Origin of the sequence: Desulfobacter sp., from assembly GCA_028768545.1 — a bacterium.
GTDB lineage: Bacteria > Desulfobacterota > Desulfobacteria > Desulfobacterales > Desulfobacteraceae > Desulfobacter.
In genome coordinates, this window is record CP054838.1 from 2,465,899 (window position 1) to 2,581,241 (window position 115,343).

A 115,343-nucleotide genomic window follows, 5' to 3' on the forward strand; every position below is an offset into this window, starting at 1 on the left:
AGTTGATCTATCTGGGCAGGGAAATTTGTGATGCCAGACATCCCTTGTGCCCGGATTGTTTTCTCAATGATATCTGTCCCGCCCATGGGATTGGATAAGTTTTTCCAAGGCTACAAATTGTCACCCTTCGGGCGAACCGATTTTACCTCATCTGTGTCGTTGCAGACCGTTCGCAGTAGATTCACTAAGGTTTTACAGCCTGGCGCCTTGCAGCTAAAGCAAAATCGATAAATATGCGGGGTAGCCGGTTCTGGCGGCCAAAGGCAAAGATCGGGCCTGTTTAAGGGGGGGGACTGGAATCTGTCTGGTCTATTCCCCGGTCATGATGCGGATGATCTCTTTGTCGGTTTCCCTCATCCCGTCCCTGCCTAATCTGCCGATATTGGCAATGGTATTTTCTACCCCTTTGGTAACAATCCCGTCTCCCCCGTAAAACTGCTGCCCTTTTTCATACATGTAAAACCCTAAAATTCCAGCCTCGACAGCCAGGGCGATTTTCCCGGCACAGGAGGGCTTTGCCCCGTCGCAGATAATTCCTGAGGCAATGGCCAGGGCATTGACAATGGTATGGGCAATCTCCTTATACCTGCCCCCGTGGAGCCAGGCAATGCCTGCGCCTGCACCGACGCCTGCGCTGATGGCTCCGCAATAGGCTGACAGCCTGCCGATTCCTGTTTTCTGGTGGATGGAGACCAGGTTGGAGACCACCAGGGCCCTGAACAGGCTCTCTTGGTCCGCCCCAAGTTCCCGTGCATATTCGATCACCGGAACAGAGGCGGTAATTCCCTGGTTCCCGCTGCCAGACACAATGACCACGGGCAGCTCGCATCCGCTCATCCTGGCGTCGGACCCTGCCGCTGCCATGGCCTTGGCCCGGATTTTTATCTCATCTCCCCAGGTCTCTAAAAGCACGGAGCCGACATTGGCGCCCCAGTCCCCTTTAATGCCCTGCTCGGCAATCTTTGTATTATAATCCACCTGTTGCTGGATCATATCTTTTACCTCGGACAGGGCAACTGAATCTGCAAACTCGAGAATATCTCTGACATTTAAAATTGACCGGTCGGTAAGGTTTGAGGTTTCGATCTTGTCGCAGGCCGAGTCCTGGAAAATAAGTGTTTCATCTTTGGTGATTTTGACAATATTGGTATGAAAGTTTGAGATTTGGACCGTGGCCTTTGACTCTCCTTGAAATACCCTGACAATGAGGTCAAAAATTAAATCGGTTTTTAATTTAGCAACCGTAACCTCTTTGGTCTCCAAAAAGGTTCTGATCTCTTTTTTCTGGGCATCGCTGACACTTGAGATGACTTCTAAGATTTTGTCAGGATCGCCTGCCACCACCCCTGCTACGGCCGAGGCGTCTATGCCTCGAAGGTTTCCCGTATTGGGAACCACCACGCTTTTTACATTTTTAATAATGTTCTCACTGGCTTCAACCACCACCCGGTCGGGCATCTGGCCCAGAACCGTCCTGGCCTAGGCTGCGGCATAGGCAATGGCTATGGGTTCGGTACAGCCCATTGCCGGTACCAGTTCTTCTTTGAGCGTATCAATATATGCCTTGTATCGTTTGTCTGTGGGTTCCATTTTAGGCCCTCAAATAAGGTCACAGGTTAGAGAGAACAGCAGTGTATCCCAATTGAAAATATACTGTTTATTTATTACCACACCCTATAATGGATTACCATAGACAAGAGATGGCTTGCCCGCATGGCAAGAGGGGGGCTTTAAATTTTTGGCTTTTGGCGTAATCTTTTTTGATCTATGCTCGAAATATTCAATATAGTTTTTGGGATAAAAATCTGCCCGGGCCTTGAACTCAAACCAAAATGTTATGATTATAGGTCCTTTTAGTCGTTTATGTGTTGCCCTCTTTTTTCTTGGAATACACGAACAGGTAGACCTTGTGCATCATATAGGCTTCCACCGGACTGATTTTTTTGGCTCCGCCCAGAAAAGAAGCTTCTATAAAGGCTTTGCAGGCCTTTTCAAGAACCAGGGCCGCGATCACGGCTTCTTCCAGGTTCCTTCCCAGGGTGACGGCCCCATGGTTGGCCATGAGGGCAGCATAGCGTCCCTTGAGTGCCTTTACGGTCGTGGTGACCAGTTTTTTTGTGTTGGGCAGGGCATAATCGGCACAACGGACACTGGGGCCTAAAATCTGGGCCTGGTCATCCAGAATAGGGGGCAGCTCCTGGCGGGCCGCTGCCACGGTGGAGGCATTGGGCTGGTGGGTATGGATAACCCCATTGATTTTTTTCCGGGTCTGGTAAATCCGGGCATGGAGTTTTTTTTCAGAAGAGGGCTTGATATTGCCGAATACCTCAAGGCTGTGATAGTCCATGATCACAATATCATCTGCGGTCATGTCCTCGTACCGCCGACCGCTGGGGGTAATGGCCATGAGCCGGTCATTGATCCTCAGGCTGCAATTTCCCCAGGTGCCTTCCACAAGACCCTTTTCCATGAGCTGCCGCCCTGATTGACATACCGCTTCTTTTTCTTTTTCATAGGATCTCATCATACCCCCTCAATATTTTTAAACACCCGTTCAAACCGGACAAGGGCATCATCAATGATTTCGTCGGTGTCTGCGGCAGAGGTATAGAGTATAGAGCCTGCCAGCGAGACAATGCCCTCTGCCATATAGGCGGCCCCCATCTCTTCCATGACCTCTTTTCTGGCATGGATCTGTTTAATGGTGCCGGGAATTTTCCAGGGCCGGTTCCAGGGAATATGAAAGAGCATGGTGCCCACGGTTTCAAGGTGACAGATAGAGCCCTGGTTAAAGGCCACAAACGGGAGATTATACTTTTTAATGAGCCGGTCAAGCCCCTGGGTCAGGCGGTCTCCTGCCCGGCCTGCAACCACAGCCGCATTGGTGCGTTCAATTTCGCACAAGGTCAGATAGCCTGCGGCTGCGCTCAAGGGGTTGGCTGCCATGGTGCCGCCGACCAGGGCTTTTTGGGACCGGCTCTGGATACCGGCGGCCAGGTAGGCCATGTATTTTTCTTTTCCCCCAAGCCCGCCTGCAGACGGATAGCCCCCGGCAATGATTTTGCCGAATACCGTGAGATCCGGGGTGACATTGAAATATCCCTGGGCACCGCCCATCCCCAGACGAAAGGCCGTGACCACCTCGTCAAAGATCAGCAGGGCCCCGTATTTGTCGCAAAGGGCTCTGACCTTTTGGTTAAAGTCTTTGTCCAGGGGGCGGGTTCCGCTTTCAGGGCCGATGGGTTCCATGATCACGGCGGCGGTGCCGCCTTTAAATTTATTGCGCCACAGTTTTTTTTCAAGGTCTTTGATCTGGTTGGGGAAAAATTCCTGGGTGTATTTAAAGCAGTTTTTCGGTACCCCGTGGGCTTCCAAATGCTTGATGCTGGGCAGGCGGATGCCATAGGCCAGCTGGTCGCTCCACCCGTGGTAGGCCCCTCCCATTTTCAAAATGTATTTTTTCTTTGTGGCCAGCCGGGCAATGCGGATGGCGGCCATGTCCGCTTCCGTGCCAGACCCTAACATGCGGAACATGTCCACCCCCTGCATGTGCTGGGCCACCTTTTGGGCCAGTTTGAGTTCATATTCATGGAAAAGCCCTGTAACAGGGCCGCAGGAGTTGAGCAGGTCAATGATTTTTTCCCGGATCTCAATGGGATTGCTGCCCAAAAGCGTGGGCCCGCCTGCCTGGAGAAAATCAATATATTGGTTGTTGTCCAGATCGTGGAGAAAGGCGCCTTGTGCCCGGGTAAAGACCAGGGGGAAAGGATAGTTAAAGGCCAGGTTGTGCTGGACGCCTCCGGGGATAAATTTTTTAGCCTTTTGAATCTGGCGTTTGGACTGGCTGCAATGGGTTTCAAACCAGGCGTTTTAATCCTCAAACGCCTTTTTTTTCAGCCTTTGGATGGGTTGGGAGATCAGAGCGTTTAATTGTGTCATTACCCTCTGGGTATCGTGGTATTCTTGAATGGCAAACGAGGCCTTTTGGGGAGTCAAGGATATGTTTTGGGAGTCTGGATTCATAAGCCCGCCTTTTTTAGGGTTTCAGTGTCTGTGGGGCTGTCATTTTCCCATGCCCCGGACTGGGATGAAATGTTTTGTACTGACCAGTCGGTTTATAAGAAATCAAATTCCCGGGATTTTGTCAAGAAAAAAAGAATGGGAAGTGCGGGTATGAAGGTGGGTGTCAGGCCCTTGCAAAAGAAAAATCTTGACCGAACTGACCAGTCAGTATATTCAATTAAAGTGTTTGATAATTTTTATAAAAAAGGAGTTGCCATGACCCGCCCCATCCATGTCGTGACCTATGATATTGGAACCACAGGTGCTAAAACCTGCCTTTTTCGCCTGGATAAAGAGTTGACCCTGGACGGGGGCTCTGAACAGCGGGTAGATGATTGGTGGCAGGCCATGTGTGAGGGGACCTGCGCTGTTTTGTCCCGGGCCGGGTCTGCCGGCATTCAGGTGGAGGCCATTTCATTTTGCTGCCAGATGCAGGCCCTGATTTTAGTGGATGAAAACGGCAAGGCCGTGCGTAACCCCATGGGATATATGGATACAAGGGCAACCCCCCTGTTTGAACAAAAATTTGCCTCAGGGTTTCCCAGAATTGAAAATCTAAATGCCCGCAAGCTGTTAACTGCGCTTTATATATCAGGCGGGGCTGCTGCCACGGCAAAGGATCCTTTGTGGAAATATCACTGGGTCAGGGAGAATGAACCCCAGGTCTTTGCCCGAGCGTATAAATGGCTGGATGTCAGGGATTACCTGGCCCTGAGGTGTACAGGCAATTTTGCCATGACCCGGGATTCAGCCCATTTGACGTTTTTGTACAATACCCGGCCCGGACATGAAGGCTGGTCCAGGCAATTGTGCCGGATTTTTGAGGTGGACATGGACCATCTGCCCCGGGTCGAAACAGCAGTGGACAGGGCCGGCAAGCTGACCCAAAAGGCGGCCCGGGCCCTTGGCCTTGCCCAGGGAATCCCTGTTTTTGCAGGCGGCGGGGATATCACCCTGATTCCCCTGGGCTCAGGATGCATGGATCTTTATGACACCCATGCCTATGTTGGCACTTCGGGCTGGGTGGTCTCCAATGTGGACAAACGCATGGTGGATGTTAAAAATTTTATTGCCTCCATTTCAGGGGCCATGCCGGGTCAGTATAATTATGTAGCTGAACAGGAAACCTCAGGCCTATGCCTTCAGTGGGTCAGGGACCATTTGGCGCTGGACGAGATCGGCGTTTATATGAACGGGGCTGAAAAGCGCCTGGATCCCCTTGAAAGCAACCGCTTGTATGAGTTGATGAACCAGACCATTGACCGGGTTGATCCCGGGTCAGGCGGGGTGATTTTTACCCCCTGGCTCCACGGCAACAGATCGCCCAGGGAAGATGCCCATGCCAGGGGGATGTTTTTTAATATCGGCCTTAATACGGGGAAAAAAGCCATGATCCGGGCAGTGGTCGAGGGGATTGCCTTTCATAAAAGATGGATGCTTGAGGCCATTGAACGAAAGGTGCCTCCCCAGAACACCCTGCGCCTGGTCGGGGGCGGCGCCAGATCAAAAATGCTTTGCCAGATTATGGCAGATGTTACAAAACACCAAATAAAGGTGCCTGAAGATCCTCAAAATGCAGGGGCGGCTGGGGCGGCCATTGTCTGTGCCATGGGGCTGAACGCCATCGGCTCTGTCGATCAGGCCAAACAGCTGATTCGGATCCAGTCTTCCCATTTGCCAAACCCTTCAGCCTCAAAGGTCTACGACCATATGTTTCCTGTGTTTAAAAAGCTTTACCAGAAAAATAAATCCTTGTTCCGGACACTTAACGCCTGAGTCCTATGGGGTTTTGGGGGAGACCAGGCCTGCGGAAAGGATGGTAAAAACAGTTTCAATGATCTTGTCCATTGAGTCCTGATCCGGGTTTTCCAGGTAATGGCTGCACAAAGAATCAATGATGCCGATGATGGCCATGGCAGAGAGATGCGGGGGCAGGGGGCCTAAATACCCTTTTTCCTGGCCCTCCTTGAGCAGGGTTTCAATAAAGGTGTTAAACTGGTGACGCACCCCTTTGATCTCAACCCTGACCTGGTCGTCAATGCCCGAAGACATTTCATTGGCATAGATTTGGGTGACTTCGCCATTGGCAATGTAAAGGCGGATCATGGTGGAAACAATGGATTTAAAATGGAGCAAAAAGGGCAGGTCTGATTCAAGCTCTTTTTCAATGGTGGTCATGATCTGGTTCAGACCCTGGGTGACTGTGGCGCCAAAGAGTTTGGACTTGCTTGAATAATTATAGTAAAGGGTGCCCTTGGCCACCTGTGCCAATTGGGCAATTTCATCCATCTTGGCCTGGTGAAAGCCTTTTTTGGAAAAGACAATGCCTGCGGCATGTATGATTTTTTCTTTTTTTTGCTCGTGGTTTAATGCCATTTTTATTTTAAATACCTTGATTTTAGGGTGGATTTACCTGATTAATTGCAAGGATAATTATATTCGACAGGGGATTTTCTGTCAATGCAAAAACTGACCAGTCAATACAAAAATAAAAATCAGAAAATTCTCAAAACCCCTGACAATAAAGGCGTGTCAGCCGCTTTTTTTGATGTGGACAATACCCTGATTCAGGGGGATACCCAGGCCATGGAAGCCTGGTTTGTGTTGAAGCAAAAAAAATTTGCCATAAAGCCTGTCCTATGTTTTTTCCCTGTACTGGCCGCCTCTGTTTTGGCAAGGGCAGGGAGGTGTTCCCTGTGCCGCCAGAATGAAATTTATTTAAAAACCTATACCGGCAGGACCCGAAAATCCCTTGCTGCCCAGGGCCGAAATTTGTTTGATCAGGTGGTGAGCCAGCGCTTTTTTAATCATATGCTTGCCCGAATCCAAGCCCACAAACAAAGAGGAGATGTCATTGTATTGGTCTCCGCTGCCACCAGACATCTTTTAACCCCTTTGGCCGCGGTTATTCATCCGGATGATATTTTTTGTACGGAACTTGAATTTGACCCCCAGGGCAGATGCCTGGGGCAGGCCCTGGGAAAAATCTGCATCCAGGAGAGGAAAAAAGAGATTGCCCTTTTTGTTGCCAGGGAGAAAACGCTTGATCTCAGTGCCTCTTATGCTTACTCAGACCATCATTCAGATATTCCCTTGCTGGCCTGTGTGGGCCATCCCCATGCCGTAAATCCCACCCCAAAGCTCAAATCCCATGCCCTGAAAAACAATTGGCCTGTGCTTGAAAAAAAGGATCTTTAAAGGGGGTAATCCGGCTTAATAAATATATTGATGATATCAAAATGGTTTTGACTTTTAAGTGTAGTTTACCGATATTCATGTTCGAAAAGATTTATATTATTCTCTGGGTTTTTGGGTTTGCAAGGAATCAGGGATTTAATGTATATTGTTTCCTTTTCCAAATGCAGATACCAAGGGAATGTTCAGAATTCTGTGTCACGGTTTCGGTTCCCGGATCTGCCTCAGCGCCAGCGGAAGTAAAAGTCAGGTCCGAGAATGGGCCTTCAATCAGCCACGTCGGAGGAGTTGACTTTTGCTGGAGTGGAGTTCCTGGAACCATCTTTTCCATCTGTAAATAAATCCCTATCAAATTCCCAGCTCTTTATCCAGCCGGCCTTCAAAGAAAATTGCCAACTGGGAAATTGTCAGTGACCAATTTTGAATCGGCATTGTCCATTTTTTACTGGCGTTCTGGATCCCCATGTAAAGCAGCTTTAACAGGCTGTTCTGGTTCGGGAATGATCCCTTTGTTTTGGTCAGTTTTCGAAACTGTCGATGCACAGCCTCAATGGTATTTGTGGTGTATATTATCCGTCGAATCTCTTCTGGATATTTAAAGAAATGACTGAGGCGTTCCCAGTTGTTCCGCCAGGATTTTATCACAATCGGGTATTTGTCATTCCATTTATTTTCCAAGATATCCAGTTCTTCTTCGACCAGATCCTTATTGACCGCTTTATAAACACGTTTTAGATCTGCCATAAATTCCTTTTTATTTTTGGAACCAACGTATTTCAATGAATTTCGGATCTGGTGGACTACGCAGAGTTGAACTTCTGTGTCCGGGAATATGGTCTCAATGGCCTCGGGTAAACCTTTTAGACCATCAACACAGGCAATCAGGATATCTTTTACCCCTCGGTTTGAAAGGTCTGTTAACACCTGCAGCCAGAAGTTCGCACCCTCATTCTCGGATATGTACAGCCCAAGAATCTCTTTGCGGCCCTCGATATTCACCCCAAGAATTGTGTAAACGGCTTTGCTGCCGACCTTTCCGTTTTCTCGTACTTTATAATGTATGGCATCAAGCCATACGATTGGGTACACATTTTCCAACGGCCTGGCCTGCCATTCTTTGACGGTATGGATGATTTTATCGGTAATGGTGCTCAGAGTGGCATTTGAAATCTCAAGTCCATAGATTTCCTGTAAATGGGAAGCCATATCATTATAACTCATGCCCAGGCCGTAAAGGGCTATTATCTTTCTTTCAATTTCATCGCTGAGCGTTGTCTGATGTTTTTTGACGATCTGTGGAGAGAAGGTTCCGGCCCTGTCACGCGGGGTTTCCAGCTCAAATTTACCATCCAGGGATTTAATGGTCTTTTTGCTTTTTCCATTACGGCGGTTGGCAGAAACTTCCTGCCCGAGATGGGACTCCAACTCTCCTTCAAGAGCAGCTTCAGCAAGATTTTTGATTAATGATGTAAGGACGCCGCCCTTACCTGTGAAGGGTTTACCTTCCTGGATGCCTTTAAGGGCTTTTTGAAAATCAAATTCGGTGTTTTCTTCGGTCATGTCAGTTCTCCTTATTTAGCTGAGTATATCAGCTTTCATTCAACTGACACAGAATTTTGAACGCCCTCGATACCAACACTATTAACTGTGGTTCCAGTACCTTTATATGCTTAGCTGAAAGAGCAGTTGAAGACAGACCCGGACTTTGTAAAGGGGATCTTGGGGCCGAAGTGGTTTGAATTGTTTTCCAAGGGGAAATTAACCTTGCAGAAGATGACCACGGACGGCCGGATTAAAAAGTTATCTGAATTATAAATCCGTTCTCATCCTTTCATCAAGATGGGTTATTCCAAGCTCCCAACCTTCATGAGCTGATTTTTCATCAGCATAAATTGGACCACGGGCACCACAGTTATCACATTGCGCCTGAAACCCTTCCTCTGGTGATGCTTTAATTAACTGAATAACTTTATCTCTACAAAAAGGACACCCGTTTTTAGATTTCATATTTGCCCCCCACTATAATATTTTTTAATTGACATGTTTCCCGATCTTAACGACACTTTTTAAGAAGGCCTTACATTTATTTTTATTTTCCAACGCGTCTGCAATTTCTGATGAGTACTGTTTTTTGGTTCATCAGAAAATCGCGTACCTGGACTGAGAAACATCACTGGGAAGGCAATAACACAGTAAGGATTTTTATGCTTGAAATGATGGTGTGAACATGATCATGTTCTAATTTTTTTGTGTTATTCGCACAAAATCGGAGAATGAATTAATGTCCACAAGCTTCATATACCATGCCTTTGGCCTTCGTGACTACTTTTATAAAACAACGCGTTTCATCGGTGGAATAATCACTTTTGAACTCATACCAAAACCGGAGGCGGTAAAATGCCCGGAATGTAATTCCAGGTCCGTCACCAGGAAAGGGATTGTGACAAGAGATCTCAGAACAATACCGGTAGGTTCAAAACCCGTGATTCTCAGGACGGCTATCCAGAGAATTTGGTGTTCGTTCTGTCAATTTGTCCGGCAAATCAAACTATCCTTTGCCCAGGAGGGGAAAAGCTATACCCGGGCTTTTGAACGGTATGTCTTGGAGTTGTCTCAGTTCATGACAATCAAAGATATTGCCATCCATTTAAGGATCAGCTGGGATACGATAAAGCAGATCCAGAAAGAAGACCTGCTGAGGCGTTATCGAAATATCCCCCTTGAGAAAGTCCGGCAGATTGCCATAGATGAAATTTCCATAGGGAAAGGGCATAAATACTTGACCATCGTGATGGATCTGGAATCCGGTAGAATTCTGCACGTGGGAGAAGGAAAAGGTGGTGAAGCTTTGAAATCTTTTTGGACAAAAGTGAAAATATCGAAAGCAAAAATCAAAGCCGTCAGCATCGATATGTCCCCGGCATACTTGAGTGCTGTTATTGAAAATCTTTCTGGTTCAGCAATTGTCTTTGACAGATTTCATGTTGTTAAATTGTTCAATGAGAAACTGTCGGATTTCAGGCGAAAGCTCTACAACCTTCTTGCCAATACCGGGCAACAAAAACTTCTGAAGGGAGTCCGGTGGCTTTTGTTAAAAAATCCCGAAAACCTCAGTGATGACAAGAAGGAGGCCCAACGGTTAGAAGAAGCATTGAAAATAAATCAGCCGCTATTGGTAGTCTACTACATGAAAGAGGAACTCAGGCAAATATGGAATCAAAAGAAAAAAGAAACAGCTGAAAAGATAGTCAGCAATTGGATCAATCTGGCCAATATTTCCAAAATTCCAATGTTGATGAAATTTGCCAAGACCTTGGCTGTGCACAGGCAAAGAATCCTTTCATACTATGATTACAGGATATCTACAGGTCCTTTAGAAGGGACAAATAACAAGATAAAAACCATGAAACGGAAAGCTTATGGATACAGGGATTCGGAGTTTTTCAGGTTGAAACTTTTGGACCTTCACAATAAAAGGTACGCATTAATCGGATGAACCTGTTTTTTAATGATATCTTTGCATCCGGCCTCTGACAAAGAATCAAAATATTCCAAACTTTCTTTAAGTTCACCAATAAATATCTTTTTTTCAGGGGAATATTTTTCTCGAATTTTACACATTCTTTCATAACCGATCTGACGAAGGGTATATCTTCCATAATCTGCCAGGATATAGCCTTTTTTTACCATACGATTGATTGTTCCTTGCAAAGATTTTTCAAGGGTTTTGTCTACTTCATAACCGCATGCCCCAAGAGTCTTATAAACGAACGGCATCCCCTGATCACCTACAATGTCCTGACGATCAAAATCACCATTGGGTTTTAAGAATGGAACCATCTTGTCAACAAGCAAAAAAAACATAACCTCCCAATTTGATTTTTCCCCAGCTATTAACAATCTGTTTTTTGCCATAATCAAGGTCCCCTTTATTTATGTTTATTTGCGTTCACCTTACGCCCTTTTCTTGTCACTTTCAACTACATTTTCAGCAACTTAAGAAAATATTTAAATTCTAAAACTGGGGGGGCTATTCCCCAGTTCTTAACACGAAAACTGGAAACGAAAACGAAACTGGAGAGTGACATAAAACTGGAAAAGAAATTAAAACTGGGGAGAGAATTCAAACTGGAAAAACTCAACTATATTATCGCCGATAACAATTTTTTAGAGATATCAAGGCGCAGCATTTTGTGCGAAGTTTAAGTTCTAAAATTAGAGACTATAAAAATTAACAATATTGGAGATTAAACCGACTTTGAGATTGATTACAAGTTCATTTTAAAAAAAATGACTGTCATATAGTTATGATGTCGAATTTTAATGATTGAGCCGTGGGCATATCCTAAAAATTTAAAATGATCGTATTGTTAGATATTACCATTTGGATTTTTATTGTACCACCCCGTCAATCTGATAAGCATTCTTGTTCAAGGAGACAAGTCTGAGTACCCCCCGGTAAATTTATCATGATCTTTGTAACATTAGATTGGGTATTTAAGGGTGAAATCATTGCTTCTGCTCTCTGGCGGCCAGGATGGTTTTGGATTCATTCAGGGCAGTGCTTAAGATGATATTAATCAGGGTCAGCCCCACGAAAATGATCATGGCCGTTTTCATGCCTGCCAGGTTCATGAACAGGATAAATAAAATGCCCGAAACCTGGCCGATGAACAAAAGCAGGCCCTGGGATATGGATTCCGGTGCCGGGCAGGTGATTTCCGCGCAATACTGGAACCCTACAGGTGCCCCTGCGCCGAGAAGAAAAAACCCCAGGACAAATGAAGAACTCAGCAATAGTTCATAGTCGTTGAAAAAGGCCAGGCCTGCAAGCCCGGGGGTCATTCCAACCATGGCCAGGATGATAAAGGCCCGCCTTTTTTTCAGCCGGTCTGAAAACTGGGGCAGGATCAGGGCCCCGAGGATGCCGGCCACCAGCATGATTCCGCCTGCAATTCCTGTCTGTTCCATGGTCAGCCCTTTTTGCTGGCAGATCTGGTCGATGCAGGTGGAAACGGCATTAAAGATGCCAAGGCCGATGAAAAACAGGGGGAAGAGGTATTTCATATCCCTTTGGGCCATGATGTGGCCAAAGCTTTGGGCGATGCCCAGCCGTTCCAGCGGTTCAAATATTTCCGGGGCTTTGGCCGGTTTTTCCCTGAGAAAAACCACCAGGATAAGGGCGCTGGCAACTGAGATCAGGCCGTAGGTCATGAGCATGGACGAAAGATCATAGACCCCGGGGGTTGGGGTGTGGATCATCAATGGGGTGAGGATCATCACAATGATGATGCCCACAAATTGAGCCAGGGTGGCAATGCCAACAGCAATGGCCCTTTCATTGAGGGGAAACCATTGAACCGCCACCTTGGTGGCAGCGTTGAGGATAAAGGGCTGGGTCACGGCCAGGCCGGTCTGGGCAATGACCACCAGAGTATAGTTGTGGGGAAATAGGCCTTTCATGAGCCCGAATATCCCGGTCAGTACCGCACCGATACTCAGGCCCGTACGCAGGCCAAGGGTGTCAATGACCCAGGAGACTGGAATGCAGACAATTAAAAATACGCCCATGAAGATTAAAGAGAGAAAATCAATGGACAGGGCAGAGACATTGTAAAAGAGTTTTGCCTCTCTGGCCACCGAGGCAAAGCTCAGCCATTGGATCTGGATCACGGCGGTGATCAGGGCATAAACCAGAAGAATAACCCATCGGTATTCATAGATTTGTGTCGTATTTTTTTGTATGCTCTCTCCTTTGCTAAAAATAAACTGACTGGTCAGTATGAATTTTTTAGTATACCCTTGTGTACCTGTCAATGCTAAATTGTTATGCCAGGTCAGGGGGGTTTTAAATCTTTTTTTGTGTACCCCCCTGAAAATTTTAGTATTGTCCAATACAAGCCATTTATATAAAGGAGAATCATGAGTCTGTCTGTCAGCAAAAACAGGTATTCAGGCCCTGTTCAGGCCGTTGTTTTGGACTGGGCCGGCACAGTGGTGGATCACGGGTGCATGGGGCCTGCCGCCGTATTTGTGGAGGTGTTCAAAGAACGGGGTATTGAGATCAGCGCCCAGGAGGCCCGTAAATTTATGGGGGTTGAGAAAAAAGAACATATTCAAAAATTGTGCGCCCTGGACTCGGTCTCAAAGGCCTGGCAGGAAAAATACGGGGCTTTGCCCGGGCAAATTGAGGTGGATAAACTTTATGAAAGAACGGCGCGGCTTATGGGGGAAGCCATTTGCAAACATGGGGATCTTATTGGCGGAGTTGTCCCGACGGTCCAGGCCCTAAGGGATATGGACATAAAAATCGGTTCCTCCACAGGATATGTCAAAGAGATGATGGATGTGCTGGTGCCCATTGCCCGGGATAAAGGATATGCTCCGGATGCTGTTTTTTGTTCTTCTGATGTGCCCCAGGGAAGGCCCTTTCCCTGGATGTGCTACCTTAACGCCATAGCCCTTGGGGTATACCCCATGGCGGCCATGGTCAAAGTCGGGGATACCATTGCTGATATTCAAGAAGGTCTGAATGCGGGCATGTGGACCGTGGGCATTACCAGGACCGGCAATGAAATGGGATTGACCCTGGAAGATCTCGAGGTCCTGGATCCTGGGGTGCGCAGGGCTAAAATTCAAACGATTACAAAGGCGTTCAAGGCTGCCAATGCCCATTATGTGCTTGAGCAGGCCGGGGATCTATTGCCCGTGATCCAGGAGATCAACCGTCGTCTGGCCCATGGTGAAATGCCCCCCGGGGTCTGCTGACCATCTGAGTTCAAGAGAAGATCCTTTTTCAAAAGAGATGGCCCCTGCAGCCTTTTAAATCCCAAAACCCATGGATTGGGGAACCTTAAAAAGGGCATTCATCTATGAACAAAATCACCTTTTGGCATTCGGCTTCAAGCATGGCCAGTTTTTCATCAATGCCTTCCAGGTCCTGGCTTTGACCTGCTTTTTCAATGGTATATGCGGCATTGGCTGCGGCATCGGCAGCCAGGTATTTAAGCGAGCCTTTGATCTTGTGGGCATTGTTGTCAATTTCCACAAACTGCTCTGTCTCTATGGCGGTTTTGATCGCTTTGATCATGCCCGGGTATTCCACGAGAAAATCGGCAAAGCATTCCTGGATAAGTTCGGCATCATTGCCCATGATTTCGTTGAGTTCATCAATGTTGACAACCGGCATGGCGCTTCCTCTGATCTTAAGCTGTTTTAGGACTTATTTTTTTTGTTCCCAGAAGTCCCGGCTTTCCTTGAGGATATCATTAATGTCGTCATCCAGGTCCTGGGCCTTTGGATCCTCCGGGTCAATCCCATTGTTATCCTCTGGCTCAAGTTCCAGATTTTCTGTCAAACACTCTTCTTCCTCCAAGGCCTCAAGCTCCAGTTCCGGGTCTGGGTCATCTTCCAGACCATCACCGGGCAGATCATCATCTTCCAGGTCATAGTCGGGCAGGTCTATGGAAATATCGTCCACCAGGTCCCCTTCAGGGCTCATCTCTTCATCCAGGGCCGTGTCATTGTCAATATCTTCCATTTCGGGCAGGGCAAAGTCGGCTTCTGACTCATCATCATTGGGTTCCAGGTCTGCTTCGGCCAGGTCTTCCAGATCCGGCATATCCAGATCCGCCTGATTTTGGGCATCCTGATCCTGGGCTTCCGGGTCACCCAGGGGGGTGTCAATGAAATTTCCTTCCCGGTCAAAGAGGAGGCTGCCGCTTAAATTGACTTCAAAATCAAGCCTGAAAGCAATCTGGTTATCATGGATCACAATCTGGCCACCCTTTGATCCCAAGGCAGCTACAGCCATCCGTTCTTTGAGGATATCTCTGACCGCGTCCAGGTCCAGGTCTTTCTGGACAGAGTCGATCAAATCCTTTTCTCCGTTTTTTATAACTTCAGGGTCTGTAATTTTCATCCAAGCACCTCGCTTTAGATATTATAGGCTGTATTGGCAAAGCTGTTTTCTATAAAGCTGTCAAGGTCGATGATTTTCCCGATTTCCATAACATCGTGCATGTATTTTTGAATTACATCCAAATCCCGGGCTTCGGGATAAAGGCCGTCCCAGCGGATGGCCATGGGCTGGGAAAAAACATTTTGCAATACCTGGGGATTGAGCCCCATTTTTCCCTGGGGATCCAGAAACTTAACCGCTATCTGGGCGGCCCTGTTTTTATCGTTTTCAATGTATTCGCCCGTTTCCACCAGCAGGGAGACAAATTCCTGGGCCGCTTCCGGATGATCCTGGATAAAATCTTCCTGCATGGCCACAACACAGCAGGGATGGTCTTCCCACCGGTTGGCAGAATAAAATTCCAGATTGCCGATCTCCCCTTTAATGGCTTTTGTGGCCACGGGTTCGGCCACCATGAATCCTGCCACATCCTCGTTTTCTTTCATGATTTCGGGCATTTTAATGGGGGGAACCACCTCAAATCGTACATTAATGGCTTTTTTACCCGGCACTCCGGGTTTAAGTCCCAGTTCCTTTAAAAATTTGTGGGCCAGCATATGGTGGACGCTCATTTTATGGGGGATATCCACGACCTTATACTTGTAAAAGCTTTGAAGGGAATCAAACCTGTAGTCGTAATGCCTGGACCTGACAAAGGTTGAACCGTTTTTGTGGGCAAATAATACCAGTTTGATGGGGGAATCATAGGCAAAGAGATCCATGGCAATGGGGGCAAGCACAAAGGCGCAGTCAATTTCTCCGTTTTCAAGGCCTTCCTGGATAGGGTTCCATCCGTTCTTGAGACTGGTGGTCAAATCAAAATGTTCGGGTTCCACCTCTCCTATGTCAATTCTGTGCTTTAGAGCACCCAAAGCCAGGTGGTCGGTAATCTGGATATGGGCCACATTCAGTTCCACCCGTCCGCCAATGGTGGATCTTTGTTTTTTCACCCGCTGGGTCTCACCGGCTCCCCCTGAAAAGGCCTTTTTAATGGCCGTGGTGATTTGGGCCTCGTCAAAGGGCTTGGGGCAGTGGGCATTACCGCCGGCATCCATGATGAGCATCTGCTGGCCCTTATCCGACTGGGCTGTGGCCATGATAAAAGGCAGAGATTTAAATTCCTCCGTGGCCCTGAGGGCCTGGAGAAATTCAAGGCCGTCCATCTGGGGCATGTTCCAGTCTGAGATGACAAGATCTGGTTTTTCCGCCTTGACCTTTTCGATTCCGTCTGCCCCGTTCACTGCCATGACAAGGTTGGTGAAACCGGCTTTTCCCAGGATTTGTTTGAACATGATCCGCATGGTTCCAGAATCGTCAGCCACAACAATTTTAATGTTTGGATCTACCGCCATAAAATACTCCTTAAATCATACATGGTATTAATATTTTTTCGTAAATTATTTTATTCATTCCAGGACCAGCTGAATCCTTTGAAAGGCCCGGTCCAGCATAAATCCCAAAATACCAATGGCAATGATCATCGCCATGAGTTTATCATATTCCATGGTATCTCTTGCATCATTGATCAGGTATCCAAGGCCGCTGGATACCCCTAAAAATTCAGCCGGAACCAATACGATCCAAGCCACGCCCAGGGCCAGTCTCAAGCTGGCCATCATATGGGGGATGGCATGGGGAATAACAATGGTTCGTATGAGCTGAACATTATTGGCTTCCTGGTTCAGAGCCATTTTGATCCATTGGGGATTGATTTGCATAACCCCGATGGCCGTATTGAGTATTATAGGACAAATGGTGGCCATTACAATCAAAAAATATACAGCCGACTCAAAGCTTGTAAATAAGAGCAGGGCAATGGGCATCCAGGACAGAGGGCTGATCATTCTCACAAACTGGACAGAGGAATAGGAAAGGCCTCTCAGCCGGGGGTAAAATCCAATTAATACGCCCAGGGGAAGCCCGATAACCGAGGCAATGGCAATTCCCACAATAATCCTGCGAAGGCTTGTAAATACAGATATCTATAATTTGGGAGTTTGAAAGGCCTTTCCAAGGGCGGCCAGGGTGGGACCGGGCAAAAATCCGTTAAACTGGGAAAATTCAGGCCGGGTAAAGAGCAGGCCTGCAGCAAGGGCCCAGGCCCCGGCAAATAGGCAAAAGCCGAAAAGTTCGTATTTCCACCCAAACCAGACCCGGGTAAAAAGGGGGGTCAGACCGACCTGCCTTGAGCTTCGATGGAAATTTCGTTTAAATGATTTCAACGATTTCTTCCCTGACAAATGGTTTTTCCATATCAAAATGGCCAAATTGCCTGATCCCTCCGGTTTTGTCCAGCGCTTTTAGAACAAAGGAGTCATCCACCAGTTCTTTTGCTGCGGCATTGGCATCAAGGCCTGATAAAAATTGTGTATTCCCCTCCACCCGTGTTTTTTTCATCTGATCCACTATGAATTTTGTGGCAGAGGGAAAGGGATAGGGCTGAAATCCGATTCTTTCCACCTCCCAATCCGGGTGAGTCAGTTCTGTTTTTTTCGGATGAACAAAGACCCGGGCCAGCACTTTTTCCGGCAAGGGCAAGTATCCTTCTCCATCCCTGCTGAGTAAATGGGCGGTCTCTTTTGGGTTCTTCATGCAACAGGCCTGGGCCCGGACAATGGCGTTCATTGCTTTTTGAACCCTTGCCCGGTCCTGTCGGATCAGGTTTTCATGGGTTACGATAACACAGCAGGGGTGGTTTTTCCACATATCTCCTGAATAACGCATGATCCTGGCTGAAAATTTTTCCTGGGACAGGGCGTTAAAGGGGTCAGCCACAATAAAGGCGTCAATTTTTTTACCCAGCAATGCCGTGGGCATGTCCGGTGGGGGCAGGATAAAAAGGTTGGTTTCATGGGGGGCCAGGGGAGCGGATTGGGGCTGGATCACCGGGGTCAGTCCCTGGGCGCTCAGACCCATCTGCATGAGCAGATTGTGCATGGAATACCATGAGGGAACGGCCACCTGACGTCCGCCAAGGTCTTTGAACTGATGAATTGGGGAATCGCCCCGGACCGTTACGGCAGAGCCGTTGGTGTGGTCCCAGGCCAGGACCTTGACCGGGACGCCCTGTTTAAACCGCATCCACACGGGAATGGGAAAAAGCATGTGGGTGAGGTTGAATTTTCCGGCTAGAAAGGATTCGCTGAGCACCTTCCAGGATCTCACCATTACCGGGCGTTCAACCTCAAGGCCTTCCTGGGCAAAATACCCAAGGCTATGGGCCACAAGCAAAGGGGTGGCATCGGTGATGGGCAGATATCCCAATTTTATGGGCGGCTTTTTTCCAAGCACTTTTCCGGGCATGATCAAAGGCGCACAGGCCGCTGCCGTTGCCGCTGCTGCCGCGGTCTTTAAAAATGACCGGCGGGATACATGGGGTTTGATCTTGGGACCTAAAGACATTATATCAGGCTCCGTTTGGCCAGGTACGCATGTTTAAACCGGTCCAGGATTTTTTTCCGCAATTCCTTGATTGTCGGATCCTGCCTGTCCCTTGGGTATGGTTCCTTAATTTCAAATATCTGGGTGACATTGGCAGGCTCCCCTGCCAAAAGCACAATCTTATTTCCCAGGCGGAGGGCTTCGTCAATGTCGTGGGTGACAAACACGGCTGTGAATTGTTCAGACAGCCATAAATTGGTCATCTCTTCCTGGATATGGGCCTGGGTAAAGGTATCCAAAGAGGCAAATGGCTCGTCCAGCAAAAGGGCAGAGGGCCTTCCCACAAGGGCTCTGGCAAGGCATACCCTTTGGGCCATGCCAAGGGAAAGCTGGCTGGGTTTTACCTTGGCCGCCCCTGTCAGTCCCATGATTTCCAAAAATTGACTCACCCGGTAATCAAGGTCCTGAACATCATGTCTGATCCTGCATCCATAGGCCACATTGTCCCAGACGTTGAGCCAGGGAATCAGGGCCGGCTGCTGGAAAATGATGGACCTTGACGGGTGGATGCCGCAAATGGGCTGGCCGTCCACGCAGATTCGTCCTGAACTCGGGGTTTCAAGGCCTGCCAGTAAATTGAGCAGGGTGGTCTTGCCGCATCCGGATTCGCCCAGGATAATAACAAAATCCCCTGAATCAATGGAAAAGGAAATATCCTTTAGCACCAGACCGTTGTTCTCTTTCTGGTGGTTGTAGGCTTTGTTTACTTTTTCAATATCTATTTTCAAGGGGCCAGTTCCCCCAGGGCTTTTTGTGCAAGATCCGGTTTAATAAAACCGTCCAGATCGGTATTGCCTGACAAAATCCCCATGGAATCACTCATATAACGTCCTACAATATTGAGAAGGTCGGGGTCGGGGAGCAAAAGGGCTGGGGTGAATTTGACCCTGGATGCCTTGAGGGCTTCTGCCGTAATAGTTTGGGGCTGGTTTAAAAATGCTGCAGCAAGATCAAGAATATTTTCGTCCAAAGGTTCAATTCCCCTGGTGTAAGTGTCAAGGGCGGCCGCTGTCCTGAAAAAGAGGCGTACCAGATCAAGGAGGGCGCTGCCCTCTTTGTCCACAAGCCTTTTTTCAACAACAAATCCGCAGCAGGGATGGTTTTCCCAAAGATCCTGTGAGGTGAGCAGGGGGGCGCCATATCCCTGGTCAACCATAAGCGTGCCATAGGGGTCTGCAGTCATGAATCCTGCAATGTCTCCCTCTTGGTCCAGGGCCATCATTTCGGGCATGAGCCGTGGAGGAACAGGCTCTGCCAAAACACCTGCTGTGGTGGCAGATGATTCCAGAACCATCCCATTGGCTGACATGAATTGGTGAAGGAGCATATGCTGAACCGAAAGGGTGTGGGGAATGAGAAGGCTTTTTCCTTGAAATTCGCCGATTTTGTTAATACCGGGGTGATTGACCATCCGGCTGCCTGCCCTGTGGACCAGCATAATAAGACAAATGTCCAGGCCTGCATCAAAAAGGTCCATGGCCATGGGAATATTCATAAAGGCGGCATTGATTTCATTGGACTGAAATCCATTGTAAAGCCTGTGTCATGAATTCATGGCAATCCTCTGGATGCCTTGGGGCAGTTCGACATCCATATGTGTCGTCCCTGATAGTTCAGGCAGGGCAAGTCCCAATATCAGGTGATCGATAATATTTAAATGCCCGATGCGGATATTCAGAATGGTTTTAACCCTTTATTCATTAGGATGCTTCATTTATTTATGGAGTCAATTATTACCACAGACATCAGGCCATTGGCAAGTTTATAAAAGGGTATAATGGTGAGGGTCTTATCAGAGCCGAAAGGTGAACAAAACCGGGTCATCACCGGGAATAGCCTTTTTTTTGTTTACCCACAATTGTCCTTCCCTATGATTGCATCGGTCTAAACAGCGGGGTGATCCAAAACACCCCGAGCTGACGCGGTGGTGTCCGGGCCGAAGGTTTTGACACCCCAGGACACGGGACCTTAATTATTCGGTTCTGATTTTTGGGTTTGATGCGCTTGGGTCTGCATCATGGTCTTTGCCTGAAAGCGGATCGGTTAAAGCGTTTACCGGCCCTCGGGATTGCCCTGGTTGGCTTTTTGTCAGTGCCGGGGTTGATAACCCAGGATAAATGCGGTAAAAAAGGTCAAAAAAACCAATAATTTGACAGAATATCCCAATGGCGAGACAATCAACCACCCCGGTCACCAGAGATTATTATTTAAAGCCCGGTTTTATTTACCTGCCCGGGACGCCCACCTTAATTTCCACGGTTTTAGGGGGCGCATTCCCATTTTCCCGGTTATACCGCTGGCACTGGATTGTGCATGTTTGCCATCTGCTTCAGGCAGTTCCAACGCCCTGCTTTATAAAATGATCGCAGCATAATCATTTTTTCTGCATTCTCCCGATACCAAAAGATGCATGGACCTTTAAGACGTAAATTCACGACTCTCCGAATCGAACTTTCAATAGCACCGCTGCCAATAGGTAAGTTCAACGCTTTTACAGTTGAGAAATTAAGCCTCAGTTCATTGCGCACAAAATAATCCCGTTCCGTCTTGATAGTCTTACTGTTTCTGCCTCTACAAAGCTTCTGGACGGCCTGTACCACCTCAATCGCCTTTCCCTTCAGCAGAAGACCTCGCTGCTTCGATACCCAGCGTTTGCGTTCCTTGGATGACCAGGTCTTCCTTAAGCCTGCTACTGTACCCAGATGCTCAACTGCATGGTAGAAATCGAGAAGTTCATACACACGCTCAGGAGCCAAACCCAATGCTTTTAGCAGTCCGGGGATTCGATTCCAAATCCAATGTGCCCCATCTGCAACAAACAGTATTTTGTCTCAGTAGTGTCCGGTTAGGTTGTTGCGTATAAAAAGCATCTAAAATCATTGAAAAAACAGTCTGTTTTGTGTTGACAAATGTGCGTAAAAATTTTTGTGCGCCTTGAAAATTTAACTCAAGGAGCTCAAATGACGCACATCTCAGTCCCTAAAAAACAACTACGGTCCCTGAACTTTGACAATTTCAGGTGCCCTCTGATAAAGTCACTTTCAAAAGCACCGGAATTACAATCTCGAGGAGACCGCCCTTTAAAAATGACATTCGAAGACCAGATAAATGCTTTGGTTTATTTCCATCTTCAGGAGCACAAGTCTGCCCGACATTTAATTCAGGATCTCAAGGAGAATGTTTTTGCTAAAGAAAATATTGCGCCAGACGGTGGTATCAGCCGTAGTAGTTTCTGTGAAGCCATCAATCACAGGGGACTCGAACAACTGCAATTTATCTTTGAGGATCTTTATAAACAGGCTCTTGAGTGTCATCCGGGTGAACACGCCGAGTTAGGAGAGTTGGTTTCCATTGACGGTAGTCTCATAAATGCAGTCCTTTCAATGCACTGGGCGAACTACAGAAAAGGAAGTAAAAAAGCCAAAGTACATTGCGGATTTGACATTAATCACGGAATCCCAAACAAAATCTTTTTGACTGAAGGCAACGGCGCTGAACGCACTTTTGTTCCCAAAATACTTTCCAAGGGGCAAACAGGTGTTATGGATCGTGGATATCAATCCCATAAAGAATTTGACCTGCTTCAGGAGCAAGGCAAACATTTTGTCTGCCGTATAAAAACCAGGACAACAAGAACAATTATTGATAACCACGAGACCCCTTCCGACAGCTACATTTTTTATGATGCACTGGTTAAACTTGGTACTCCGAATCAAAACCAGACGAAAAGGCCTGTTCGGGTTGTTGGCTATAAAATTGCTGGCGTCAAATACTATGTGGCAACTGACAGGCATGATTTAACAGCGGAACAAATAGCAACAATTTATAAACTCCGGTGGACCATTGAGGATTTTTTCAAATGGTGGAAAGAACATCTGAAGGTATATCATCTCATTGCCCGCAGTGAATACGGCCTTATGGTTCAGATTCTTGGCGGCCTTATCACTTACCTGTTACTGGCAATCCATTGCCAAAAACAGTTTAATGAAAAGGTCACGATCAAAAGAGTTCGGCAGCTGCGAACCGCCATTCTAAATGACCTGTTTGGCTGCGAGGAGCAGGGCTCTCATAGTTCAAACAGGGACAATATTGTCAAAGATCAAAAAATTATTGAGCAAGCAAAAACCTAACCGGACATCACTGATTTTGCATTTTAAACTCTTTTTAATTAGTATGGCCCAAGTGATATAATTAACCCCTTGGGATAATAATAAAAACCGAGGGCGTTCAAAATTCTGTGTCAGTTGAATGAAAGCTGATATACTCAGCTAAATAAGGAGAACTGACATGACCGAAGAAAACACCGAATTTGATTTTCAAAAAGCCCTTAAAGGCATCCAGGAAGGTAAACCCTTCACAGGTAAGGGCGGCGTCCTTACATCATTAATCAAAAATCTTGCTGAAGCTGCTCTTGAAGGAGAGTTGGAGTCCCATCTCGGGCAGGAAGTTTCTGCCAACCGCCGTAATGGAAAAAGCAAAAAGACCATTAAATCCCTGGATGGTAAATTTGAGCTGGAAACCCCGCGTGACAGGGCCGGAACCTTCTCTCCACAGATCGTCAAAAAACATCAGACAACGCTCAGCGATGAAATTGAAAGAAAGATAATAGCCCTTTACGGCCTGGGCATGAGTTATAATGATATGGCTTCCCATTTACAGGAAATCTATGGACTTGAGATTTCAAATGCCACTCTGAGCACCATTACCGATAAAATCATCCATACCGTCAAAGAATGGCAGGCCAGGCCGTTGGAAAATGTGTACCCAATCGTATGGCTTGATGCCATACATTATAAAGTACGAGAAAACGGAAAGGTCGGCAGCAAGGCCGTTTACACAATTCTTGGGGTGAATATCGAGGGCCGTAAAGAGGTTCTTGGGCTGTACATATCCGAGAATGAGGGTGCGAACTTCTGGCTGCAGGTGTTAACAGACCTTTCAAACCGAGGGGTAAAAGATATCCTGATTGCCTGTGTTGATGGTCTAAAAGGTTTTCCCGAGGCCATTGAGACCATATTCCCGGACACAGAAGTTCAACTCTGCGTAGTCCACCAGATCCGAAATTCATTGAAATACGTTGGTTCCAAAAATAAAAAGGAATTTATGGCAGATCTAAAACGTGTTTATAAAGCGGTCAATAAGGATCTGGCCGAAGAAGAACTGGATATCTTGGAAAATAAATGGAATGACAAATACCCGATTGTGATAAAATCCTGGCGGAACAACTGGGAACGCCTCAGTCATTTCTTTAAATATCCAGAAGAGATTCGACGGATAATATACACCACAAATACCATTGAGGCTGTGCATCGACAGTTTCGAAAACTGACCAAAACAAAGGGATCATTCCCGAACCAGGACAGCCTGTTAAAGCTGCTTTACATGGGGATCCAGAACGCCAGTAAAAAATGGACAATGCCGATTCAAAATTGGTCACTGACAATTTCCCAGTTGGCAATTTTCTTTGAAGGCCGGCTGGATAAAGAGCTGGGAATTTGATAGGGATTTATTTACAGATGGAAAAGATGGTTCCAGGAACTCCACTCCAGCAAAAGTCAACTCCTCCGACGTGGCTGATTGAAGGCCCATTCTCGGACCTGACTTTTACTTCCGCTGGCGCTGAGGCAGATCCGGGAACCGAAACCGTGACACAGAATTCTGAACATTCCCACGAAATCGGGTTCTATCCTTTTGGGTTTTTGGTCCCCTTTTCTTCTCTCTGAGCCGAGTGCGGCCACCATCAGTGCTGATAACGACTCGCCGCCCTTCAAGTAAATCTCTATCATTTAATGGGATTCGGCCCGCTTGTTGTTCGGCTCGAGCCCGCTCTGCGTACCGATAGGTCAGTTTACGGATGACCTTTATACCCAACGTCATCCCACGGTCACAAAGCACTTGACGGACTTCTTCAAAAGAACTTAATAAGGCTGACCAAGAACTCACCATAGAAGCCAAAGCAGGCGAGCAGCGATCATGGATTCCAAGAAGGATTAAGCCAGCGTATGCACCTTTATATCTTTTTCCTTTTCGGCGGTCACAGGACCTTCGATAGTATCGAACATGAATATCAACCGAACTATCTGTACAAAGCTGAATCCAAACGGTCTCAAGCCCTTCGCTTTTCATCCGTCCCGGCCAATTGGACATCAATTCTTTTTCTTGGTCGACCTGTTCAGAGGAATCTACTGAGGCCTGGATCTTTTTTTTAAAAAAAAGGCGCTTATCCGATTTGTATACTCAAGGATTTCCTGCTCCATCTGTTCTAATTCGTTAGCGTTACGAACCAAGCGATTTGGATCTTCTTCCAGTTCTTTGAGGCATGCAAGGACTTCATCAACAGTATTACAATCTTCAGCTTTCTTCATTAGCACAATCCATTTATGTTCATTTCAGCGTAACAGAGGATATCATTCTTTTTGCTCTAAAAGACAGGCCTTTTTAAAACCGGGAAAATGGGAATGCGCCCGTTTTAGGTTCCTCTGTTTCAGTCAGCCTTTACGATAAGCGGCTCAAAATCGGGGGGATGAATCATTTTTTGTTTCCCTGGTCAGATGCAAAATCTAAATCCACCCCTGTTTACGGCAATATTGCTGTTCTGGCCCTGATACAAATGATGCTGAACAAAGGCTCGAAACGCTCCCATCTCGAGGCCCAGGTCTTTGGCGGGGCATTTAATGCCGACCTTACTGCCAAGGATATTGGAAAAGATAATTTGCAAACCGCAAGACAGGTTTTAAATAAAAGGCGGATTAAGATTGTTTCAGAGGATGTGGGCGGTTCCGTCGGCAGAAAAGTGGTGTTTAATACCCTTTCTTACGAAATCGGCATACTCAAGGTCGACCGGTTGAGAGATTCGGACTGGTATCCCTATGAAAAGGACCGAGATTGATATTTATAAAAAAAAGTGCAGGTTCATCATTTGAGCGGCTTACCTGTATCTGGCGTTTTTCCAACCCTATTTCATCAGCAAAACAAGTGCAAAGCCTCTTGTTCGTCTAATCCGAATATTTTAAGTATTTTACCAAAAAGTTATATTATTATAATTGGTTGTGTCGTTTTTTAAGTCGTTTTCCATTATGCAAAACGTCACCCTCCGGGCAAAGCGTTTTACCTCATCTGCTGGGTTACAGTCCGCTCGCAGTAAAGGACTACGGCTTCTCGGTCTGTGCCTTGCAGCTAAGGCAAAAACGCTTTGTGAAATATGCGGGCTGATAAAGCGTCTTAAAAAAACAATTGCCCAGGGTTAATAATGCAAATGAATAAAGCGATTGAAAATGCGGGGAAACCAGGATTTGTTTGGTTTTTTTGTTGAACGTTTATCATAGAGGTCAAAGCCTGCCTTTTCGGATAATGGCCACCAATAGCCAGATTCCCATGACAGCAGCGGCCAGAAAACCCAAGATCCCGATCACAGAGACCCCGAAGAGCAGGGGGGGGATCTTTGAGTTCAAGACCACGGCCGAACCCAGAATTAATGCCGCAATGATAATGGAAAAGGAGATCCGGTTGGAGGTCTGATCCTGGGTCATCATTATTTTTTCAAGCCCCTCAATCTGGATAATGGTTTTTAATTTGCCCTGTTTGGCCTGGGCAATGAGATGTGATGTGTCAGAGGGCAGGCTCTGGATCAGGGAAAAGGTCTCCTTTGCAATTCCGGCAATATCCCGGGGCAGCCGGGGAATTGAATATTTATTCAAGGTGGCTGCCCTGACATAGGGCCTTGCATGGTTGATCATGTCAAACTCCGGGTCCAGCACCCTTGCCACCCCTTCAATGGAAATAAAGGCCTTGATCATCAAAAAAAGGTCCGGGGGGATTCGCAGTTCATGGGCTGAGCAGAGTTCAAGAAATTGGTGGACCATGCGGCTGGGGTGTATCTCTTTTAAAGACTTGGACAGATGAACTGCCGAGAACATGGCGATGTCTTTTTCAAGACGGCCCATGTCCGGGGAGGTCTCAAATTCTGCCAGATCGCAGAGCAGGCGGGCGGTCATCTTGGTGTTTTTAGAAGCCAGGGCGTGAAGCAGATCAATGAAGATTTCCCTTGTGGTCTGGTCCACAAATCCGGTCATGCCGAAATCCACCAGGCAGATTTTCTGATCCTCTAGGATAAAAATATTTCCCGGATGGGGATCGGCATGTAAAAATCCAAACTCAAAGACCTGTTTCATGATAAAATCCGCCCCGGCCCGGGTGAGCTGTTTTCTGTCAAGCCCTGCCAGGTCAATGGCGTTGATATCATCGGCCTTGATTCCGTTGATGAACTCCATGCTCAGCACCCGTTCACTGGACTGGGAACGGTATACCCGTGGAATATGAATGGAGGGATCATCCTGAAATTGTTCGGCCATCTGTTCCATATTGGCGGCCTCGATCGTATAGTCCAGTTCCTTTTCAAGGGTTTTGGCAAATTCTTCCACAATTTTCACCGGGCGGAACATGGCCACTTCCTGGATATTGTTTTCCATGACCGAGGCAAGATAGTGGATGATCTCCAGATCCACCTCAATGATTTTCCTGATGCCCGGACGCTGGATTTTCACGGCAATGGGTGCATCTTGGGGAAGTTTTGCCCTGTGAACCTGGCCGATGGAGGCCGAGGCAATGGGGGTTTTTTCAATGGAATAAAAAATATCTTCCCATGGCTTGCCAAATTCCGAAGATATGATCTGGCTGACCTGGTCAAACCCGAACGAGGGAATATTATCCTGAAGCTTGGCAAGCTCTTTGGTCAGATCCAGGGGGACAAGGTCGGGCCGGGAGGAGAGCACCTGCCCCATTTTGATGAAGGTGGGGCCCAACTCCTCTAAAACCAGTCGTATGCGCTGGTTTTTGGAGAGCTTTTTTACCTTTTCATGGGGCTTGGTAAAGGGAATAAGACGACGGCTGGACTCAATATAATAGTCCATGTTCATGGCATCGATAATATTTTCAAACCCGTATTTGAGAATAATACCGATGATCTGCTGGTACCGGATCAGGTGCCGGTACCGCTTGGTGACCTTGGTAATGGTCTTGATGCTCAGCATACGTTCTGGGGACTAATCCTTTTTTTCCAACTGCTGGGTCAGGGTGTCCACTCGTTTGTTCAGGGTCTCGATATCTGACTTGCTGGGCAGGTCCAGCCGTTTGAGGATGGATTCAATGGCGGTTTCGATTTTTTTATCCAGATCGGATTTGGCCTGTTCGTATTTTGTCTGGCAGTCGTCCAAAAAGGCTTTTGCCTCGTCCTGGTTCATCTCGGACTGCTGGGCAAATTCCTTGGCCAAAGATTCAATTTCCTTTTTAGATCTTAAGGCCATTCCAACGCCGGTGAGCAGACTTTTTTTTATGGTTTCTAACATGGGCTCCTCCCAAAGGGTTATTCAGTTTTTTTTAAAGACATATTTTTGCCCCGGCCTAGCCTAAAGAAGAGAAACCGGCCGGGACAAAAATTTAAGACTTAAATGAAACTATGGTATTGCAATCATAAGCGTTTCATTTGTTTGCTGCGGCCACTGGCAAATGCCATGGGCGGCCGTGGCGTTTATTTTGAACCAAAGGAAACATCCTGGATATCTTCCACACAGGTATCCCCTTCCAGAACAGCATCCATTTTACCATAGGTTGCCGGCAAAAGGGTATGAATAAAAAATTTGGCAGTTGCCATCTGTCCTGCGTAAAATGCAGCATCCTTGTTTTTGGCAGCCTTTTGGGCTACGGCGTCTTTATCAAGGGAACCGGCTTTTTTGGCCAGCTTGGGTGCGGCAATGGCTGCCCGCCACAGATGCATCCAGGCAAAGGCCACATCCCCTGTGATTTCAAGGAAGGGATGGGCAAAAGCATAGGCGTTCAGGGCGTTTTTACTTCTGGACCTTGACCCCATGTCTGCGGATAGTTCTTCAAGGCGTGACACTGCACGGGCGACCTTGTCTGCCATTTTTTCAACACCCGGAATTGCTTTGGCTTCCTCCACGGTTTTTTTGATCTGCGCAAGAAAATATTTAAAACTTGCCCCCTTGTTCATGGATAATTTTCTGCCCAAAAGATCCATGGCCTGGATACCGTTGGTTCCTTCGTAGATCATGAATATCCTGGAGTCCCTCATAAGCTGTTCAACCGGGAACTCGCTGCAATACCCGTATCCGCCGTAAACCTGCACCCCGTGGGAACAGACCTCAAGGGACTTGTCCGTGACATAGCCTTTGACAAGGGGGGTGAGCACCTCGATCAATGCGGCGGTCTCAGCTTTGAATGCTTCATCTTCGGTGGTGTGTACGATATCCGCGCATTTATTATAATAGTAGATTAAAGAGCGCATGCCCTCGGTATAGGCCTTCATGTTCAAAAGCTGCCGTTTGACATCCGGGTGGTTGATAATGGTGACGTCTTTGGCCTCAGGATCTTTGCCCGCAGTCAAATGCCGGCCCTGGACACGGGTTCTGGCATAATCAAGGGCATACATATACGAGGCAGAGGCCACGGCAAATCCCTGTATACCCACAAAAGCCCTTGCCTCGTTCATCATTTTGAACATTTCAGGCATGCCCTTGTTGATCTCGCCTAGAAGGGTGCCGATACTCGCCCCTCGTTCCCCCAGGGAGAGGGTGGCTGTGGCATTGCCGTGGATGCCCATTTTTTCTTCAAGCCCTGTGCAGACCACATTGTTAAATTCTCCCAAAGAGCCGTCTTCATTGACAAGGTATTTGGGGACCAGGAAAAGGGAAATCCCCCTGGTGCCGGCCGGGGCCCCTTCGATCCTGGCCAGGACCGGATGGATGATATTATCGCAAAGGTCATGTTCTCCGGCTGAAATAAATATTTTAGTCCCCTGGATGGAATAGGTGCCGTCTTCATTGAGAGTGGCTGTGGTGGTCAAGGCACCGACATCGGATCCTGCCTCGGGTTCGGTCAAAAGCATGGTGCCGCCCCAATGGCCGGCAAACATTTTTTTCATATACAGTTTTTTCTGGGTCTCGTCCCCGAATGCTTCCACGAGTTTGGCTGCCCCGTGGGTCATGCCGTAGTAAAGCATGAACGCAGAGTTGGCGCCCACCATATACTCTAAGGCGGCGCAGCCTACGGTTTTGGGCATGCCCTGGCCCCCGACTTCGGGATCATCGCACATGGCCAGCCATTCACCTTCGCAGAAAAGTTCCCATGCCCGTTTAAAGGACGGGGGCGTTGTCACCTTGCCATTGTCAAGGGTGCATCCGATTTCGTCTCCGTCCTTGAATGTGGGCAGAATCTCCTTGATGGACAGGTTTCTGGCCTCGGAAACAATCAGATCAATGGTTTTTTTGTTGAATTCTTCGAATAATTCGTGGTCAACCGTTCCGATCTGTTCGTGTAATACAAAGTCTACATCACGCCGGTCTGCGATAAGCTGTGCCATATTTACATCCCCTTTAATGATTTGGTTTAGGGTTGGTCATCTCTTTTTTCCTAAGCAAATTAGACCTTGTTGTCAATATCTGGATGGTAAAAAGTTTGATATTTTCAAACTATTTTTAAAAATAATTAACCGGCAGAAAATGAAGAGAATTTAATCCCCTGTTTTTTTTTAAAAACCCATGGATATTGCCAATAATTAAATGCTTGCTAAAAAAAATATTGATTTTCGTTGGGATTCATACGATTCTATACAAACCGTTCTGTTGCGGGTTGACTCTAATTTAGGGATGCAGGAGGATCATGCGAATAAAATGTTGGGGATCCAGAGGGTCCATTTCTGTATCAGGCAGCGACTACATCCAATATGGTGGAGACACAACCTGCATTGAGGTCCAGGCGGATTCCGGCCAGATCGTCATCATTGACGCCGGAACCGGTATCAGGCGTCTGGGCAAATCCCTGATCCAGCGACAGGAAAAAACCTATTATCTTCTTTTGACCCACACCCATTGGGACCATATTCTGGGGATTGCCTTTTTTCATCCCCTGCTTTACCCTGATACCTGCCTTATCGTTCAGGACCGTAAATTTGGCGGCATCAATACCCGGGCGGTTTTTGACCAGGTCATGAAAGATCCTTTTTTCCCCATCCGCCTGGATGATTTTCAGGCAGATATCCAGTTTAAGCAGGGGTTGAACGGCCAATTTAACATCGGGTCTTTGGATATAAAAAGTATTCCCACCTCCCATTCCCGGGACAGCCTGGGCTATAAGTTTTGCGAAAACGGCAGGACCTTTGTTTTTTTAACGGATAATGAGCTGGGGTATGCCCACGCCCAGAGCCGATCCAGGCAGGATTACATTGATTTTTGCAAGGGCGCGGATATCTTATTCCACGATGCCGAGTATACAGCGGATGAGTATTTGAGCAAAACCGGCTGGGGCCATTCCTCGGTTTCCGATGTGCTTGACCTTGCCATTGAGGCGGATGTACGGCAGCTGGGCCTGATCCATTTGAACCAGGACAGGACCGATGCCCAGATGGATGAGATCATCAAAGACTGCAACCGTTTTTTTAAGAACAAGAATAAGACAATCAAGTGTTTTGGCGTATCCTTTAATTTTGAAACAACCCTCTAACTTCGTCCAACCTGAAACCTATCCATGAAACATAATTTAACTCGCTGGCATAAGGCCTTTAAGGCCTTTTTACACCCCAGGGTTGTGACCATGCTTTTTTTCGGTTTTTCCGCGGGCATACCCATTTTACTTATTTTTTCATCCCTTTCCCTCTGGCTGAGGGAGGCGGGTGTTGAACGCTCTGCGGTGACCTTTTTTTCCTGGGCCGCCCTGGGCTATTCCTTTAAATTTGTATGGGCGCCTCTGGTGGACCAGATGCCCATTCCCTTTTTAACCCGAACCTTTGGCCGGAGAAGAAGCTGGATACTGGCTTCCCAGGCAAGCATCATGGCGGCCATTGTCTGGATGGCCATGATTGATCCGGCATCGGAGCGGCTTTCCCTCATGGCCATGGCAGCCGTATTTTTAGGGTTTTCCTCGGCCACCCAGGATATTGCCATTGATGCCTATCGCATTGAGTCTGCCGGAAAAGAACTCCAGGTCATGATGGCATCCGCCTATATTGCCGGCTATAGGATCGGAATGCTTGTGGCCGGGGCAGGCGCTCTTTTTATGGCTGATTTTTTAGGATCCTCAAAAGCCGTGTACAATTATTCGGCCTGGCAGACCACCTATTGTGTGATGGCAGGCGTCATGATCATTGGCATGGCAACCGCCTGGATCATCAGGGAACCGGATCCAGGGGAACGCGCCGCTTCCATTTATGGGTCCTTTTCCCATGCCCGGTCTTTTTTTCTCTTTCTTCTGGCCGCAGCCGGCTTTGTTTTCTGGTTTTATTCAAGCGCCGGTCTGGCTGAAGATCTTAAAAGTGTTCTGGGTCAATGGAGCCACAACACCCATCTGGCCTCTTTTTTTGTGGAAGCAATTCGACTGGCCGTTGGGGTGGGCGTGGCCATGCTCATTGCCAGGATACTGACCCTGGCAGGCGTTGTTGATTCTAAAATGGTCCATGCCTCCTATGTGGCGCCGGTATCTGATTTTTTCAACCGTTACGGGACATCCCTGGCCTGGCTGCTCCTGGCCCTCATCGGTCTTTATCGGATTTCAGATATTGTGTTAGGGGTGATTTCAAATGTTTTTTACCAGGATCTTGGGTTTACCAAAACCCAGATTGCAAGTGTGGTAAAGACCTTTGGTCTGTTCATGACCATTGCCGGGGGCTTTTTAGGCGGGATCCTTTCCATAAAATTCGGTGTGATCCGCATTCTTTTTGCCGGCGCCCTGCTCTCTTCTGTGACCAACCTGCTCTTTGTGGCCATGGCCCAGACAGGGCCCAGCCTTGTTTTTTTGTATCTGGTTATTTCAGCGGACAACCTGGCCGGCGGCCTTGCCTCTGCCGCCTTTGTGGCATTTTTGTCCAGTCTGACCTCTGTCCGGTTTACCGCCATTCAATATGCCGTGTTCAGTTCTTTGATGACCCTGATTCCCAAGGTCTTTTCCGGCTACTCCGGCACTATTGTGGATTCCCTTGGATATCCTGTGTTTTTTCTGATCACCGCCCTTATGGGGATTCCGGTTCTGGTCCTGGTGGTCTTGTGCCAAAAATATTTGGGGCAGGATGGTCATACCCAATAAACCTTAGGCGTATTCTCCGTCTGCGTTTTTTTTGGGAATAAAACGGGTAAAAGAGGCTTCTTTACAACACAGACCCCAGGCCATATTTGAGGGAAACTTCATAAATTTCATGAAATTCCCGGGAAATTCCATATATGGGGTCTGTGCCGGAACAGAGTTGGTGGACAAGGGCCTGCCCCTTTTTAAGATGAGAATGGGGTTAAATAACTCTTGACAAAGAAAGACAAAGTTTTCTACTTACAAGTGGGGAATACCAACAATCTGTGTCCATTGAATTGCTGGTATTAAAGCCGAACAAACACCCGGTTTTTCATTTCTCGCCACTTCCTACGCCGGCCGGGGCCGTTCGGATTATAAAGGTAAGATAGGGTATCCGCCCTTGATAAATTAAATGTGTTCAATGCGTGAAACCGCTTTTAATGAAGAGGTGACGTATAGGCTTTTATCAGATCGCCCAGGATGGCTGCATTCACACCAAACTAAGGTCCTTTGGATTTTCCAAGGCCTGCGTCAATGTCTTGGAAGATCAGGATGTAAGCTTTAACCGCTTTCATGGCCTAAGTGTTTACAGGGGTATCGAGTTTGTGACCCCCTTTTCCATGGTAGAACAGCAGACGATAGATTTTGGCGGATATAAATTTTGAGCCTGGGTATTGATTTTCATACCCAGGCTTTTTTGCGTGAATCCGCGTCCGGCAGGTGTCGGACCGGGAAATAGCTTTTTTATTCAACAAGGCTATATTAACGGTTAGGAGGTATGGACAATGAGTTACGAGGCAACACCACAGAAAAATCTGGCAGGCGCTGTCATGGTGCTCGGCGGGGGGATTGCAGGCATGCAGTCCGCCATTGATCTGGCCAATTCAGGCTATTATGTCTATCTGGTTGAAAAGTCCTATGCCATCGGCGGTATGATGGCCCAGCTGGACAAGACATTTCCGACCAATGACTGCACCATGTGAGTGATCTCACCTAAACTGGTCGAGGTCGGCCGGCATCTGAACATTGAATTGTTGACGAACACAGAACTTTTGGAACTGACCGGAGAGCAGGGGAACTTTACGGCCAAGATAAGAGAGAATCCAAGGTTTGTAGATCTTGACAAGTGTACCTCATGCGGGGAATGCGCCAAGGTGTGCCCTGTGGAAACCCCTTCTGAGCACAACCATGGGCTGGCACCCCGGAAAGCCGTTTTTAAACAATATGAGCAGGCCATACCCGGTGCCTACGGGATTTCAAAGCGGTCCATTGCCCCGTGCAAGGCCACCTGTCCTGCCCATGTCTCCATCCAGGGATTCATTGCCCTGATGCAGCAGGAAAAATACCATGAAGCCTTAAAGCTGTTCAAGCAGGAACATCCCTTCCCGGGCGCTTGCGGAAGGGTCTGCCATCACCCCTGTGAATCAATTTGTACCCGGGGAGATGCGGACCAGCCCCTGGCCATCCAGTATCTGCACAGATACCTGGCTGACCTGGATCTGGAACAAGAAAATCCCTGGATGCCTGAACTGGCAGAAAAAAGGGATGAAAAAATTGCCATTGTGGGCTCAGGTCCTGCCGGGCTGACCGCAGCCTATTACCTTGCCCAGAAAGGGTATGGGGTGACGATTTTTGAAAAACTGCCGGTCAAAGGCGGGATGATGGCCGTGGGGATCCCTGAATACAGGTTGCCCAAGGCAGAGCTTGAAAAAGAAATCGCCGTGATTGAAGGGTTGGGCGTTGACATAAAAACAAATATAAGCTTTGGACAAGACATCAGTCTTTCCAGCCTCAAAGAAGAGGGGTATGCCGCCGTGTTCATGGCCACCGGCCTCCACGGTTCAAGGGGGCTCGGGGTCAAAGGCGAAGACTTGAAAGGGGTGCTCAAAGGCACTGAATTTTTAAGGAACGCAGCCCTGGGCAAGGGTGAAACACTTTCCGGAAAAACCGTGGTAATCGGCGGGGGAAACGTGGCTGTGGATGTCGCATTGACAGCCAGGCGTCTGGGTTCTGAAGATGTGACCATGGTCTGCCTGGAAAAAAGAGATGAAATGCCTGCCTGGGATTACGAAATTGAAGAGGCCTTGGAAGAGGGGGTGAAAATTGTCAACTCCCTTGGCCCCATTGGTTTTCACGGCGTTGGAGACCAGGTTGACGAAGTGGCCTTCCAGGAGTGTACCGCCGTGTTTGACGAAAACGGGCGATTTAATCCTCGGTTTGACGATTGCAAGCTGACCTCCCATGATTCAGATCATGTGATTGTGGCCATCGGCCAGATGGGCGAGACTGAATTTGCTGACAAAGAAGGCATTGCCCTGACCCCGCCCGGCGGGTATGCGGCCGATCCTGTGACGCTTCAAACCCCCATTGATTGGGTTTTCGCAGGCGGCGACGCTTTTTACGGACCCAAATCCGTGGTGGATGCAGTGGCCTCGGGCAAAGAGGCTGCCGAGTCCATTGACCGGTTCGTCAACGGTCAGGATCTAAAAGAGGGGCGTGAAAAAAATTATGACTTTGAAAAACCTGAGATCCTGGATGTCCCGAGAATGGAACGGGTACAACCCGATCATATTCCCGTGGCGGACCGCCAGGGGAATTTTGCCGAAGTCACCCAGGGCCTTGCCAAGGAGCTTATAGACCGGGAAGCGGCAAGATGCCTTTCCTGCGGGATCTGTTCGGAATGTTACCAATGCGTGGAAGCCTGCCTGGCAGGTGCCATTGATCACACCCAGACCGCAGTTACAAGGGACGTGAACATAGGATCCCTGATCATGTCCACTGGGGCCACCACCTTTGATCCTTCGGGCATGGATGATACCTATATGTATCTTCGGTCTAAAAATGTCATGACCTCCATGGAATTTGAACGGATCCTTTCTGCAGGCGGCCCCACCATGGGCCATCTGGTCAGACCCTCGGACGAAAAAGAGCCTGAGAAAATCGCCTGGCTCCAATGCATTGGCTCCCGGGACACCAACCGGTGCGGCAATGGCTACTGCTCCTCGGTCTGCTGCATGTATGCCATCAAGGATGCCATGATTGCCAAAGAGCATTCTGAAAAAGATCTGGATGCCGCTATCTTCAACATGGATATGCGGGCCTTTGGCAAGGATTATGAAAAATATTACAATCGGGCCAAAGACGAGAACGGGGTCAGGTTTGTCAAATCCCGAATCCATTCGGTGGTGGAACAACCAGGCTCTGATAATCTTATTCTTAAATACACGGATGAACAAGGACGGATGCAAAAGGAAGTCTTTGACATGGTCATCCTTTCCGTGGGCCTGACCATCCCCAAAGAGAGTGTCGACCTTGCCGGCCGTATGGGGGTGGAACTGGACAAGTATAATTTTGTCAAAACCCAGACCTTTAACCCCTTAAGTACATCCCGGCCGGGCGTTTATGTGTCCGGTTCCTTTCAAAGTCCCAAGGATATTGCCTCTTCGGTAACCGAGGCGTCAGGCTCTGCCGGGGCTGCAGGTGTTCACCTGGCCGCGGCCCGGCACACCTTGACCAAAACCGTGTCCATGCCTGAAGAGCGGGATGTGCTGGGCGAAGAGCCAAGGGTCGGCGTCTTTGTCTGCAAGTGCGGAATCAATATTGCGGGTATCATTGATGTGGATGCCATAGAATCCTATGCTAAAAATCTTCCCAATGTGGTCTACACCGGAGAAAATTTGTTTACCTGTTCCCAGGATACCCAGGTGACGATCAAGGAAGTGATCGAGGAACATCAGCTCAACCGGGTGGTGGTGGCCTCGTGCACCCCTAAAACCCATGAGGGAATTTTCATGGATACCCTGGAAGAGGCAGGGCTTAACAAGTATCTTTTTGAGATGGCCAATATCAGGAACCAGGATTCATGGATGCATTTCCATGAACCCGAACAGGCAACCGACAAGGCCAAAGACCTGATCCGCATGGCCGTGGCCCGGGTGTCCACATTAGGGCCCCTGCACGATAAACAGATTACCATTGTGGATAAGGCCCTGGTTATCGGCGGCGGTATTGCCGGGATGACAGCGGCAAGGGGATTGGCCGACCAGGGGTTTCATGTGACCTTAGTGGAAAAGCAGGGTCACCTGGGCGGGCTTGGGTCAAGGCTTTACCACACCATTGAGGGAGATGATATCCAGGCCTTTGTCAAAGATCTTGTCACCATCGTGGAAGAGCATGAACATATTGATGTGCTCAAGCAGGCCCTGGTCGTCGGCTATGGCGGGTACAAGGGCAATTTTAAAACCGAGGTTCTGGTCGGACCCTCCATGAAGGAGATGAAGATTGACCACGGGGTCATGATCGTGGCCACAGGCGCCGACGAATACAAGCCCAAGGAATATCTTTACAATGAGAGCGAACAGGTGGTCACCCAGCTTGAGCTTGCCGATATGCTGGAGCAGGGAAAAGCAGCAGACCTTGACCGGGTGATCATGATCCAGTGTGTGGGATCCAGGAACGAGGAAAATCCAAACTGTTCCCGGATCTGCTGTCAGAATGCCGTGAAAAATGCCATTGCCATAAAAAAGAAAACTCCGGATACAGATGTCTTTATTCTGTACCGGGATATGAGAATGTACGCCATGATGGAGGAGTTCTATACCGAGGCCAGGAATCTGGGCGTGATCTTTTTCAGGTTTGATGCGGATCATCCGCCCCAAGTGACCCAGGCCGACGGCGGTATTCTCGTGACCTTTAAGGACCATGTTCTGGGCCAGGCCATTGAGGCCCATTGTGATCTTCTGGCCCTGAGTGCCGGGGTCAAGGCCGCGGATACCGAAGAGCTTTCCACCATCATCAAGACCCAGAGAAATCCCGAAGGCTTTTTCATGGAAGCCCATGTCAAACTGCGGCCCGTGGATGCGGCCACCGAAGGGGTGTTTATCTGCGGCACGGCCCATGGTCCCAAGCTCATCACCGAAACCATTGCCCAGGCCATGGCAGCGGCGTCCCGGGCCACCACCTACCTGGCCCAGGAATATCTTACCCTCTCGGCTGTGGTGGCCGAGGTCAACCAAGCCAATTGCGCATCCTGCCTGGTCTGTGTGAGATCCTGTCCCTATAACGTTCCTGTGATAAATGAATTGGGGGTCTCCTATATTGATCCTGCCCTGTGCCAGGGCTGCGGGGTTTGCGCCTCGGAATGTCCGGCTAAAACCATAAAACTGAACTGGTATGAAGATGAATCATTGTTAAGCAAGGTGGAATCTTTGCTGGAGGGGGTAATATGACAAAGGAATTCGACCCGGTCATTCTGTCATTCTGCTGTAATTACTGAGGGTATTCAGCCGCGGACCTGGCAGGTTCCATGAGACTGAAAATACCCACAAGTTTTAGAATTATCCGTCTGCCCTGTACCGGCAAACTGGACATCATCCATGTGCTCCGGGCCTTTGAAAAAGGGGCTGACGGGGTGTTCTGCGTGGGTTGTATGGAAGGGGACTGTCATTTTAACGAGGGCAATTTCAGGGCCCGCAAGCGCATTGAGCAGGCCGCCAGGCTTTTAGACCAGGTGGGCGTGGGCGGAGAACGGGTGAGAATGTACAATCTTTCCTCAGGGGAAGGCCCGCTGTTTGCCCAGTATGCCACTGAAATGGTGGAACACATAAAGGCGCTGGGGCCCAGCCCCATCCGGCTGGCCAGGCAGAAAGCCAGCAGCGAGGCAGCCTAATCAAAAAGGTGTGACAGGCGTTAAACCGTTAACAGCTGATTATATGAGGTAAATATGATAATAGCAGAGAAAAAACCCATTGAAGAAATCATTGAAGAGGTTAAGGATTTTGACCGTCTTCTTATTCTGGGGTGCAACGAATGTGTCACCGTGTGCGAGGCTGGCGGGAAAAAAGAAGTAGAGGTCCTGGCCTCGGCATTGCGCATGTATTTTATCACCCAGGGCAAAGAAAAAACCATTGACGAAAGAACCCTTGAACGCCAATGCGACCATGAATATTTAGAAGAGATCAGAAATGTCATAGATGATTATGATGCCGTGGTCTCCCTTGCCTGCGGGGTGGGGGTTCAGTTTTGCGCGGAAAAATATCTGACAACGCCCATGCTGCCGGGAGTGAATACCATTTGTCTCGGGGCCAACGAGGACAGAGGGGTCTGGACTGAACGCTGCCAGGCCTGCGGGTCCTGTGTATTGGCAAGAACCGGGGGGATCTGTCCTGTTTCCAGGTGTGCCAAACGGGTGCTCAACGGCCCCTGCGGCGGATCCACCAACGGCAAATGCGAGCTGGGCCCGGATATTGACTGTGCCTGGCAGCTTATTATCGATCGGCTCAAAGCCCTTGGCAAGATGGATGATTATGAAAAAGTGACCCCGATTAAAGACTGGTCCACGGACAGAGCAGGCGGCCCTAGAACTGTAACCAGGGAGGATGTGAAGATATGAGCGAGGTAAAAACGGCAAGCAGGCTGGAACGAGTGATGAAGGCAGGTCATCTGGGTGTCACTTCCGAGTGCGGGCCCCCAAGGGGGTCTGATCCTGACGAAATCCGGCACAAGGGAAAGCTGATCAGGGATTATGTGGATGCGGTCAATGTGACAGACAACCAGACCGCCATGACCCGGATGTCGTCTCTGGCGGCCTGTATTCATCTCAAACTCGAAGGGATTGAACCCATACTCCAGATGGTGACAAGGGACAGGAATCGGGTGGCCCTTCAGAGTGATATTTTAGGGGCAGCCTCTTTTAATATCAACAATATGCTCTGTCTTTCCGGGGATCACCAGAGTTTTGGGGACTGTGCCCAGGGCCAGAATGTCCATGACCTTGACTCCATGCAATTGGTTCAGACGGCAAGATTCATGAGGGATGAGGGCAAGTTTTTAGGGGGAGATGATATCAAGCGTCCCCCCAATATGTTTGTGGGCGCGGCAGCCAATCCCTTTGCCGATCCCTTTGAAATCCGGGTGCCAAGGCTTGCCAAGAAGATTGCCTGTGGTGCTGAATTTATCCAGACCCAGTGTATTTACAATATTGATAAATTCAAGGAATGGATCAGAAGGGCCGCAGACAAGGGGTTGACGGAAAAGACCTTTATCATGGCCGGCATGACCCCCATGAAATCCGTGGGCATGGCCAAGTACATGAAAAACAAGGTGCCCGGCATGGATGTGCCCGACGAGATCATCAGCCGGCTTGCCGGCGTTGAAAAGGGAAAACAGGCCCAGGAAGGCATTGACATCTGTGTGGAGCATATCCAGGAACTCAAAGAGGTTACAGGGGTCTCCGGTTTCCACGTCATGGCAATCGAATGGGAGGAAAAAGTGCCAGAGATTGTTGAACGGTCAGGGCTTTTTCCAAGGCCTGATATTTAACTTTTTGGTTACGGTGTCTGTGTTTTCAGGATAAAAACATAGACGTTCAGGACCCTGGCAGAGGAATAATCCTTTACCAGGGTCTTTTTTTTTATTATGACAGAGGCATAAGTATTACAAACCCCTAAATGACGACCATTGGACTGCCCGGGAGCGTCTTAAGAGCAAGGAGAAGATATGGCTGTAATCGTCAAATACATCGTTGTCAGGAATGGAGAAGAAAAGATGACATTTGCGACAAAAAAAGAAGCAGACGCCTATGATAAAATGCTTGATATTGCCGACAATCTGTTTGATTTTTTGGAAGATTCCAGCCTGAAGATGGATGAGGACCAGCAAGAGGAAATTGCCCTGCTCATGGCCAGCAAACGGGATGAAATCATGCCTATTCTGCGTGGTATCTCTCCTAAAAAACAAACATCACCCGCAAAATCAAAAGTCCCCGGAACCAAAAAAGCGCCTGTTTCCCCGCCCAAATCAATGGCCAAAAAACCTGCTAATCCCCGTGCCAGGGCGGCTAAAAAAGCAAAGGCCTGATCCAAGATTCTGGCAGCGAAACTTAGATTGGCATTATAACAGACCGTTGTTTTTTGTCTGCAGTCCTGAACGCCTTTAATTTTATAATATTATTTGCCGTAAATGGGTTCTAATGACCTCTTTTCCGGGCTGCAAGAGCGTATACTCAGGTATAACCAGGGGACCTAAAATCAAGGAAAGATCATGGGATTGAACTACGAGGAATTGGACTATCAGAACACGCCCATAGGTGAGCTGGTCCTGCGGCGGAGAAGACTGCTCCAGCTCAAAGGGCGTGAGATATACGAGGTTAAGCTTGGAGAGGAGTTTCTCATGTCCAGCCTTTTTCATGAGGCAGAGACACAGCTTTCCCAAATCGGGCTGGGCCGGTTGGACAAAGCGGAGTTCAGCGTTGTGGTGGGCGGTTTGGGCCTGGGCTATACCGCCCTTGCAGCCCTTGAAAATCCCAATTTAGCCTCCCTGGTGGTGGTGGAATTTTTAAGGCCTGTGATTGACTGGCATGAAAAAGGATTGGTGCCCTTGGGGCCTTCTCTGTGTGCAGATCCCAGGTGCCGGCTGGTTCAAGGGGACTTTTTTGCCCTGTCTCGTGATGGGGCCCAGGGGTTTGACCCGGATCATCCCGGGAAAAAGCAGGATGCAATTCTGCTGGATATTGACCACACCCCGACACGGGTCCTGACCCAGACCAACAAGGCTTTTTATACGGTCCAAGGATTGAGCAGTCTTGCCTCTCACCTGAATCCCGGCGGGGTCTTTGGGCTCTGGTCCGATGACAGGCCCGATGACAGGTTTGCATCCCTTCTGGATGAGGTGTTCTGGACGGTTGAGACCCATGTTGTTGAGTTTGACAACCCCTTTACAGGTCAGCTGACAGAGAATACTGTCTATTTAGGACAGACTGAGCCTCTGGCCTGATAGCAAAATATAATAAAAAATTCCCACATTTAGGGTCTTTTCAAAACAAGCTCGGGATCAGATTAAAATTGCCCCAAATAAGATTTAGGATTTTAAGTCTAATTCAAGGTGCGTCATTGGGAGCATCTTCACAATATCTGCCCAGCGGGGCAACGCTCAAGAGAACTTAAAAGGCAATTCATATGGACGGTTTTTGATTGCGAGCCTAAAATTCCTGGTATATAAGGGAAGGATTGCTTTTCGGGTGGTCATGTTTTAAGGCATTTTTCTTAAAAGGGAAGATTATCATGAGATCGTTTTTATTCAGATTGATGCGGGTGGTAATTGTTTTAGCCCTTGCATTCGGCTTTGGGTTCTGGCTTTTTGCCGTTCGGGAAAAACCCAAGAAAAAACAAAAGATTCAAACCCCGCCCAAGGTGGTGGTGATAAAAGCGACATCCAGGTCCGAGGCCGTGACCATTGAAGCCTTCGGCACCATCATTCCCCGGAAAAAGGTCAAACTTGCCCTGGAGGTAGGCGGCCGGATTGATTATCTTCACCCCCTGTTCCGTGACGGGGGCGCCATTGGAAAAGGAGAGCTGATCCTCCGCATTGACCAGCGCTCTTTGATCTTGGATAAAACAGCGGCCCAGGTCCGGGTGGACATCAGGCATTTGACTCAGGATGTTGAAAATTTAAAGGCAGATGCCGGTCTGGCAAAGACCAATATGGACTTGAGCCTCAAGGAGCTTGCCCGGGTCAAGGCCCTGAGCAAAAATCAGTTTGCCTCGAAAACCAGTCTGGACAAGGCCCAGCAGCAATACCTGGCCGCCAGGATTCAGCTCCAGAACATTGAGAATCGACTGGCCCTGACCCCTTCTGTACTGGCACAGAAAAAAGCGGCCCTGGCCATGGCCCGGGCGGATTTTCAAAAGGTTTCCCTGGTGCTGGAGAAATCTCAGATCCGGTCCGGGTTTGACGGGCTTGTCCTGGTCAAACAGGTTGAGATGGGAGAATTTGTCAACCCGGGACAGGTGCTGGGTTCGATTTACGAAAAAGGGGCCATGGATGTGGATGTAAGCATCCCCTTGGAAGAACTCAAGTGGTTGCGCGCCTGTTTTGAAGAGGGACGCCTGCCCAAGGCCCAGGTCAGTGTTGCCAATCTGGAAGGTCCTGATCTTCCCGTATGGCAGGCAAAACTGGTCAGGGTAAAGGCCAATATTGATGAAAAAACCCGGACCCTGCCCTTGACCCTGGAAATCGGTGACCGTAACCCCCTGGCCAAGGAGATGGACCCGGCCCCCAAGATAGGCCAAGTCCACAAAGCAGGCCAAGCCCATGATTCAGTCCAAGCAAATGATTCAGTCCAAGCCGGGGAAAAAGAAATCCCAAAATCGTCCAGGGAGACGGCTGGCCCGGAGCATTCCATTACGGCCTTTGCCCTTTTAAAGCCCGGCACCTTTGTGACCTGCCGTATCCAGGGGGAAATCCAGGATGATATTTTCCGGCTGCCCCGGCATTTGATGCGGTCTTCAGATGCCTTGTATCTGGTAGAGGATGGCCGTCTTAGAATTCGCAAGGTCTTAGTGCTCCGTAAATTTGAAGACCAGGTCATTATAGACCAGGGCCTTGTTCCAGGAGATCTGATTGTCTCATCCCCTCTGCCCGGTGCGGTCGAGGGCATGGCCCTTACCGTTAAAACCCTGGGTGAACAGCCATGAAAGCCCTGGGAAAATGGTCTGTTGAGCACAGGGTGTCTGTTAACCTGATCATGGTGTTTTTGATCGTGGCCGGGTTGTTTACGGCCATGAATATGAAGCGTGAAATGTTCCCCCAGTTTTCCCTGGACATGATTAATGTTTCAGTGGTTTATCCGGGGGCGTCTCCTGAAGAGGTGGAAGAAGGAATATGCATCAAGATCGAAGAACAGCTCAAAAGCCTTGAAAATGTGAAAACCATGTATTCCACGGCCATTGAAGGTCGTGGGTCCGTTACCCTGGAATTGTCCGCAGGAACCGATATCAATGAAAAACTGGATGAGGTGAGAACCGAAATTGATCTCATTGATTCTTTTCCAAAGGAAGCCGAAGATCCGGTCATCGTTGAAATCAAAAACAACGAGCCGGCCATTTATGTGGCGGTTTACGGGGATGTTAACGAGCGGGTGCTCAGGGACACGGCTGAAAAAATCCGGGACGATCTGGTGGAATTTGACGGAATCTCCCTTGCCTCGCTGGTGGGGGTCAGGGAGTTTGAAATCTCCATTGAGATTTCCGAGAAAAGTTTGCGCACCTATAACCTTTCCTTTGACGATGTGGTGCAGGCTGTGGGCCGTGGCAGCCTTGAACTGCCCGGCGGCAGAATCAAAACCCCGGGCCAAGGGGAAAAAATATACAGGTGAAGCCTATGAACAAATTCCTCTGGTCACCCGGGCAGACGGCACGATTGTTTATCTCGGGGATGTGGCCGTGGTGGTGGACGGGTTTGAGGATACCGATGTATTGCCCCGGTTCAACGGCAAGCCAGCAGCCCTTGTGGTGGTGAACCGGACCGATTCCCAGGACACCATTGCCATTTCCAACCATGTGTTTGAATATATGGCGCAAATCCAGGATGATTTGCCCGAAGGCGTTACGCTTGGCCATTGGTACAACATGGCTGACATGGTCCAGGAAAGAATTGATCTGCTGCTTAAAAACGGTCTTCAGGGCATCTTACTGGTCTTTATTGTTCTGGCCCTTTTTCTGGATTTGGGCCTGGCCTTTTGGGTGGCCTCAGGAATTCCCATTACCTTTATGGGAGCCTTTCTGGTTCTGGACTATATGGGGGCCTCTATTAACATGCTCTCCATGTTCGGATTTATCATGACCCTGGGAATACTGGTGGACGACGTCATTATTGTGGGGGAGAATGTGTATACCCATTATTCGCGGGGCTTATCTCCCAAAGAGGCGGTGATGGCATCCATGGCCCAGATCGGCGGGCCTGTGGTCATGGCGGTGACCACCACCATTGTGGCCTTTGCCCCGCTCATGTATATTTCAGGCATTATGGGCAAGTTTATTTCCATCATGCCCCAGGCGGTGATCTGCATTCTGGCCATTTCCCTGATAGAGGCGTTTTTGATTCTTCCGGCCCACTTGGAAGGAACTTTAACCGAGTCCAAGCCCAATAAAATAAAGGTGTATCAGATCTTTTTTTCTTGGATTGACTGGTTGAAAACAGATTTGTCCCAGGGCCATCACTGGCTTCGGAGCCGGGTGGAAAAAATGCTCAACTGGACCATCCATCAAGCCTACCTGCCTTTGCTTCGATATTGTGTGAAAAACAGGTACTTTACCCTGGCTTTGGGGGTTGGATGTCTTATCGTCAGCATGGGCCTGATCATCGGTGGCCATGTGCCCTATACCTTTTTTCCTAAAAATGACTCAAACTGGATGATTTCAGAGACCATTTATCCTTTGGGCACCCCCTTTAAAACCACTGAAAAAACCATCAAGCAGATTGAGGCAGGCGCCTTTGCACTCAACGATTATTTCAGGGACCAGGTGGAAAACAGGGCCGACATTCTGGTCAATACCTTTTCTCTGGTGGGGGTGATTCCCCGCCGGGACTGGAAACCCGGTGTTTACGGGGGGCATTGCGGAGAGGTCTGGATCGAAATTTTACCGGCAGCCGCACGTCCGGGGATCTCTGCTCCTGAAGTCACAGCCAAGTGGCGGGAGTTTATCGGTGATGTTTTGGGGGTGGAGCAGCTCACCTTTACCATTATCGGCGGAGGCCCCGGGGGCAAACCCATTGAAATCAGGTTGGTGGGAAATGATCTTGTAGAGCTGGAAAAAGCCGCACTATCCCTTAAAGACGAGATTGCCACCTATCCGGGCACCTTTGATATCACCGACGATTTCAGGCCCGGGAAAATGGAAAAACAAATCCATATCAAGCCGGGTGCTGAAGCTTTAGGCGTGACCATGGCTGACATTGCCACCCAGATCCGCCAGGGCTTTTACGGGGATGAGGTGCTCAAGGTCCAGCGGGGAAAAAATGATGTCAAGGTCATGGTCAGTTATTCAAGGGCAGAAAGAGAGACCGAGGCCAGTATTGAGCAGTTGAGAATAAGGACCCGGGACAACCGGGAAATTCCTCTCAACCAGGTGGCCCGGATGGAGTTGGCCCGGGGATATTCCGCCATTCAGCGGGTGGACCGGCACCGGGTGATCACGGTGGTCTCGGATCTGAACGAAGATGTGGCCAATGCCCAGAAGATCGTTGCAGATTTAAAGGAAAACTTTCTGCCCGGTCTGGTGGAAGAGTTTCCCCATATTTCCTATGATTTGGAAGGTCAGGCCAAGCGGAGCAAGGAGTCCATGGACAGCCTCCTGAAAGGTTTTGCCGTGGCTGCCATGGTGATTTTTCTGCTGCTGGCCAGCCAGTTTAGATCCTATATCCAGCCGGTGATTATTATGACGGCCATTCCATTTGGTCTTGTCGGCGCCATTGTCGGGCATTTTGTCATGGATTTGGATATTACCATGATTTCCATTTTCGGCATTGTTGCCCTGTCCGGCATTGTGGTCAACGACTCATTGATTCTCATTGATTTTATCAATGCCCGGGTCCGTGATGGGCAAGCTGTTTATGATTCAGTGATAGAGGCGGGCCAAAACAGGTTCAGGCCTGTTTTACTGACCTCGGTGACCACGGTGGCCGGCCTTGGCCCTTTGCTGACGGAAACCAGTTTCCAGGCCAAGTTCTTAATTCCCATGGCTGCCAGCATTAGTTTCGGCCTGGTGGCGGCCACAGGCCTTACCCTGGTCTTTGTTCCCGCCCTTTATGTGGTGATCAAAGATATTACCGGGGTCTTTACCGCACCCGTGGATGATCGGTCTGATGACGGGGCTGAATCTGTCAGGGAACTGACAGACAAAAAATAATGAATAGCGCCTAATTTACCAAGGATAATGCATGGAAAATATATTTAACAAAGCATTCTGGATCAATACCTGGGAAGGAGACAGGGCAGGGGACACCTATAAAGTGCACAAGGGGTTTGCCACGCCTGAGTACTGGGACAAGGCCTCTGCCACCTATAATACCAATGGTAAAGAAATACAAGACCGCCGCCTGGAAAAGGCCTTGAACAGCCTGGCAGACAAGGGGCTGCTCTTTGAGGGCATGTCTGTTCTGGACATTGGCTGCGGCCCGGGCCTGATGGCACAGGCAATGGCAGAACGCGGGGCCCATGTCACGGCCATGGACTTTTCAGCCGGGATGCTCCAACGGCTAGAGCAGGAGATGCCCCAGGCATTAAAAGAGCGCATCTCCCTTTTAAAGGAAGACTGGCATGATGTGGATATCCGGGCAAAAGGGTGGGAAAAGTCCTTTGACCTGGTCCTGGCCTTTATGAGTCCGGGGGTGGCCACACCCGAGGCCTTTGCCAAGATGATCCAATGTTCAAAAAAAGGGTGCGCTGTCCGGGGATGGGCCGCCCGGCGCCAGCACCCTATATTCATGGATCTTTGGGCGAAGATCATGAAAAAGCCTCTGGATGATAAGCCCCAGAGCATATTGTACAAAATCAATCTGCTGTTTTCCATGGGCCTGTTCCCGGATATCAGCTTTGATGTGGTAGAATGGGACCAGACCATTGACGTGGAAAAAGAATTTGAAAGTCAAATGGCCTTTTTTTCCAAGGTGTCCAGTCTGCCGGAACCCGAGTTAAAACAGATGATCCATGACCACTTAAACGGCCTTGCAAGAGGCGGTCAATTGAATAAACAGCTAAAGGGGCTGACCGCCACGGCAGTCTTTTCTGTGGATCCTTTGATCTAAGATAGGGAGGCAGCCTTTTTCCCCTTTTTGCTAACCGATCGTTGAACTCAAAACCCTGGCCTGATGCCTATCAAACACTGGTTCAGCCGGGGCAACCAGGAAAATGAGTATGTATACGAGTACTGCTGCTAAGATGAGGGCGGGAAACTTGATGGGGTATCCCCAATCTTGCAATAGTTACAAAGAATTGCGCATGGGGGGATAAGTTATGGTGAAGATCATGTTATAAATAACACCATCTGAAAAAGGAGGTTTAACCAAGCCTCCCATTTCTTTGAGCAGATCAATCTGATGTTTTTAAAATATACCTGTTGACAAAAAATGGAGATCCGTTTAAACCATATCATCTCGCAGAACGAATCTGTGTATGTTTTAAAAGTAAATAAAGAATAATCAAATAAGCTAACCAAAGCCAGGAAGGCCATTTCGGACTTGTGTCCGTGTTGGGATTCCTGGCTTTTTTTATTTTGAATCCGGACGAAGACGATTTAGGCTGGGCGTGAATGCACCTAAAAAGGCCCGATGCGGTAATCGTATTTAAGGATTTGCATTAGACATGTTTTAACGTTCATGCAGAATTTCTGAGGAGGAAGTTGAATGAAAAAGATAAGAAGGGCTTTTGTTTCTCTATTGATTCTGGGAGTGATTTTTCCCTGTTCCGCCTGGGCAACCGAAGCCCACAGTCTGGAGGCGTTTTGGTTCTCATTAACGGGGTGCCGGCCAATAACGGTATTGGATGGTATATTGAATATGATTCAATTCCCGTCTCCGATATAGAACGCATCGAAGTCCGCCGATCTTCAGGAAACATTGCCTTTGGGCCCGATGCCTCTAGGGGGGTTATTAATATTATCACCAAAAGAGGAATGGATGACGCCTTTTCCGGAAAAACAAGTATTTCTTATGGCTCCTGGAACAGTCTAAAAGCCTCGGCCAACCTCAGTGGACAGGTGGATAAATGGGATTATGCTTTTGGCGGTTCTGCTTTTAATACAGATGGCTATGAAAATGACAATAAAAAATTGGGGACAGCACGGGTCAGTGTCGGCCATAATTTTTCTGAAGACACCCGCCTGGGACTGAATTTTGATTGGCATAAAGCTGATTACGACAACATTTACGGTAAGACAAAATGGCAGTTGGACAATTACCGGCGGGAGAAAATTTTCCCCACATCGGAAACAAATGACACCCTGGTCCACAACCGGGAAAATGAGGATGAAAATACAGCAGCAAGTCTTGAATTCAGCACTAAGAAAGAAAAATATTTTGCTAACGGGATAGTTGCTTACGATAATACAGACCATGCTTACAGGTATCTGGCAAAGAAGCTTAATTCCAGTTACAGTAAAGCCAGTTCCTATTATGACTACCAAGAGGACAGTGAACAGGACCGGTTCCTAACTAGAGCATCCGGTGGTTATAATTTTTTGTTCAACTCAACCAAGTACACCCCCACCATTGGTGCAGATTATGAAAAGATATCCTTTGATCTGGTGAAATCATATCCATGGTCGCCGACACCATTGTCCTCTTCCCAAAAAAGCGCGGTTGCCAAGGGCACCATGGACGCTGAAAGAGAGCGGTTCGGCATTTTTCTGAACAATGACCTTTCTTTTAGCCGACAGTGGGAATTGAGTTTCAGCGGCCGTTTTGACCAGGTGGATTATGATGTTAAAACCCTGCAACCCAACCAGGTGACCAGCAGTCACTCCTATTTCTCCTGGGATATCACTCCAGCCTATCACCCCAATTCAAACGCTACAGTTTATACATCTCTTTCTCAATCTTACTGGTATCCGGTGCTGTATTATTATAAATACGCCATGGAATATGCCAAAGATGAATACACAGCCGAAGATTTGAAACCTGAAAAGTATCAGACCCTGGAATTGGGGTATAAGCAGTATGTCTGCTCCAAACTCAGCCTGGCCGTCACCGCCTATTACATGCAGGTGGAAGATAAGTTTCTCTCCTTGTATGATTCTGATAATACCAGCGATTGGTTAGGGTACAAAAATGTGGGGGATTCAGAACATATGGGCCTTGAGTTGGAAGTCACAGGCCATATCAATCCGGTGGTGGGCTACCGTCTCCAAGGCGCATATCAGAATGCCGAGTGGGATAATGCCATATTCAAACCGTATGTATGGGGAGAGATATCTGATTCCAACAGCGAGAATGTTGATATTGCAGGTCAGCAAGTACCCCATGTGCCAAAATTTAACGGGACTTTTGGACTGGATTTTTATTTCCTGAATAATTGGAAACTCAGTGCAGACCTGAATTATTACGGCAAGCAGTATGTGGATGTTCTCAATCGGTACGAGATAAGCGACTATGTCACTACAGATCTTAAGCTGACCTATACGGCCGAAAGATTTAAGGTGTGGGTGCTGTGCAATAATATGTTTGATCAGGAAGAGTATAACTATTTCAATGAAACCGGGAGAAGGAATTCCGACGGAACCCCGTATAAGCAGTACTATTATCCAATTAGCGGTCGGTACATTGAAACTGGAATTTCCTTTGAATTTTAAGCCAATATGCAATTTTTCATGAAAAAATGTCTTGTCATTGTCATAATGACGATCTTTCTGGTTCTCCCCGGGGTTGCATCAGCCGATGCCGCAAACCCGGGGACTGGACAGACCATTGTGATGGAAGATGCCAATGGCAACTAGAAAGAGGTAAAACTGCCGGTGAAACGGCTGGTGGTCATAACCTCGGATGCCCTGGAGGTGATCAGGTCTTTAGGGGCATCTGATCTTGTGGCCGGGGTGTACTCTGGGATTTTGAAAAACAGCCTGTTTTGGCCGCAATTCAATGACAAGCCCAAGATGGGTACCTGGAAAGAGATCAATTACGAACAGGTCGTGGAGCTCAATCCCGATGCCGTGCTATGTTACGGGTCCCGGCCTGGTGTGGATATGGAAAAAAAGCTTGCCCCTTTCGGCATTCAGGTGATCCGGCTTGATTTTTTTAAACCCGCCACCCTTGCAAAAGAGGTGGCCATCCTTGGGAAGATTCTTGGTAAGGAAAAAGAGGCCGCAGGTCTGGCTGCATGGTATGGCGATCACTTGAACCATATCCATGGTTTTCTGGAAAAAAGGTCTGCTGGTCCAAAGGTCTATATTGAAGGGGATTCAAGCTACCATACCGCAGCCCCCGGGTCTGGCGGTCATGACATGTGTGTGTTTTCCGGGGGAAGCAATATCGCCGAGGTATTATCCATTCCTTATCCGGAAGTGACATCGGAGTGGATCGTGACAGCCAATCCTGATGTGGTGGTTAAAGTCACCACCAAAAGCGCTGGCGGGTCATGCTACAGCATGGCGGATGCACGAAATTTTAAAGCCATCCGCACCGGTATCATGGACAGACCGGCCTGGTCCCACATCAATGCCGTCAAAAGAGGCCGGATTCACCTGATTGCCAACGAGATCTGGACCGGTCCGCGGGCAGTCATCGGCATGTATTACCTGGTTAAATGGTTCTTCCCTGATGCATCCCAGGATTTTTATCCGGCCGGACTGCACAGAGAATACCTTGAAAAATTCCAGAAGATCCCGTATCAAGGCGTGTATGTCTACCCTGAATAAAAGGATTCCGCGAGCTGATGAATGATCTTCAGAACCAATACCAAAGGGCAGGCAGAAGAAAGAATTTTTTTATTTTTTTCCTTTGTCTTGTGCTGGCCGGTATGGTTGTCACAGCCCTTTGCCTGGGGGCCTCAACCATGGGGTTTACCCAGTCTTTAAATGCATTGTTTTCTCATGCCGGACGTTCTTCGACTATCATCTGGCAGCTTCGGCTGCCCAGGATTGTCATGGCCGTTCTGGTGGGAAGCGGACTTGCCGTGGCCGGCAGCGTGTTCCAGGCCATTTTGAAAAATCCCCTGGCATCTCCCTACACCCTGGGGATCGCCTCAAGTGCCGGATTCGGGGCTGTGGCTGCCATTGTTTTCGGCGGCTCCCTGTACGGTCAGTATCTGGTGGCCGGCTCTGCCTTCTTTTTTTCCCTTGCCGCCTCTTTTCTCATTCTGGGGATTGCCAGGTTCAAAAACACATCCACAGAGGTGATGATTCTTTCGGGTATTGCCATCATGTTCCTTTTTTCATCTCTGTCTTCCTTTTTGCAGTACATGGGCACGGTGGAGCAGGTGCATGAAATCGTGTTCTGGTTTTTTGGCAGTCTGACCAAGGTGGGATGGCAGGAGATCATGGTGGCAGCCGTGATGATCATTATACCGATGCCCCTTTTGATTAAACTCTCATTTGATTTAAATCTGTTAGCCGCAGGCGATGAATCGGCAAGCGCTTTGGGTGTCAACGTCACAGGTATCCGGACCACCGGAGTGATCTTTGCATCTTTGATCACTGCCGCCAGTATCTGCTTTACCGGTGTCATCGGTTTTATCGGCCTTGTTGCCCCCCATATTGCCCGGATGGTTGTGGGTAGCTACCACTTATATCTTCTGCCCTCCTCGGCACTTATCGGAGCCATTCTGGTCCTGGCGGCCGACACGGTGGGCCGCACCTGCTGGGCGCCCCAGGTGATTCCTCTGGGCATTGTCACCTCCTTTATCGGCGTACCGTTTTTCTTTTACCTGCTCATGAAAAAAAGGAAGGCATACTGGTAATGCTTCAAGTTGATGCTCTTTGGTTTGGGTACAAAAAAAGAACCATCCTTACGGATATAAATCTTAAGGTTCAAAAAGGACAAATGGTCAGCATCGCCGGCCCTAACGGGACCGGAAAGACAACGCTGATCAAATGCCTTGCCGGTATCCAGAGGCCGAGCCAAGGCACCATCCTTATCAATGGTAAAAATGCCTTTGGCATGCACCCCCGGGATCATGCCCGGTGTGTGGGGTATGTACCCCAAAGCTCGCCGTCCAAATTTCCCATCACCGTATTTGAAGCCGTGCTTATGGGCCGCCGGCCTTATATTACCTGGAAACCCGCACAAACCGATTTTAAAAAACTGCCCAGGTCATCGAATCCATGAAATTAAAGGATATTGCCCTACAGGATTTTGAGAAGCTCAGCGGCGGACAGAAGCAGAAGGTTCTGCTTGCAAGGGCCATTGCCCAGGACACCGACTACCTGCTTTTGGACGAACCGACCTCCAACCTGGATTTGAAACACCAGCTTGAGGTGCTTGAGATGATTTCAAGCCTGGTAAAGACAAAACAGGTGGCTGCCATTCTTGCCATGCACGATTTAAACCTGGCCTCCCGGTTTTCCCACAGGGTGGTGATGATGAAAGAAGGTCAAATCCTTTGCTCGGGCAAGCCCGGTGAAGTAATAACACCGGAAAATATCAGCACCGTATATGGGGTCCACTCCATTGTCCGTCAGAATGAGGGGCATCCCTATATTCTGCCTACGGGAACTGTTGGGTAATTCATGGTTGACCTACTGGGAGCAGCAGCCCTTTCCACGCTGAAGTTTTTGGTCGCCATGGTGCCGGTTTTTTCCGCAGGGGTGATCGGGGCTGAATTTATCGTGGCGCTTGGCTGGGTGAACAAAATAGCCTGGATCACCAGGCCCCTGACCCGGCTGGGACACCTGAAACCTGAATGCGGGGCAAGTTTTTTAACTGCTTTTCTCTCCCCTTCGGCGGGCAATGCCATGCTGGTCCGGCACCATGAGGCAGGACGTATTACCCGCGAAGAACTGATCATCGCAGCCATTGTCATGCACTGGCGCACCATGCTGCCCATGGCCATCCCGTTCATTGGAATATATGCCTTTGTATATTATGGTTTACTAGTGCTGACCGGGCTTTTAAAAACCATTGCAGCTTTGTTGGCTGGCCGTTTTCTTTTTGGGCAGGATAATCCGTATACCCTTATACCTTCAGCCGAAAAACAGCGACCCCTTTCTCCTTCATGGACGCTCTTGGTTGAAAGTACGATAAAGAGCCGAAAAATAATTTTCCGTGTTATAAAAACGACTATTCCGGTGACAGCGGTCATGTTTGTGCTTATTCACGCCAGCATGTTTGATTATTTAAACAACTGGCTTTCCGGCCTTACGGCATTTTTGCCGCTGTCGCCCAATTTCCTTTCCGTTGTGGCCACAAGGCTGGGCAGCAATGTTGGGGCATTCACCGTGGCCGGCAATCTTTTGTATGCAGGAAAGATTTCAGACCGGGAAGTTGTGTTGTCACTTTTGGTTGGTAACCTTCTGGCCAGCGGGATCAACTTAAGGTATCTCATCCCTTATTATTTAGGGATTTTCGGTCCAGGGACAGGATGGCGGGTGCTGGCTGTTTCAACGGGATTGCGCATGGTAATCATGGCCGCCCTGATCTGGGCTTTGTTTGTGATTTGGACCTGAGGGCAAACGGTTATGCCAGAAATATAGAAAGGAAAAAACTTATGGATTGGGATTCTGTTAAAGACGACACCTATTACATGGGCCGGAGACTGGAACATGAGGCCCGCAAAACCAAGAACCCGGAAAAATGGACCTGCTATGCAGATCTTAAAACTCGAAAAGGAAGCTATACCCTGGGAGTCCACGGCTATATGAATGCAGCCAACATATATGAAGCCAGAGGCGAGGGAGGGAATGCCGTAAATTCGCTGGAAGCAGGGCTTGCTGCGGCCATGAAGGCGGGAAACCAAGATCTGGCTGTAATTCTTACTTACCGGCTGGTACAGATATTTGAAAATAATGAAAATTGGGATGCCGGCATTCATGCGTGTGAACAGCTTGGACGGTTTTGTGCAGAAAAAGATGCCCATTTCCAGGCTGCGGATGCCTTTGAGCATGCCGCAGAACTCATGGTCCTGGCCGGCAGGGATGTCAGTTCCTACAACGCTCCCATCTCGCACTGGCAGAAAAATATCCAGCACTGGGAAAATCATGGTCATGACCATGATGCCGTCTGGAGCCGGACTCACATAGACCTTTATAAAAAATTATTCAGGGTGAACCAATGATAGGGCTACTCTTTCACGGTCCTGAAGTTTTTGATTCGGGCTGGGCCCAGAAGGTGATCAGGATACTTGAAGCCCTTGATGCCGTCCGTTGTGTACTGGCTGGGACCATGGGCCGGACCGCAGTTTTCGATAGTGGTCTTGAGGAGATCGAGTTCTGGGATCAGATGCCGGGCGCATGTCTCAAGGAACTCTCCCGGGCCACGGACATGGTGATAATTGTTAATTTTGGTAAATCCGTTGAATCAGGACTTGTTTTTGGCGGCATGGTGGTTGACCGTACCCGGGTCAACACCCCGGTGGTGCAGGTGGAGTGCGCCGGGCCCTTTTGGGTGGAATGGCGGTCAGGGTGCCCCTCTTCTATTATTAACCTCCTTGCCCGGTTAGGGTTTTCCCAAATGGAGAAAATTGAAATCAAACCCTCGGTGTGGGATGAAAACGGCAGAGTTTACCGTCGCATGACAACGGCTGAAGCAGGCGATTTTGTATTGGTGAACGGGATCATGGTGGGTTGGGCCACAGGTGATGAAGTGGTAATGGCCTGCGAGAACGGTCACCTCTGCGAGATAAAGGGGGTGGATGTCAAGGCGCACGGCATTGAAAAATTGGACCGGCTGGGCGGTGTTGACCTGAAAGCGGCCAAACTCGCTTCAACCCCCACCATCCGCCGTACAGGTTTCATCCGGCGTATGGTAAAAGGCTCTGGCCACGGCATGGTGTTCCTGGATCATGCCGGCATGCATGTGTACCAGCTTGCCAACCAAGCCAAAGGGGTGGTCACCGTGGGCGATGACACCACGGTGGTTGTTGCGGATATCTTATCAAGATTTGATATTCCCGTCATCGGAATTGTGGATGGAGACGAGGACGTGCTTCTGAAAAACGGCAGCTTTGCATCAGGGTCGGTACGTCTGACCGTACTAAAAGACGATGAGTTCGGACTCAAGGTGCAGGATGCTGTCTTTGGCGGAGGAAAGCAGTCTGATATAAGCTTTACAGAGGCGTTGAACCAAATCCTTTACCTCGCAGGAAACGATCTGGTGGATACCCGGTATTTTTAATTTCTCAGTATTTTTTGATGCCGAACAGGGGAAGAACATCGTTTTTGTTAAGCAAAGTATAAAAGACTATCAAAAGCCTGGAAAATTGCCCAAGTATATACTGATCATACCCTGAAGGCTTGATATCTTTTTATAAATCTAAAAACGGGCATTTTGTCTTCTATGATTGATGGTTTTTCTGAAATTTTACGACCACAGCATCCGGGGATTGATCTTTTTTGTTGAAGTGACAGGATTATACATAAATTCATGATTTATGGTAAGGGCCCAAAAAATCAGGATAATAATTTAAACTCTTGTCTGCTTTGGGTAGATGAATTCAACCCTGTTTTGATATGATCACTACGATTTCTTTTAGGCCATGATTAAGATGCCTTAAGCCCAATTGAAACCGCCGCTACAAAGGGATGTGATTGATGGCGCTCAGGGAAAAAACGTTTGTGGTTGACCATGAAGTCTCGGGCTCTACTTGTTGTTTGATGCATTTTTGAATGAATCAATGCAGATACCAGTAAATCAACGGCTCTTTGAACAATAGATACACCACAGCGGCAAAAGAGATAAAAGGTCCAAAGGGAAGGCTGGTTTTCATATTCAAATTTTGGTTTGTCAAAAGGATGCCAAGGCCTGTGAGGGTTCCGAGAAAAGAACTTAAAAAAAGAGTGAACATGACCCCCTGCCAGCCGGTAAAGGCGCCCACCATGGCCAGGAGTTTAAGATCCCCGCCTCCCATTCCGCGGGTTTTTCTGATTTTTGAATAAATAAGGGCGATCAGATAAAGAAGGCCTCCGCCGGCCATGATGCCCAAAAAGGCGTCCTGCCAGCCGATCCCCCAGGGTAAAAAAGAGACCCCAAAAAATAACAAAATTCCCGGAAGGGATAAAATATTGGGAATGATTTTGTGAGCCATATCAATGCAGGAAATCATCAGCAAAAGTTCAAAAAAAATAAACAGGAACAATCCTGCCAAAGATATGCCATGATATGAAAAAATTAAAAGGGCGGCAGCTCCGGATATTATTTCCACCAGAAGAGAGACCATCCCGATTTTGGCACCGCAGTGTCTGCATTTTCCCCCAAGAAAAAGATAACTTAGGATGGGAATATTTTCATGGCATTTTACCGGGGTTTTGCAATGATGGCAAAAAGATTTTGGCCAAACCACGGACAATGATTTTGGAATCCTTGAAATGCAGACATTTGCAAAACTGCCCATACAGCTTCCAAAGACAAATAAAACCAGGTAAATCATTGGAGTGTCAAATGGGTGCAAAAACAAAAGACACCATTCTAAGTGGATATTAATGGTCAGCTCCTTTTTCGGTTCATGATGTTCAACATCTCTTCTATTTTTGCCATACACCGCGATTGATTGGTGTTCGCGGCAATATCATCCCTGAGAGATGCCAGTTGTTGTCTGACCATTTCACAGTTCTGGCGATCTTTTTTCAAGGTCTCGATTATTTGGTTCAAATCATCTGACAGGTTTTGAAAAGCATCCTTTTTCCTGAATACAACTTTTTTCCCAGGCAGATCTCCCTTGGCAATCTGCCTTAATGCGGCCCCGGTTTTCTGCACAGGCCCTGCAATTGAGTGGGTCAGCCGTACGGCAAAGAACATAACAACGCAGGAGAAAATAAGGACAAGCAAAAACATCTGAATAAATATTTGAAGATTACAGGAGGCCTGCATCTGACGGTCCATAAAGATAAGATAAAACCAGGATAGCGAAATGCCGGTCGCCAGGATACATGGGATCTGAATGGCCGTGATTTCAAGGGCATAACCCAATTGAAATTTTTTATTGATTAGATACTTACGGTTTCTTTTAGTTTTTTGTTTCATGATATTCCATTGTTGTGTTTATATGAAATTTTCAACCGGGTGCTGCCATCACCAACGGTTTTTGCCATCAGGTCTTTATGGGCCCGTACGCCTCATATCGTCCGGGGTATCTAAAATACCGTCAGGGCCCAGACTGATTAACAGATATGCCTTGTCTTTTTTAGAGGATTGATAAACAAGCCTGTTTCCCCAATGATCGGTCATAATATCTTTCAAATCGTTTTCCTTGAAATTTTTTTCCATCCAGGCTTCAAACCTGTGGGGCTGGGGTAAACGTCCTTTTGTCATATAGCTGTAATCCAGCATGATCGTGATGGAACGCAGATCTCCGGCCGTGGCGATTTGCCGGGACATTGCAACGGTTTCATCATAAAATTCCATGATATTGTCGGCGTTTCCAACAATAATTCCCAGAGCAATACTTCCGGCGATCAATTGTCTTATTATTTCAACCATGAGTGCCTGTTAATATGCGTCTTCAGGATCCCAGGGATCTGTTTCATGCCCCGGGCCTGCATTCATTATGATGGTATAATGCTCATCTGGCTGGGCAAATGAAATTTCACCCTCACGATTTAGTTTTTTTTTCAATAAAACCTCACCTTTATCATTTTTAACAATAATCTGGGCACCTGCGGCAGTTGACATATCTGAAAACAGCCCCCGGCATTCGCATTGATTCTCATTAATGTCGCAGAGCAGAATCGGTGTCTGGGCAAATCCTGTTGCCGGGAATGCAAAAATGATTAAAAAAAATAAAAGAAACCCTTTTTTTTTCATACTGACCTCCTTTTTTTAATCCGGATAAAAGCCAATCCCGACAGAGCGATGAAAAGGCCTGCCAGGGAAACCGGAAAAATATAGGTTTGATAATAATAGGTGGTTTTTTTGACATAGGTATACAAGTCCACCTTTTTTTCGCCAATCTGGGGATGGTAGACCCATCTGCCGTTTTCCAGCCTGTTGATGACTATTTTATCGTCAAAGATATTCTGGGTTTTAATATCCAGGGTTTTAAAATTGATAACGGCATGGGTTTTATCCTGTTCGACATTTATAAATCTATTCACATAGAACCTGTTTTTCCATTGTTCATATTTATCCTTGTACAACTGCCTGTGAACATAAGATTCTGCAAAATAGGCGATATCATCAATCACCAAGGTATCCTTGTCCAAAGCCACCTTGATTCTTCCTTTGGTACTATGTGCCCAGGATGTATTTGCAAATGCAAAAACAAGGAACACCGCCAGGCATGGTAATAGTATTTTTTTCATAAGACCCTCCTTATCGTGACCACTCAATACCTGCAGTCAGGGCAGGTTTATTCTGGGTTGCCGGCAAAACAAAGATCCAGCCGGTCCTGGCCGGTTAATTTGATCGTTTATCCATAAAGGCATTCAGGTTTTTATCAGTAGTGTCCGGTTAGGTTGTTGCATATAAAAAGCATCTAAAATCATTGAAAAAACAGTCGGTTTTGTGTTGACAAATGTGCGTAAAAATTTTTGTGCGCCTTGAAAATTTAACTCAAGGAGCTCAAATGACGCACATCTCAGTCCCTAAAAAACAACTACGGTCCCTGAACTTTGACAATTTCAGGTGCCCTCTGATAAAGTCACTTTCAAAAGCACCGGAATTACAATCTCGAGGAGACCGCCCTTTAAAAATGACATTCGAAGACCAGATAAATGCTTTGGTTTATTTCCATCTTCAGGAGCACAAGTCTGCCCGACATTTAATTCAGGATCTCAAGGAGAATGTTTTTGCTAAAGAAAATATTGCGCCAGACGGTGGTATCAGCCGTAGTAGTTTCTGTGAAGCCATCAATCACAGGGGACTCGAACAACTGCAATTTATCTTTGAGGATCTTTATAAACAGGCTCTTGAGTGTCATCCGGGTGAACACGCCGAGTTAGGAGAGTTGGTTTCCATTGACGGTAGTCTCATAAATGCAGTCCTTTCAATGCACTGGGCGAACTACAGAAAAGGAAGTAAAAAAGCCAAAGTACATTGCGGATTTGACATTAATCACGGAATCCCAAACAAAATCTTTTTGACTGAAGGCAACGGCGCTGAACGCACTTTTGTTCCCAAAATACTTTCCAAGGGGCAAACAGGTGTTATGGATCGTGGATATCAATCCCATAAAGAATTTGACCTGCTTCAGGAGCAAGGCAAACATTTTGTCTGCCGTATAAAAACCAGGACAACAAGAACAATTATTGATAACCACGAGACCCCTTCCGACAGCTACATTTTTTATGATGCACTGGTTAAACTTGGTACTCCGAATCAAAACCAGACGAAAAGGCCTGTTCGGGTTGTTGGCTATAAAATTGCTGGCGTCAAATACTATGTGGCAACTGACAGGCATGATTTAACAGCGGAACAAATAGCAACAATTTATAAACTCCGGTGGACCATTGAGGATTTTTTCAAATGGTGGAAAGAACATCTGAAGGTATATCATCTCATTGCCCGCAGGGAATGTTCAGAATTCTGTGTCACGGTTTCGGTTCCCGGATCTGCCTCAGCGCCAGCGGAAGTAAAAGTCAGGTACGAGAATGGGCCTTCAATCAGCCACGTCGGAGGAGTTGACTTTTGCTGGAGTGGAGTTCCTGGAACCATCTTTTCCATCTGTAAATAAATCCCTATCAAATTTCCAGCTCTTTATCCAGCCGGCCTTCAAAGAAAATTGCCAACTGGGAAATTGTCAGTGACCAATTTTGAATCGGCATTGTCCATTTTTTACTGGCGTTCTGGATCCCCATGTAAAGCAGCTTTAACAGGCTGTCCTGGTTCGGGAATGATCCCTTTGTTTTGGTCAGTTTTCGAAACTGTCGATGCACAACCTCAATGGTATTTGTGGTGTATATTATCCGTCGAATCTCTTCTGGATATTTAAAGAAATGACTGAGGCGTTCCCAGTTGTTCCGCCAGGATTTTATCACAATCGGGTATTTGTCATTCCTTTTTATTTTTGGAACCAACGTATTTCAATGAATTTCGGATCTGGTGGACTACGCAGAGTTGAACTTCTGTGTCCGGGAATATGGTCTCAATGGCCTCGGGAAAACCTTTTAGACCATCAACACAGGCAATCAGGATATCTTTTACCCCTCGGTTTGAAAGGTCTGTTAACACCTGCAGCCAGAAGTTCGCACCCTCATTCTCGGATATGTACAGCCCAAGAACCTCTTTGCGGCCCTCGATATTCACCCCAAGAATTGTGTAAACGGCTTTGCTGCCGACCTTTCCGTTTTCTCGTACTTTATAATGTATGGCATCAAGCCATACGATTGGGTACACATTTTCCAACGGCCTGGCCTGCCATTCTTTGACGGTATGGATGATTTTATCGGTAATGGTGCTCAGAGTGGCATTTGAAATCTCAAGTCCATAGATTTCCTGTAAATGGGAAGCCATATCATTATAACTCATGCCCAGGCCGTAAAGGGCTATTATCTTTCTTTCAATTTCATCGCTGAGCGTTGTCTGATGTTTTTTGACGATCTGTGGAGAGAAGGTTCCGGCCCTGTCACGCGGGGTTTCCAGCTCAAATTTACCATCCAGGGATTTAATGGTCTTTTTGCTTTTTCCATTACGGCGGTTGGCAGAAACTTCCTGCCCGAGATGGGACTCCAACTCTCCTTCAAGAGCAGCTTCAGCAAGATTTTTGATTAATGATGTAAGGACGCCGCCCTTACCTGTGAAGGGTTTACCTTCCTGGATGCCTTTAAGGGCTTTTTGAAAATCAAATTCGGTGTTTTCTTCGGTCATGTCAGTTCTCCTTATTTAGCTGAGTATATCAGCTTTCATTCAACTGACACAGAATTTTGAACGCCCTTTGCCCGCAGTGAATACGGCCTTATGGTTCAGATTCTTGGCGGCCTTATCACTTACCTGTTACTGGCAATCCATTGCCAAAAAAAGTTTAATGAAAAGGTCACGATCAAAAGAGTTCGGCAGCTGCGAACCGCCATTCTAAATGACCTGTTTGGCTGCGAGGAGCAGGGCTCTCATAGTTCAAACAGGGACAATATTGTCAAAGATCAAAAAATTATTGAGCAAGCAAAAACCTAACCGGACATCACTGAATTAAAGTACAACTTTTTTTGGCCAGAGTATGTTTGGGTACTGGTTATTGCTTTAGCGGGCTTATGTTCTAACCCTCATGATTTGATACTTGGGCTCTCGCTCTTTATTGTCCTATTTCTTTTTGCTGGTATATACATTTTTATTAACACGATGATAGCTGCAAGATCCGTTAAGAATACTTTTAAGGAACTAAAAGATGTCTTATAACCTGGCACCGAATTTGACCGGGATATAGATTAAGGTTTTACAAATCGGCTGTACTGGCTTCAAACAGTTTTGGCTGGCAGGTAGGTTTGGTCTTTATGTTTTCATGACCAACATTTAAAAAGGAGTTGCCATGGTTTACTGTTTTTTATGTTATGTCATTGATCCGTACAAGCAGACTGGGGTTGAATGGAAATACACAGACCAATTATGAGGATGTCATTGGATAAGAAAATAAAATACCAAATTAAATTGTTTTTTTATCACTGGAACAGAGGTTGCAGGTCTTTGGGCCGGGAAAACCCCAACCTTTGATTTCAAAAAAAGGAATTTAAAATGCCATATGAGATTTCAGGCTTCTGGAGGAGAGTGGGCGCATTTTTTATGGATTCTGTCTTTCTGGGGATTTTTGGCCTTGTGCTGGGCCTGTTTTTTTCTCAGCAATTTGTTGGCTTAGGCGTTTGGGGGCGAGGGATTGGTTTTCCCATTGCCGTTGTTTATTTTGCAATTTTCAACAGCCGCATGGGTGGGGGGCAGACCCTGGGTAAAAGAATTTTAAAAATTCAGGTGGTTGACAAAACCGGGGAATTTTTAGATTTGCCCCAAAGTACGCTTCGGTATTTTGTAATTGGGCTTCCATATTTTCTAAACGGGGCCATAATCCCGGAATCTTTTTTATACCCGGTCGGGGTTTATCTTTTGTCTGTCTTGGTCTTCGGGTTCGGCCTTTGCATCCTCTATCTGATCATTTTCAACCGCAATACCCGTCAGTCATTACATGACATGATTGCGGGTACTTACGTGGTTTTAAAAAACACCCAATCCGTTAAACCGCTTAGACCTGTCGGTTCGGTGCACTATGCCGTCTGCGGTATTATTATGGTGGCGGCATTATTGGCACCCATATTTATCGGGCAGATGAGCCAAAATGAATTTTTCTCTGAACTCACCTGGACCCGGGATCAGATACAAGGGCTGCCCCAAGTGGTTTATGCAACCATTCATGATGGCCATTCCACGTTCAGGCCAATGGGCGGAGAATCCAAAACAACCACCTATATCAATACTCGGGTACTGATCAAACAAGAAAATATTGAGGATGAAAAATTGGCGTTTAAAATCGCAAATACAATTTTACAAACCCACAAAGAGGCAAATCAAAGAAATTTGATCCAGGTGGTCCTGACCCATGGGTATGACATCGGCATTGCCTCAAGATGGAATAGTTATCAATATTCTTTTGCTCCTGAAGATTGGCTGGCAAAAAAAGAATAAAATTTACAGCCTGTCTGATCGTGAGAGCAAACCTAAGGCCGTGAAGTCAGTCCGGGCCGGACATCAGGGCATGATGCGCAACACCATGAAAGGGATAATCTCAAAAATAATGGTTTTTTACGGCATGGGCCAAGCGTTAATGAATGATAAGGGTGTTGAATACTTAAGGTGAAACTATCATGAAAAAATGTCCCCAATGTGAGTTTGAATTTGAAAATGATATTGATTGTCAGGTATGCGGATATACTTTTGACGGGACGGAACAGGATGTGATCGTTCGCTCGAATAGGGGGACAAGGTTCTTGGTTCTTGTCCTTTTAGTGGGTGCGGCTTTTTTAATTTGGCGGCCGGGGTCCAAGGTTGTTGAAACCAAGACGGATGGAAACTACCTGGCAGAAGCGACCATCAGCAATGGAGAAAAAATAGAGATAAACGATCACCTCATACCTGGCAGATATACCCTTTTTCTCTTTTATGTAGACTGGTGAGGGGGCTGTCGTAAACTCATGCCTCCGTTGGAGGCTGCAAATAAAAAATCAAATTGGTTTGGTGTCAGACGGATCAATATTAAAGATTGGAAATCTCCTGTTTCAGCCCAGTTTAAGATCAGAGGTATTCCCTATGGTATATTATACGGCCCCAATGGAAAACAAATAGAGGCGTCCAACAAAATCTGCTGGGTTGCCGCCCAAGACCCTGAAAAGATAAAAAATATGGAGTGATATGAATCATGGCAACGGCCAATTCACCCGGCATATTTTTCATGGGGGGCTAAATGCAAAATTTAATATTTATACTCATCTTGATTCTTTCTGTTTTTTATTTGGGTTATCTTTTTTTCTATGGCTTGTTTGCGGGAATAATAAAAAGAAAAATACGGGATACCCATCATAAAACATTGTTTTATACTGAAAAAAAAGCAGCTTTGATCGGCGTATTTTATATGGTCTTATCAATATCCGGTTTTGTGATTTTAGCTGTCGCCATAAAGTATTATTAACTTTGAGCTTGCAAACATCAGAACGGTTTGTCGCTTTAACCCGCATATTTTACAAAGCGTTTTTGCCTTAACGGTAAGGCCAAGACCGAGAAGCCCTATTCCTTTACTGCGAGCGGACTGTAACGCAGCAGATGAGGTAAAACGCTTTGCCCGGAGGTGAGGTTTTGTATAATGGGAAACGACTTAAAAAATGACACAACCAGTTGCAATGAAATAACTTTTTGGCAAAATACTTAAAATTTCATGAAATATTCGGGTTAAAACACTCACCACTGAATTGCGGCGCCAAGTGAGCGACGAGTGAGGTGTATAAGTCATACTTCGCAGGGAGGAGCAAACGCAGGTAACCAAGAAGATGGTGCTGTGTGGTGGATCAGGGTTCATGAGATTGCCTTTTCAGGCTTATTTGTGTAAAGTTAATCAAATTCGCACAAAAAAGATGCTGTATGACTCGCGCCATGAAAAAAGGTTAAACAAAAAAATGCGCATTGCTATTGTTCATTTCATTTGGATTATATCTCTTGTTATCGCTTCGCCGTGTTCGGCAAGTGATTCAATCGTAAATTTAAGCCCCCGGGAAAAAGCCTGGATAAACCAGAATCATACTGTCCGGGTCCGGTTAGGCAATTCGCCGCCATTTATGCTGACTGATGGAAAAATTCAGGGCATTGCCATAGATTATCTGACACAGATATTTGGTGTTCACGGTATTAAAATCAAATATGTTCATAGCTCTGAAGTAACCTGGCCCCAAGCACTTGAATATATAAAACAGCATGAGGTTGTGGACCTGGTTCCAACCGTAAAAATTACTGAAAAGCGCCAAAAAGATATGATTTTTACCGATGAGTATATCTTTGCTCCATGGGTTATATTCACCCGGTCAGATGCGGACTTTGTCAGTTCAATGAAGGATTTAAAAGGGAAAACCATTGCTGTTGAAGAGGGGTATGCAATGCACCTGATTTTGAAACAAAATTATCCTGACATCAAGCTGAAAGTGGTTTCAGCCAGGCGGGAAAATTTTGCTCAAATCCCCATTAGAGATCTGTCCACAGGCTTGGCTGACGCCTATATCGGCAACCTCTTATCAACCACCTATACCATACAGACCAAAGGATACACAAATATAAAGGTGGCCGCCCCCACCCCGTTTGGCAATCACAACCAGGCCATGGGCATACGCTCTGACTGGCCGGAACTGGCCAGCATCATCAATAAAACACTGGCTTCCATGAGATCGGAGGAACATGCCGCCATTTTGAACAAGTGGCTTTCTGTCCGGTATGAATACGGTATAGATAAAAATTATGTATTAAAATGGGTGTTGACTGTCACGGGAATTGCTCTGGTTCTAATCGGCTTTGTTCTGGTCTGGAATAAACAGCTTAGAAATGAGGCCATTTCCCGTAAAAAAATGGAGACTGCTTTAAAGGATAGTGAATCCAAATTCAAGGCATTGTTTAACAATGCCCAGGTTGCCCTGTTCAGGACCAGGATTTCAGACGGGAAACTGCTTGAAATCAATCAGCGATATGCCAACATGGCCGGGTATCAAACGGTTGAGGACTGCATGGCCGAGTTTAATGCTGCCGATGCCTGGGCTGATGCCGGCCAAAGAACAAAACTTGTGGAAACCCTGAAAAAAAATGGATTTGTCCTTGATCATGAAACTAAAATCATTCGCAGGGATAAGGTTGCTTTCTGGATCGCTTTTTCTGCTACGATTTATCCTGAAAAGGGGTATATCGAAGGCTCAATCGTTGACATCACCCAACGCAAGCATGCAGAAGAACGTTTTTTTAACAGCCGGCAGCTGCTCAATGAGGTGGGGAGTATTGCCAAAATCGGTGGATGGGAACATGACCTTATTACCCGTGAGGTCACCTGGACACGCGAGACCTATAAAATTGTTGAGATTGAATCCGGGGGGTCCCTGATGACCCTTTGTCCTGTTTTCCGCCAAAGGAGCGAAAAATTTTTGATAACGCCTATGGTTCAGCCATTGCCGACAGCCAGCAATTTGATCTTAAACTCAGGGCGGTTACGGCAAAGGGACGGCACCTATGGGTCCGTGTTGTCGGCCGCCCGGAGTATAAAGACGGGGTCTGCGTAAAAATCAAGGGGATATTTCAAAATATAACTGAACAAAAACACGTGGAGATGCAGCTACAGCAAGCCCAAAAAATGGAATCCATCGGCCGGTTAGCAGGAGGCGTTGCTCATGACTACAACAATATTTCCAGCATTATTATTGGGTATTCTGAGTTGGCCCTGGAACAGGTAAGCCAGGAAGACCCGCTTCATAAAGACCTTCTGGAAATTTTAACAGCCGCAAACCGTTCAACAAAAATTACCCGGCAATTGCTGGCCTTTGCCCGCAAGCAGACCGTTGATCCCAAGGTCCTTGACCTGAACGATACCATCGGCGGTCTGCTCAAAATGTTTCGCCGGCTGATCGGTGAAGATATTGACTTGGTCTGGCAGCCTGGAAAGGAGGTATGGCCGGTGAAAATTGATCCGACCCAGATTGACCAGATCATTGCAAATGTAGGTATTAATGCCCGGGACGCCATTGCTGACGTGGGCAAGATTACCATTGAAACTAAAAATATTTATTTTGATGCAAACTATTGTGCTGACCATGCCGGGTTTGTTCCCGGCGAGTATCTGCTGCTTGCTGTGAGCGACAATGGCAGCGGGATAGAACCCGATATTATGGATAATATTTTTGAACCCTTTTTCACCACCAAGGGGCTGGGCAAAGGCACCGGACTTGGGCTCTCTACAGTATATGGTATTGTCAAACAGAACAATGGATTCATCAATGTATACAGTGAGCCGGACAAAGGGACAACCGTCAGGATTTTTCTGCCCCGCCATGACGGCCGGGCGGTCAAAGCGTTTAGCGACGAGAACAAAGATATCCCCTTGAGCCGGGGTGAGACGGTCTTGATGGTTGAAGACGACGGGTCTATCCTGAAACTTGGGAAAAGAATGCTCCGGGAACTCGGGTATGTGGTCTTGTCTGCTTCCAGCCCATTGGAGGCGGTGGCCTTAGCTGAAAAAGAAGCGGGCCACCTCAACCTTTTAATAACGGATGTGGTCATGCCGGAAATGAATGGCCGGGAGCTGTCCGAAAAGCTTAAAAGTCTTTGGCCTGATCTCAAAATTCTTTTCATGTCCGGTTATACTGCTGATGTTATTGCCCATCGGGGGGTGCTGGACCATGGTGTCTTTTTCATCTCAAAACCTTTTTCTAAAAAAGAGATGGCCGTTAAGGTCAGAGAGGTCTTGGATAGTGAAGATGCCTGACCCATGTTCAAAAAAAAAGATCTCCTGGGGGGGGGCTGCTAAAAAAGGGTGACACTCCTGGCGCTGGGGTTTCAGGTCTTGCCGTGGACGGCATCCATCTGCTGGATCAGGCTTAAGGCCTGGTCCTTGTACGTGGCGTGGCCTGCGTCCTGTTTTAAAATTTTTTTTAGCCCTGCCCCAAAGTCCGGCCCGTCAGGCGCATCTCCGTGCATAAAAAGGGATGTTTCATAGTTCTGGGCGATTCTTGCCGGCCGGATCAGTGTTTTTTCAAGCATCATGGCAAAATCAAGTTTGTTTGCAGCGCCCTGAGAAATCAGGGGGTGTATTTCCACGAGAAAACCGCATTGTGTACATTGCCGTCAAAGCCACCAGAAGGCGTTGATTCCATATTTTTGCGCCGGGACACCTGGTCCTCTTTGCTGAACAGGAAATGGACTTTTATAGCAATGCCGATAATTATTTATACATCCTGATAATTTCATCAATCGTTTCGTTTTCATTGTATTCACGGATGGTTTTTAGGGCCGCAAAATCGTGTTCAATCGGATTGAGATCCGGTGAATACGGGGGCAAAAACAAAAGAGCTGCACCAGTTCTTTCTATCAAATATTTGGTTTCTTCGCCCTTGTGGAAGGATGCGTTATCCATCACAACGATATGATTATCGTTCAGATGTGGACTCAACTGGTGTTCGATCCAAGCATTAAAGATATCCGCATTGCATGTTCCCTGAAACAAAAATGGTTCTTCAAAACTATATTCGATGCGGGCAGCAATCAAAGACGTTCGAGGGTGCTTTGTTCCTGCAATCAAACCATGAACACGCTGCCCTTTGAGAGCATATCCATAGCGACGAGTTGTATAAGGCGAAAAGCCGCTTTCATCAACATAAACAAACGTTTTGCAACGACGTATATAACGTTCACGAAGACGAAGATATGCCTTTCTTTTGCTGTCGCTTCGCTCCCTGTATCCCGTCATCTTTTTTTTCGAGTGATTCCGAGTTGTTTCATATTATACCAGATACAGGCACGGGATACTCCGAAATGCTGCGCCCTTTCCGATTGTGTCATGTCATCATTTGTCTCCACATGGAGGCGCAAAGCTTCCAGATCCAAACTTCGTGGTCCTTTTGGACCGGGTTTCTTGTATGACAAACCATCTTCGGCAGACGTCCAGTTGTGAACAATTCCACGGGATACATTAAACTGACTGGCAGCTTCCGTCTTGCTTCCTCCATTTTCTACAAAATCTATAACGCGTTTGCGTAAATCTGATGAATATCTCATGGGGAAAATATAAGTTGTATAAATCCTTGTTCAAGTAATTGTTTGCTCTGCTATACCTCCCCTTCAAGCCCTTGCGTTTTGCACGACACGGAAAAGAATGATGGTTCCATTTAAAAAAAATTAGCTGAGTGGTTAATTTATTAAATGTCTTGACGATGTTGTTGATATGTCTAAAAGTTATGTGTATAAAACTTTGAGTTTTAATAATGTTGAACATTGCTCGATCAAACAGGAGAAAATAATGGGGACAATTAATTTGCGGAAAATGCAGGTGAATCAAACCGGTGTGGTTACCTCGGTTAAAGCCTCCGGGGAACTGGGACGGCGGATCAGGGACATGGGCCTTGTGCCCGGAAAAGAGATACGGGTGCAGGGCAAAGCCCCTTTGCAAGACCCTGTGTCATTGAGGATCATGGGCTTTACCCTGACCCTGCGGAATAATGAAGCGGACCATATTCTGGTGGAGGTAGATTAAGATGAATACAGCCATTGCATTGGCGGGAAATCCCAATTCCGGCAAGACAACCCTTTTTAATGCACTTACAGGCGCACGGCAGCAGGTGGGTAATTACCCCGGGGTCACCGTTGAAAAAAAACAGGGGACCTGCGTCTCCGATGCCGGCCGGTTTGAGGTGGTTGACCTGCCCGGGACCTATTCTCTGACCGCCTATTCTTTGGAAGAGGTGGTGGCCAGAGATTATCATTGTAAATGAAGAGCCCGATTATATTATCAATATCGTGGATGCCTCCAACCTGGAACGCAACCTTTACCTTACTATACAGTTTCTGGAAATGGGGGTACCGGTCTGCCTGGCCCTGAACATGATGGATGTGGCGGACAAGCGGGGGATCAAAATCGATGTGGATAAATTATCCCGCTTGCTGGGGGTGCCGGTGATTCCTACGGTGGCCCGTGCCGGAAAAGGAAAGCCCGAACTTCTACAGGCCATTGCCGACCAGACAGGATTGCCCCCAAAGCCTTTGAAAATCTCCTATGGTGCCGATATTGATCAGGCCCTGGATGAGATGGAAAAACTGATTCGTGACTCAGATTTCATGGTGCACACCTACCCGGCCCGGTGGACCGCCTTAAAATACCTTGAAAATGATGAACAGATCATTAAAAACGGCTTGGGTGAGAATAAAGCGGTGGCCACGAAACTGGCCGGGGTGACCGCCCGTTTGGCCGCCCACCTGGCCATGACCCACGATACCCACCCTGAAGGGATGATTGCAGACCAGCGGTACGGGTTTATCAATGCATTGCTCAAGCAGAATGTGGTGGCCTATGCCCATGACCGGAACCGGCTTCAGCGGTCCGACCAGATTGACAAGGTTCTGACCAACCGGTTTTTCGGGCCGTTGATCATGGTGGGCATTATTCTGGGGCTCTATCATTTTACCTTTACTTATTCTGTCTTGCCCACCCAATGGTTTGAAGCCTTTTTCGGCTGGCTCAAGGCCGCAGCAGAAGCAGGTCTTCCCGACAGCCTCTTAAAATCCTTTGTGATTTCAGGGATCATTGACGGGGTGGGCGGTGTTCTAGGCTTTGTTCCCCTGATCATGTTCATGTTTTTGGGGATCTCCTTTTTGGAGGATTCAGGATATCTTGCCCGGATGGCTTTTATGCTGGACCGGATCTTCAGGATGTTCGACCTTCACGGCAGTTCTGTCATGGCCTTTATCGTGTCCGGTGGTATTGCAGGCGGCTGCGCTGTGCCCGGGGTCATGGCGGCAAGAACCCTGAAATCACCCAAGGAGCGCCTGGCCACCCTGCTCACGGTGCCCTTTATGAATTGCGGCGCCAAACTGCCGGTCTATGCCCTGCTGGTGGCGGCGTTTTTTGCCGAAAACCAGGCCCAGGTCATGCTCATACTGACCCTGATTTCCTGGGTCGGTGCCCTGCTGGTGGCAAAGCTGTTCAGGTCCACCATTATTAAAGGCGAAGCCACGCCTTTTGTCATGGAGCTTCCCCCTTACCGTCTGCCCACCCTGCAAGGACTGTTCACCCATACCTGGGAGCGGACCTGGCAGTACATGAAAAAGGCGGGCACGGTCATTTTGGGGATTTCCATCCTGCTCTGGGCCATGATGACTTTTCCCGGCCTTGATGCGGCAAAGGTATCAGAATTTCAGGCAAAACAAGAGGCCGTTACCCAGGCCGTGCCTGCCCAGATCATGGCAGAACTGGATGCAGCTGCCGGGGATGATGAAACTCTCTCTGCCCAGGCCGGTTTGAAAAATTCAATTGCCGGCCGCATTGGTGTGGCCATGGAAGGGATATCCGGTCTGGCCGGATTTGACTGGCGGACCAATATTGCCCTGGTGGGCGGATTTGCCGCCAAGGAAGTGGTGGTCTCCACTCTGGGAACAGCCTATTCTTTGGGAGAAGTGGATCCCGAAGAGACCGGTTCCTTGGGGGAGCGGCTGAAGTCTGCACCCGGATGGGGGCCTGTTACGGCATTTTCTCTGATGATTTTCACCATTTTTTATGCCCCCTGTTTTATGACCGTGGTCTGTATTGCTCGGGAAACAGGGTCCTGGAAATGGGCCGGGTTTTCCGTGGCCTTTAACACGGTTCTGGCCTTTGGGCTGTCTGTATTGACCTTTCAGATCGGGTCTTTGATTTTTAATTAACAGTGCAAGGGAGATAAATAAATGGAAAACCTGATTGTATGGCTGATTGTGGCAGGGGCCTTTGGGTTCATCATCAAAGGATTTGTCAAAACCTATAAAGGGGAGGGCGGATGCACAGGCAACTGCTCCGGGTGTACTGGAAAGGGACCGGGAAACGCCTGTGACCCGGACAATATCTTTTTGAATAAATAATTTTTGTTCTGCCCAATTTCCGCCATTGTTTTTGATCCGATCTTTGGATTTTCAATGGCGGAAATTTTTTTTGGCCAGGGAAAAGTAAAACTTAGTATTGTCTTACCCAGATTTTTGATTATAGTATATAAATGTGTTCAAAGAATCTTTGCACATCAGCCAAAACCTGAAAACAAGACATTGAGGTGACCCCATGAGTGATGACAGCAAACCCATTACACCTGAAATCGTTATTGATGAAGAAGAAAATGCCAAAGGGGATCTGGTTACCCAAAGTGTTAAACCCGATATTTTGTATCTGGTTCCCATCACCGGACGGCCCCATCTTCCGGCCCAGGTTCAGCCGTTGATTGTGAGCAAGCAGCGGTGGGAACCAACCCTGGTCAAAGCCTCCAAGGAATCCCAGAACCTTCTGGGACTTTCCTATCTCAAAGAGGTCAAGGGCAAGTATGTGTATACCAAGGACTTTCCCAAGATCGGCTGCGTGGTCCGGATGCTCAATATCGTGGATGTGGAAGGCAATATCCAGTTTATCGCCCAGGGGCTTGAGCGGTTTAAAATTAAAAAATTCCTCTCAGACAAACCCCCCTTTGTGGCCCAGGTGGAATACCTTAAGCCGGTCCGGGAAAATGAAGAGGAACTCAAGGCCTATGCCATTTCCATTATTTCTTCCATTAAACAGCTATTGTCCTTAAACCCCTTGTATTCAGAGGAGCTCAAGCAGTACCTGGGACGGTTTTCCCCGGACCAGCCCTCGCCTTTGACCGATTTTGCCGCAGGCATTACCACGGCCGGGGGAGATGAGCTTCAGGATGTTCTGGAGACTGAGTCCGTTATTGCCCGGATGAAAAAGGTGATGATGTTTTTAAAAAAGGAAATAGAGATTGCCAAGCTCCAGACCAAGATTCAAAAGGACATCAATACCCAGGTAGATGACAACAAGCGCAAGTTTTTTCTCAAAGAACAGCTCAAGGCCATCCAAAAAGAACTGGGGATTCAAAAAGACGACAAAACCTCGGATGTGGACAAGTTCAAGGAAAAATTTGAGGCCCTGGATCCGCCTGAACATGTGACGGCCCGCTTTGAAGAGGAGATTGAAAAGCTATCCGTTCTTGAAACCGGATCATCCGAATACGGGGTGACCCGTAATTATCTGGACTGGATCACCTCCTTTCCCTGGGGGGTCCACTCAACGGACAACATTGATATAGAGCGGGCGGAAAAAGTTCTTGAGCGGGATCATGCAGGGCTTTCAGACGTAAAAGAACGGATTATCGAATTCTTTGCCGCAGGGGTATATAAAAAAGATATTTCAGGGTCTATCATTCTTTTTGTGGGGCCTCCGGGTGTGGGCAAGACCTCCATCGGCAAGTCCATAGCCGAAGCCCTGGGACGAAAGTTTTTCAGGTTCTCTTTGGGAGGCATGAGAGATGAGGCCGAGATCAAGGGGCACAGGCGGACCTATGTCGGGGCCATGCCCGGAAAACTGGTTCAGGCCTTAAAAGATACAAAGGTGGCCAACCCGGTGATCATGCTGGACGAGGTCGATAAAATCGGCGCCTCCTACCAGGGGGATCCGGCCTCAGCCCTGCTCGAGGTTCTGGATCCGGAACAAAATTCTGAATTTTTAGATCATTACCTGGACTTGAGAGTGGATTTGTCCAAGGTCTTGTTCATCTGTACGGCCAATACCCTGGATACTATTCCCTCTCCCCTGCTGGACCGGATGGACCGGATTAATTTATCCGGGTATATTACGGCTGAAAAACTTGAAATTGCCAGAAAACATCTCTGGCCACGGCTGCTCAAACGCAACAAGCTCAACGCCTCGACCATTACCATCACCGATCCCACCATCCGTCATCTCATTGAAGGATATGCAAGGGAAGCAGGGGTGAGAAATCTTGAAAAGCAGCTCAACAAGATTATCCGCAAGAGTATTGTCAGGATATTAAAGGAAAAGCTCAAACAGGTCCGGATCAATATTAAATCTTTGGAAGATTTGCTGGGACCGCCCATATTCAAGCCTGAAAAACAGATGAAAGGGGTGGGGATCGTCACAGGACTTGCCTGGACCCAGATGGGCGGGGCCACCCTGTCCATAGAGGCCGTGAGGGTGCATGAAAAAAATCCGGGCTTTAAGCTGACGGGCAAGCTCGGGGAGGTGATGCAGGAATCCGCATCAATTGCCCTTTCCCATGTCAGGTCCAATGCCAAAACCTACGGCATAGACCCGGATTATTTTGACACCTCTTTTATCCATCTCCATGTGCCTGAAGGGGCCACGCCCAAGGACGGGCCCAGTGCCGGGGTGACCATTTCCACAGCCCTGGTCTCCCTTGCCTCGGGCAGGCAGATTGACCGTCCCCTGGCCATGACAGGGGAAATCACCCTGACCGGGGATGTTCTGCCCGTGGGCGGGATAAAAGAAAAAATTATTGCTGCCCGGAGAACCGGCATCAAGGAGATCATTCTGCCTGAAGGCTGCCGCAGCGAGCATCTAAAACTGCCCGGCCATATAAAAGAAGGGATTCAGTTTCACTTTGCCGGAAAGTATAAAGATGTTTTCAAGATTGTTTTTGGATAGGAGAAAAAACTTGTTTTCATTGCCTTGAAATGAATATAAGAGACTTGAACGCAATGCCCTGAAATTGTTGTATTGTATTTTGTCGGAAAATTTACTATGGCATTGCTATCTTTTATCCATCAGCTCTTTTAAGGTAATGGACAGGGCGGAGCTATTATCTGAAACTCATGGCCGCCCGGACCAGGTGCCTGGCAAAACCGTTTGTACCCTTGGTCAGTCTGACCCAGGTCTTCCCGGATCTGACTGACCAAGGGTAAATGGCTTTAAACCACCGGAGGTTTAAGATCCTGCCGGTGTATTTTTCTTACCATCTTAATCTGCCGGTCAAGCCCCGGCATGATCCATCCCGGCAGAACCAGGGTTCCTGCCTTGTTTTTTTGCCGTCATGAATTGCAGCCCCAGCGTTGAAAACGTCCCTACCTTTTGTTCCACTGCAAGGTAAAGTCTTTGACATGGTCAGTTGCCAAACCCCCAGCGATCTTTCGCAAAACCCATGCAGATCCAAAGGCGCATGATCTGCATTTAACCGCCCGCCAAATGATTTCAGCAACGCTTGTGGTATTATTTTCATCATGATATCCAAATAAAGATATCATCCCAAAAAGGAATGATATGCGGTCAAGATAATAACTTATTTTCAAGGAATTTTTAAATATCCATTTTTTGAATGATATGCGCCACCCGCATACACCGCAGCTAAACGGAACCGTTCAATTCCTTGTTCTGCGCCTACCCCCAATCTTAAACCACGAAACGAGATTTCTTAAGTGGAAACTGCGCTCTCTTGTTTAGTAATATAGGCGACCTACGAGCCGCTCGTTTTTTATGCTGCTCTCTTTCCCATGTTTCTGTCCTTAATGCGTTAAATCCTCGCGCCTTAGCGCGGAACATATACCCAGTAGGGCCGCCGGAGGCATATTTGATCATAATTTCTTATGACCTCCTTTTGTGACTGTCCCTTTGATGAATACCTCAGCTGGGGTTTGCTTGTCCAGTGCAGAATGCTTCCGCTCGCAGTTATAGTAGCAGAAATAGGCATCCAGCCCTCTGTACAGCGAGTGCCCATCGCTGTAAGCTTTAGGGTAGACGTCCTCATACTTGAGTGTCCACCAAAGACGTTCGATGAATACATTGTCGATAGCTCGTCCGCACCCATCCATGCTCAGAGCGATTTTTTTGTCTAACAACACACCCGTGAAGGCATCCGAGGTGAATTGTGAACCTTGGTCTGTGTTAAAGATCTCCGGGGTGTCTTGTTCCAAGGCCCGTTCCAGCGCTGCAATGCAGAAAAGACTGTCCAATGAGTTCGACAGCTCCCACGAAATAACATAGCGGCTATACCAGTCGATTACAGCATTCAGGTACATGAACCCATGCCGCATCGGAATGTAGGTGATGTCGGTGCTCCAAACCTGGTTAACGCGTTCAATCTCAACATTACGAAGCAGATATGGATATACTTTATGTTCAGGAGCAGGCTTGCTTGTGTGTGGTCCTGGCGTGATGGCCTGAATTCCCATACGCTGCATCAGACGAGCTACCCGCTTTCGGTTGGTACAGTGTCCCTGATCACGGAGCCAGTTCGTCATGCGCGGATAACCGAATTCCGGATGCCTCATATATTGCTCGTCGATCATACGCATCAGCAGAAGGTTTTCATTTGTTTCAGGGACGGGTTTATAGTAGAAACCCGAACGAGGTGCGCCTGCCAGTCGACATTGGCGTCGGATCGAATAGACGGAGTCAGGTTTCACCCAACTCCGACGCGTTGAAACCGGCAGGCTCATAACTTTTTTTCAAGCCACTTGATGTCCATTTTCAGTCGCCCGATCTCCTCGTAAAGTGGGGCAGTGATTTCTTCCTCGGTCTTTGGCCGCCGTTTTTTCCCTGATGGGAAAAGCTCTAGGGCATTGGTGAGCAGTTGTTTCTTCCAAGCCGATATTTGATTTGGATGAACCTTATAGGCCGTTGATAGCTCGGCTAAGGTCTTCATTCCCTTGATGGCTTCGACCGCCACTTTGACTTTAAATTTTGCCGAAAATTGTCTTCTTTTACGTGTCATTTTCATGCGTCCTTTCTTACCATTTTCAGGACGCGGATTCCACTTAAGCAAGTGGTCCTAAAATCGGGGGTAACCGCATTCGATATCATTTACCCGACCCCATTAAGTACTTAAGCGGATCAATTAATTAGATATAGTGGATAAAACATTTTGAATGATTTAGAAAAAATCAGTGATGTCCGGTTAGGTTTTTGCTTGCTCAATAATTTTTTGATCTTTGACAATATTGTCCCTGTTTGAACTATGAGAGCCCTACTCCTCGCAGCCAAACAGGTCATTTAGAATGGCGGTTCGCAGCTGCCGAACTCTTTTGATCGTGACCTTTTCATTAAACTGTTTTTGGCAATGGATTGCCAGTAACAGGTAAGTGATAAGGCCGCCAAGAATCTGAACCATAAGGCCGTATTCACTGCGGGCAATGAGATGATATACCTTCAGATGTTCTTTCCACCATTTGAAAAAATCCTCAATGGTCCACCGGAGTTTATAAATTGTTGCTATTTGTTCCGCTGTTAAATCATGCCTGTCAGTTGCCACATAGTATTTGACGCCAGCAATTTTATAGCCAACAACCCGAACAGGCCTTTTCGTCTGGTTTTGATTCGGAGTACCAAGTTTAACCAGTGCATCATAAAAAATGTAGCTGTCGGAAGGGGTCTCGTGGTTATCAATAATTGTTCTTGTTGTCCTGGTTTTTATACGGCAGACAAAATGTTTGCCTTGCTCCTGAAGCAGGTCAAATTCTTTATGGGATTGATATCCACGATCCATAACACCTGTTTGCCCCTTGGAAAGTATTTTGGGAACAAAAGTGCGTTCAGCGCCGTTGCCTTCAGTCAAAAAGATTTTGTTTGGGATTCCGTGATTAATGTCAAATCCGCAATGTACTTTGGCTTTTTTACTTCCTTTTCTGTAGTTCGCCCAGTGCATTGAAAGGACTGCATTTATGAGACTACCGTCAATGGAAACCAACTCTCCTAACTCGGCGTGTTCACCCGGATGACACTCAAGAGCCTGTTTATAAAGATCCTCAAAGATAAATTGCAGTTGTTCGAGTCCCCTGTGATTGATGGCTTCACAGAAACTACTACGGCTGATACCACCGTCTGGCGCAATATTTTCTTTAGCAAAAACATTCTCCTTGAGATCCTGAATTAAATGTCGGGCAGACTTGTGCTCCTGAAGATGGAAATAAACCAAAGCATTTATCTGGTCTTCGAATGTCATTTTTAAAGGGCGGTCTCCTCGAGATTGTAATTCCGGTGCTTTTGAAAGTGACTTTATCAGAGGGCACCTGAAATTGTCAAAGTTCAGGGACCGTAGTTGTTTTTTAGGGACTGAGATGTGCGTCATTTGAGCTCCTTGAGTTAAATTTTCAAGGCGCACAAAAATTTTTACGCACATTTGTCAACACAAAACAGACTGTTTTTTCAATGATTTTAGATGCTTTTTATATGCAACAACCTAACCGGACACTACTGAAAAAAATGAGACCTTTGACGATATCATGGGCAAGACCATGTCAGATGCAATGGCCTATCTTTCAGACCAGATGGGAAAAAAAACTGAAAATTGGACCTGGGGAAAAATCCACACACTCAGGCTCGAACATCCCCTGGGCAAGGTAAGGCTTCTGGACGCCATTTTCAAATTCAATGACAGCCCCAAAGAGATGGGAGGCAGTTTTCACACGGTCTGCCCCCTGGCCTACAAATTGTCTGAGCCCTTTGTTATCAACCATGGGGCCTCCCACAGGCATATTTATACCCCGGCCAACTGGGATGATTCTGTGAGCGTCATTCCCACAGGCACCAGCGGGATCCCGGCAAGCCCCCATTATTGCGACCAGACCGATCTTTATGTCAACAACCAATATCACAAGGATCTTTTTTCCCTGGAAAAAATCATTGCGCACAAAAAATACGCCCTGGAGTTAAATCCGGCAGATTAACACTCCTAAGTGTATAGAACATTTTGATTTCAAACCGTCACGCCTGAAAGGAAGATGCCGTGGGAAGCCCTTATTTTATAAAGACAATCATCAACAAAACCTTTTCCCAGAGATTTTTCTGGTCCAGACTTTCCCAATACCCTCTCATGGGCCGCCTCATTGAGTCCCTTCTCTTTAAAGGTGATGATATCATCTATTTACCAGAAGACAGGGCCATCCCGATTTCAAAAAATATCCCTGACACCTCCCAGAATACGGTGATGCCCTCCCAGGTGCTCGAGCATTTTATCCGCCAGGCAAAGTATCACTGGATCATGGATTTTTGTATCTGCCGGGACTCGGCCAAATGTGAAGATTATCCCATTGATCTGGGGTGTATCTTTTTAGGGGAAGCTGCCAAGGGCATTAACCCCAAATTCAGCCACAGGGCAAGCGTTGAAGAGACCCTTGAACATGCGGCCCGCTGCAGAGACGCTGGTTTGGTGCATCTGATCGGGCTTAACAAGCTTGATTCAGTCTGGCTCAATGTCGGGCCGAAAAAAAAACTGCTGACCATCTGCAACTGCTGTCCCTGCTGCTGTCTTTGGAAAATACTTCCCCAAATCAATGCCAGCATCAGTTCAAAGGTCAACCGGATGCCGGGGGTCCGTGTTGCCGTGACAGATCTTTGTGTCGGCTGCGGCAAATGCACAAAAGAAATTTGTTTTGTCGATGCCATCCATCTTGAGGAGGGGCATGCCGCAATCGACGACACCTGCCGGGGATGCGGCCGTTGTGTAAGTATTTGCCCAAACCAGGCCATAGAAATTAAAATGGATATCCAGAACCCTGTTTCAGCGGCAATTGATAAAATTGAAAACCTGGTGGATCTGACTTAAGGGTATCTCTATGGGAAAAAGAGTGCAGAATATTTTGGTCACCGGCAGTTCCGGATATTTAGGCAGTAAGCTCATGGAAGCGCTCGAGAAAAAAAAAGGGGTGGGCACCGTTGTGGGAATGGATATTGCGCCGCCCTCCCCCCAAACGAAACCCACCTCTTTTTTAAAAATGGACATTCGTGATCACAGCCTGGATAAAATCCTTGCCAAAAATCAAATTGATACGGTGATTCATCTGGCCTTTGTGGTAAAGCCCATCCACAATTTAAAAATTATGCACGACATTGACTATAACGGCACCCTCAATGTCCTTGAAAAATCCTATGACGCCGGAGTCAGACATCTCATCGCTGTCAGCTCCACCCTGGCCTATGGTGCACATCCCAATAAGCAAGAACCGCTCAAAGAAAAAGCCCCCCTGAAAGGAAATCCAAGTTTTCCCTATGAATACAATAAAGCCTTAGTGGATAAAATGATCCAGGCATTTGCCAAAACCCATCCAAACATGATCATCACCACTTTAAGGCCGTGCACGGTCTTTGGCCCCACAGCAGAAAACTATGTCTCCAGAATGCTGCTCAGGCCCCTGACCGTAAATATCCGGAACAGCAATCCTAAAGTTCAGTTTGTCCATGAAACGGATTTTGTCCGGGCCTGCCTCATGGCGGTTGAAAAAAGATTGCCCGGGGCCTTTAACATCGTTGGACAGGGGGTGCTCACGGTTAAAGAGATCGCTGCCATGGCAAAAACAAGACTGATCAGTATCCCTGCAGCGATTTTGTATCCTGTGGTTGACCTGCTGTGGCATCTGCGAATCCCGGGCGTTGAAGTCAATCGCGGCTACCTTGATTATGCCCGGCATCCCTTTATTGCAAGCCCTGAAAAGGCAAAGGCAAAACTTGGCTTTGTCCCCCGATATTCATCCCGAAAAATCCTGGAGGATATGATAAGGAGCCGCAACCATGATGACAGGCAGGCGTAAAAATTATGTGTCCCAATTTGGTTTTAAAACAAAATTGCCGATCCTTTTTTTGGTAATCCTTTTATTTTTCTGGGGCCTTTGGATCAGTTCAAAACTGCAGATTACCGGCATGGCCGTCTATCTTCTATTCTGGTTTCTCTCATACGGTGTGATCTATGCCGGGACCTGCAAAAATTGTATTTACTACGGAAAAAGCTGTCCCATACCTTTGGAAGGAAGCTGTGTTCAACATTTTTTCAGGCCGGGCCGGGCCGGGTTCGGCATCCAAAGTCTACTCTGGGCAGTCATTGCCTATGTCATAAGATTTTGTCTTCCCATCTTCATCATTATCAGGGATCAAATGATCATCACCGGCATGGGATACTTGGGCATTCTCACACTTTTCTGGATTATCCATCTTGGATTCACAGGGTGCCCCAACTGCATCAATGATCAATGCCCTTTGAACTTTGATTATAAAAAGGGATCAGGCAAATAAAATACGCGTCCCCCCTCAGATGCGGGCGGTTTGCCTCATCCTTTGCCCTTGACCCCCATGTTTTTTTTGATTACCCTTAATTTCATGGCTATTAAAAATGTAAAAATTATCTCGACGATCAAAGACCAGGTGTATACGGTTCTCAAAGAAAATATAATCAACGGCACTCTCAAACCGGGCGAGCGGATACTTGAACTTCAAATTGCCGAAGAACTCAATGTAAGCCGCTCACCTGTCAGAAATGCAATCAATACGCTTTTAGGCAAAGGCCTTCTCAAGAGCATACCCAATAAAAGTGTCTGTGTGAGACGATTCTCTAACAGGGATATTATTGAATCCTATGAGTTCAGGGTCATTGTTGAAAAATATGCAGTTGATAAAATTGCAAATTTACTTGATGACTCAATTATAAAAAAACTCAATGAATTCAAGGCCGCTTTCCTTGAACATTCAAATATCAATCAACTCAAAGAATACCTTGAAGTTGATGTTAAATTCCATGAATATCTGATTGCAACTTCCGGCAATAAGGTTATCAAAGAAGCGCTTGACAAGGTCTCTTTGATGATCAGCCCGTTCAGGGTGATCGCGCTTTCCAGGCCGAAAAGATTTTATGACTCAATTGACGAGCATATTCAAATTATTGACGGCCTGATCAATTCCGACAGAGCCGCTGCAATCCTGGCCTGCGAAAATCACCTCACCCTTGCCAAAGAAGAAATTCTGGCAAATTTGCCCAATATGGACGATTAAATCTTTTTAACCCCATCTTTATTGTTCTAAGCTCTGATAAAAAGGACGGACCATAAGGTGCTGTCCTTTTTATCAGAGGATCGCCTGAATATTTCATAACCTGAAGGTCAAAAACTGACAAATTGAGGGAACTATATTCGTGAAATATGCGGAATAGACCCAATGGCTTTTCATCCATTATAGTCATCAACTTATCTTGAATTCGGAAAATCAAAACTATTCTACATTTCCCCGTCCCTAAAGGGTCTTGGCAAAAAAAAATCAGTCCCAAATCATTGTTTTTTTCAAAAAACAAAACATTTAAAAGAATAATGTATTTGACAAATGTATACATGATACATTATGCATAATACAGAAGTAATATTAACTATTACGGGAAACTGGAGTTGTTTATCATGGAAAAAATCAACCTTGCATATGGCCGGGGATTTCTCGAGGCCAAGATACCTAAAAAGAATCTTATAGCAGAGCAAACAATTACTTGAACAAGGATTTATACAACTTATATTTTCCCCATGAGATATTCATCAGATTTACGCAAACGCGTTATAGATTTTGTAGAAAATGGAGGAAGCAAGACGGAAGCTGCCAGTCAGTTTAATGTATCCCGTGGAAGTGTTCACAACTGGACGTCTGCCGAAGATGGTTTGTCATACAAGAAACCCGGTCCAAAAGGACCACGAAGTTTGGATCTGGAAGCTTTGCGCCTCCATGTGGAGACAAATGATGACATGACACAATCGGAAAGGGCGCAGCATTTCGGAGTATCCCGTGCCTGTATCTGGTATAATATGAAACAACTCGGAATCACTCGAAAAAAAAGATGACGGGATACAGGGAGCGAAGCGACAGCAAAAGAAAGGCATATCTTCGTCTTCGTGAACGTTATGTACGTCGTTGCAAAACGTTTGTTTATGTTGATGAAAGCGGCTTTTCGCCTTATACAACCCGTCGCTATGGATATGCTCTCAAAGGGCGGGAATGTTCAGAATTCTGTGTCACGGTTTCGGTTCCCGGATCTGTCTCGGCGCCAGCGGAAGTAAAAGCCAGGTCCGAGAATGGGCCTTCAATCTGCCACGTCGGAGGAGTTGGCTTTTGCTGGAGCGGAGTTCCTGGAACCATCTTTTCCATCTGTAAATAAATCCCTATCAAATTCCCAGCTCTTTATCCAGCCGGCCTTCAAAGAAAATTGCCAACTGGGAAATTGTCAGTGACCAGTTTTGAACCGGCATTGTCCATTTCTTACTGGCGTTCTGGATCCCCATGTAAAGCAGCTTTAACAGGCTGTCCTGGTTAGGAAACGATCCCTTTGTTTTGGTCAGTTTTCGAAACTGTCGATGCACAGCCTCAATGGTATTTGTGGTGTATATTATCCGTCGGATCTCTTCTGGATATTTAAAGAAATGACTGAGGCGCTCCCAGTTGTTCCGCCAGGATTTTATCACAATCGGGTATTTGTCATTCCATTTGTTTTCCAAAATATCCAGTTCTTCTTCGGCCAGATCCTTATTAACCGCTTTATAAACACGTTTTAGATCTGCCATAAATTCCTTTTTATTTTTGGAACCAACGTATTTCAATGAATTTCGGATCTGGTGGACTACGCAGAGTTGAACTTCTGTGTCCGGGAATATGGTCTCAATGGCCTCGGGAAAACCTTTCAGACCATCAACACAGGCAATCAGGATATCTTTTACCCCTCGGTTTGAAAGGTCTGTTAACACCTGCAGCCAGAAGTTCGCACCCTCATTCTCGGATATGTACAGCCCAAGAACCTCTTTGCGGCCCTCGATATTCACCCCAAGAATTGTGTAAACGGCTTTGCTGCCGACCTTTCCGTTTTCTCGTACTTTATAATGTATGGCATCAAGCCATACGATTGGGTACACATTTTCCAACGGCCTGGCCTGCCATTCTTTGACGGTATGGATGATTTTATCGGTAATGGTGCTCAGAGTGGCATTTGAAATCTCAAGTCCATAGATTTCCTGTAAATGGGAAGCCATATCATTATAACTCATGCCCAGGCCGTAAAGGGCTATTATCTTTCTTTCAATTTCATCGCTGAGCGTTGTCTGATGTTTTTTGACGATCTGTGGAGAGAAGGTTCCGGCCCTGTCACGCGGGGTTTCCAGCTCAAATTTACCATCCAGGGATTTAATGGTCTTTTTGCTTTTTCCATTACGGCGGTTGGCAGAAACTTCCTGCCCGAGATGGGACTCCAACTCTCCTTCAAGAGCAGCTTCAGCAAGATTTTTGATTAATGATGTAAGGACGCCGCCCTTACCTGTAAAGGGTTTACCTTCCTGGATGCCTTTAAGGGCTTTTTGAAAATCAAATTCGGTGTTTTCTTCGGTCATGTCAATTCTCCTTATTTAGCTGAGTATATCAGCTTTCATTCAACTGACACAGAATTTTGAACGCCCTCTATTTTTTTCCAAGGTCAGCTGATTATCACTCAAACTTGATCCGCCTGAAAGGATGATGTTTCGGGTCAGGTATCGGTGAAGGATTGAACTTGCCGCATATTCTTGATAAAGCGTGTCCCATAGATCGTCATGGAGCAGGTTTTTGACCAGATGAAGATAAAAAACTTCAAACAGGGCCGCCCCGGGGCTTTCTTTGTCCATGACCCCGTTCCAGTTTTTTAAAAGATCCAGTCCTGTTTTCTGGCGCGTATTTAAGTTGTCCTGGTTGGACAGGGTTTCCAGAATAAGGGGTTTGAACTCTTCAACCAGTTTAGACTTAAAATCCCCATGCATGCGTTTGAAATCCTGGATGGAGAGTGTTTCTTTTTCAGACAGCATCTCCCTGATCTGGTCAATCCGGTAGTTGAGGGCAAACCAATGGCTGATATAGTGAGGATAGGTATTGGGAGCGGTTTTATTGTTGGCCGAAGAGACCGTGCCTGAGGCGGGATTGTACGAGTGGGGCAAGTCTTCAAAGGGAACCAGGCCGTCCCAGTCATACTCGTCTGTCCACCCGGGATAGACAAAAAGGCCGTTGCCTTTTTTCCTGATGGGCACGCCTGCACTGCAGTACAGGCCGATATTTCCATTCACATCGGCATAATTGATATTCTGACTCACCGCCTTAAAGCTTTTTGCCGCAATTTTAAAATCCTCCCAGTTTTTGGCCCGGTTCAAAAGGTAAATGGTTCGCAGTTCATTGGAAAATTCATTTCCCAGCCATTTCATGGAAATGGTCTGGTCTTCAATCTTTTTGAATTTTGAGATCACAGGGCCCCTGTGGGTGAACCGGATCTCTTGGGTGACCTGTTTATCTCCTTTGATTTTTATAATTTCTTTTTTGATGGTAAAATTTTTAAATTCTTTGTTAAACTCATATTGATCCGGGTTGTCCGGGTTGTCCGGGTTGATTCGTTCCTGGTAAAAATCCATGTCATCCACCATGACATTGGTCATGCCCCAGGCAATGTCCTCGTTGTGGCCGCAGATGACAAAGGGCTGGCCCGGCAGGACCACCCCTGTGACATTGAGTTTGCCTTTAACCATCTGGTGCATTTGATACCACAGGCCCGGGGCGTTTAACCCAAGGTGCATGTCATTGGCAAATAACGGCTTGCCTGTGATCGTTTTTTGACCTGCCGCAGCCCAGTTGTTTGAGCCTTTGAATACGGCTACCCCGTAATCTTCAAGGATGCGCTGCTGATCAAAAAGGGTTTGTTTCAGGCCAAGCTCGCTCTGATTAAGATTGAAATTGTCGTAAATGGCAGGGGTTTGGGATAAAATATCGGGCAGCAAGGCGTTAAATTTTTTTGGGCCCAGTTTTTTTTTGATTTTATGGAGAACCATTTCCGTTGAATTGGGCAGGGTCAAATCCCAGGACATATACCCGACCAGGTTTACACTGTATTCTGGTTTCCAGGGCTCTGGCGCATATCCCAGGATGGCAAATTCCGGGGGCAGGCGGTTTTGATGGGTGAGCATATAATGATTCATTCCCTTTGAAAACTGGTCAAGTGCCAGGCGCATTTCAGGGGAGATTTTGGCCAAAATTTGCCTTGATTTGTCTGGAATTCTTAAGGCCCGCATCAAAAGGTCCACATCCACAAGATCTTTGCCGAAGATCTCAGACAGGCGGCCTTGGGTGACCCGCCTTAGAAGATCCATCTGCCAGAGCCGGTCCTGGGCCATGGTAAACCCCACGGCAAAGTAAAGGTCTGATTCATTTTGAGCAATGATATGGGGCACCCCGTACTTATCCCGAAAGACCTTGACCTGGTTTTCCAGGCCGGGCAATTGAATCTGTCCCTGGTATTGGGGCAGGGCTCTTGTTGCAATGGAATGAATAAAAGCTGCGCCTGCGGCAACACCAATGATTATCAGGGCGAAAAGACCGATCATTGTTTTTTTGAATCCAGACATATTTCCTCCCGAGTAGTGGAAAATTAATTTTTGTGAAAACAAAAATTATCAATTGGTAATTAATATTCAGTGTGTTGTAACCACCAAATAATCAAGGGAAAATTAAAAAATATGCAGTTTCAAAGAACGGGTGAATCAATTGAGTTTTTTCAAGGCCTTTGGGCCGCTCAGGAAGGAGAAAAAATAGCCGGGGCCAATCCTTTGAGTGTCAGCCCGCATACTTCGCGAATCGATTTTGCTTTGGCTGCAAGGCGTCAGACCGTGAAACCTTAGTGACTTTACTGCGAATGGTCAGCCCCGGCGTTTAATAAAAATTGGTTTGCAGCAAATCAGTCTTTTACATATCTTGGATAGCTCTGCTTGGCGCTCTTGGCCTCGTCCAGGTCAATCTTCAGGGTCAAAAAGGGGGCTGCTTCAGTGGTGGTACCCAAAATTTCACCTTCTTCAGGCTCCACAATCCAGGCGGTGCCCCCGAAATCCATTCCCGGGATGTTGGGCCCCTTAAAATTGGAGGAAACACAAAAGGCCCCGGAAACGTTTGCCGCTGCCTGTCCTCCGGCCACCCAGGTAGATGAGCTGCTTTTGGGTGTGGCCCTGGGGCAGAGAAGGATATCCATGCCGGCCTTGCCGTATTCCCTTGCCCTGGCGTTGAACCAGAGTTCAGTGCAGATGAGAAAGCCAATGGCAATATTGTTGACTTTCCCGATTTCAAATACCCCGTCCCCTCTTTGGTACCAAGTGGCTTCCCAAAACCCGGGTTCATCGGGCAGGTAGTATTTTTCATGGATTCCCATGGCACCTGCGGCCTTTGTCCAGACAAATCCTTCATTATGGAAACGATTGTTTTTGATCACAGGCCGGGTCCCGGCAATGACGGGCACATTAAAGCTGCTGAGTTGATCAATCCATTGGGCATGGGATTGAACGGCCTTTTCCCATGCCTTGGAATCCACCGCTTGTGAGCCTGCAAGCCATTTGTAAAAAGGCATTTCAGGCAAGAGGAGAAAATCGCTTTTGTTCTTGTTTAAATGGGAGAACAGTCCGTCCTGCTCTTGTGTATCCATTGTCCAGTTATGGGTGAGTTCGCAAACCGTGAGTTTCATTTTTTACCCCTTTAAAGCTGAGTTTAAGGAAGAAATAGTGTTCAGATAGGCCTTGTCATCCCCCAGTTTTTTTTGTCTGGCCGTGGAATTGGCCAATTGGTCACAGGCCTCGTTCAAGGGATCTCCGGCATGGCCTTTAACCCATTTAAAGGAGATTTCAAGCCCCGGTAAAAGCGCCAACAGCCTTGCCCAGAGATCAGGATTCAGGGCAGGGGTGCCGTCGGATTTTTTCCATCCGCGTTTTTTCCATGCTTTTGCCCAGCCTTTGGTGATGCCGTTGAGCACATACCTTGAATCTGAATGAAGCACAATGGGCCGGGTTTCTCCCTGTAGGGATTCAAGGGCTGCTATGACCCCCATAAGTTCCATCCGGTTGTTGGTGGTCAGGTTAAACCCGCCGGACAATTGTTTACCCTCTTTAAAGACCACCCCGTACCCGCCCGGGCCGGGATTGCCAATGGCACCGCCGTCCGTGTATACCACGATGGTGTTTTCAGGGTAAGAGAATGGGCCTGCACTGGCCGGTTTTTTTTTAGATTGTTTTGAAGGACCGTAATGAGGCTTTTTCAAGAATTGTTCTGCATCTTGTCTGTTTTTAAAGCTTTTATATTTGGCCTCTGCCACCCCTTTGACCTGTTGCTCCGCCTCTGGCCATGAGGTGAAAATACCTGTTTTCCGTCCTTTTGCGACTGCATAAAATTTCATGGCCAGAATATAAATATAAATTTTGGTTTAGTAAACCTGAATTTTGCCGGGCACAGGTTTGGGGCTCGTATCTTTATCAATTCGGCCATCCCCCCGTGTTGTAGCCGTTTGGGATTTTGGGTCTGGGCCAAGGTTTTGACCCAATTTTTTTCTAATCCTTGAATTATGATGTCAGGAGGTGTAGGATTCTTGGAATGATTAAGGATATTTAACCGCAGTGTTTAGATGACTGGATATTAGTGATGACTGATTTACCCCGCTGTGTGGGTAAGAAGAATATATGTCTCATCTGATCGGTGGTTTAAGAACGAGCATGAATGATAGGAAGAGGAGGCAAAATGGAGCCCAACAAATTTCGAGAGTCCAGACAGGCCATCAACCGGATGTGTGAAAATGTAGACCAGCTGATTGAAGACAAAGCCGTGGAAGAATCCAAGACCGGTTTTGAAGAGGTCAGCGGGGTGTTAGATACCCTCCGGCCCCAGGCTGAAGGAGAGATCCAGGAACGGTCTGTTAAAAATCTTGGCATGAAAATCAGTATTCTTGCCAGTAAGATTGCCAAGCTTAAAACCAAAAAGACCTCCACCCGCAGGTCTGCCGGAACAGCCAAACCCATGGTTGTCTGGGATGAAGAACGGGTGGGCCAGTTGTCCGCACCTTTTTTGAGAAAAGTGTTTGCCAATATGGGAGGAGATGCTCAATCCAAGGTCTTTTTCGGGACAACAGGCAAGGGGATCCGCCCCAATTACCGCATTGAATATAGCGACAAAAGGCTTCTCGGGTTTACCGGTTCCGGTCATAAACCCCAAGACCCGCCTTCGGCTTCAGGCGCCAAAAATTTGTCCGATCCCTTTGATTTCCAAGTTATCGAGTCTGCTCTGAAAAATAAATAAACCATTGTATACCCCGCCTTTTTTTACGACAAAGGGGCGGGTGTCGGATTGAGGGCTTTGACCATCTGAATGATGTTCTGGCCCTTTTTCGATCTGTGGTAATTGACCTGGTCCATGACCCTGCGGATAATGTAAATGCCCAGTCCGCCCGGGTGAATTTCTTCGGGGTCACGGCAAGGCAGTTCTGTGAACTCAAACGGTTTTCCATTGTCCATAATGGAAATATCAAGCCGGCTTTTTTTCAAACAGATTAAAAAATCAATTTTCTGGGAGTGATCATTCTTATAGGAATGCCTGATGATATTTGAACAGGCCTCGTCCACCGCAAGGATGATATAGTCTGCCTGTTCTCGTTCAATGGATAGGATGGCGGTGACTTTTTTCATCATCCCCCTGACCAGTTGAAGAAACCTGGGATGGGAGGGAATGGACAGTTCAATGGTCTGTTCAGCCATGGTGTTTACCCTTGCCGATAAAGACGGCTTCTTGTTTGAATCATGGTGAAAACACATGATGCGCGCCCATGATTTTTTTACCTTCCTTAAGGCTTGTATATAAATCCAGCATGCCTTTGTCAATCATGGATTATCGTTGACAGGCCCGGATGCTTGGGGTATCTAAGATGATCAACCCCAATTGTAAGTGAAATCAATGATCATTGTAAAAGATCTTGTGAAAAAATACGGCAGCTTAAAGGCATCCAATCACCTGAACTGCCGGTTTGAGAAAAAGAAGGTCACCGTGATCCTGGGCGGCTCAGGATCCGGCAAGAGCACCCTGCTTCGCCAGGTGACCGGCCTGGAACGCCCGGATAGCGGCCATATCCTTTTTGACGGCCTTGACCTGACAACGGCCGGTAAATCCAAGCTCTATGAAAAACGCAGGAAAATGGGCATGCTGTTCCAGGGATCTGCCCTGTTCAATGATCTGACTATTTTTGAAAATATTGCCTTTCCTTTGCAGGAGCATACCAAGATTGCACAGAGTGTGATCAAGACCATTGTCACCATGAAGCTTGAGATGGTGGGGCTGAGGGGAACTGAAGATCTTATGCCCTCACAGCTTTCCGGGGGCATGATGAAAAGGGTGGGGCTGGCCCGGGCCATTGTCATGGATCCCAAAGTTATTTTTTATGATGAACCCACCTCAGGTCTGGATACCATATCAACAGGGGTGATTGATAAATTGATCAAGGATTTGAACCGAAAGCTGGACATTACCTCTGTTGTCGTCTCCCATGATATTGAATCCTGTTTCAGGATTGCCGACCATATTATTATTCTGTATTATGGCAAGATCATTGCCGAGGGAAGTGTGGACCAGATCCGCCACTCCACAGATCCCAGGGTGGTGCAGTTTATCCATGGCCGGCCCGAAGGCCCCATTCCTTTTGCCCGGACCAAGCAAAATTACCTGGACGATATTTTAAGAGAGGGCGTTCAAAATTCTGTGTCAGTTGAATGAAAGCTGATATACTCAGCTAAATAAGGAGAACTGACATGACCGAAGAAAACACCGAATTTGATTTTCAAAAAGCCCTTAAAGGCATCCAGGAAGGTAAACCCTTTACAGGTAAGGGCGGCGTCCTTACATCATTAATCAAAAATCTTGCTGAAGCTGCTCTTGAAGGAGAGTTGGAGTCCCATCTCGGGCAGGAAGTTTCTGCCAACCGCCGTAATGGAAAAAGCAAAAAGACCATTAAATTCCTGGATGGTAAATTTGAGCTGGAAACCCCGCGTGACAGGGCCGGAACCTTCTCTCCACAGATCGTCAAAAAACATCAGACAACGCTCAGCGATGAAATTGAAAGAAAGATAATAGCCCTTTACGGCCTGGGCATGAGTTATAATGATATGGCTTCCCATTTACAGGAAATCTATGGACTTGAGATTTCAAATGCCACTCTGAGCACCATTACCGATAAAATCATCCATACCGTCAAAGAATGGCAGGCCAGGCCGTTGGAAAATGTGTACCCAATCGTATGGCTTGATGCCATACATTATAAAGTACGAGAAAACGGAAAGGTCGGCAGCAAAGCCGTTTACACAATTCTTGGGGTGAATATCGAGGGCCGCAAAGAGGTTCTTGGGCTGTACATATCCGAGAATGAGGGTGCGAACTTCTGGCTGCAGGTGTTAACAGACCTTTCAAACCGAGGGGTAAAAGATATCCTGATTGCCTGTGTTGATGGTCTGAAAGGTTTTCCCGAGGCCATTGAGACCATATTCCCGGACACAGAAGTTCAACTCTGCGTAGTCCACCAGATCCGAAATTCATTGAAATACGTTGGTTCCAAAAATAAAAAGGAATTTATGGCAGATCTAAAACGTGTTTATAAAGCGGTCAATAAGGATCTGGCCGAAGAAGAACTGGATATCTTGGAAAATAAATGGAATGACAAATACCCGATTGTGATAAAATCCTGGCGGAACAACTGGGAACGCCTCAGTCATTTCTTTAAATATCCAGAAGAGATTCGACGGATAATATACACCACAAATACCATTGAGGCTGTGCATCGACAGTTTCGAAAACTGACCAAAACAAAGGGATCATTCCCGAACCAGAACAGCCTGTTAAAGCTGCTTTACATGGGGATCCAGAACGCCAGTAAAAAATGGACAATGCCGATTCAAAATTGGTCACTGACAATTTCCCAGTTGGCAATTTTCTTTGAAGGCCGGCTGGATAAAGAGCTGGGAATTTGATAGGGATTTATTTACAGATGGAAAAGATGGTTCCAGGAACTCCACTCCAGCAAAAGTCAACTCCTCCGACGTGGCTGATTGAAGGCCCATTCTCGGACCTGACTTTTACTTCCGCTGGCGCTGAGGCAGATCCGGGAACCGAAACCGTGACACAGAATTCTGAACATTCCCTTTTAAGAAGGAAAAGTCATGTCAAGCCTTGAGATCCCTGCGGCTATCGGTAGGTTAACCCTGACCAGGATTCAGGTTTTGGGGCGGTCCGGGATATTTTTCTGCCTTGCCCTGGCCCAGGCCTTTGTGCCCCTGTTCAGGCTGAACCGTCTGGTCAAGGAGATTGAGTTTATCGGCTCAAAATCGATCCTCATTGTATTTGTGACCGGATTGTTTACAGGCATGGTGCTGGGACTTCAGGGGTATCACACCCTGACCCAGTTCGGGGCACAAGCCCTTTTGGGGTCGGCCGTGGCCCTGTCCATCATCCGGGAACTTGGGCCAGTGCTCTGTGCCCTGATGGTTACGGGGCGGGCTGGGTCTGCCATGGCCGCAGAAATTGGAATCATGAAAATTACAGACCAGTTTCCCGCCCTGGAAATGATGGCCATTGATCCTTTAAAATACGTGGTAAGCCCCAAAATTCTGGCAGGGATCATCTCTTTGCCTTTGCTCACGGCCTTTTTTGATGTGGTGGGCATCTTTGGCGGTTACCTTGTGGGGGTAAAGCTTTTGGGCGTTAATGAAGGGGCGTATTTTGGCAAAATGGTTTCTGCTGTCACCTATACAGACATCTGGGGAGGGGTGGTCAAATCCTTGAGTTTCGGCCTGCTCATTGCCTGGATCTGTGCCTTTATGGGATACACGGCCCAGGTCACAACAGAAGGGGTCAGCCATTCCACAACAAGGGCGGTGGTGCTTTCGTCCCTGTCCATATTGATAGTGGATTATATCTTGACATCTTTATTGCTATAGGATTTAAATTAAAGATCATGTATTCAAAAAAAACAGAAATTTCTGTGGGCCTTTTCATGGTCATGGGCATGGCCTGCCTGGTCTATCTTTCGGTGAACCTGGGCGCGGTTGAATTGTTCGGGTCAAACACCTATACCATCAAGGCCCTGTTCGGGTCCATTGAAGGGCTTGAGCCCGGTGCATCGGTCGAGATCGCAGGGGTTCCCGTGGGCAAGGTAAAAACCATTACACTGGAGGAAAACAATGCCCTGGTTGCAATGGAGATCACCAAGGGCACCCAGATTTCCGATGATACCATTGCCTCCATCCGAACCAAAGGGATGATCGGCGACAAGTTTGTCAAGCTCTCCCCGGGCGGATCAGAGGATTTTGTGGAGGACAAGGGGGAACTCATGGACACGGAATCGGCCATCAGCCTGGAAGAACTTGTCAGCAAGTATATTTTTGAAAAGTAGTTGAATTATGGGATTTAATATTAACTATAAATTTGATGACGGCATTGCCCTGGTGTTTGTGGAAGGAGAGATTGACATGTTCACCTCCCCAAATTTGAGGGATACCCTTTTGCCCTGGTATTCACCTGAAACAGATGCGATTATCGTAGATTTGAGCGGGGTCCGCTTTATGGACAGCTCCGGTATTGCCACCCTTGTGGAAGGGCTGCAATGGAGTACCAAAGAGGATCGAAAGTTTATATTGACAGGGCTTGGCAAAACGGTTTTCAATGCTTTGAGTCTGACCAAGCTTACCCATATCTTTTCCATTGAAAAGAGTATAGATCATGCGTTGGCCGGTTTGGGCAAAAAGGGATGAAATTGTAAATGGAAGGTTTTAACAAATTATTTTTTTTCGGTATTCTGGCCATGGCGCTTGTGTGCACGGGAACGGCATATGCAGATTCTCCAACAGATCAGCTCAAACTCAGCATTGATCAGATTCTGGACGTGTTAAGGGATCCTGAGTTAAAGGCTGAAGATAAAAAAGAGGCCAGAAGGGAGATACTTCGCCAGATTGCACGCCAGCGCTTTGATTATCGCAAGATGTCCGAACGGAGCCTGGGCAAGTATGTGAAGGGCAAAACCGAAGCCGAAATGGAGGCGTTTACAGCCCTGTTTACCACCCTGGTCGAAGATTCCTATATGGGAAAGATTGAATCCTATACAGATGAAGATGTGGTCTTTCTCAAAGAACGGATCAAGAAGAAAAAACAAAGGCAATATGCCAAGATCAATACCAAAATTGTGACCGAGACCGTTGAGATCCCCATTGATTACATGATGTACAAGAGTGGGACGGCACCCTGGATGGTTTACGATATGATCATTGAAGGGGTGAGCATGGTCAGCAACTATCGGTCCCAGTTCGGAGATATCCTCGAGCGGGACTCTTTTGCAACCCTGATTCAAAAACTGAAAGATAAAAAAGACTAGGACAACTAAGGCTCCCAGCCATCTGGTTTGAATACGATTAAAAATCTTAAGCCATATTTTGGAAGATTTTAATTCGACCGTGAGCCTTAGCCCTCCGGTCACTGCAGCCTGGCATACGTTTTGCGGTTGCCAGGGCAAGATTGTGTTCCCCAAAACCAGGGGGACACATTTTTATTTAGTTCCACTATTTTCCAGTAGTGTCCGGTTAGGTTGTTGCATATAAAAAGCATCTAAAATCATTGAAAAAACAGTCGGTTTTGTGTTGACAAATGTGCGTAAAAATTTTTGTGCGCCTTGAAAATTTAACTCAAGGAGCTCAAATGACGCACATCTCAGTCCCTAAAAAACAACTACGGTCCCTGAACTTTGACAATTTCAGGTGCCCTCTGATAAAGTCACTTTCAAAAGCACCGGAATTACAATCTCGAGGAGACCGCCCTTTAAAAATGACATTCGAAGACCAGATAAATGCTTTGGTTTATTTCCATCTTCAGGAGCACAAGTCTGCCCGACATTTAATTCAGGATCTCAAGGAGAATGTTTTTGCTAAAGAAAATATTGCGCCAGACGGTGGTATCAGCCGTAGTAGTTTCTGTGAAGCCATCAATCACAGGGGACTCGAACAACTGCAATTTATCTTTGAGGATCTTTATAAACAGGCTCTTGAGTGTCATCCGGGTGAACACGCCGAGTTAGGAGAGTTGGTTTCCATTGACGGTAGTCTCATAAATGCAGTCCTTTCAATGCACTGGGCGAACTACAGAAAAGGAAGTAAAAAAGCCAAAGTACATTGCGGATTTGACATTAATCACGGAATCCCAAACAAAATCTTTTTGACTGAAGGCAACGGCGCTGAACGCACTTTTGTTCCCAAAATACTTTCCAAGGGGCAAACAGGTGTTATGGATCGTGGATATCAATCCCATAAAGAATTTGACCTGCTTCAGGAGCAAGGCAAACATTTTGTCTGCCGTATAAAAACCAGGACAACAAGAACAATTATTGATAACCACGAGACCCCTTCCGACAGCTACATTTTTTATGATGCACTGGTTAAACTTGGTACTCCGAATCAAAACCAGACGAAAAGGCCTGTTCGGGTTGTTGGCTATAAAATTGCTGGCGTCAAATACTATGTGGCAACTGACAGGCATGATTTAACAGCGGAACAAATAGCAACAATTTATAAACTCCGGTGGACCATTGAGGATTTTTTCAAATGGTGGAAAGAACATCTGAAGGTATATCATCTCATTGCCCGCAGTGAATACGGCCTTATGGTTCAGATTCTTGGCGGCCTTATCACTTACCTGTTACTGGCAATCCATTGCCAAAAACAGTTTAATGAAAAGGTCACGATCAAAAGAGTTCGGCAGCTGCGAACCGCCATTCTAAATGACCTGTTTGGCTGCGAGGAGCAGGGCTCTCATAGTTCAAACAGGGACAATATTGTCAAAGATCAAAAAATTATTGAGCAAGCAAAAACCTAACCGGACATCACTGACTATTTTCTTAACCTGCCCGGTCATCAGATCATCATTTTTCCAGTCAACTCTATTTTAAAAAAACAGAATTTACCCCGGGTGCACAGATCATTCTTTTCGTTTTATATCCATGTCTTCATGGGGTACCCCTGTCTTTTTTTGAGACCTGGCCGGGAAATTGGTCCGGAATCACACCTCTCTAATTGTCTGCTAACATTAGATTAAACAATATCTAATAAAACAGGCGTATTTTCCTTTCAAACAAACAGATGATTTTAACGATTTAAGGATTTTTCATGTCCCCGACACATTTGCTGTTTACCTTGGCTCTGCTGACTCTGACCGGTTTTTATCTGGGCCGGAGAAAAGCCTTTGGTCTTTGTTCCAAGGCCGGAGGGCCTAAAGTGCTCCATTCAAGGCCGACCTATTACGGGGCATTGACAGCACTCTGGTGTGCCCTGCCGGCCATGATTGTGTTTGTCTTCTGGCTTGGATTTGAATCCAGTGTCATCACCCACATCATGATCTTGGATCTTGACCAAGAGATTCAGGGGCTGCCCCCGGACAGGCTCAACCTCATTGTGAATGATATCCGGAATCTGGTGAACGGTAATATTGTGGGAGGCACGATCAGCCCAGCCATCCGGGCGACGGCTGACCATTATCAGACTCTGAGGGCCACAAGTCATGCCGCTGTCAGTGTTTTGGTGGTGAGTCTGGCCATTGCCGGCATCCTCTGGGTATGGACTCGGATTTCCCCGGCATTAAGGGCCAGAAATCATGTGGAGGCCATGATCAAAATTGTATTGATTGCCTGTTCCATTCTGGCGGTTTTTACCACCATCGGGATTGTCTTCTCTGTTTTGTACGAGGCTGTCCGGTTTTTTAAAGTCATTCCTTTGAATGAATTTTTACTGGGCCTTGAGTGGAGCCCCCAGATGGCCATCCGGGCCGATCAGGTCGGATCTTCCGGCGCATTCGGCGCCATTCCGGTGTTCATGGGTACCCTTTTGATCTCTGCCATTGCCATGTGTGTGGCCGTGCCCATCGGGCTGATGTCAGCCATTTATCTTTCTGAATATGCCGGCAAAGGGTTCAGAAATATTGCCAAGCCTCTCCTTGAAATTCTGGCAGGCATCCCCACAGTGGTTTACGGTTTTTTTGCCGGCCTTGTGGTTGCCCCGGCCATCAGGAATGCCGGCAGTTCCCTGGGCTTGGCCGTCTCTTCTGAAAGTGCCCTGGCCGCAGGCCTTGTCATGGGGATCATGATCATTCCCTTTGTTTCTTCCCTGTCAGATGATGTGATCAACGCCGTTCCCCAGTCTCTGAGGGACGGGGCATACGGCCTTGGATCCACCCGGTCTGAAACCATTATCCGGGTGGTCCTTCCGGCCGCCCTTCCCGGTATAGTGGGCGGGGTGCTTTTGGCCGTGTCCAGGGCCATTGGCGAAATCATGATTGTGGTTATGGCCGCAGGCCTCTCTGCCAACCTGACACTCAACCCCCTTAAAACCGTGACCACGGTTACGGTCCAGATTGTGACCTTGCTGGTGGGGGACCAGGAATTTGACAGTCCCAAGACCCTGGCGGCATTTGCCCTGGGGCTCATGCTTTTTATGGTTACGCTGATCCTGAACGTGATCGCCCTTGTGGTGGTCCGCAAATACAGGGAGCAATATGAATAATCCAGGTACATCCCAAGGCCCTGCCACTCCTTGGCCCAGTAGAAAAACAAGGACCATGGATATTGTGAACCAAGGACTTGCAAAACGGTATGCAAAAGAGCGGCGGTTCCGGCGCTGCGGACTTGGAGCCATTCTGCTGAGCCTGACCTTTCTTGCCATCCTTTTTGTCAGTATCTTTGCCAACGGATACACGGCATTTTTGCAGACATCCATTGAGCTTGAAATCTTTCTGGATCCTTTGGAAATTGACAAGGAGAACCTAAACTCAGCCAATTATCTCGGGCTTGTGAGAAATTCTCTGAAGACAGGTTTTCCTGAAGTTAACTCCAGACGGGACAAGCGTAAGCTTTACAATCTTGTCTCCACAGGGGCATCCTATCTTCTTCAGGAGTTTGTGGCGAAAAACCGTCATGAAATCGGAAATAAAATAAAGATATGGGTGCCGGCAGATGATGATGTGGACATGCTCATGAAAGGGCATATCAATCGTGATTTGCCCCAGGCAGAAAGACGAATGAATGACATCCAGGTGGCCTGGGTGGATGCTCTCATTGAACAAGGCCGGATCAAAAAAAAGTTCAACACCACCTTTTTTTTGGCAGGCGACTCCAGAGAGCCTGAACTTGCCGGAATTCTGGGGGCGGCCACCGGTTCTTTTTATACCCTTTTGGTCACCTTGGCCCTTTCCTTTCCCATTGGGGTGGCTGCTGCTGTCTATCTTGAAGAGTTTGCCCCAACAACCTGGTGGACCGATGTGATTGAGGTAAATATCAATAACCTGGCAGCCGTACCTTCCATTGTGTTCGGTCTTCTCGGGCTTGCCCTGTTTCTTAACTTTTTCGAACTGCCCAGATCCGCCCCCCTGGTGGGCGGGCTTGTACTTACATTGATGACCCTGCCCACCATTATCATTGCCAGCCGTGCCGCCTTGAAATCGGTTCCCCCGTCCATCCGGGAAGCCGCTCTGGGCATAGGCGCCTCAAAAACCCAGATGGTCTCCCACCATGTCCTGCCCCTGGCCCTGCCCGGGATGCTCACAGGCACCATTATCGGCATGGCCCAGGCCTTGGGAGAGACTGCCCCTTTGCTGATGATCGGCATGGTGGCCTTTATTGTTGATATTCCCGGCGGGTTTACCGATCCATCAACCGTACTGCCGGTACAGATTTTTTTATGGGCGGACAGCCCTGAAAGAGCTTTTTTGGAGAGAACCTCTGCTGCCATCATGGTCCTGCTGATTTTTCTGGTGATCATGAACGGGGTGGCGGTTTTTCTGAGAAAAAAATTTGAAAGAAGATGGTAGTTTTTTTAACCCAGTGAATTTAACCCTTTGATATTAAGGAGTAAGGCATGAACAAATTTTTAGTGAAATTAAGTTTTCTGGCCATCGTGGTCACCCTCGGCTTTTCAACTGCAAATGCGGGTAATTCAAGAGACTATATTTCAATTGTGGGATCTTCAACGGTCTATCCCTTTGCAACGGTGGTTGCAGAACAGTTTGGGAAAACCACCTCTTTTAAAACCCCGAAAATCGAATCCACCGGATCCGGCGGAGGACACAAACTCTTTGGTGCAGGGGTCGGCATTCAGCATCCTGACATCACCAACTCCTCCCGGCGGATCAAAAAAAGCGAACTTGAAAAAGCCATGAACAACGGTGTGAAAGAGATCGTTGAAGTGAAAATCGGTTATGACGGGATCGTGGTGGCCAACTCCAAAAAAGGGGTTTCCATGAAATTGACCCGGAAAGACCTTTTTCTGGCCCTGGCCAAGGAAATCCCTGTGGGGGATACGGCCGGCAAACTTGTGCCCAACCCCAACAAAACCTGGAAGGATGTTAACCCTTCTCTTCCGGCCATTAAAATTGAAGTTTTAGGTCCTCCGCCCACATCCGGCACCCGGGATGCCTTTGTAGAGCTTGCCATGGAAGGGGGGGGCAAAGAAGTTTAACTGGATCAAAGCCTTGAAGAAAAAAGACAAAAAAGCCTATAAATCCCTTTGCCATACCATACGTGAAGACGGGGCCTATATCGAAGCCGGTGAAAACGATAATCTCATCGTTCAGAAACTTGAGGCCAACAAAGAGGCCCTGGGGATTTTTGGGTTTTCCTTTCTGGACCAGAATGGTGACAAAATTCAAGGATCTTTCATTGACGGTGTTCAGCCGACCTTTGAAGCCATTGCCGATGGGTCCTACCCGGTTTCCCGCCCCCTGTTTTTCTACGTGAAAAAAGCCCACGCCACCACCATTGCCGGCATGAAGGAATACCTTGCCGAGTTTACCAGCGAAAAGGCCTGGGGGGATGAAGGATATCTCACGGACAAGGGGCTTATCCCCATGCCTGCGGGTGAGAGAAAATTGTTCCGGAAAAATGTTAAAGATCTTATAGCAGAGCAAACAATTACTTGAACAAGGATTTATACAACTTATATTTTCCCCATGAGATATTCATCAGATTTACGCAAACGCGTTATAGATTTTGTAGAAAATGGAGGAAGCAAGACGGAAGCTGCCAGTCAGTTTAATGTATCCCGTGGAAGTGTTCACAACTGGACGTCTGCCGAAGATGGTTTGTCATACAAGAAACCCGGTCCAAAAGGACCACGAAGTTTGGATCTGGAAGCTTTGCGCCTCCATGTGGAGACAAATGATGACATGACACAATCGGAAAGGGCGCAGCATTTCGGAGTATCCCGTGCCTGTATCTGGTATAATATGAAACAACTCGGAATCACTCGAAAAAAAAGATGACGGGAGGGAATGTTCAGAATTCTGTGTCACGGTTTCGGTTCCCGGATCTGCCTCAGCGCCAGCGGAAGTAAAAGTCAGGTCCGAGAATGGGCCTTCAATCAGCCACGTCGGAGGAGTTGACTTTTGCTGGAGCGGAGTTCCTGGAACCATCTTTTCCATCTGTAAATAAATCCCTATCAAATTCCCAGCTCTTTATCCAGCCGGCCTTCAAAGAAAATTGCCAACTGGGAAATTGTCAGTGACCAATTTTGAATCGGCATTGTCCATTTTTTACTGGCGTTCTGGATCCCCATGTAAAGCAGCTTTAACAGGCTGTCCTGGTTCGGGAATGATCCCTTTGTTTTGGTCAGTTTTCGAAACTGTCGATGCACAGCCTCAATGGTATTTGTGGTGTATATTATCCGTCGAATCTCTTCTGGATATTTAAAGAAATGACTGAGGCGTTCCCAGTTGTTCCGCCAGGATTTTATCACAATCGGGTATTTGTCATTCCATTTATTTTCCAAGATATCCAGTTCTTCTTCGGCCAGATCCTTATTGACCGCTTTATAAACACGTTTTAGATCTGCCATAAATTCCTTTTTATTTTTGGAACCAACGTATTTCAATGAATTTCGGATCTGGTGGACTACGCAGAGTTGAACTTCTGTGTCCGGGAATATGGTCTCAATGGCCTCGGGTAAACCTTTTAGACCATCAACACAGGCAATCAGGATATCTTTTACCCCTCGGTTTGAAAGGTCTGTTAACACCTGCAGCCAGAAGTTCGCACCCTCATTCTCGGATATGTACAGCCCAAGAACCTCTTTGCGGCCCTCGATATTCACCCCAAGAATTGTGTAAACGGCTTTGCTGCCGACCTTTCCGTTTTCTCGTACTTTATAATGTATGGCATCAAGCCATATGATTGGGTACACATTTTCCAACGGCCTGGCCTGCCATTCTTTGACGGTATGGATGATTTTATCGGTAATGGTGCTCAGAGTGGCATTTGAAATCTCAAGTCCATAGATTTCCTGTAAATGGGAAGCCATATCATTATAACTCATGCCCAGGCCGTAAAGGGCTATTATCTTTCTTTCAATTTCATCGCTGAGCGTTGTCTGATGTTTTTTGACGATCTGTGGAGAGAAGGTTCCGGCCCTGTCACGCGGGGTTTCCAGCTCAAATTTACCATCCAGGGATTTAATGGTCTTTTTGCTTTTTCCATTACGGCGGTTGGCAGAAACTTCCTGCCCGAGATGGGACTCCAACTCTCCTTCAAGAACAGCTTCAGCAAGATTTTTGATTAATGATGTAAGGACGCCGCCCTTACCTGTGAAGGGTTTACCTTCCTGGATGCCTTTAAGGGCTTTTTGAAAATCAAATTCGGTGTTTTCTTCGGTCATGTCAGTTCTCCTTATTTAGCTGAGTATATCAGCTTTCATTCAACTGACACAGAATTTTGAACGCCCTTTGACGGGATACAGGGAGCGAAGCGACAGCAAAAGAAAGGCATATCTTCGTCTTCGTGAACGTTATGTACGTCGTTGCAAAACGTTTGTTTATGTTGATGAAAGCGGCTTTTCGCCTTATACAACCCGTCGCTATGGATATGCTCTCAAAGGGCAGCGTGTTCATGGTTTGATTGCAGGAACAAAGCACCCTCGAACGTCTTTGATTGCTGCCCGCATCGAATATAGTTTTGAAGAACCATTTTTGTTTCAGGGAACATGCAATGCGGATATCTTTAATGCTTGGATCGAACACCAGTTGAGTCCACATCTGAACGATAATCATGTCGTTGTGATGGATAACGCATCCTTCCACAAGGGCGAAGAAACCAAATATTTGATAGAAAGAACTGGTGCAGCTCTTTTGTTTTTGCCCCCGTATTCACCGGATCTCAATCCGATTGAACACGATTTTGCGGCCCTAAAAACCATCCGTGAATACAATGAAAACGAAACGATTGATGAAATTATCAGGATGTATAAATAATTATCGGCATTGCTATAAACCCTTGACTCTGGACGATTTCTAACAATCTCTTACACCCGGGCCAAATGCCTTTATCCGGCCCGGGTGTTTATTTTTTGAATTTGTACCAACACGGGGATGCAAATGACTGGAGCCAGGAAAACAAAGGTGACTATGGGACAGGAAAAAAGATCAACAGCCATTTTTTCAACAGATAAACGGCAGCGGGTTGCCAGGGACAGGCGGACCACGGTAGGAGAGATGAGGGTTGACAATCCCAGGATGAGCTGCCGGAATTTGGATGTCTACTACAATTTTGGAGAGAAAAAGGCCATTAACAATATTAGTCTGGATATCGGACAGAACGAGGTCATTGCCATGATCGGTCCGTCCGGGTGCGGAAAATCTACCTTTTTGCGCTGTCTTAACCGGATGAATGATACCATTGAAGGCTGCCAGGTCAAAGGGGAGATCACCATGGAAGGGAAAAATATCTATGACAGGGATGTGGACGTGGTCCCGCTGCGGGCACAGGTGGGCATGGTGTTTCAAAAACCCAACCCTTTTCCGAAATCCATTTATGATAATATCTCCTATGGTCCTAAAATTCATGGCCTGGTTCAGAACCGGGATGAGACCGACGAACTGGTGGAAGGCTCTTTAAAGCGGGCAGGCCTGTGGAATGAGGTCAAAGACCGGCTGGATCAGCCGGGGACCGGACTTTCCGGCGGCCAGCAGCAGCGATTGTGCATTGCAAGGACCATTGCGGTGAATCCGGAAGTTATTCTTATGGATGAACCCTGTTCCGCACTGGATCCCATTGCCACGGCCATTATAGAAGACCTTATTGATGAACTTAAACAAGAGTACACCATTGCCATTGTGACCCATTCCATGCAGCAGGCATCCCGGGTTTCCCAGCGGACGGCCTATTTCCATCTCGGAGATCTCATAGAAATCGGACCTACGGACCAGATATTTTTAAACCCCCTTCACCAGTTGACTGAAGATTATATTACCGGACGGTTCGGTTGATCACCGGGCAGGGAGATCCAATGGACGCGCATATTGTAAAATCCTATGACGATGAAATAGACGTATTGAACCGCCAGATATCTGCCATGGGAGCCTGTTGTGACCGGCAGTTGTCAAAGGCGCTTGAATCCCTTGAAACCAGGGATGCAGGCCTGGCTGGCCAGGTGATCAAAGAAGATGAAAACCTCAATGACCTGTACCGGCGTGTGGAAGAAAACGGGGTAAGGCTGCTGGCCAAAAGAACCCCTTTGGCTGTGGATTTAAGATACCTTCTGGCAACCATGCGCACGGGATCCGAACTTGAGCGTATCGGCGACTATGCTGCCAATATTGCCCAAAGGGTGATCGAACTGGAAAATTGTGATCCAGTGGTAAAACCGCCTGTTGACCTTATCCAGGCGATGGGAGGGATCTGTCGGAAAATGATCAATGATGCGGTTCAATCCTTTCTGGACCGAGATCTGGCTTTTGCCATTGAGATCTGGCACCGGGATGACCAGGTGGACCGTAAATTTGCCCGTTTGATGACGGATCTAAGGGCAAGGATGCAAACGGATTCCTGCCTGGTGGACGCCTGCACCTGTTTAATCTTCATGGGCCGCTGCCTGGAGCGTATTGGGGACCATATTACCAATATTGCAGAGGATACCTATTATATTCAGACCGGAAAAACCTATATCGGCAGTCTGAAAAAATGATATCCTGTTGGGTCCCGGCATAATTCTGGGATCAGGAAGATCATTTGGAAAATCCAAATCCAGCCTTAAGATAATTGCCGTGTTGATAGGGGGCAAACAGTTCAACTCCGGCATGTTTTTTCAGACATGGTTTTGGGAATACAGGGTATCCTTTATGGATTCGGATTCAGTCTTATCATTTTCCAAACATGAATTTGTTTGCAACGCAATTTGCGAGGTGTGATTTAAAATCATAAAATCCACCTGCGTTTCCACCGGGATGATCTGGGCAATTTCCCTTTGCCTCAAGCCAAAGGAAACAACTGCAAAAATGAGGCTGGCTGCTGAAAAATAAACAAAAAAGCCATGGGGGCTGCCCGACACTGCCATGCATGAAGATGAGATCACAGGACCGATCACAGAGCCTATACCAAAAAACAATAAAAGTGCGGAGCTCACATTTACAACATCCTTGGGCTCAAACATATCATGGGATCTTGCCACAGCCACAGGATAGATGCTGAACATAAGCCCGCCAAAAGCAAGGGATGCGGCCATAAATAGGCCAAACGAACTCTGGACCGCCACAATCATCAAGCAGCTGATCACGGCAAATAATCCTGCTAACACCGGAATTACAAGGGATCGGTCATATCGATCTGAAATTGTGCCCACAGGCCACTGAAATACAAGTCCGCCCAATAATGTCACCGTCATAAAACCGGATAATTGGGAAACACTGAACCCCAGTTGGGTGCAAAAGACAGGCCCCATGGTAAAAAAAACGCTGGTTGCCAGACCTGCAAACAGGCATCCGATTATCCCCAAAGGCGCCCGCTTCATAATGGTTTTGAGTCCCACAGGCAACACTTCCGGTAAAACAGGATGGGGGGGGGGGCGGGTCATTGCAACGGGTACAATACAAGATACCAGCAACAGACCCACAACAAAAAACAAGGTTTGATCCCCCACATTGCCCAGATTAATCAGCTGCTGGCCTGCCCCGCTGCCCATATAGAATATGACCATGTACATAGAAAACACCCGTCCCCGTGTCCGGGGGTGAGCGTTTTCATTTAGCCAGCTTTCAATGACCATGAGCAATCCAATGGTGGCGACTCCTGTAATAAACCGCAAGACCACCCATGCCAGGGCGGATACCGTGCAGGCGTGGAGCATGACCGTGGCAGTGGCAAGGGCGGCAAAGGCACTAAAAGATCGAATGTGGCCAATGCCTTTGATCAGACGGCTGCAATAAAGGGATCCCACAGCTGACCCGAGGAAAAAAGCCGTTAAAATTATCCCTGTTGTTTGGAGTGAAACTCCGCCCAGGGTTAATTTAACGCTCAAGAATGTTGCCAGTAAACCCAATCCCATTGCCAGGAGTAAGGTTGCTGTATACAGTGCCAAAAAAGGTTTTAATATATCTGCCATTAGATGATTTCCAAATGTTGTTTTTTCTTTTCCTTTAGCATTTGTCATGCCACCGATAATATTTTTTTAAAAAAAGAAATATATCCTGTTAAAACAAATGGTTATTTAAAGGGTTGTTGTTGCGTGAAGGTGATTTTTTAAGTAATATTTGTCCGGTTTGGGCATAATCGGTATGATTTAGCCTAAATTTAAGGTGTAAGAATTAAAATCGGCGGTTTAGAACCTTTTATCAACGGGGAATTTTTTGTTTTCTTGGATTTTGCCCGGTTTTCAGGTATGATAATTCAACTCAAAGGGGTAACATGGTAAAATTTTACTGATTATAGGAAGGTCAATATGCTCATCAGAGTCGTCTGCGCTGTCAAAGGAAAAAATCTTCAAAAAGATCTTGAAAAAAGATTATCCGATTTTGATGTGCAATTAAAAATGTTCGGCAAAAATAAAACCCAGTGGCAGGAACTGGTCCGCAGCTGCGGGGATGTTTTTGTGGTGAGTAAATCCCTGATTCCCCGGCCCATTGAATCCAGCGTGACCCTGCTCAACACCCTGCCTGAAAAACCCACCACCATTATCCTTGATGACCGTGAGTCCTCGGAGAAACATGCAAATCTTTTGGGGTCCGGGGCTGATGTTGTCTTGTATACCGGGATTTCCCTGGACAGCCTCATGGAGGCCATTGAAAGCACCCTGGAGTCCAGACGGCAATTTTATTTAGTTGACCGTTTTGATCAGCGGGGCAGGATCAAACCCAGGCTGAATGATTTTATCTCAAATTCTGAAGATATGCAGCGATTCCTTGAGGAGGTCCATCAGGTTGTTAACAGCGATTCCAGCCTTTTGCTTCTGGGTGAAACCGGGGTGGGCAAAGAACATTTGTCCAAGTCCATTCACACTGAAAGTCACAGATCTCCGGGCCCGTTTATCCCCATCAATATGGCGGCCATACCTGAACAACTCATGGAAAGCGAATTGTTTGGCCATGAGCAAGGCGCCTTTACCGGTGCGGTCCGTTCCCGGAGGGGAGCGTTTGAGCTTGCCCACGGCGGCACTATCTTTTTAGATGAAATCGGTGAAATGTCCCTTCAGATGCAGTCCAAACTGCTTCGGGTTCTCCAGGACCTTGAATTTACCCCAGTGGGGGGCGAAACCCCCGTATGGGTAGATGTCAGGGTTATTGCCGCCACCAACAAGGATTTGGAAAAAGAGATCCAAAAGGGAAATTTTCGTCAGGATCTTTATTATCGGCTGGGTGTGATTACCCTGACCATTCCCCCTTTGAGAAAACGTAAACAAGACATTCCTGTCCTTGCCAATCAATTTTTAGATATGTACAATATAAAAATTGGCCGTGAGATCAATGGGTTCTCACGAGAGACCATGGAAGCCCTTTGCCAATACCCCTGGCCCGGCAATATTAGAGAATTGATGAATGTCATTGAGCGGGCTATCCTTTTATGCCGGTCCGACCTTATTTCCATTACCAATCTTCCCCGCACCTTCCAGGAAAACATTTCCACTCTGCCTGAATTGCTCAATACCAATGATTTGGATATAAGCGCCTGGAAAGGCAAAACCCTTGCCCAGGTTAGAGAACAGGTGCTCAACCATGTTGAAAAAAGATACCTTGAAATGATCCTTGATCAAACCCGGGGAAAAGTCGGCGAGGCCGCAAAAATTGCCGGAATTCACCCCAGAGGATTATACGGAAAGATGAAAAAACTGGGACTTGATAAAAACAGGTTTAAATCGGCCCATTGAAATCATTTTTTTTGATTTGCCCAATTACCCCCAGGATTGCAAAAAACATAAAAAGAGGGCGTTCAAAATTCTGTGTCAGTTGAATGAAAGCTGATATACTCAGCTAAATAAGGAGAACTGACGTGACCGAAGAAAACACCGAATTTGATTTTCAAAAAGCCCTTAAAGGCATCCAGGAAGGTAAACCCTTCACAGGTAAGGGCGGCGTCCTTACATCATTAATCAAAAATCTTGCTGAAGCTGCTCTTGAAGGAGAGTTGGAGTCCCATCTCGGGCAGGAAGTTTCTGCCAACCGCCGTAATGGAAAAAGCAAAAAGACCATTAAATCCCTGGATGGTAAATTTGAGCTAAAAACCCCGCGTGACAGGGCCGGAACCTTCTCTCCACAGATCGTCAAAAAACATCAGACAACGCTCAGCGATGAAATTGAAAGAAAGATAATAGCCCTTTACGGCCTGGGCATGAGTTATAATGATATGGCTTCCCATTTACAGGAAATCTATGGACTTGAGATTTCAAATGCCACTCTGAGCACCATTACCGATAAAATCATCCATACCGTCAAAGAATGGCAGGCCAGGCCGTTGGAAAATGTGTACCCAATCGTATGGCTTGATGCCATACATTATAAAGTACGAGAAAACGGAAAGGTCGGCAGCAAAGCCGTTTACACAATTCTTGGGGTGAATATCGAGGGCCGCAAAGAGGTTCTTGGGCTGTACATATCCGAGAATGAGGGTGCGAACTTCTGGCTGCAGGTGTTAACAGACCTTTCAAACCGAGGGGTAAAAGATATCCTGATTGCCTGTGTTGATGGTCTAAAAGGTTTTCCCGAGGCCATTGAGACCATATTCCCGGACACAGAAGTTCAACTCTGCGTAGTCCACCAGATCCGAAATTCATTGAAATACGTTGGTTCCAAAAATAAAAAGGAATTTATGGCAGATCTAAAACGTGTTTATAAAGCGGTCAATAAGGATCTGGCCGAAGAAGAACTGGATATCTTGGAAAATAAATGGAATGACAAATACCCGATTGTGATAAAATCCTGGCGGAACAACTGGGAACGCCTCAGTCATTTCTTTAAATATCCAGAAGAGATTCGACGGATAATATACACCACAAATACCATTGAGGCTGTGCATCGACAGTTTCGAAAACTGACCAAAACAAAGGGATCATTCCCGAACCAGGACAGCCTGTTAAAGCTGCTTTACATGGGGATCCAGAACGCCAGTAAAAAATGGACAATGCCGATTCAAAATTGGTCACTGACAATTTCCCAGTTGGCAATTTTCTTTGAAGGCCGGCTGGATAAAGAGCTGGGAATTTGATAGGGATTTATTTACAGATGGAAAAGATGGTTCCAGGAACTCCACTCCAGCAAAAGTCAACTCCTCCGACGTGGCTGATTGAAGGCCCATTCTCGGACCTGACTTTTACTTCCGCTGGCGCTGAGGCAGATCCGGGAACCGAAACCGTGACACAGAATTCTGAACATTCCCTAGATAGCCAGGTTGTGGGGACTTCTATTTCTTTGAAATTTACTGAAATCAAATTAGTAATGGGAATAGAACGCTGAAAACTAAAAAGAATACATATGAATCATACATTAATTATAAATTTTTTTATACTCTTCAACTCGTATCACTCTCTCGTCCTGTGTGAATTTGCGACCGTAATGTTTGCAACTCGTAACATAAATATTTATCATTTTATGGCAATCGGAACATTTAACATTATTCAAGGTAGGATCTTCATTAATTGAATCGTCACTTTCGTATAATTCCCAAGCGTCATCCTTTTTCTTCCTTTTTGCAATTGTTCCCAAAATAGCAGACGGCCCTAAAAAAATCAGAACACCAATCATTGAACTAGCCTCAGCGGAGCCAATCTTTATATTATTTATCTCTAAAAAAACAATTAGCGTGATGCCTACAACCAACGCTATTATGGATCTGTTTCGATACGTTTCGTAACCGTCCTTCATAAAGTCATTACCTCGCATGTTTTGAAATGTTCACATCAACTATGAATCTCAAATTCAAACAACATTCTATTCCCGAATCTTATAGAATCCTCAACGTATCAAATTCGTCTTTCATGCACAAATAAATTCTTTTTCACTAATAAACTGTCGCCTTTTATTCTCATCACCGTCCCCAATATATGGTATGCAGTCATATTCTGAACTCATGGGCTGAAAATCAAGAGCACTGGAGATTAAACATCCTCTGTCAAAAATTGCAACAGTCAATTTTATGCCCTGTTAAATTTCCTTTTCACAAGACCGGAGAATAAAAAAAAATGGCGATTTTCCCGACCCTGGCCTGAATGCAAGAAAATAGTTTGCACTGAAAATTTGTATGTTTTAAACGCCATCAGATGTCAGGGCTGCTAAGACCGATACGAAACACAAACGGATATCAATTTGCATTTTTATCAGATCTTAATTAGTATCTTTTTATAATTTAATTTAGCAGTCGGTTGGGTTTTCGCTTTAATCACGAACATGGGGAAGGGGCATATGAGGGTTAATTTTAGTCTGTTTTTAATCCTGGTATTTGTTTTGTCCCAGGCCCAAACCCTTATGGCAGGACAAGATCAATTTGTAATCGGAAGTGATTCTGTTTTGCCCCTTTCGGCCAAGGACCAGACCGGGATGCTTGATTTGATTGTTAAAAACGCATTTTCCCGTTTGAAAAAAGAGGTCCAGATCATTCCGCTGCCTTCGGAAAGATCGTTGTTAAATGCCAACAAAGGAATAATCGACGGAGATTTGGTAAGGACAGACGGCATGAATCAATTGTATCCAAATCTTGTCAAAGTGCCTGAAACCATATGCTCATTTGATTTTATCGCCTTTACCAAAAATAAAAAGATTTCATTACCCCGTCAGTGGGAGAGTTTAAAACCCTATTCCGTGGCCATTATTACCGGGTGGAAAATTTTGGAGGAAAATGTTATCGCAAGGCATGTTGTCAAAGTCGACACGCCTCAAATGCTGTTTAACCATCTTGACAAGGAAAGGGTGGATCTGATCGTATATAATCGCCACGAAGGGTATGGGGTGATTCACGAAATGAATTTTGAACATGTTTTCCCGGTTGAGCCGCCTCTGGCATCAAGACAAATGTTTTTATATCTCAACAAAAAGCATCAGGTGTTTGTTCACGAGGTTGCCGCTGCCATCAGGCAAATGAAAGAAGATGGAAGCTTTGATGAAATCGTGCGTCACTCTTTGGAAGCGTATATTCCATGAAAAGGAAAAATCAGGTTAAATCTGGGTATAGTCTCCCTAAAAGCAGGCTGGCAAGGCAGTTTTTTTTTAAATTGTTTTTTTTCAGCTTGTTCATCTCTCTTTTGACAACCGCCTTAAATCTTTTTTTTGAGGGCAAAAAGGAGGTCAAAAATCTGAACCTGGAAATCCAAAAATTTGAAAACACTGCACTTGAGCCGATTGTGGAGGCTTGCTGGGTTTCGAATATTTCAATGCTTGAACTTCAAATTCAAGGGCTTGCCAAAAATCCCTATATCCGATTTATCAGGCTTGCCCTTGAGGATCAGCCCGAATTATCAGCAGGTAAACCAGAGGGGGAGTATAAGGTTTCAAGAGAAGTCCCATTGGACTATACATTTCTCAATCAAACGATTTGTCTTGGATGGCTGACGGTCCACTTTTCCCTGCCGGATTACAGGGATCCCTATTGGGTTCGGTTTTTACACCTGTTTGTCATCCAGGCCGTTACGGTTTTTTGGGTTTCGGCCTTTATTTTTTATCTGTTTTATATGCTGATCGGACGGCATTTATATGAGATTGCCCGATATACGGAAAATATGACCATCGAAACCATGGGGGCCCCCCTTGAACTAAAAACAACCAAATCCGGAAGCGGTAAAAATGATGAGCTTTCCATGGTTGTTTCAGCCATAAATTTTATGCTGGAACAGATCAATCATGAAATGGGGGAAAGGAAAAGGGCAGAACGCTCCTTAAAAGTAAATAAAGACCGTTTGCGCATACTCGTGGATACCATCCCCGAATTGGTATGGCTCAAAGATCCCAATGGGGTCTACACGGCCTGCAATAAGAGGTTTGAGCGGTTTTTGGGAGCAAGGGAAAAAGAGATTATCGGGGAAACAGATTACGATTTTGTAGAAAAAAAACAGGCAGATTTTTTCCGGGAAAAAGACAAGATTGCCATGGCCGCCGGGAAACCCAGCCTTAATGAAGAAGAAATTGTTTATGCGGATGACGGTCATAAAGAAGTGTTGGAGACCATCAAGACGCCGATGTATGATTCAGACGGTGAAATGACAGGCGTGTTGGGCGTTGCCCGGGATATTACGGCAAGAAAACTGGCAGAAAAAAAATCATAGAGAGCGAACAAAAATATAGAAATATTCTTTTGACCGCCATTGACGGATTCTGGATAGTGAATTTAGAGGGAAAACTTTTAGAGGTGAATCAGGCCTATTCTGAAATGAGTGGGTATTCAGAAGATGAATTGCTGGCAATGAACATCCAGGAACTTGAATATAGTGAAGCGCCAGATGAAGTGGACAAGCACATTCAGTTCGGCGTTAAAAAGGGGTTTGACCGTTTTGAATCTGTCCACAGGAAAAAAGACGGCCGTCTGTACGATGTGGAAATTAATTTTCGTTACCAGTTTAAAGAACAATTTTTCATTGTATTTATCAAAGATATTTCAGAACGAAAACGGATTGAAGCGCATTTATCAAAAATTCAAAAGATGGAATCCATTGGAAATTTAGCCGGTGGAATCGCCCATGATTTCAATAATCTGCTGGTTCTTATCCTTGGTATGTCTGAAATTCTGCTTGAAGACCTGCCCCAAGAAAGCCTTGAATATGAAAATGCCAAAGAAATTTTTAATGCGGCAAAAAGAGCCGGAGATCTTGTCAAGCAGATTCTGGTTTTCAGCAGGCAGTCTGAACATAAAAAGACCTCAGTGCAGATACAAAAGATATTAAAAGAGGTTTTAACGCTCAGCTGGTCAACTATTCCAAGCAATATTGAGATTCAAAAAAGTATTCAGCCCGATTGTGGATTTGTAATGGCAGATCCGACTCAAATTCACCAGATTACCATGAACCTTATCACCAACGCCGCCCATGCTGTGGAAGGCCAAAATGGGATCATAGATATCGGGCTAAAAGAAGTGATATTACAAGAGAACGACTTGTCCAACAGCGAATTAAAATCAGGCCCATATATCAGGTTGTCGGTATCTGACAATGGCATTGGTATGCCCCAAAGCATAATGAGTAAGATTTTTGATCCCTATTTTACAACAAAAGAACAGGGCAAGGGCACAGGCCTTGGGCTTGCCCTTGTCTATGGAATAATCAAAGAACATTCAGGAGAGGTTAAAGTTTATAGTGAACTGGGCAAGGGGACAACCTTTAACGTTTATCTGCCCCTGATTGGGACAAAAATTAAGGCCATTCAGGAAACTCGAACCATGGGGATACCGACAGGCAAAGAGAGCATTCTTCTGGTGGATGATGAGCTGGCCGTGGCAAAACTTGAGCAGCAGATGCTGTATAGGCTTGGGTATCGGGTAACCATGAAAACAGACAGCTGTGATGCATTAAACACCTTTACAGCCGATCCAGAGGCTTTTGACTTGGTGATTTCAGACATGACAATGCCAAAGATGACCGGTGATCAGCTGACCCAAAAAATCTTGTCGATTAAACCGGATATGCCCATAATTATTTGTACCGGATTTAGTGAAAAAATTAATAAAGACCATGCCCAAAGGATTGGTGTGGGCGGATTTCTAATGAAGCCTGTCATGAAATCGGAGCTGGGGCAGATGGTCAGGGATGTACTGGACAAATCCAGACACCCCCGATGACACAGAACCAGGGGAAGGTGTGTCAAGCAAGTTCCCTAGGCCGGATGGGCCGCCTTAAAAAATCTGAATCCGTGTGGCCTGACAATGCAATTTTAAGACGGGATGCTTTTTTATCGTGGGGATATCCTTTTAAAAATTAATACAGGAGGGCTTGTCAATGAAAACAATTCTGATTACAGGGGCTTCGGGCTTTGTGGGTCGTTATCTGGCCAAGGTGCTCTTGGACCAGAACAATGCCGTCATAGGGCTTGGGACTTCCTCTGCCCATCCGTTTGAACAGATCTATGATGCATTCACCTGGATATCGGCTGACACGGGGTTGCCCGGGCCATGGCAGAACAGGGTCCAGGAGGCAGATGTCATTATCAACCTTGCGGGCAGAAATATATTCAACCCCTGGACCCGGGCATATAAAAAAGCCATCTACGATTCCAGGGTCAAAACCACCCAAAATCTTGTGGCTGCGCTGCCCAATGCCTGGTCAGGGCTCTTTTTTTCTGCATCTGCAGCAGGATATTACGGAGACAGGGGGGATACCCCATTGTCTGAGACAGATTTGTGCGGGACAGATTTTCTGGCAATGGTATGCCGGGACTGGGAAGCCCGTGCACAAAGCGCTGCCCAAAAAGGAGCCAGGGTCCTGGTCATGCGGTTTGGGGTGGTCCTGGGACAAGGGGGCGGTGCCCTGAACCTGATGGGAAAAGCGTTCAAATGTTTTGTGGGCGGTCCTCTGGGCTCTGGACGTCAATGGTTTCCATGGATTCATATCCAGGATCTGTGCCAGGCGGTTCTGTTTTTGCTGTCAGGAGAACACCAGGGCGTTTTTAATTTTACAGGGCCTGTCGCTACAAGGCAGAAGGCGTTTGCACATGCCCTGGGCAGCGCCTTGAAACGCCCCGCCTTTATGCCGGCTCCGGCCATGATGGTTAAATTTTTTTTAGGAGAGCTGGGCGCCTCTTTGCTTCAAAGTCAGAAGGCCCTGCCGGTTGCCCTTGAAAAATCAGGGTTCAAATTTGGGTACAGGACGGTGAAAGAGGCTTTGGACAGTATATATTCGCCTTTGGTATAAAAAATTAGCAGAAGTTAGGAATTAGGGTGTTTATCTTCAAATAAATTTGGTATACAATTTGCTTTTATGCATGAGTGAATGAAGTTAAGATTGTAATCGGGGTTAGTAATGATATAGCTGAGTATCAGATAGATAAAATTAACATACCAATAGGAGGTAGACGAAAATGAATTTTGGATCAGTTGATGAAATACTGAGCTTTGCCATTGACAGAGAAAAAGAGGCGGTTGATTTTTATGCTTCGCTGGCAGCCGAGGCAACCCGTGACTCCCTGAAACAAACCTTTGAGCGGTTTTCACAAGAAGAGCAGAAACATGTGGACCTTCTTTTGGATATTTCCGGCAACAAAGCCAAAATCGATGCCTATGAATTTACAAAGGTCACTGATCTTAAGATCAGTGATTATCTTGTGGAAAAACAATATGAACAGGGCATGCCCATGCCTGAAATTCTCAAGATTGCCATGAAACGTGAAGAAAAGGCCGTAAAACTTTACACCTCCCTTGGGGATCAGACCGACAATGCAGATGCTAAAAAAGTGTTCCAGATCCTGGTTCAAGAAGAGTCAAAGCATAAGCTGTCCCTTGAAACCATGTATGATGATTATCTGGCAGACCAGGACAGTTAGCCCGAATATTTCATAACCTGGAATATGAGGGGGTGGTCCCTGGTCGGTTAAAAAAATAAAGATCGGGGATCGGTCCCCATGCGTTGCAAGATGTTTGAAAGGGGGAATTGGTCTTAATCAATTCCCCTTTAATTTTTTGAAAGGGATTTTGATTTTCAGCCCTTGGATACAATGAATAAAACAGGTGGGTTTATGAGTGATGCAAAAGAGCTTCGGCTCGTGTCGTGGAATGTCAACGGGCTTCGCGCGGTGTTGAAAAAAGATTTTTTTGAATCTGTAAACGCCATGGCGCCCGATATTCTCATGCTTCAGGAGACAAAACTCCAAGAAGACCAGCGCACCGAGACGATGACCCATTTTCCGCCCTATGAAAATTATTGGGCCTACTCAAGTGTTAAAAAGGGATACTCGGGCGTGGCTGCCTATTCAAAGATTCTTCCCAATGCTGTAAAAACCGAATTCGGCATGCCTGAATTTGACGGGGAAGGCCGGGTGATTCAGATGGATTTTGATCGGTTTATCCTCTTTAATATTTATTTTCCCAACGGTCAGATGAGTCAGGAAAGACTTGAGTATAAACTTAGGTTTTACGATTGGTTTCTGGGCTATGCCCAGGAACTCAGGGATCAGGGCAAAAGCCTTATCATCACCGGCGATTTTAATACGGCCCACAATGAGATTGACCTAAAAAATCCCAAGCCCAATGCCAAGCGGTCCGGGTTTTTAAGGATAGAACGGGATGTGCTTGATCAAATGATCAAACAGGGGTATGTGGATACCTTTAGGCATTTTTATTCTGAAACGGTAAAATATTCGTGGTGGTCTTACAGGTTTTCCGCCCGGAAAAACAATGCCGGATGGCGGATTGATTATTTTTTTGTCACACAGGATCTCATTGACAACAAGGTGGTTAAAGAGGCCTTTATCGATAATGATATTTTTGGCTCTGACCATTGTCCTGTGGGACTTGTGGTCCAGGTCTGACCAGGGGTAACGCTGGAAAGTGCTTGCCTGCAAAACTTCCGGTCAGAATAAAACCGCTCATCTGTTTTGTCTTTTTAATCATCTTTGTTGTTGGGTGGCTGGGCACATATTCTAATACGCTCCCAGCCGCCCGCCTTGAATACGATCAAAAATCTTAAGCCATATTTTGGAAGATTTTAATTCGACCGTTCGCCTAATCTTTAAATACGAGTTTTCCGCCAATATGGCCGGCAACTCCGGCGGATCCAAGCATGATAAGGTTGATCAGGATAAACACCCAGGCCTTGGGCGACGCTGTCACATTCGGGTCAACAAGATACCAGACAAGGGAAACGATACAGGTCGTGGTTGTAACCGTGGCGGCCAGGATTTTAATTTTGAATATCGGGGTCAATGCCCTGTTATATTTTTTTTGCCATTCTAAAATTCCGGAAAACAAGACCAGGGGCAGGGCCAGAATCACAAAGACCAGGTTGATGAATCCTGCCTTTACAAACAGGTTGTAATCAAAGAGCCATGCCAGGACAAACAGGGCCGCCGCTGCCGGTAAGATCCCGTTGGGCATGTGTACCGAGACTGGGTGGGCGTGGTGTTTGACCATAAGGTGGGTGAGTTTTTCATAGGGGGTGTGTGGGATCGGTTCAGGCTCGATTTCCGGTTCGGGATCTGAAACAATCTTGGCCGGTTCTGACTTGGCCGGTTCTTGTTTTTGAGACGCCTTTGGCTCTTCTTGTGGGGTTTCTTTATCTTCCAAGAGAACAAATTTGCTCGCAGGTACTCCGCACACCGGGCATTTTTCAGGCGGGGTATCCCCTTCATGAATATATTTACATACCGAACATTGCCATTTTTTCATGGTCCATCCTTGTGGTTAACTGATTGATATTTTGAAGTTTTACCGATTGTCGATTTCCTTGTATACACACTCAT

General features: G+C 46.9%; 95 protein-coding genes and 12 pseudogenes (2 of these 107 only partly in view). 66 read left to right on the plus strand and 41 right to left on the minus strand.

The features are described 5' to 3' along the window. Positions 1-98, plus strand: partial view of an endonuclease III gene (gene nth / locus HUN05_11845; GenBank protein WDP85739.1) — the final stretch only. Its footprint begins 538 nt before the window's first position; 98 of the gene's 636 nt are visible here — the last part of the coding sequence; its start codon lies off the left edge, out of view; it ends in the stop codon at positions 96-98. Between the two features lie 211 nt (positions 99-309). On the opposite strand, the pseudogene HUN05_11850 reads toward nth, so the two are convergent. The 3 genes and pseudogenes from HUN05_11850 to HUN05_11860 all read right to left on the minus strand — a co-directional run bounded on the left by HUN05_11850 (position 310) and on the right by HUN05_11860 (position 4,023). Next, positions 310-1,590 (minus strand): annotated as a pseudogene (locus tag HUN05_11850) (serine dehydratase subunit alpha family protein). Positions 1,591-1,861: 271 nt separating this feature from the next. Continuing rightward, complete coding sequence (locus tag HUN05_11855) at positions 1,862-2,527, minus strand: class II aldolase/adducin family protein (protein ID WDP85740.1); 666 nt, start codon at positions 2,525-2,527, stop codon at positions 1,862-1,864. After that, a pseudogene (locus tag HUN05_11860) lies at positions 2,524-4,023 on the minus strand (aminotransferase class III-fold pyridoxal phosphate-dependent enzyme). Before HUN05_11860 ends, HUN05_11855 begins: the two are co-directional and overlap by 4 nt. Positions 4,024-4,278: 255 nt before the next feature. On the opposite strand from HUN05_11860, the gene HUN05_11865 reads away from it, so the two are divergent. Further along, entirely contained in the window at positions 4,279-5,838 is a 1,560-nt protein-coding gene (locus tag HUN05_11865) for a carbohydrate kinase (protein WDP85741.1), read from the plus strand. A gap of 3 nt (positions 5,839-5,841) precedes the next feature. On the opposite strand, the gene HUN05_11870 is transcribed toward HUN05_11865, so the two are convergent. Beyond that, on the minus strand, positions 5,842-6,438 hold the full coding sequence (locus tag HUN05_11870) for a TetR/AcrR family transcriptional regulator (GenBank protein ID WDP85742.1): 597 nt from the start codon (positions 6,436-6,438) through the stop codon (positions 5,842-5,844). An 84-nt stretch (positions 6,439-6,522) separates the two neighbouring features. Between HUN05_11870 and HUN05_11875 the strand changes: the two genes are divergently transcribed. After that, complete coding sequence (locus tag HUN05_11875) at positions 6,523-7,260, plus strand: HAD family hydrolase (protein WDP85743.1); 738 nt, start codon at positions 6,523-6,525, stop codon at positions 7,258-7,260. A gap of 345 nt (positions 7,261-7,605) precedes the next feature. On the opposite strand, the gene HUN05_11880 is transcribed toward HUN05_11875, so the two are convergent. Next, positions 7,606-8,817, minus strand: a complete 1,212-nt coding sequence (locus HUN05_11880) for an IS256 family transposase (GenBank protein ID WDP85744.1) — start codon at positions 8,815-8,817, stop codon at positions 7,606-7,608. Positions 8,818-9,066: 249 nt separating this feature from the next. Then, positions 9,067-9,264, minus strand: a complete 198-nt coding sequence (locus HUN05_11885) for a hypothetical protein (protein WDP85745.1) — start codon at positions 9,262-9,264, stop codon at positions 9,067-9,069. A gap of 274 nt (positions 9,265-9,538) precedes the next feature. On the opposite strand from HUN05_11885, the gene HUN05_11890 reads away from it, so the two are divergent. Beyond that, positions 9,539-10,753, plus strand: a complete 1,215-nt coding sequence (locus HUN05_11890) for an ISL3 family transposase (GenBank protein WDP85746.1) — start codon at positions 9,539-9,541, stop codon at positions 10,751-10,753. On the opposite strand, the gene HUN05_11895 is transcribed toward HUN05_11890, so the two are convergent. Both HUN05_11895 and HUN05_11900 read right to left on the minus strand, forming a co-directional pair. Beyond that, positions 10,723-11,172 (minus strand): hypothetical protein, encoded by a 450-nt coding sequence (locus HUN05_11895; protein WDP85747.1) that lies wholly within the window; start codon positions 11,170-11,172, stop codon positions 10,723-10,725. The two genes, HUN05_11890 and HUN05_11895, sit on opposite strands and share 31 nt — an antisense overlap. Positions 11,173-11,766: 594 nt before the next feature. Further along, on the minus strand, positions 11,767-13,002 hold the full coding sequence (locus tag HUN05_11900) for an MFS transporter (GenBank protein ID WDP88042.1): 1,236 nt from the start codon (positions 13,000-13,002) through the stop codon (positions 11,767-11,769). Between the two features lie 177 nt (positions 13,003-13,179). On the opposite strand from HUN05_11900, the gene HUN05_11905 reads away from it, so the two are divergent. Further along, positions 13,180-14,025, plus strand: a complete 846-nt coding sequence (locus HUN05_11905; GenBank protein WDP85748.1) for a phosphonoacetaldehyde hydrolase — start codon at positions 13,180-13,182, stop codon at positions 14,023-14,025. An 85-nt stretch (positions 14,026-14,110) separates the two neighbouring features. Here the strand turns inward: HUN05_11905 and HUN05_11910 are convergent, their stop codons facing one another. The 8 genes and pseudogenes from HUN05_11910 to HUN05_11945 all read right to left on the minus strand — a co-directional run bounded on the left by HUN05_11910 (position 14,111) and on the right by HUN05_11945 (position 21,420). Beyond that, entirely contained in the window at positions 14,111-14,446 is a 336-nt protein-coding gene (locus HUN05_11910) for an Hpt domain-containing protein (GenBank protein ID WDP85749.1), read from the minus strand. Positions 14,447-14,479: 33 nt separating this feature from the next. After that, positions 14,480-15,178: a hypothetical protein gene (locus HUN05_11915; protein ID WDP85750.1), complete on the minus strand. Its 699-nt coding sequence runs from the start codon at positions 15,176-15,178 to the stop codon at positions 14,480-14,482. Positions 15,179-15,192: 14 nt separating this feature from the next. Further along, positions 15,193-16,569, minus strand: coding sequence for an ABC transporter substrate-binding protein (locus HUN05_11920; GenBank protein WDP85751.1), 1,377 nt, complete (start codon positions 16,567-16,569; stop codon positions 15,193-15,195). A gap of 54 nt (positions 16,570-16,623) precedes the next feature. After that, positions 16,624-17,439: pseudogene (locus tag HUN05_11925) on the minus strand (ABC transporter permease). Next, positions 17,426-18,619: an ABC transporter substrate-binding protein gene (locus tag HUN05_11930; GenBank protein WDP85752.1), complete on the minus strand. Its 1,194-nt coding sequence runs from the start codon at positions 18,617-18,619 to the stop codon at positions 17,426-17,428. Before HUN05_11930 ends, HUN05_11925 begins: the two are co-directional and overlap by 14 nt. Further along, positions 18,619-19,386 (minus strand): ABC transporter ATP-binding protein, encoded by a 768-nt coding sequence (locus HUN05_11935; GenBank protein WDP85753.1) that lies wholly within the window; start codon positions 19,384-19,386, stop codon positions 18,619-18,621. The genes HUN05_11930 and HUN05_11935 overlap by 1 nt, the downstream gene beginning before the upstream one ends. Beyond that, on the minus strand, positions 19,383-20,153 hold the full coding sequence (locus HUN05_11940; protein ID WDP85754.1) for an ABC transporter substrate-binding protein: 771 nt from the start codon (positions 20,151-20,153) through the stop codon (positions 19,383-19,385). The genes HUN05_11935 and HUN05_11940 overlap by 4 nt, the downstream gene beginning before the upstream one ends. A 793-nt stretch (positions 20,154-20,946) precedes the next feature. Continuing rightward, positions 20,947-21,420 (minus strand): hypothetical protein, encoded by a 474-nt coding sequence (locus HUN05_11945; GenBank protein WDP85755.1) that lies wholly within the window; start codon positions 21,418-21,420, stop codon positions 20,947-20,949. Between the two features lie 198 nt (positions 21,421-21,618). Between HUN05_11945 and HUN05_11950 the strand changes: the two genes are divergently transcribed. Further along, positions 21,619-22,788 carry an IS4 family transposase gene (locus HUN05_11950; GenBank protein WDP88043.1) on the plus strand — a complete coding sequence of 390 codons (1,170 nt, stop codon included), beginning with the start codon at positions 21,619-21,621 and terminating at the stop codon, positions 22,786-22,788. A 157-nt stretch (positions 22,789-22,945) separates the two neighbouring features. Then, positions 22,946-24,157 (plus strand): IS256 family transposase, encoded by a 1,212-nt coding sequence (locus HUN05_11955; protein WDP85756.1) that lies wholly within the window; start codon positions 22,946-22,948, stop codon positions 24,155-24,157. A 105-nt stretch (positions 24,158-24,262) separates the two neighbouring features. On the opposite strand, the gene HUN05_11960 is transcribed toward HUN05_11955, so the two are convergent. Continuing rightward, positions 24,263-24,784 (minus strand): hypothetical protein, encoded by a 522-nt coding sequence (locus HUN05_11960; GenBank protein WDP85757.1) that lies wholly within the window; start codon positions 24,782-24,784, stop codon positions 24,263-24,265. A gap of 56 nt (positions 24,785-24,840) precedes the next feature. Continuing rightward, the gene (locus tag HUN05_11965; protein WDP85758.1) at positions 24,841-25,023 is read right to left on the minus strand and encodes a hypothetical protein; all 183 of its coding nucleotides are present in this window, start codon (positions 25,021-25,023) and stop codon (positions 24,841-24,843) included. 158 nt (positions 25,024-25,181) lie between these two features. On the opposite strand from HUN05_11965, the gene HUN05_11970 reads away from it, so the two are divergent. Continuing rightward, positions 25,182-25,547 (plus strand): chemotaxis protein CheD, encoded by a 366-nt coding sequence (locus HUN05_11970; GenBank protein WDP85759.1) that lies wholly within the window; start codon positions 25,182-25,184, stop codon positions 25,545-25,547. A gap of 439 nt (positions 25,548-25,986) precedes the next feature. Here the strand turns inward: HUN05_11970 and HUN05_11975 are convergent, their stop codons facing one another. The 3 genes from HUN05_11975 to HUN05_11985 all read right to left on the minus strand — a co-directional run bounded on the left by HUN05_11975 (position 25,987) and on the right by HUN05_11985 (position 30,032). Further along, complete coding sequence (locus tag HUN05_11975) at positions 25,987-27,687, minus strand: AarF/ABC1/UbiB kinase family protein (protein ID WDP85760.1); 1,701 nt, start codon at positions 27,685-27,687, stop codon at positions 25,987-25,989. Positions 27,688-27,699: 12 nt separating this feature from the next. Next, the gene (locus HUN05_11980; protein ID WDP85761.1) at positions 27,700-28,002 is read right to left on the minus strand and encodes a phasin family protein; all 303 of its coding nucleotides are present in this window, start codon (positions 28,000-28,002) and stop codon (positions 27,700-27,702) included. A 182-nt stretch (positions 28,003-28,184) separates the two neighbouring features. Continuing rightward, positions 28,185-30,032, minus strand: coding sequence for an acyl-CoA dehydrogenase (locus HUN05_11985; GenBank protein ID WDP85762.1), 1,848 nt, complete (start codon positions 30,030-30,032; stop codon positions 28,185-28,187). A gap of 299 nt (positions 30,033-30,331) precedes the next feature. Between HUN05_11985 and HUN05_11990 the strand changes: the two genes are divergently transcribed. From HUN05_11990 to HUN05_12075, 18 genes and pseudogenes are all read left to right on the plus strand, one after another. After that, positions 30,332-31,171 carry an MBL fold metallo-hydrolase gene (locus tag HUN05_11990; protein WDP85763.1) on the plus strand — a complete coding sequence of 280 codons (840 nt, stop codon included), beginning with the start codon at positions 30,332-30,334 and terminating at the stop codon, positions 31,169-31,171. A 24-nt stretch (positions 31,172-31,195) separates the two neighbouring features. Then, positions 31,196-32,746 (plus strand): MFS transporter, encoded by a 1,551-nt coding sequence (locus HUN05_11995; GenBank protein ID WDP85764.1) that lies wholly within the window; start codon positions 31,196-31,198, stop codon positions 32,744-32,746. Positions 32,747-33,510: 764 nt separating this feature from the next. Beyond that, positions 33,511-37,953 (plus strand): FAD-dependent oxidoreductase, encoded by a 4,443-nt coding sequence (locus HUN05_12000; GenBank protein ID WDP85765.1) that lies wholly within the window; start codon positions 33,511-33,513, stop codon positions 37,951-37,953. A 77-nt stretch (positions 37,954-38,030) separates the two neighbouring features. Beyond that, entirely contained in the window at positions 38,031-38,393 is a 363-nt protein-coding gene (locus HUN05_12005) for a hydrogenase iron-sulfur subunit (protein ID WDP85766.1), read from the plus strand. Between the two features lie 54 nt (positions 38,394-38,447). Further along, complete coding sequence (locus tag HUN05_12010; protein WDP85767.1) at positions 38,448-39,116, plus strand: methylenetetrahydrofolate reductase C-terminal domain-containing protein; 669 nt, start codon at positions 38,448-38,450, stop codon at positions 39,114-39,116. After that, a complete protein-coding gene (locus tag HUN05_12015; protein WDP85768.1) occupies positions 39,113-40,045 on the plus strand; it encodes a methylenetetrahydrofolate reductase in 933 nt (310 codons plus the stop codon). Before HUN05_12010 ends, HUN05_12015 begins: the two co-directional genes overlap by 4 nt. 177 nt (positions 40,046-40,222) lie before the next feature. Continuing rightward, entirely contained in the window at positions 40,223-40,582 is a 360-nt protein-coding gene (locus tag HUN05_12020; GenBank protein WDP85769.1) for a YebG family protein, read from the plus strand. Between the two features lie 183 nt (positions 40,583-40,765). Then, positions 40,766-41,497, plus strand: coding sequence for a spermidine synthase (locus tag HUN05_12025; protein ID WDP85770.1), 732 nt, complete (start codon positions 40,766-40,768; stop codon positions 41,495-41,497). Between the two features lie 287 nt (positions 41,498-41,784). Continuing rightward, on the plus strand, positions 41,785-43,197 hold the full coding sequence (locus HUN05_12030) for an HlyD family efflux transporter periplasmic adaptor subunit (protein ID WDP85771.1): 1,413 nt from the start codon (positions 41,785-41,787) through the stop codon (positions 43,195-43,197). After that, positions 43,194-46,410 (plus strand): annotated as a pseudogene (locus tag HUN05_12035) (efflux RND transporter permease subunit). Before HUN05_12030 ends, HUN05_12035 begins: the two are co-directional and overlap by 4 nt. 31 nt (positions 46,411-46,441) lie before the next feature. Next, the gene (locus HUN05_12040) at positions 46,442-47,308 is read left to right on the plus strand and encodes a class I SAM-dependent methyltransferase (protein WDP85772.1); all 867 of its coding nucleotides are present in this window, start codon (positions 46,442-46,444) and stop codon (positions 47,306-47,308) included. Between the two features lie 593 nt (positions 47,309-47,901). Continuing rightward, the gene (locus HUN05_12045; GenBank protein WDP85773.1) at positions 47,902-49,848 is read left to right on the plus strand and encodes a TonB-dependent receptor; all 1,947 of its coding nucleotides are present in this window, start codon (positions 47,902-47,904) and stop codon (positions 49,846-49,848) included. Between the two features lie 162 nt (positions 49,849-50,010). Beyond that, complete coding sequence (locus tag HUN05_12050) at positions 50,011-50,910, plus strand: ABC transporter substrate-binding protein (GenBank protein ID WDP85774.1); 900 nt, start codon at positions 50,011-50,013, stop codon at positions 50,908-50,910. 17 nt (positions 50,911-50,927) lie between these two features. Continuing rightward, positions 50,928-51,950 (plus strand): iron ABC transporter permease, encoded by a 1,023-nt coding sequence (locus tag HUN05_12055; GenBank protein WDP85775.1) that lies wholly within the window; start codon positions 50,928-50,930, stop codon positions 51,948-51,950. After that, positions 51,950-52,716 (plus strand): annotated as a pseudogene (locus tag HUN05_12060) (ABC transporter ATP-binding protein). The gene HUN05_12055 and the pseudogene HUN05_12060 overlap by 1 nt, the downstream one beginning before the upstream one ends. A gap of 3 nt (positions 52,717-52,719) precedes the next feature. Continuing rightward, on the plus strand, positions 52,720-53,655 hold the full coding sequence (locus HUN05_12065; GenBank protein ID WDP85776.1) for a hypothetical protein: 936 nt from the start codon (positions 52,720-52,722) through the stop codon (positions 53,653-53,655). Between the two features lie 41 nt (positions 53,656-53,696). Then, the gene (locus HUN05_12070; protein WDP85777.1) at positions 53,697-54,263 is read left to right on the plus strand and encodes a hypothetical protein; all 567 of its coding nucleotides are present in this window, start codon (positions 53,697-53,699) and stop codon (positions 54,261-54,263) included. Then, positions 54,260-55,321 (plus strand): DUF2117 domain-containing protein, encoded by a 1,062-nt coding sequence (locus tag HUN05_12075; GenBank protein WDP85778.1) that lies wholly within the window; start codon positions 54,260-54,262, stop codon positions 55,319-55,321. The genes HUN05_12070 and HUN05_12075 overlap by 4 nt, the downstream gene beginning before the upstream one ends. Before the next feature lie 496 nt (positions 55,322-55,817). Here HUN05_12075 and HUN05_12080 read toward each other — a convergent pair whose 3' ends face one another. The 5 genes from HUN05_12080 to HUN05_12100 form a co-directional block, all read right to left on the minus strand. Next, entirely contained in the window at positions 55,818-56,573 is a 756-nt protein-coding gene (locus HUN05_12080; protein WDP85779.1) for a prepilin peptidase, read from the minus strand. 56 nt (positions 56,574-56,629) lie between these two features. Continuing rightward, positions 56,630-57,166, minus strand: a complete 537-nt coding sequence (locus tag HUN05_12085) for a methyl-accepting chemotaxis protein (protein ID WDP85780.1) — start codon at positions 57,164-57,166, stop codon at positions 56,630-56,632. A gap of 75 nt (positions 57,167-57,241) precedes the next feature. Beyond that, on the minus strand, positions 57,242-57,622 hold the full coding sequence (locus HUN05_12090; protein WDP85781.1) for a type II secretion system protein GspG: 381 nt from the start codon (positions 57,620-57,622) through the stop codon (positions 57,242-57,244). 9 nt (positions 57,623-57,631) lie between these two features. Continuing rightward, complete coding sequence (locus HUN05_12095; protein ID WDP85782.1) at positions 57,632-57,946, minus strand: hypothetical protein; 315 nt, start codon at positions 57,944-57,946, stop codon at positions 57,632-57,634. Then, a complete protein-coding gene (locus HUN05_12100; GenBank protein WDP85783.1) occupies positions 57,943-58,443 on the minus strand; it encodes a hypothetical protein in 501 nt (166 codons plus the stop codon). Before HUN05_12100 ends, HUN05_12095 begins: the two co-directional genes overlap by 4 nt. Positions 58,444-58,706: 263 nt before the next feature. Here HUN05_12100 and HUN05_12105 point away from each other — a divergent pair. Next, positions 58,707-59,648 (plus strand): annotated as a pseudogene (locus HUN05_12105) (IS4 family transposase). A 172-nt stretch (positions 59,649-59,820) separates the two neighbouring features. Here HUN05_12105 and HUN05_12110 read toward each other — a convergent pair. Beyond that, positions 59,821-60,946: pseudogene (locus tag HUN05_12110) on the minus strand (IS256 family transposase). A 69-nt stretch (positions 60,947-61,015) separates the two neighbouring features. On the opposite strand from HUN05_12110, the pseudogene HUN05_12115 reads away from it, so the two are divergent. The 6 genes and pseudogenes from HUN05_12115 to HUN05_12140 all read left to right on the plus strand — a co-directional run bounded on the left by HUN05_12115 (position 61,016) and on the right by HUN05_12140 (position 67,058). Then, positions 61,016-61,249, plus strand: a pseudogene (locus tag HUN05_12115) (IS4 family transposase). A gap of 588 nt (positions 61,250-61,837) precedes the next feature. Continuing rightward, on the plus strand, positions 61,838-62,743 hold the full coding sequence (locus HUN05_12120; GenBank protein WDP85784.1) for an RDD family protein: 906 nt from the start codon (positions 61,838-61,840) through the stop codon (positions 62,741-62,743). A gap of 179 nt (positions 62,744-62,922) precedes the next feature. After that, complete coding sequence (locus tag HUN05_12125; GenBank protein ID WDP85785.1) at positions 62,923-63,231, plus strand: hypothetical protein; 309 nt, start codon at positions 62,923-62,925, stop codon at positions 63,229-63,231. Positions 63,232-63,249: 18 nt separating this feature from the next. After that, entirely contained in the window at positions 63,250-63,465 is a 216-nt protein-coding gene (locus HUN05_12130; protein ID WDP85786.1) for a hypothetical protein, read from the plus strand. A 918-nt stretch (positions 63,466-64,383) separates the two neighbouring features. Further along, positions 64,384-65,859, plus strand: a complete 1,476-nt coding sequence (locus HUN05_12135) for a transporter substrate-binding domain-containing protein (protein WDP85787.1) — start codon at positions 64,384-64,386, stop codon at positions 65,857-65,859. A 47-nt stretch (positions 65,860-65,906) separates the two neighbouring features. Further along, positions 65,907-67,058: a response regulator gene (locus tag HUN05_12140; GenBank protein WDP85788.1), complete on the plus strand. Its 1,152-nt coding sequence runs from the start codon at positions 65,907-65,909 to the stop codon at positions 67,056-67,058. 71 nt (positions 67,059-67,129) lie between these two features. Here the strand turns inward: HUN05_12140 and HUN05_12145 are convergent, their stop codons facing one another. The 3 genes from HUN05_12145 to HUN05_12155 all read right to left on the minus strand — a co-directional run bounded on the left by HUN05_12145 (position 67,130) and on the right by HUN05_12155 (position 68,347). Continuing rightward, positions 67,130-67,390, minus strand: a complete 261-nt coding sequence (locus HUN05_12145) for a hypothetical protein (GenBank protein ID WDP85789.1) — start codon at positions 67,388-67,390, stop codon at positions 67,130-67,132. Between the two features lie 124 nt (positions 67,391-67,514). Next, a complete protein-coding gene (locus tag HUN05_12150) occupies positions 67,515-68,039 on the minus strand; it encodes an IS630 family transposase (protein ID WDP85790.1) in 525 nt (174 codons plus the stop codon). Continuing rightward, positions 68,036-68,347: a hypothetical protein gene (locus HUN05_12155; GenBank protein ID WDP85791.1), complete on the minus strand. Its 312-nt coding sequence runs from the start codon at positions 68,345-68,347 to the stop codon at positions 68,036-68,038. Before HUN05_12155 ends, HUN05_12150 begins: the two co-directional genes overlap by 4 nt. Before the next feature lie 241 nt (positions 68,348-68,588). Here HUN05_12155 and HUN05_12160 point away from each other — a divergent pair, with 241 nt between their 5' ends. The 4 genes and pseudogenes from HUN05_12160 to lon all read left to right on the plus strand — a co-directional run bounded on the left by HUN05_12160 (position 68,589) and on the right by lon (position 73,763). Then, the gene (locus HUN05_12160; GenBank protein ID WDP85792.1) at positions 68,589-68,822 is read left to right on the plus strand and encodes a ferrous iron transport protein A; all 234 of its coding nucleotides are present in this window, start codon (positions 68,589-68,591) and stop codon (positions 68,820-68,822) included. Position 68,823: 1 nt separating this feature from the next. Continuing rightward, positions 68,824-70,984, plus strand: a pseudogene (gene feoB / locus HUN05_12165) (ferrous iron transport protein B). A 21-nt stretch (positions 70,985-71,005) separates the two neighbouring features. Continuing rightward, on the plus strand, positions 71,006-71,176 hold the full coding sequence (locus tag HUN05_12170; GenBank protein ID WDP85793.1) for a FeoB-associated Cys-rich membrane protein: 171 nt from the start codon (positions 71,006-71,008) through the stop codon (positions 71,174-71,176). A gap of 193 nt (positions 71,177-71,369) precedes the next feature. Continuing rightward, the gene (gene lon, locus HUN05_12175) at positions 71,370-73,763 is read left to right on the plus strand and encodes an endopeptidase La (GenBank protein ID WDP85794.1); all 2,394 of its coding nucleotides are present in this window, start codon (positions 71,370-71,372) and stop codon (positions 73,761-73,763) included. 923 nt (positions 73,764-74,686) lie between these two features. Here lon and HUN05_12180 read toward each other — a convergent pair. Next, positions 74,687-75,825, minus strand: a pseudogene (locus HUN05_12180) (IS3 family transposase). A gap of 183 nt (positions 75,826-76,008) precedes the next feature. Further along, positions 76,009-77,178, minus strand: a pseudogene (locus HUN05_12185) (IS4 family transposase). 154 nt (positions 77,179-77,332) lie between these two features. Here HUN05_12185 and HUN05_12190 point away from each other — a divergent pair. From HUN05_12190 to HUN05_12215, 6 genes are all read left to right on the plus strand, one after another. Continuing rightward, positions 77,333-77,776, plus strand: a complete 444-nt coding sequence (locus HUN05_12190; GenBank protein WDP85795.1) for a penicillin acylase family protein — start codon at positions 77,333-77,335, stop codon at positions 77,774-77,776. A gap of 59 nt (positions 77,777-77,835) precedes the next feature. Further along, positions 77,836-78,654 carry a 4Fe-4S binding protein gene (locus tag HUN05_12195; protein WDP85796.1) on the plus strand — a complete coding sequence of 273 codons (819 nt, stop codon included), beginning with the start codon at positions 77,836-77,838 and terminating at the stop codon, positions 78,652-78,654. Positions 78,655-78,664: 10 nt separating this feature from the next. After that, positions 78,665-79,636, plus strand: coding sequence for an NAD-dependent epimerase/dehydratase family protein (locus HUN05_12200; GenBank protein ID WDP85797.1), 972 nt, complete (start codon positions 78,665-78,667; stop codon positions 79,634-79,636). Positions 79,637-79,745: 109 nt separating this feature from the next. Next, positions 79,746-80,114: a hypothetical protein gene (locus tag HUN05_12205; GenBank protein WDP85798.1), complete on the plus strand. Its 369-nt coding sequence runs from the start codon at positions 79,746-79,748 to the stop codon at positions 80,112-80,114. Between the two features lie 30 nt (positions 80,115-80,144). Beyond that, complete coding sequence (locus tag HUN05_12210; protein ID WDP85799.1) at positions 80,145-80,867, plus strand: GntR family transcriptional regulator; 723 nt, start codon at positions 80,145-80,147, stop codon at positions 80,865-80,867. Between the two features lie 515 nt (positions 80,868-81,382). Beyond that, positions 81,383-81,694, plus strand: a complete 312-nt coding sequence (locus tag HUN05_12215; protein WDP85800.1) for a hypothetical protein — start codon at positions 81,383-81,385, stop codon at positions 81,692-81,694. A 321-nt stretch (positions 81,695-82,015) separates the two neighbouring features. Here HUN05_12215 and HUN05_12220 read toward each other — a convergent pair whose 3' ends face one another. The 4 genes from HUN05_12220 to rnhA form a co-directional block, all read right to left on the minus strand. Beyond that, positions 82,016-83,227 (minus strand): IS256 family transposase, encoded by a 1,212-nt coding sequence (locus HUN05_12220; protein WDP85801.1) that lies wholly within the window; start codon positions 83,225-83,227, stop codon positions 82,016-82,018. Positions 83,228-83,266: 39 nt separating this feature from the next. After that, a complete protein-coding gene (locus HUN05_12225; protein WDP85802.1) occupies positions 83,267-85,255 on the minus strand; it encodes a penicillin acylase family protein in 1,989 nt (662 codons plus the stop codon). Positions 85,256-85,584: 329 nt separating this feature from the next. Next, positions 85,585-86,358: a carbon-nitrogen hydrolase family protein gene (locus tag HUN05_12230; protein ID WDP85803.1), complete on the minus strand. Its 774-nt coding sequence runs from the start codon at positions 86,356-86,358 to the stop codon at positions 85,585-85,587. A gap of 3 nt (positions 86,359-86,361) precedes the next feature. Next, on the minus strand, positions 86,362-87,063 hold the full coding sequence (rnhA, locus tag HUN05_12235) for a ribonuclease HI (GenBank protein ID WDP85804.1): 702 nt from the start codon (positions 87,061-87,063) through the stop codon (positions 86,362-86,364). Positions 87,064-87,401: 338 nt separating this feature from the next. Here rnhA and HUN05_12240 point away from each other — a divergent pair, with 338 nt between their 5' ends. Continuing rightward, the gene (locus HUN05_12240; GenBank protein ID WDP85805.1) at positions 87,402-87,956 is read left to right on the plus strand and encodes a hypothetical protein; all 555 of its coding nucleotides are present in this window, start codon (positions 87,402-87,404) and stop codon (positions 87,954-87,956) included. A gap of 23 nt (positions 87,957-87,979) precedes the next feature. Here the strand turns inward: HUN05_12240 and HUN05_12245 are convergent, their stop codons facing one another. After that, positions 87,980-88,411, minus strand: a complete 432-nt coding sequence (locus HUN05_12245) for an ATP-binding protein (GenBank protein ID WDP85806.1) — start codon at positions 88,409-88,411, stop codon at positions 87,980-87,982. Between the two features lie 196 nt (positions 88,412-88,607). Between HUN05_12245 and HUN05_12250 the strand changes: the two genes are divergently transcribed. From HUN05_12250 to HUN05_12300, 11 genes and pseudogenes are all read left to right on the plus strand, one after another. Next, a complete protein-coding gene (locus tag HUN05_12250) occupies positions 88,608-89,420 on the plus strand; it encodes an ABC transporter ATP-binding protein (GenBank protein WDP85807.1) in 813 nt (270 codons plus the stop codon). A 35-nt stretch (positions 89,421-89,455) separates the two neighbouring features. After that, positions 89,456-90,667 (plus strand): IS256 family transposase, encoded by a 1,212-nt coding sequence (locus tag HUN05_12255; protein ID WDP85808.1) that lies wholly within the window; start codon positions 89,456-89,458, stop codon positions 90,665-90,667. 189 nt (positions 90,668-90,856) lie between these two features. Continuing rightward, on the plus strand, positions 90,857-91,633 hold the full coding sequence (locus tag HUN05_12260) for an ABC transporter permease (GenBank protein WDP85809.1): 777 nt from the start codon (positions 90,857-90,859) through the stop codon (positions 91,631-91,633). Positions 91,634-91,650: 17 nt separating this feature from the next. Then, the gene (gene mlaD, locus HUN05_12265) at positions 91,651-92,088 is read left to right on the plus strand and encodes an outer membrane lipid asymmetry maintenance protein MlaD (GenBank protein ID WDP85810.1); all 438 of its coding nucleotides are present in this window, start codon (positions 91,651-91,653) and stop codon (positions 92,086-92,088) included. 7 nt (positions 92,089-92,095) lie between these two features. Next, positions 92,096-92,446, plus strand: a complete 351-nt coding sequence (locus HUN05_12270; GenBank protein WDP85811.1) for an STAS domain-containing protein — start codon at positions 92,096-92,098, stop codon at positions 92,444-92,446. Positions 92,447-92,454: 8 nt separating this feature from the next. Next, positions 92,455-93,063 (plus strand): ABC transporter substrate-binding protein, encoded by a 609-nt coding sequence (locus HUN05_12275; protein WDP85812.1) that lies wholly within the window; start codon positions 92,455-92,457, stop codon positions 93,061-93,063. 320 nt (positions 93,064-93,383) lie between these two features. Continuing rightward, a complete protein-coding gene (locus HUN05_12280; protein WDP88044.1) occupies positions 93,384-94,553 on the plus strand; it encodes an IS4 family transposase in 1,170 nt (389 codons plus the stop codon). 290 nt (positions 94,554-94,843) lie between these two features. Beyond that, positions 94,844-96,232: a phosphate ABC transporter permease subunit PstC gene (gene pstC / locus HUN05_12285; GenBank protein WDP85813.1), complete on the plus strand. Its 1,389-nt coding sequence runs from the start codon at positions 94,844-94,846 to the stop codon at positions 96,230-96,232. A gap of 55 nt (positions 96,233-96,287) precedes the next feature. Continuing rightward, positions 96,288-97,535: a phosphate ABC transporter permease PstA gene (pstA, locus tag HUN05_12290; protein ID WDP85814.1), complete on the plus strand. Its 1,248-nt coding sequence runs from the start codon at positions 96,288-96,290 to the stop codon at positions 97,533-97,535. A gap of 47 nt (positions 97,536-97,582) precedes the next feature. Continuing rightward, positions 97,583-98,642: pseudogene (locus tag HUN05_12295) on the plus strand (PstS family phosphate ABC transporter substrate-binding protein). 30 nt (positions 98,643-98,672) lie between these two features. After that, entirely contained in the window at positions 98,673-98,984 is a 312-nt protein-coding gene (locus HUN05_12300) for a hypothetical protein (GenBank protein WDP85815.1), read from the plus strand. 176 nt (positions 98,985-99,160) lie between these two features. Here the strand turns inward: HUN05_12300 and HUN05_12305 are convergent, their stop codons facing one another. Then, positions 99,161-100,372 (minus strand): IS256 family transposase, encoded by a 1,212-nt coding sequence (locus tag HUN05_12305; protein ID WDP85816.1) that lies wholly within the window; start codon positions 100,370-100,372, stop codon positions 99,161-99,163. A 67-nt stretch (positions 100,373-100,439) separates the two neighbouring features. Between HUN05_12305 and HUN05_12310 the strand changes: the two genes are divergently transcribed. The 3 genes from HUN05_12310 to phoU all read left to right on the plus strand — a co-directional run bounded on the left by HUN05_12310 (position 100,440) and on the right by phoU (position 102,676). Further along, a complete protein-coding gene (locus HUN05_12310; GenBank protein ID WDP85817.1) occupies positions 100,440-100,964 on the plus strand; it encodes an IS630 family transposase in 525 nt (174 codons plus the stop codon). Positions 100,965-101,087: 123 nt separating this feature from the next. Next, entirely contained in the window at positions 101,088-101,978 is an 891-nt protein-coding gene (locus tag HUN05_12315; GenBank protein ID WDP85818.1) for a phosphate ABC transporter ATP-binding protein, read from the plus strand. 20 nt (positions 101,979-101,998) lie between these two features. Further along, positions 101,999-102,676, plus strand: a complete 678-nt coding sequence (phoU, locus tag HUN05_12320) for a phosphate signaling complex protein PhoU (protein ID WDP85819.1) — start codon at positions 101,999-102,001, stop codon at positions 102,674-102,676. Between the two features lie 120 nt (positions 102,677-102,796). Here the strand turns inward: phoU and HUN05_12325 are convergent, their stop codons facing one another. After that, positions 102,797-104,089, minus strand: coding sequence for an MFS transporter (locus tag HUN05_12325; GenBank protein ID WDP85820.1), 1,293 nt, complete (start codon positions 104,087-104,089; stop codon positions 102,797-102,799). A 336-nt stretch (positions 104,090-104,425) separates the two neighbouring features. Between HUN05_12325 and HUN05_12330 the strand changes: the two genes are divergently transcribed. The 8 genes from HUN05_12330 (at position 104,426) to xth (ending at position 114,413) form a co-directional block, all read left to right on the plus strand. Then, positions 104,426-105,847, plus strand: a complete 1,422-nt coding sequence (locus tag HUN05_12330; GenBank protein WDP85821.1) for a sigma-54-dependent Fis family transcriptional regulator — start codon at positions 104,426-104,428, stop codon at positions 105,845-105,847. Positions 105,848-105,969: 122 nt separating this feature from the next. Continuing rightward, positions 105,970-107,181 carry an IS256 family transposase gene (locus HUN05_12335; GenBank protein WDP85822.1) on the plus strand — a complete coding sequence of 404 codons (1,212 nt, stop codon included), beginning with the start codon at positions 105,970-105,972 and terminating at the stop codon, positions 107,179-107,181. A 1,193-nt stretch (positions 107,182-108,374) separates the two neighbouring features. Further along, positions 108,375-109,109, plus strand: coding sequence for a transporter substrate-binding domain-containing protein (locus HUN05_12340; GenBank protein WDP85823.1), 735 nt, complete (start codon positions 108,375-108,377; stop codon positions 109,107-109,109). Continuing rightward, positions 109,106-110,227 (plus strand): PAS domain-containing protein, encoded by a 1,122-nt coding sequence (locus HUN05_12345; protein WDP85824.1) that lies wholly within the window; start codon positions 109,106-109,108, stop codon positions 110,225-110,227. Before HUN05_12340 ends, HUN05_12345 begins: the two co-directional genes overlap by 4 nt. 29 nt (positions 110,228-110,256) lie before the next feature. Continuing rightward, positions 110,257-111,732 carry a response regulator gene (locus HUN05_12350; GenBank protein WDP85825.1) on the plus strand — a complete coding sequence of 492 codons (1,476 nt, stop codon included), beginning with the start codon at positions 110,257-110,259 and terminating at the stop codon, positions 111,730-111,732. 157 nt (positions 111,733-111,889) lie between these two features. Beyond that, positions 111,890-112,801, plus strand: coding sequence for a TIGR01777 family protein (locus HUN05_12355; protein ID WDP85826.1), 912 nt, complete (start codon positions 111,890-111,892; stop codon positions 112,799-112,801). Between the two features lie 166 nt (positions 112,802-112,967). Further along, positions 112,968-113,429, plus strand: coding sequence for a ferritin family protein (locus tag HUN05_12360; protein WDP85827.1), 462 nt, complete (start codon positions 112,968-112,970; stop codon positions 113,427-113,429). Positions 113,430-113,621: 192 nt separating this feature from the next. After that, positions 113,622-114,413 carry an exodeoxyribonuclease III gene (gene xth, locus HUN05_12365; GenBank protein WDP85828.1) on the plus strand — a complete coding sequence of 264 codons (792 nt, stop codon included), beginning with the start codon at positions 113,622-113,624 and terminating at the stop codon, positions 114,411-114,413. A 193-nt stretch (positions 114,414-114,606) separates the two neighbouring features. Here xth and HUN05_12370 read toward each other — a convergent pair whose 3' ends face one another. Together HUN05_12370 and HUN05_12375 are read right to left on the minus strand one after the other, a co-directional pair. Next, on the minus strand, positions 114,607-115,269 hold the full coding sequence (locus HUN05_12370) for a rubredoxin (protein ID WDP85829.1): 663 nt from the start codon (positions 115,267-115,269) through the stop codon (positions 114,607-114,609). Positions 115,270-115,308: 39 nt separating this feature from the next. Next, positions 115,309-115,343, minus strand: partial view of a citrate (Si)-synthase gene (locus HUN05_12375; GenBank protein WDP88045.1) — the 3' end only. It continues 1,132 nt past the right edge of the window; the window shows 35 of its 1,167 coding nt (coding positions 1,133-1,167); its start codon lies beyond the right edge, outside the window; the stop codon is at positions 115,309-115,311.

Excerpts from the sequence above, each read along its gene's own strand:
- HUN05_11855 (WDP85740.1), bottom strand. The coding sequence starts at position 2,527 with ATGATGAGATCCTATGAAAAAGAAAAAGAAGCGGTATGTCAATCAGGG.
- HUN05_11865 (WDP85741.1), top strand. The coding sequence starts at position 4,279 with ATGACCCGCCCCATCCATGTCGTGACCTATGATATTGGAACCACAGGT.
- HUN05_11870 (WDP85742.1), bottom strand. The coding sequence starts at position 6,438 with ATGGCATTAAACCACGAGCAAAAAAAAGAAAAAATCATACATGCCGCA.
- HUN05_11875 (WDP85743.1), top strand. The coding sequence starts at position 6,523 with ATGCAAAAACTGACCAGTCAATACAAAAATAAAAATCAGAAAATTCTC.
- HUN05_11880 (WDP85744.1), bottom strand. The coding sequence starts at position 8,817 with ATGACCGAAGAAAACACCGAATTTGATTTTCAAAAAGCCCTTAAAGGC.
- HUN05_11885 (WDP85745.1), bottom strand. The coding sequence starts at position 9,264 with ATGAAATCTAAAAACGGGTGTCCTTTTTGTAGAGATAAAGTTATTCAG.
- HUN05_11890 (WDP85746.1), top strand. The coding sequence starts at position 9,539 with ATGTCCACAAGCTTCATATACCATGCCTTTGGCCTTCGTGACTACTTT.
- HUN05_11895 (WDP85747.1), bottom strand. The coding sequence starts at position 11,172 with ATGGCAAAAAACAGATTGTTAATAGCTGGGGAAAAATCAAATTGGGAG.
- HUN05_11905 (WDP85748.1), top strand. The coding sequence starts at position 13,180 with ATGAGTCTGTCTGTCAGCAAAAACAGGTATTCAGGCCCTGTTCAGGCC.
- HUN05_11910 (WDP85749.1), bottom strand. The coding sequence starts at position 14,446 with ATGCCGGTTGTCAACATTGATGAACTCAACGAAATCATGGGCAATGAT.
- HUN05_11915 (WDP85750.1), bottom strand. The coding sequence starts at position 15,178 with ATGAAAATTACAGACCCTGAAGTTATAAAAAACGGAGAAAAGGATTTG.
- HUN05_11920 (WDP85751.1), bottom strand. The coding sequence starts at position 16,569 with ATGGCGGTAGATCCAAACATTAAAATTGTTGTGGCTGACGATTCTGGA.
- HUN05_11930 (WDP85752.1), bottom strand. The coding sequence starts at position 18,619 with ATGTCTTTAGGTCCCAAGATCAAACCCCATGTATCCCGCCGGTCATTT.
- HUN05_11940 (WDP85754.1), bottom strand. The coding sequence starts at position 20,153 with ATGAATATTCCCATGGCCATGGACCTTTTTGATGCAGGCCTGGACATT.
- HUN05_11950 (WDP88043.1), top strand. The coding sequence starts at position 21,619 with ATGACGCACATCTCAGTCCCTAAAAAACAACTACGGTCCCTGAACTTT.
- HUN05_11955 (WDP85756.1), top strand. The coding sequence starts at position 22,946 with ATGACCGAAGAAAACACCGAATTTGATTTTCAAAAAGCCCTTAAAGGC.
- HUN05_11960 (WDP85757.1), bottom strand. The coding sequence starts at position 24,784 with ATGAAAAGCGAAGGGCTTGAGACCGTTTGGATTCAGCTTTGTACAGAT.
- HUN05_11965 (WDP85758.1), bottom strand. The coding sequence starts at position 25,023 with ATGAAGAAAGCTGAAGATTGTAATACTGTTGATGAAGTCCTTGCATGC.
- HUN05_11970 (WDP85759.1), top strand. The coding sequence starts at position 25,182 with ATGAATCATTTTTTGTTTCCCTGGTCAGATGCAAAATCTAAATCCACC.
- HUN05_11975 (WDP85760.1), bottom strand. The coding sequence starts at position 27,687 with ATGCTGAGCATCAAGACCATTACCAAGGTCACCAAGCGGTACCGGCAC.
- HUN05_11980 (WDP85761.1), bottom strand. The coding sequence starts at position 28,002 with ATGTTAGAAACCATAAAAAAAAGTCTGCTCACCGGCGTTGGAATGGCC.
- HUN05_11985 (WDP85762.1), bottom strand. The coding sequence starts at position 30,032 with ATGGCACAGCTTATCGCAGACCGGCGTGATGTAGACTTTGTATTACAC.
- HUN05_11990 (WDP85763.1), top strand. The coding sequence starts at position 30,332 with ATGCGAATAAAATGTTGGGGATCCAGAGGGTCCATTTCTGTATCAGGC.
- HUN05_11995 (WDP85764.1), top strand. The coding sequence starts at position 31,196 with ATGAAACATAATTTAACTCGCTGGCATAAGGCCTTTAAGGCCTTTTTA.
- HUN05_12005 (WDP85766.1), top strand. The coding sequence starts at position 38,031 with ATGAGACTGAAAATACCCACAAGTTTTAGAATTATCCGTCTGCCCTGT.
- HUN05_12010 (WDP85767.1), top strand. The coding sequence starts at position 38,448 with ATGATAATAGCAGAGAAAAAACCCATTGAAGAAATCATTGAAGAGGTT.
- HUN05_12015 (WDP85768.1), top strand. The coding sequence starts at position 39,113 with ATGAGCGAGGTAAAAACGGCAAGCAGGCTGGAACGAGTGATGAAGGCA.
- HUN05_12020 (WDP85769.1), top strand. The coding sequence starts at position 40,223 with ATGGCTGTAATCGTCAAATACATCGTTGTCAGGAATGGAGAAGAAAAG.
- HUN05_12025 (WDP85770.1), top strand. The coding sequence starts at position 40,766 with ATGGGATTGAACTACGAGGAATTGGACTATCAGAACACGCCCATAGGT.
- HUN05_12030 (WDP85771.1), top strand. The coding sequence starts at position 41,785 with ATGAGATCGTTTTTATTCAGATTGATGCGGGTGGTAATTGTTTTAGCC.
- HUN05_12040 (WDP85772.1), top strand. The coding sequence starts at position 46,442 with ATGGAAAATATATTTAACAAAGCATTCTGGATCAATACCTGGGAAGGA.
- HUN05_12055 (WDP85775.1), top strand. The coding sequence starts at position 50,928 with ATGAATGATCTTCAGAACCAATACCAAAGGGCAGGCAGAAGAAAGAAT.
- HUN05_12065 (WDP85776.1), top strand. The coding sequence starts at position 52,720 with ATGGTTGACCTACTGGGAGCAGCAGCCCTTTCCACGCTGAAGTTTTTG.
- HUN05_12070 (WDP85777.1), top strand. The coding sequence starts at position 53,697 with ATGGATTGGGATTCTGTTAAAGACGACACCTATTACATGGGCCGGAGA.
- HUN05_12075 (WDP85778.1), top strand. The coding sequence starts at position 54,260 with ATGATAGGGCTACTCTTTCACGGTCCTGAAGTTTTTGATTCGGGCTGG.
- HUN05_12080 (WDP85779.1), bottom strand. The coding sequence starts at position 56,573 with ATGATTTACCTGGTTTTATTTGTCTTTGGAAGCTGTATGGGCAGTTTT.
- HUN05_12085 (WDP85780.1), bottom strand. The coding sequence starts at position 57,166 with ATGAAACAAAAAACTAAAAGAAACCGTAAGTATCTAATCAATAAAAAA.
- HUN05_12090 (WDP85781.1), bottom strand. The coding sequence starts at position 57,622 with ATGGTTGAAATAATAAGACAATTGATCGCCGGAAGTATTGCTCTGGGA.
- HUN05_12095 (WDP85782.1), bottom strand. The coding sequence starts at position 57,946 with ATGAAAAAAAAAGGGTTTCTTTTATTTTTTTTAATCATTTTTGCATTC.
- HUN05_12100 (WDP85783.1), bottom strand. The coding sequence starts at position 58,443 with ATGAAAAAAATACTATTACCATGCCTGGCGGTGTTCCTTGTTTTTGCA.
- HUN05_12125 (WDP85785.1), top strand. The coding sequence starts at position 62,923 with ATGAAAAAATGTCCCCAATGTGAGTTTGAATTTGAAAATGATATTGAT.
- HUN05_12130 (WDP85786.1), top strand. The coding sequence starts at position 63,250 with ATGCCTCCGTTGGAGGCTGCAAATAAAAAATCAAATTGGTTTGGTGTC.
- HUN05_12135 (WDP85787.1), top strand. The coding sequence starts at position 64,384 with ATGCTGACTGATGGAAAAATTCAGGGCATTGCCATAGATTATCTGACA.
- HUN05_12140 (WDP85788.1), top strand. The coding sequence starts at position 65,907 with ATGCAGCTACAGCAAGCCCAAAAAATGGAATCCATCGGCCGGTTAGCA.
- HUN05_12150 (WDP85790.1), bottom strand. The coding sequence starts at position 68,039 with ATGACGGGATACAGGGAGCGAAGCGACAGCAAAAGAAAGGCATATCTT.
- HUN05_12155 (WDP85791.1), bottom strand. The coding sequence starts at position 68,347 with ATGAGATATTCATCAGATTTACGCAAACGCGTTATAGATTTTGTAGAA.
- HUN05_12160 (WDP85792.1), top strand. The coding sequence starts at position 68,589 with ATGGGGACAATTAATTTGCGGAAAATGCAGGTGAATCAAACCGGTGTG.
- HUN05_12170 (WDP85793.1), top strand. The coding sequence starts at position 71,006 with ATGGAAAACCTGATTGTATGGCTGATTGTGGCAGGGGCCTTTGGGTTC.
- lon (WDP85794.1), top strand. The coding sequence starts at position 71,370 with ATGAGTGATGACAGCAAACCCATTACACCTGAAATCGTTATTGATGAA.
- HUN05_12190 (WDP85795.1), top strand. The coding sequence starts at position 77,333 with ATGGGCAAGACCATGTCAGATGCAATGGCCTATCTTTCAGACCAGATG.
- HUN05_12200 (WDP85797.1), top strand. The coding sequence starts at position 78,665 with ATGGGAAAAAGAGTGCAGAATATTTTGGTCACCGGCAGTTCCGGATAT.
- HUN05_12205 (WDP85798.1), top strand. The coding sequence starts at position 79,746 with ATGGCCGTCTATCTTCTATTCTGGTTTCTCTCATACGGTGTGATCTAT.
- HUN05_12215 (WDP85800.1), top strand. The coding sequence starts at position 81,383 with ATGAGATATTCATCAGATTTACGCAAACGCGTTATAGATTTTGTAGAA.
- HUN05_12220 (WDP85801.1), bottom strand. The coding sequence starts at position 83,227 with ATGACCGAAGAAAACACCGAATTTGATTTTCAAAAAGCCCTTAAAGGC.
- HUN05_12225 (WDP85802.1), bottom strand. The coding sequence starts at position 85,255 with ATGTCTGGATTCAAAAAAACAATGATCGGTCTTTTCGCCCTGATAATC.
- HUN05_12230 (WDP85803.1), bottom strand. The coding sequence starts at position 86,358 with ATGAAACTCACGGTTTGCGAACTCACCCATAACTGGACAATGGATACA.
- rnhA (WDP85804.1), bottom strand. The coding sequence starts at position 87,063 with ATGAAATTTTATGCAGTCGCAAAAGGACGGAAAACAGGTATTTTCACC.
- HUN05_12240 (WDP85805.1), top strand. The coding sequence starts at position 87,402 with ATGGAGCCCAACAAATTTCGAGAGTCCAGACAGGCCATCAACCGGATG.
- HUN05_12245 (WDP85806.1), bottom strand. The coding sequence starts at position 88,411 with ATGGCTGAACAGACCATTGAACTGTCCATTCCCTCCCATCCCAGGTTT.
- HUN05_12250 (WDP85807.1), top strand. The coding sequence starts at position 88,608 with ATGATCATTGTAAAAGATCTTGTGAAAAAATACGGCAGCTTAAAGGCA.
- HUN05_12255 (WDP85808.1), top strand. The coding sequence starts at position 89,456 with ATGACCGAAGAAAACACCGAATTTGATTTTCAAAAAGCCCTTAAAGGC.
- HUN05_12260 (WDP85809.1), top strand. The coding sequence starts at position 90,857 with ATGTCAAGCCTTGAGATCCCTGCGGCTATCGGTAGGTTAACCCTGACC.
- mlaD (WDP85810.1), top strand. The coding sequence starts at position 91,651 with ATGTATTCAAAAAAAACAGAAATTTCTGTGGGCCTTTTCATGGTCATG.
- HUN05_12270 (WDP85811.1), top strand. The coding sequence starts at position 92,096 with ATGGGATTTAATATTAACTATAAATTTGATGACGGCATTGCCCTGGTG.
- HUN05_12275 (WDP85812.1), top strand. The coding sequence starts at position 92,455 with ATGGAAGGTTTTAACAAATTATTTTTTTTCGGTATTCTGGCCATGGCG.
- HUN05_12280 (WDP88044.1), top strand. The coding sequence starts at position 93,384 with ATGACGCACATCTCAGTCCCTAAAAAACAACTACGGTCCCTGAACTTT.
- pstC (WDP85813.1), top strand. The coding sequence starts at position 94,844 with ATGTCCCCGACACATTTGCTGTTTACCTTGGCTCTGCTGACTCTGACC.
- pstA (WDP85814.1), top strand. The coding sequence starts at position 96,288 with ATGGATATTGTGAACCAAGGACTTGCAAAACGGTATGCAAAAGAGCGG.
- HUN05_12300 (WDP85815.1), top strand. The coding sequence starts at position 98,673 with ATGAGATATTCATCAGATTTACGCAAACGCGTTATAGATTTTGTAGAA.
- HUN05_12305 (WDP85816.1), bottom strand. The coding sequence starts at position 100,372 with ATGACCGAAGAAAACACCGAATTTGATTTTCAAAAAGCCCTTAAAGGC.
- HUN05_12315 (WDP85818.1), top strand. The coding sequence starts at position 101,088 with ATGACTGGAGCCAGGAAAACAAAGGTGACTATGGGACAGGAAAAAAGA.
- phoU (WDP85819.1), top strand. The coding sequence starts at position 101,999 with ATGGACGCGCATATTGTAAAATCCTATGACGATGAAATAGACGTATTG.
- HUN05_12325 (WDP85820.1), bottom strand. The coding sequence starts at position 104,089 with ATGGCAGATATATTAAAACCTTTTTTGGCACTGTATACAGCAACCTTA.
- HUN05_12330 (WDP85821.1), top strand. The coding sequence starts at position 104,426 with ATGCTCATCAGAGTCGTCTGCGCTGTCAAAGGAAAAAATCTTCAAAAA.
- HUN05_12340 (WDP85823.1), top strand. The coding sequence starts at position 108,375 with ATGAGGGTTAATTTTAGTCTGTTTTTAATCCTGGTATTTGTTTTGTCC.
- HUN05_12345 (WDP85824.1), top strand. The coding sequence starts at position 109,106 with ATGAAAAGGAAAAATCAGGTTAAATCTGGGTATAGTCTCCCTAAAAGC.
- HUN05_12355 (WDP85826.1), top strand. The coding sequence starts at position 111,890 with ATGAAAACAATTCTGATTACAGGGGCTTCGGGCTTTGTGGGTCGTTAT.
- HUN05_12360 (WDP85827.1), top strand. The coding sequence starts at position 112,968 with ATGAATTTTGGATCAGTTGATGAAATACTGAGCTTTGCCATTGACAGA.
- xth (WDP85828.1), top strand. The coding sequence starts at position 113,622 with ATGAGTGATGCAAAAGAGCTTCGGCTCGTGTCGTGGAATGTCAACGGG.
- HUN05_12370 (WDP85829.1), bottom strand. The coding sequence starts at position 115,269 with ATGAAAAAATGGCAATGTTCGGTATGTAAATATATTCATGAAGGGGAT.